Annotated in this window: 83 protein-coding genes and 2 riboswitches (2 of these 85 cut by a window edge); of the genes, 45 read left to right on the top strand and 38 right to left on the bottom strand. The window is 66.8% G+C overall.

From position 1 onward, the window contains the following. The 11 genes from ARTH_RS06340 to nirB all read right to left on the bottom strand — a co-directional run. A protein-coding gene (locus tag ARTH_RS06340; protein ID WP_011691110.1) for an FAD-dependent oxidoreductase crosses the window boundary here: on the bottom strand, nt 1–730 show its 5' portion. 149 nt of this gene lie to the left of the window's left edge; only the first 730 of its 879 coding nucleotides appear in the window; the start codon lies at nt 728–730; the stop codon falls past the left edge of the window. A gap of 206 nt (nt 731–936) precedes the next feature. Beyond that, nucleotides 937–2295, bottom strand: coding sequence for a patatin-like phospholipase family protein (locus ARTH_RS06345; RefSeq protein ID WP_043429543.1), 1359 nt, complete (start codon nt 2293–2295; stop codon nt 937–939). After that, nucleotides 2292–2783, bottom strand: coding sequence for a hypothetical protein (locus ARTH_RS23780; RefSeq protein WP_232223599.1), 492 nt, complete (start codon nt 2781–2783; stop codon nt 2292–2294). The genes ARTH_RS06345 and ARTH_RS23780 overlap by 4 nt, the downstream gene beginning before the upstream one ends. A gap of 28 nt (nt 2784–2811) precedes the next feature. Then, nucleotides 2812–3294 carry a hypothetical protein gene (locus ARTH_RS06355; protein WP_011691112.1) on the bottom strand — a complete coding sequence of 161 codons (483 nt, stop codon included), beginning with the start codon at nt 3292–3294 and terminating at the stop codon, nt 2812–2814. After that, on the bottom strand, nt 3291–4247 hold the full coding sequence (locus ARTH_RS06360; RefSeq protein ID WP_011691113.1) for an acetoacetate decarboxylase family protein: 957 nt from the start codon (nt 4245–4247) through the stop codon (nt 3291–3293). Before ARTH_RS06360 ends, ARTH_RS06355 begins: the two co-directional genes overlap by 4 nt. Then, nucleotides 4244–5308 (bottom strand): esterase/lipase family protein, encoded by a 1065-nt coding sequence (locus ARTH_RS06365; RefSeq protein WP_011691114.1) that lies wholly within the window; start codon nt 5306–5308, stop codon nt 4244–4246. Before ARTH_RS06365 ends, ARTH_RS06360 begins: the two co-directional genes overlap by 4 nt. Further along, nucleotides 5305–7347, bottom strand: coding sequence for a hypothetical protein (locus ARTH_RS06370; protein WP_011691115.1), 2043 nt, complete (start codon nt 7345–7347; stop codon nt 5305–5307). Before ARTH_RS06370 ends, ARTH_RS06365 begins: the two co-directional genes overlap by 4 nt. Before the next feature lie 13 nt (nt 7348–7360). Beyond that, complete coding sequence (locus ARTH_RS23075) at nt 7361–10018, bottom strand: GMC oxidoreductase (RefSeq protein ID WP_232223600.1); 2658 nt, start codon at nt 10016–10018, stop codon at nt 7361–7363. A 178-nt stretch (nt 10019–10196) separates the two neighbouring features. Beyond that, entirely contained in the window at nt 10197–11351 is a 1155-nt protein-coding gene (locus ARTH_RS06380; protein ID WP_043430491.1) for a uroporphyrinogen-III synthase, read from the bottom strand. Nucleotides 11352–11370: 19 nt separating this feature from the next. Beyond that, nucleotides 11371–12405, bottom strand: a complete 1035-nt coding sequence (cobA, locus tag ARTH_RS06385; protein WP_011691118.1) for a uroporphyrinogen-III C-methyltransferase — start codon at nt 12403–12405, stop codon at nt 11371–11373. Nucleotides 12406–12407: 2 nt separating this feature from the next. Then, nucleotides 12408–15047 (bottom strand): nitrite reductase large subunit NirB, encoded by a 2640-nt coding sequence (gene nirB / locus ARTH_RS06390; protein ID WP_011691119.1) that lies wholly within the window; start codon nt 15045–15047, stop codon nt 12408–12410. Nucleotides 15048–15328: 281 nt separating this feature from the next. On the opposite strand from nirB, the gene nirD reads away from it, so the two are divergent. Then, the gene (gene nirD / locus ARTH_RS06395; protein WP_011691120.1) at nt 15329–15694 is read left to right on the top strand and encodes a nitrite reductase small subunit NirD; all 366 of its coding nucleotides are present in this window, start codon (nt 15329–15331) and stop codon (nt 15692–15694) included. Here nirD and ARTH_RS06400 read toward each other — a convergent pair whose 3' ends face one another. Further along, nucleotides 15695–17437, bottom strand: coding sequence for a phospho-sugar mutase (locus ARTH_RS06400; RefSeq protein WP_043429545.1), 1743 nt, complete (start codon nt 17435–17437; stop codon nt 15695–15697). A gap of 96 nt (nt 17438–17533) precedes the next feature. Between ARTH_RS06400 and ARTH_RS06405 the strand changes: the two genes are divergently transcribed. Next, nucleotides 17534–18019: an RrF2 family transcriptional regulator gene (locus ARTH_RS06405; protein ID WP_043429546.1), complete on the top strand. Its 486-nt coding sequence runs from the start codon at nt 17534–17536 to the stop codon at nt 18017–18019. A 46-nt stretch (nt 18020–18065) separates the two neighbouring features. Here ARTH_RS06405 and ARTH_RS06410 read toward each other — a convergent pair whose 3' ends face one another. After that, on the bottom strand, nt 18066–18884 hold the full coding sequence (locus ARTH_RS06410; RefSeq protein WP_011691123.1) for a purine-nucleoside phosphorylase: 819 nt from the start codon (nt 18882–18884) through the stop codon (nt 18066–18068). A gap of 95 nt (nt 18885–18979) precedes the next feature. Between ARTH_RS06410 and ARTH_RS06415 the strand changes: the two genes are divergently transcribed. Beyond that, the gene (locus ARTH_RS06415) at nt 18980–20395 is read left to right on the top strand and encodes an NAD(P)H-quinone dehydrogenase (RefSeq protein ID WP_043429549.1); all 1416 of its coding nucleotides are present in this window, start codon (nt 18980–18982) and stop codon (nt 20393–20395) included. 2 nt (nt 20396–20397) lie between these two features. Here the strand turns inward: ARTH_RS06415 and ARTH_RS06420 are convergent, their stop codons facing one another. The 5 genes from ARTH_RS06420 to ARTH_RS06435 all read right to left on the bottom strand — a co-directional run bounded on the left by ARTH_RS06420 (nt 20398) and on the right by ARTH_RS06435 (nt 27073). After that, nucleotides 20398–21039 (bottom strand): hypothetical protein, encoded by a 642-nt coding sequence (locus ARTH_RS06420; RefSeq protein ID WP_043429553.1) that lies wholly within the window; start codon nt 21037–21039, stop codon nt 20398–20400. Nucleotides 21040–21143: 104 nt separating this feature from the next. Beyond that, nucleotides 21144–21320, bottom strand: coding sequence for a hypothetical protein (locus tag ARTH_RS23785; protein ID WP_156810632.1), 177 nt, complete (start codon nt 21318–21320; stop codon nt 21144–21146). Nucleotides 21321–21847: 527 nt separating this feature from the next. Continuing rightward, nucleotides 21848–23461: an FAD-dependent oxidoreductase gene (locus ARTH_RS06425; protein ID WP_011691127.1), complete on the bottom strand. Its 1614-nt coding sequence runs from the start codon at nt 23459–23461 to the stop codon at nt 21848–21850. Then, nucleotides 23458–25659 carry a molybdopterin oxidoreductase family protein gene (locus ARTH_RS06430; RefSeq protein WP_011691128.1) on the bottom strand — a complete coding sequence of 734 codons (2202 nt, stop codon included), beginning with the start codon at nt 25657–25659 and terminating at the stop codon, nt 23458–23460. The genes ARTH_RS06425 and ARTH_RS06430 overlap by 4 nt, the downstream gene beginning before the upstream one ends. Before the next feature lies 1 nt (nt 25660). After that, a complete protein-coding gene (locus ARTH_RS06435) occupies nt 25661–27073 on the bottom strand; it encodes an MFS transporter (protein ID WP_011691129.1) in 1413 nt (470 codons plus the stop codon). A 270-nt stretch (nt 27074–27343) separates the two neighbouring features. Here ARTH_RS06435 and ARTH_RS06440 point away from each other — a divergent pair, with 270 nt between their 5' ends. Beyond that, nucleotides 27344–28756: an MFS transporter gene (locus ARTH_RS06440; protein WP_011691130.1), complete on the top strand. Its 1413-nt coding sequence runs from the start codon at nt 27344–27346 to the stop codon at nt 28754–28756. Nucleotides 28757–28828: 72 nt separating this feature from the next. On the opposite strand, the gene ARTH_RS06445 is transcribed toward ARTH_RS06440, so the two are convergent. From ARTH_RS06445 to ARTH_RS06455, 3 genes are all read right to left on the bottom strand, one after another. Beyond that, nucleotides 28829–29560, bottom strand: coding sequence for a glutamine amidotransferase (locus ARTH_RS06445; protein ID WP_011691131.1), 732 nt, complete (start codon nt 29558–29560; stop codon nt 28829–28831). Between the two features lie 97 nt (nt 29561–29657). Continuing rightward, entirely contained in the window at nt 29658–31511 is a 1854-nt protein-coding gene (locus tag ARTH_RS06450; RefSeq protein WP_011691132.1) for an acetyl/propionyl/methylcrotonyl-CoA carboxylase subunit alpha, read from the bottom strand. Between the two features lie 124 nt (nt 31512–31635). Beyond that, nucleotides 31636–32322: a Maf family protein gene (locus ARTH_RS06455; RefSeq protein ID WP_011691133.1), complete on the bottom strand. Its 687-nt coding sequence runs from the start codon at nt 32320–32322 to the stop codon at nt 31636–31638. A 521-nt stretch (nt 32323–32843) separates the two neighbouring features. Here ARTH_RS06455 and ARTH_RS06460 point away from each other — a divergent pair. Beyond that, nucleotides 32844–34172 (top strand): HNH endonuclease, encoded by a 1329-nt coding sequence (locus tag ARTH_RS06460; protein WP_156810778.1) that lies wholly within the window; start codon nt 32844–32846, stop codon nt 34170–34172. Nucleotides 34173–34294: 122 nt separating this feature from the next. On the opposite strand, the gene ARTH_RS06465 is transcribed toward ARTH_RS06460, so the two are convergent. Next, on the bottom strand, nt 34295–36826 hold the full coding sequence (locus tag ARTH_RS06465) for an MMPL family transporter (RefSeq protein ID WP_011691136.1): 2532 nt from the start codon (nt 36824–36826) through the stop codon (nt 34295–34297). A 1-nt stretch (nt 36827) separates the two neighbouring features. Then, entirely contained in the window at nt 36828–37553 is a 726-nt protein-coding gene (locus ARTH_RS06470) for a TetR/AcrR family transcriptional regulator (protein ID WP_011691137.1), read from the bottom strand. Nucleotides 37554–37734: 181 nt separating this feature from the next. Here ARTH_RS06470 and ARTH_RS06475 point away from each other — a divergent pair, with 181 nt between their 5' ends. Continuing rightward, nucleotides 37735–38286 carry a hypothetical protein gene (locus ARTH_RS06475; protein WP_011691138.1) on the top strand — a complete coding sequence of 184 codons (552 nt, stop codon included), beginning with the start codon at nt 37735–37737 and terminating at the stop codon, nt 38284–38286. A gap of 87 nt (nt 38287–38373) precedes the next feature. Here ARTH_RS06475 and ARTH_RS06480 read toward each other — a convergent pair whose 3' ends face one another. From ARTH_RS06480 to ARTH_RS06495, 4 genes are all read right to left on the bottom strand, one after another. Next, the gene (locus ARTH_RS06480) at nt 38374–39804 is read right to left on the bottom strand and encodes a dicarboxylate/amino acid:cation symporter (RefSeq protein WP_011691139.1); all 1431 of its coding nucleotides are present in this window, start codon (nt 39802–39804) and stop codon (nt 38374–38376) included. Between the two features lie 254 nt (nt 39805–40058). Further along, nucleotides 40059–41744, bottom strand: a complete 1686-nt coding sequence (locus ARTH_RS06485; RefSeq protein WP_011691140.1) for a DUF885 domain-containing protein — start codon at nt 41742–41744, stop codon at nt 40059–40061. A gap of 96 nt (nt 41745–41840) precedes the next feature. Continuing rightward, a complete protein-coding gene (locus tag ARTH_RS06490; RefSeq protein WP_011691141.1) occupies nt 41841–42116 on the bottom strand; it encodes an acyl-CoA carboxylase subunit epsilon in 276 nt (91 codons plus the stop codon). Next, on the bottom strand, nt 42113–43696 hold the full coding sequence (locus ARTH_RS06495; protein WP_011691142.1) for an acyl-CoA carboxylase subunit beta: 1584 nt from the start codon (nt 43694–43696) through the stop codon (nt 42113–42115). The genes ARTH_RS06490 and ARTH_RS06495 overlap by 4 nt, the downstream gene beginning before the upstream one ends. Before the next feature lie 206 nt (nt 43697–43902). Here ARTH_RS06495 and ARTH_RS06500 point away from each other — a divergent pair, with 206 nt between their 5' ends. From ARTH_RS06500 to ARTH_RS06585, 18 genes are all read left to right on the top strand, one after another. Beyond that, nucleotides 43903–44793 (top strand): SDR family oxidoreductase, encoded by an 891-nt coding sequence (locus ARTH_RS06500; RefSeq protein WP_011691143.1) that lies wholly within the window; start codon nt 43903–43905, stop codon nt 44791–44793. Between the two features lie 50 nt (nt 44794–44843). Further along, complete coding sequence (locus tag ARTH_RS06505) at nt 44844–45887, top strand: biotin--[acetyl-CoA-carboxylase] ligase (RefSeq protein WP_011691144.1); 1044 nt, start codon at nt 44844–44846, stop codon at nt 45885–45887. Further along, entirely contained in the window at nt 45880–46506 is a 627-nt protein-coding gene (locus ARTH_RS06510; protein ID WP_011691145.1) for a PH domain-containing protein, read from the top strand. Before ARTH_RS06505 ends, ARTH_RS06510 begins: the two co-directional genes overlap by 8 nt. After that, nucleotides 46496–47818 (top strand): adenylate/guanylate cyclase domain-containing protein, encoded by a 1323-nt coding sequence (locus ARTH_RS06515; RefSeq protein WP_232223601.1) that lies wholly within the window; start codon nt 46496–46498, stop codon nt 47816–47818. The genes ARTH_RS06510 and ARTH_RS06515 overlap by 11 nt, the downstream gene beginning before the upstream one ends. Nucleotides 47819–47939: 121 nt before the next feature. Then, the gene (locus ARTH_RS06520; RefSeq protein ID WP_011691147.1) at nt 47940–54095 is read left to right on the top strand and encodes an Ig-like domain-containing protein; all 6156 of its coding nucleotides are present in this window, start codon (nt 47940–47942) and stop codon (nt 54093–54095) included. 154 nt (nt 54096–54249) lie between these two features. Continuing rightward, nucleotides 54250–60375 (top strand): Ig-like domain-containing protein, encoded by a 6126-nt coding sequence (locus tag ARTH_RS06525; protein WP_043429557.1) that lies wholly within the window; start codon nt 54250–54252, stop codon nt 60373–60375. Nucleotides 60376–60464: 89 nt separating this feature from the next. Further along, a complete protein-coding gene (locus ARTH_RS06530) occupies nt 60465–61436 on the top strand; it encodes an AAA family ATPase (protein WP_011691149.1) in 972 nt (323 codons plus the stop codon). Nucleotides 61437–61489: 53 nt separating this feature from the next. After that, nucleotides 61490–62821, top strand: a complete 1332-nt coding sequence (locus tag ARTH_RS06535) for a DUF58 domain-containing protein (RefSeq protein ID WP_043429559.1) — start codon at nt 61490–61492, stop codon at nt 62819–62821. Beyond that, complete coding sequence (locus tag ARTH_RS06540) at nt 62818–65418, top strand: transglutaminase family protein (protein WP_011691151.1); 2601 nt, start codon at nt 62818–62820, stop codon at nt 65416–65418. The genes ARTH_RS06535 and ARTH_RS06540 overlap by 4 nt, the downstream gene beginning before the upstream one ends. After that, a complete protein-coding gene (locus ARTH_RS06545) occupies nt 65415–67085 on the top strand; it encodes an RDD family protein (protein ID WP_011691152.1) in 1671 nt (556 codons plus the stop codon). Before ARTH_RS06540 ends, ARTH_RS06545 begins: the two co-directional genes overlap by 4 nt. Beyond that, nucleotides 67082–68059, top strand: a complete 978-nt coding sequence (locus tag ARTH_RS06550; RefSeq protein WP_011691153.1) for a PP2C family protein-serine/threonine phosphatase — start codon at nt 67082–67084, stop codon at nt 68057–68059. The genes ARTH_RS06545 and ARTH_RS06550 overlap by 4 nt, the downstream gene beginning before the upstream one ends. Then, on the top strand, nt 68046–69842 hold the full coding sequence (locus ARTH_RS06555) for an FHA domain-containing protein (RefSeq protein WP_011691154.1): 1797 nt from the start codon (nt 68046–68048) through the stop codon (nt 69840–69842). Before ARTH_RS06550 ends, ARTH_RS06555 begins: the two co-directional genes overlap by 14 nt. Then, nucleotides 69839–71584: a serine/threonine-protein kinase gene (locus tag ARTH_RS06560; protein ID WP_011691155.1), complete on the top strand. Its 1746-nt coding sequence runs from the start codon at nt 69839–69841 to the stop codon at nt 71582–71584. The genes ARTH_RS06555 and ARTH_RS06560 overlap by 4 nt, the downstream gene beginning before the upstream one ends. 45 nt (nt 71585–71629) lie before the next feature. Beyond that, nucleotides 71630–72334 (top strand): hypothetical protein, encoded by a 705-nt coding sequence (locus ARTH_RS06565; RefSeq protein ID WP_011691156.1) that lies wholly within the window; start codon nt 71630–71632, stop codon nt 72332–72334. Beyond that, nucleotides 72331–76812 (top strand): FtsK/SpoIIIE domain-containing protein, encoded by a 4482-nt coding sequence (locus ARTH_RS06570; RefSeq protein WP_011691157.1) that lies wholly within the window; start codon nt 72331–72333, stop codon nt 76810–76812. Before ARTH_RS06565 ends, ARTH_RS06570 begins: the two co-directional genes overlap by 4 nt. A 150-nt stretch (nt 76813–76962) precedes the next feature. After that, a complete protein-coding gene (locus ARTH_RS06575) occupies nt 76963–77226 on the top strand; it encodes a hypothetical protein (protein WP_011691158.1) in 264 nt (87 codons plus the stop codon). Between the two features lie 155 nt (nt 77227–77381). Next, nucleotides 77382–79664 (top strand): NAD-dependent DNA ligase LigA, encoded by a 2283-nt coding sequence (gene ligA / locus ARTH_RS06580; protein ID WP_052309649.1) that lies wholly within the window; start codon nt 77382–77384, stop codon nt 79662–79664. After that, nucleotides 79661–80473 carry an inositol monophosphatase family protein gene (locus ARTH_RS06585; protein WP_011691160.1) on the top strand — a complete coding sequence of 271 codons (813 nt, stop codon included), beginning with the start codon at nt 79661–79663 and terminating at the stop codon, nt 80471–80473. The genes ligA and ARTH_RS06585 overlap by 4 nt, the downstream gene beginning before the upstream one ends. A 59-nt stretch (nt 80474–80532) precedes the next feature. Here the strand turns inward: ARTH_RS06585 and ARTH_RS06590 are convergent, their stop codons facing one another. Further along, nucleotides 80533–81888 (bottom strand): LLM class flavin-dependent oxidoreductase, encoded by a 1356-nt coding sequence (locus ARTH_RS06590; protein WP_011691161.1) that lies wholly within the window; start codon nt 81886–81888, stop codon nt 80533–80535. Nucleotides 81889–82171: 283 nt separating this feature from the next. Between ARTH_RS06590 and ARTH_RS06595 the strand changes: the two genes are divergently transcribed. Both ARTH_RS06595 and ARTH_RS06600 read left to right on the top strand, forming a co-directional pair. Beyond that, nucleotides 82172–82675 (top strand): GNAT family N-acetyltransferase, encoded by a 504-nt coding sequence (locus ARTH_RS06595; protein WP_011691162.1) that lies wholly within the window; start codon nt 82172–82174, stop codon nt 82673–82675. 47 nt (nt 82676–82722) lie between these two features. Continuing rightward, complete coding sequence (locus ARTH_RS06600) at nt 82723–83106, top strand: RidA family protein (RefSeq protein WP_011691163.1); 384 nt, start codon at nt 82723–82725, stop codon at nt 83104–83106. A 34-nt stretch (nt 83107–83140) separates the two neighbouring features. Here the strand turns inward: ARTH_RS06600 and ARTH_RS06605 are convergent, their stop codons facing one another. Together ARTH_RS06605 and ARTH_RS06610 are read right to left on the bottom strand one after the other, a co-directional pair. Next, nucleotides 83141–83803 carry a response regulator gene (locus ARTH_RS06605; protein ID WP_011691164.1) on the bottom strand — a complete coding sequence of 221 codons (663 nt, stop codon included), beginning with the start codon at nt 83801–83803 and terminating at the stop codon, nt 83141–83143. Beyond that, entirely contained in the window at nt 83796–85571 is a 1776-nt protein-coding gene (locus ARTH_RS06610) for a sensor histidine kinase (RefSeq protein WP_011691165.1), read from the bottom strand. Before ARTH_RS06610 ends, ARTH_RS06605 begins: the two co-directional genes overlap by 8 nt. 180 nt (nt 85572–85751) lie before the next feature. On the opposite strand from ARTH_RS06610, the gene ARTH_RS06615 reads away from it, so the two are divergent. The 4 genes from ARTH_RS06615 (at nt 85752) to gatB (ending at nt 90785) form a co-directional block, all read left to right on the top strand. After that, entirely contained in the window at nt 85752–87236 is a 1485-nt protein-coding gene (locus ARTH_RS06615) for a CitMHS family transporter (protein WP_011691166.1), read from the top strand. A gap of 163 nt (nt 87237–87399) precedes the next feature. After that, nucleotides 87400–87696, top strand: a complete 297-nt coding sequence (gene gatC, locus ARTH_RS06620; protein ID WP_011691167.1) for an Asp-tRNA(Asn)/Glu-tRNA(Gln) amidotransferase subunit GatC — start codon at nt 87400–87402, stop codon at nt 87694–87696. 3 nt (nt 87697–87699) lie between these two features. Then, a complete protein-coding gene (gene gatA, locus ARTH_RS06625; protein WP_011691168.1) occupies nt 87700–89277 on the top strand; it encodes an Asp-tRNA(Asn)/Glu-tRNA(Gln) amidotransferase subunit GatA in 1578 nt (525 codons plus the stop codon). Further along, the gene (gene gatB / locus ARTH_RS06630; protein ID WP_011691169.1) at nt 89277–90785 is read left to right on the top strand and encodes an Asp-tRNA(Asn)/Glu-tRNA(Gln) amidotransferase subunit GatB; all 1509 of its coding nucleotides are present in this window, start codon (nt 89277–89279) and stop codon (nt 90783–90785) included. Before gatA ends, gatB begins: the two co-directional genes overlap by 1 nt. A gap of 82 nt (nt 90786–90867) precedes the next feature. Here gatB and ARTH_RS06635 read toward each other — a convergent pair whose 3' ends face one another. Then, nucleotides 90868–91776 carry a LysR family transcriptional regulator gene (locus ARTH_RS06635; RefSeq protein WP_011691170.1) on the bottom strand — a complete coding sequence of 303 codons (909 nt, stop codon included), beginning with the start codon at nt 91774–91776 and terminating at the stop codon, nt 90868–90870. A gap of 156 nt (nt 91777–91932) precedes the next feature. Here ARTH_RS06635 and tdh point away from each other — a divergent pair, with 156 nt between their 5' ends. From tdh to hutI, 4 genes are read left to right on the top strand one after another with little or no spacing between them, the layout of a single operon-like run. Then, nucleotides 91933–92979 carry an L-threonine 3-dehydrogenase gene (gene tdh / locus ARTH_RS06640; RefSeq protein WP_011691171.1) on the top strand — a complete coding sequence of 349 codons (1047 nt, stop codon included), beginning with the start codon at nt 91933–91935 and terminating at the stop codon, nt 92977–92979. Nucleotides 92980–93037: 58 nt separating this feature from the next. Continuing rightward, nucleotides 93038–94246: a glycine C-acetyltransferase gene (locus ARTH_RS06645; RefSeq protein ID WP_011691172.1), complete on the top strand. Its 1209-nt coding sequence runs from the start codon at nt 93038–93040 to the stop codon at nt 94244–94246. 40 nt (nt 94247–94286) lie between these two features. Further along, nucleotides 94287–95414: an NAD(P)/FAD-dependent oxidoreductase gene (locus tag ARTH_RS06650; protein WP_011691173.1), complete on the top strand. Its 1128-nt coding sequence runs from the start codon at nt 94287–94289 to the stop codon at nt 95412–95414. Between the two features lie 11 nt (nt 95415–95425). After that, nucleotides 95426–96628, top strand: a complete 1203-nt coding sequence (gene hutI / locus ARTH_RS06655; RefSeq protein WP_011691174.1) for an imidazolonepropionase — start codon at nt 95426–95428, stop codon at nt 96626–96628. Between the two features lie 18 nt (nt 96629–96646). Here the strand turns inward: hutI and ARTH_RS06660 are convergent, their stop codons facing one another. After that, nucleotides 96647–97327 carry a histidine phosphatase family protein gene (locus ARTH_RS06660; protein ID WP_011691175.1) on the bottom strand — a complete coding sequence of 227 codons (681 nt, stop codon included), beginning with the start codon at nt 97325–97327 and terminating at the stop codon, nt 96647–96649. 109 nt (nt 97328–97436) lie between these two features. Here ARTH_RS06660 and ARTH_RS06665 point away from each other — a divergent pair, with 109 nt between their 5' ends. Then, nucleotides 97437–98204: a CPBP family intramembrane glutamic endopeptidase gene (locus ARTH_RS06665; protein WP_011691176.1), complete on the top strand. Its 768-nt coding sequence runs from the start codon at nt 97437–97439 to the stop codon at nt 98202–98204. Nucleotides 98205–98331: 127 nt separating this feature from the next. Here ARTH_RS06665 and ARTH_RS06670 read toward each other — a convergent pair whose 3' ends face one another. After that, nucleotides 98332–98970 carry a VOC family protein gene (locus tag ARTH_RS06670; protein ID WP_028272557.1) on the bottom strand — a complete coding sequence of 213 codons (639 nt, stop codon included), beginning with the start codon at nt 98968–98970 and terminating at the stop codon, nt 98332–98334. Nucleotides 98971–99131: 161 nt separating this feature from the next. After that, nucleotides 99132–99246: riboswitch (SAM riboswitch) on the top strand. 61 nt (nt 99247–99307) lie between these two features. Between ARTH_RS06670 and ARTH_RS06675 the strand changes: the two genes are divergently transcribed. From ARTH_RS06675 to ARTH_RS06690, 4 genes are all read left to right on the top strand, one after another. Then, entirely contained in the window at nt 99308–100624 is a 1317-nt protein-coding gene (locus tag ARTH_RS06675) for a bifunctional o-acetylhomoserine/o-acetylserine sulfhydrylase (RefSeq protein ID WP_011691178.1), read from the top strand. Between the two features lie 90 nt (nt 100625–100714). Continuing rightward, nucleotides 100715–100830, top strand: a riboswitch (SAM riboswitch). Nucleotides 100831–100842: 12 nt separating this feature from the next. Next, nucleotides 100843–102027 (top strand): homoserine O-acetyltransferase MetX, encoded by a 1185-nt coding sequence (gene metX, locus ARTH_RS06680; protein ID WP_011691179.1) that lies wholly within the window; start codon nt 100843–100845, stop codon nt 102025–102027. A 170-nt stretch (nt 102028–102197) separates the two neighbouring features. Then, entirely contained in the window at nt 102198–103580 is a 1383-nt protein-coding gene (locus tag ARTH_RS06685) for an MFS transporter (RefSeq protein WP_043429566.1), read from the top strand. A 15-nt stretch (nt 103581–103595) separates the two neighbouring features. Then, on the top strand, nt 103596–104714 hold the full coding sequence (locus tag ARTH_RS06690; RefSeq protein WP_011691181.1) for a zinc-binding dehydrogenase: 1119 nt from the start codon (nt 103596–103598) through the stop codon (nt 104712–104714). An 18-nt stretch (nt 104715–104732) separates the two neighbouring features. On the opposite strand, the gene ARTH_RS06695 is transcribed toward ARTH_RS06690, so the two are convergent. Next, nucleotides 104733–105632, bottom strand: coding sequence for a LysR family transcriptional regulator (locus tag ARTH_RS06695; RefSeq protein WP_043430508.1), 900 nt, complete (start codon nt 105630–105632; stop codon nt 104733–104735). A 175-nt stretch (nt 105633–105807) separates the two neighbouring features. Here ARTH_RS06695 and mmsB point away from each other — a divergent pair, with 175 nt between their 5' ends. Both mmsB and ARTH_RS06705 read left to right on the top strand, forming a co-directional pair. Beyond that, nucleotides 105808–106710 carry a 3-hydroxyisobutyrate dehydrogenase gene (gene mmsB, locus ARTH_RS06700; protein WP_011691183.1) on the top strand — a complete coding sequence of 301 codons (903 nt, stop codon included), beginning with the start codon at nt 105808–105810 and terminating at the stop codon, nt 106708–106710. A gap of 31 nt (nt 106711–106741) precedes the next feature. Continuing rightward, the gene (locus ARTH_RS06705; RefSeq protein ID WP_011691184.1) at nt 106742–108226 is read left to right on the top strand and encodes a CoA-acylating methylmalonate-semialdehyde dehydrogenase; all 1485 of its coding nucleotides are present in this window, start codon (nt 106742–106744) and stop codon (nt 108224–108226) included. Between the two features lie 91 nt (nt 108227–108317). Here the strand turns inward: ARTH_RS06705 and ARTH_RS06710 are convergent, their stop codons facing one another. The 3 genes from ARTH_RS06710 to ARTH_RS06720 all read right to left on the bottom strand — a co-directional run bounded on the left by ARTH_RS06710 (nt 108318) and on the right by ARTH_RS06720 (nt 110840). Further along, nucleotides 108318–108800: a hypothetical protein gene (locus ARTH_RS06710; RefSeq protein WP_011691185.1), complete on the bottom strand. Its 483-nt coding sequence runs from the start codon at nt 108798–108800 to the stop codon at nt 108318–108320. Nucleotides 108801–108889: 89 nt separating this feature from the next. After that, a complete protein-coding gene (locus ARTH_RS06715) occupies nt 108890–110041 on the bottom strand; it encodes a winged helix DNA-binding domain-containing protein (protein WP_011691186.1) in 1152 nt (383 codons plus the stop codon). A 7-nt stretch (nt 110042–110048) separates the two neighbouring features. Further along, complete coding sequence (locus tag ARTH_RS06720) at nt 110049–110840, bottom strand: SGNH/GDSL hydrolase family protein (RefSeq protein ID WP_232223643.1); 792 nt, start codon at nt 110838–110840, stop codon at nt 110049–110051. A 148-nt stretch (nt 110841–110988) separates the two neighbouring features. On the opposite strand from ARTH_RS06720, the gene ARTH_RS06725 reads away from it, so the two are divergent. After that, nucleotides 110989–111639 (top strand): alpha/beta hydrolase, encoded by a 651-nt coding sequence (locus tag ARTH_RS06725; RefSeq protein ID WP_011691188.1) that lies wholly within the window; start codon nt 110989–110991, stop codon nt 111637–111639. Nucleotides 111640–111678: 39 nt separating this feature from the next. On the opposite strand, the gene ARTH_RS06730 is transcribed toward ARTH_RS06725, so the two are convergent. Continuing rightward, the gene (locus ARTH_RS06730) at nt 111679–111915 is read right to left on the bottom strand and encodes an RNA-binding S4 domain-containing protein (protein ID WP_043429568.1); all 237 of its coding nucleotides are present in this window, start codon (nt 111913–111915) and stop codon (nt 111679–111681) included. 33 nt (nt 111916–111948) lie between these two features. On the opposite strand from ARTH_RS06730, the gene ARTH_RS06735 reads away from it, so the two are divergent. From ARTH_RS06735 to ARTH_RS06745, 3 genes are all read left to right on the top strand, one after another. Beyond that, nucleotides 111949–112938: a DMT family transporter gene (locus ARTH_RS06735; RefSeq protein ID WP_043429570.1), complete on the top strand. Its 990-nt coding sequence runs from the start codon at nt 111949–111951 to the stop codon at nt 112936–112938. 123 nt (nt 112939–113061) lie between these two features. Continuing rightward, a complete protein-coding gene (locus tag ARTH_RS06740) occupies nt 113062–114447 on the top strand; it encodes a glycine--tRNA ligase (protein ID WP_011691191.1) in 1386 nt (461 codons plus the stop codon). Nucleotides 114448–114449: 2 nt separating this feature from the next. Further along, nucleotides 114450–115343, top strand: the 5' portion of a protein-coding gene (locus ARTH_RS06745) for an N-acetyltransferase (RefSeq protein WP_011691192.1). 117 nt of this gene lie beyond the right edge of the window; 894 of the gene's 1011 nt are visible here — the first part of the coding sequence; it begins with the start codon at nt 114450–114452; its stop codon lies off the right edge, out of view.

Raw genomic sequence — 115343 nt, forward strand, 5'->3', positions numbered from 1 at the left:
ACGTCCGGAAGTCCTTGCCGATCACGATCCCGCCGTTAGCTGCCGTCTCAAGGCCGGCGCTCGCCGCCAGGCCGTCGCGGGCCACCCGCTCCTCGGCCAGGACCACCAGGTCGCCGTTCATGCTGCTGCCGTCCTCGAACACGATCCCGGCGGCGGGGAGCACCGAACCCGCCAGGGTGGGGACCACCGCGGCGGGCCGGAGCGTGGTGCGGATGGGCCGGACACCGCGGGCCCGCAGCACCGCTTCGGCCTGTCCGGCCTCAGGGCCCGTTCCCACAAGGATCCCCAGCGGCCTGCGTCCGAGTACGCGGGTGACTTCCTTGACGGCGTCACCGATCCGGGCGGCGTCGTCGATGGTGGAGTAGCTGAGGCACCGGCCGGCACCGTCCACGGGAGCCAGGGCAGGGGCGGAGCCGGTGGCAATCACCAGCTGGTCGTAGTTGAATTCCATGCCGTCCGCGGTGGCCACCATGCGGTTGGCGGCATCGATGAAGCTGGCCGGCTGGCCGAAACGGACGGAAACCTGGGGAAGGGCTGCCAGTTCCAGGAGCTCGGACGGGGCGTCGTCGCGGTTGCTGAGCACTGTGATGACGCCTGCGAAGCGGGACCTCTCCAGCTGGCCCACCAGGGCGCGTGCAGCGGGTCCGGCGCCGGCGATGACCACGCGCGGTGCCGGGGACGACGCCCGGAACGTGGCGGAGGAGGAGATGGACGGTGCCGGAGCGGACATGTGAAGGCCCTTTCGCTGGTGAGGCCCTTGCCAGGCCCGGGTTGGTGATGGGAATCAGCCTAGGCGCACGGTTTTTCGAGGGTGTTTCCCGGTTGTTGCCGGAATGTCCCTGCCCGTTCCACGGTGTTTACCAGCCGGCAACAAACGTGTCCTTTGATGTGTTCCGGCTCACAATGAGGGCCCTGTAGCCAGCCTTGCCCTGCTCTTCATGCCCAGCCATACCGGCGGAATGCCTCCCAGAGGCCTCCGGCCACGACTTTTGCGACGACGCCGGTGCGTTCTCCGGGACCGTGCGCACCTGCCGGTTCCACCGAGGCGATCAGGGCTGCCGCGTCCGCCAGTCCCATGGTGACCGGGGCATCCAGCAGTGAGCCCACGGTGAGGCGGGCCTGCCTGGTGTCCTCCCAGGCGTCCGGTCCGGGATCGTCGTGGAAGACCCTGGCCAGGGACAGCCGGTGCCAGGCGCCGCCCGCGTGGACGGACGCCCGGTAGGTCACCGACTCGCCCCGGACGTCCACCCGTCCGCCCGCCAGGAACACCCTGGAACCGAACGGCGCGTGGTCGAGGAAACCCGTGAGGCCGGCCGCCGCGCCTGAACCGTCCAGGGGCAGGGCCACCGTGACCGTGAGCCGAACGTCCTGACCGCCGGCCTCACCGCGCAGGCGCTCGGTGAAGCGGATGCCGGCGGGCGGTTCCGCCATCGCAGTGCAGGATGCGTCCTTGGGCAGGCCTTCGGCGGTCATTTCCTTGAGATAGCTGCGGGCGTCCCGGTACCCCATGGCGATCAGCGTGTCCGCATCGATCCGGTTGAGGTAGAACTCCGGGTCCAGCGGGAGGGGGTTCTCCGGCCTGACCACGTGGAGGATGAAATCCCGTCCGGCCGCTCCCGCAGCCTCGAAATCTGCCAGCAGCGCGCCCATGGCGCTCATCTCGATCATGTGTACGTACTGCTCCAGCGGACCGTCGCCCCAGTACCCGGTGTTGCCGATGCACCAGACCAGCCAGACCTCGTCCGCGCCGCGGCGGAGGGCTTCGGCCACGTTGGCGTCACGAATCCAGACCGCATCCGTCCAGACCTTCCCCTCCCGCCGCAGCGGTGTGAGGAAAATGGGCAAGGACATTCCCGCCGCCAGTAGTTCGGCATCCACGTCGCGGGCGTCGATTGCGTGACAGCGTTTTTCGGTGAACTCCACCACGTTGAAGGTGCCTTCGACGGCGCCCGGCAGGGCGGCGCGGCGCCGGATCTCGCCTTCGTTGATCCCGAGGGCGGGGAACACCTTGCCGAGCAGGCCGCCGGCGTCGCCGATCGCGGGCAGCGACCACGGCCCCTTGACGTAGTCGCCCAGCGGCAGCGCCGAGCCGAAGTCCTTGACGTTGACAGCGGACCAGTTCCGGCACATGTCCGCCGGGGACACTCCGGAGAGCATCATGCCGGCCGTCAGGATGCCGCCGGACGTCCCGTCCACGTGGTCAAAGTGCAGCCCCTCTTCGGCCAGTGCACGCACCACTCCGGCCTGCCACGCCACGCGCATGCCGCCGCCGGCCAGGACCAGCGAGCGCTTCACGGTCGTGCCCCCGGTCCGGTCCCCGAACCGGGGCCGTAGCCTCCGCTGGCCCCTCGCAGGTAGACCAGGCGGCGCAAGTAGATGAGGCACAGTGCCGCCGTCGCAAGGTCGAACGCGGCCACGGCCAGCGCCACCGGCGCGAAGACGCCGTTGAGGACACCGATGGCGACAGCGGCGCATGCCCCCGCCTTCTGCACGCCGGACCACAGCAGCACCTCGGCCGCGGGCTGCGGGCGCAGCAGCGTGTGGAGCAGAAGCCCGCCCACCACCACCATGAACATCCCCACCGTGGCGAACAGCTGGCGTGCCGAGGTCGTCGGCTCCGCGCCCAGCAGCTCCAGGACGGCGCCGCCGAACGGGATCTGCACCGCACCGGAAAAGACGGTGACGACGGCGATCGCGGCCAGGACGGCGCGCAGCGGATCGGCCGCGATCCATGCGCCGACGCCGGGAAGGGCCGCACCGGACGGACGAACCGCCCCGCTCATGCTGTGCCCTGCTTATATTGGGTCCTGCTCATGCGAACGCCTCCCACAGCCGGCCCCGGTCCACCAGCAGCCAGACGATGGCAAGCCAGGTGAGCGTGGAAACGTAGAAGCGGATGTCGTTGAGCAGCATCCACCGGCGCAGCAGGGAACGCAGTTCGGCGTCGTCGGCAAAGTCTCCGCCCCGGATCCTGATGTTGACGGGAATGATCATGGCCTGGCCCACCACGGTGAGGGTGATGATCCCGAGGAGGCACAGCACCGCGGGGATGATCCGGACCGTGCCCCATTCGGTCCAGACCAGGATGATGCCGCTGATGAACATCGGCGGGACCACCACGGTGAAGAACTTGGTGGCCTGGCGGGTGGGGATGCCGAAGTGCATGTCCACGTTGCCGCGGTTCAGGGACTCCCAGGTGGGGTAGAGGAAGAACTTCAGCACCCACATGGTGCCCACGTACATGGTGGCGCCGAACAGGAAGTACAGCGCGTTCAGCAGCAGGAGCCAGTTCACCGGGTGTCTCCGGTGCCGGTGCGGGCCGTGGTGCTCCGGTCCGGCGCGGCCAGCCATTCCTGGCCCTGGCCCAGGCCAACGACGGATTCGAGCGGGTCGCCTCCGGGGATCCGGGCGGCTTCCTCGGCCGTTGGTGCCGTGAGGAACCAGGCCTCGTAGTGGTCGTCCAACACTCCGTGAGCTTCGGGCAGGTAGGCGGTGAACACCGGGTTCTCCGCCGGCTGGAGGTCCTTAAGGGCGGCAACGCCGGGCGCGTCGCCCAGCACCAGCCGGGCCCTGGCGTCGCCACCCAGGGCAATGTCCCCGGTGGCTTCGAAATAGATGTCGGACTTCATGAGCATCCCGCGGAAGGCGCAGTAGTTGGAGGCGGCGAGCTTGAGCGGGATGCCCACAGCCGGGGGCCGTTCAATTTCGATAAAGCAGCCCAGCCTGCCGCCGTCGTCGTACTGCGCCGAAACCGCCGCGTCGGTGACCACGAAGTCCAGGTTGGCCTGGTGCTTGGGCATGCCCCAGATGCCCTTGCCGCCTTTGACCGAAACCTCGGTGCTGACCGGCAGGTCCACCACGTACTGGCCCAGTCCGAAGGTCTTTTGGAAGACCAGCGGCAGCAGCGGAGGTGCGGGCCGGGAGCCGTGCGTGACGGCGATGGCCAGCGAGTATTCGATGTATTTGCCGATGTCCGTCGACTTGTAGTTCACCACGGTGACCACCAGCAGCCCCTTGCCACCCAGACTGAACGGCCGCAGTTCCGTGCCGGGCAGGATGGCAGCGGCCGCGCGCTTGTTGATGGGGAAGGCCGCCATCAGCACCGGGGAATCGTCGGAGTTGACCGGCATGGAGTACTTGATGCCGTCCACCGAGGCATGCTGTCCGCGCAGGCGCTCCTGGCGGTGCGGCACGGGTGATGGCACGAGCCGCAGCAGGGAAGCGGCAAGACCGATGAGTTTGTTCATCTGTTCAGCTCCTTGAGGATGACGGGGTAGGTGTCCGCCCAGGCGCGGGCACCAAAGAAGACGTCAAGGTGCCCGTACCCGGACAACAGGTGCAGGGAATCCTTGCCGGGCCTGTGGTCCTGGAAGAAGGCGAAGGTCCGTTCCTGGCTTTCGGGCAGGAAGCAGCGGTTGTTGCGGCCGGCCAGGAAGGAGAATCTGGCGTCGGTCTGCGGCGCTTCGGCCAGGAAGTTCGCGGGCAGTTCCGGGTGGTTTCCCGCGGCCACCATGCGTCGGGCCAGAACGCTGCGGCCCATCTCGGACAGGAAAGTGAACGGCACCTCGGCAAACTCCCCGCTGATCCAGTTGTGGGTGGCCTCGTCCAGGTTCTCGTGCGACCAGAGCGCGGGCCGGCCGCTGCCGTACGTGAAGCTGACCAGCCGGCAGACCAGGTTGTCGCATTCGTGGTGGGTGGCCTTGACCATGGACCTGAGGATGCGGGAGAAGTACCCGTTGGATTTGTAGCCCCACGCAGGTGATAGATAGGGCGTGAACGGCTTCAGCAGCTCGGCCAGGTAAGTGATCTTGATGACCGACCACAGCGGGATCACGGGATGCAGGGACACTGCGTTCGACACCACCGTATCCACCCGTGGCAGGAGCCCGGCCACGGCCGCCATGGTGAAGGAAACCGACCCCTGGCAGTGGATGACCGCCTTCAGCGTTTCGGCGCCGGTGACTCCCAGGACGTATTCGACGGCGGCAGGGTGGTCGTACACGGCGGCGTCGCCCAGCGTCCACGAGAGGGGTTCCAAGTCGATGGAGGCCCGCCAGTTCAGGAGCCAGACGTCCCAGCCGTCTTCCAACAGGGCGTCCACCAGGGTCCGCGGCAGCGGAGGCCGGAAAAGCTCGGCGCGGACCCCGGCCCCGTGGACCAGCAGCACCGGCCCTTTATCCGGAGCTCCGGCGTCGGGCGGTGCAGCGGACGTGACGTGCACCAGGGTCAGGGGCGTGCCGTCTCCGGCGGGAAACGGGATGACTTCCGTGACGTGGTCCGCCCGGGTGACGGCGCGGGGGCTGTTCATTGGCCGAATCCTTCCCTGGCGATGGTGACCGGCGGTTCGAAAAGCCGGAGCGGCGGCAAACCGCCGGCGGGCACGGGGCGGAGGCCGCCGTCGTCGTTTTCCGCCAGGGTCCAGTCCCGGCAGACGCGGTCCACTGCCACGGGATAAACCGTCAGGTTGCCGTCTGCCGTGATCCGGATCCGCAGGAAGCCCTTGTGGTCCTCAATGGCCTGGCCGGACATGGCCCACGACGCCACTTCTCCGCGTGGCGTGCCCAGGATGAAGAGCGCGAACGCTTCGCTGCCGGCAGCAAACCCGGCGGCGAAGATGATGGCGAGTACCAGCGCAAGAGTCACGAAGGGCGGCCATGCCGCCTGCCACGGAAGGAGGAGGACGACGGCGATCCCCGCACCGAGCGCCGAGAGCTGCCACAGCGCACCGCGGGCAACGGTGAACCCGGCGCCGTTCTCCCGGGGATCGCGGGCGAGGCCGAGCGCGGTGCCGAGGGTGACCAGCAATAGGAGCAGGAACAGGGGGACTGCGAGGATGGTCAGCGCAAGGAGCCCGGTGTTGCCTGCCCTCAGGCTGAGCAGGCTGTCCACGAAGGAGAGCCCGCGGAAAGCACTGAAGACGGTCCAGAGCGTCAGCGCAGCCACCACGTGCGCGATGCCGAGTGCCGAGCCGAAGCCCGGGTTCCGCAGCGGAAGCCAGAACGGCGTCAGCGGATTGGCCAGGCGTCCGCGGAACTGCCGTGACTCGGCTGCGCCCGGGAAGGTTCCCGGAGCCAGGGCGAAGCGTCGCCCGGTGCCGGGATTGCTCCGTGGTTCTGCCGGGGCCGGCGCGCGGGGCTCGGTGCCGGTGAGGGCATGTGCAGGCTGGTGCGCCGGCAGCGTGAGCTCCGCAGGCAGCCACCGGGCGTCCAGGAGGAACGCGCCACCCAGGCCGCAGGTGATGAGCTGGGTCCGGCGCGGGTCGTCCCCGGGCCGGGTGCCGGTCCGTTCGCCGGCCGCTTCCGGTGCCTGTTCCTCGTAACGCGAATAGTGGTGCAGGTCCCCGGTGAGCCACAACCGCACGGACGCCCCGGTTTCCTCGAACAGCCCGGCGCGGCGGTTGAAACGGCGCCGCAAGTAGTCCTGCTCGAAGAAATGCACCTGCCGGAAGGCATTCGCGTTTTCGGTTTCCCGCACCCAGTAGGGGGCTGCCACGCAGAGGATGATGGCATCGCCGGGCCGCAGCCTGGTGGTCACCGTGTTGTAGAAGTAGTCCAGCTGCGGTTCGTCGATGTACTGGCCCAGCTGGCTGTCCAGCCCCACGAGCCACCAGCCGGGCGAGTCATCCCCGCCCGTCAGCCGGAGCGCGAAGTAGCTGCGCGTCTGGATGGTCCGCCAGCCGCCGATGTTCCGTTGCCGGGTGAAGAGCCGGATGAAGGACGTCAGGCCGTCGTACCAGTCATGGTTGCCGGGAAGCGCCAGCAGCACGCCGTCCCGGCCGGGGGAGCGGCCACCGGGCAGCGCGGTCCGGTACGGCCCCACCATGCGGTCTTCGTAGGCGGCCGGCGCGGCCACCGGATACACCTCGTCGCCGCCCAGCACCAGAACTTTGCCGCGGCTCAGTTCATGCCCGTCCACCAGCAGCGACTTTTCGGCCAGCAACGACGCCACCGTGTAGGTGGCATCAAAGCCGTCGCCGAGGTCGGCCGTGAAATCCAGCCACAGCGTCGCGGCCCCGGAGTCCCCGGACCCGTGCGCGAGGGCGGCTCCCCGGCCGTTGGAGTCCCCGCCGGGTTCGTCGGAGCGTGACGGGCGCTGCGTTCCGGGCAGCCCCAGGTCGCGGACCACCGGCTGCGCGGGCTGGCCGGGCACGGGCAGCCGGTCCAGGTCGAGATCGTAGCGGGGAAAGCCGCCCTCCAGTTCACGTTTGTCGCCGAAATCGGCGAAGACGGACGCGAGGACAACCCGCACGGCGGTCCTGCCCAGCTGGGCCGGGGCGAGCCAGCGCACTGCGTCCCGCGGAGTGAAGCCAAGTCTGTCGCTGTGCTGAGCCAGCTCAGCCCGTTTCATGCCCCGTCGCCCTTCACTGCCGGCCGGCGGACCGGCCGTGTATCCGGCGGCCGTACACCTGCCAGAGCTCGCCAAGAAAGACCTTGCCGAATGCTGCCAGGGCGCTCGCAGGGTTCGGTCCCGCGACGCGGAACGTTGTCAGTTGCCGGGCGAAGTCCCACGGCCGGATGAACAGCATCCCTGCGCCCGCCACCACGGCGGGGCCGTGCGGGGCGGCCGCCTGCGGAGCGGTTGAGACCGGCAGCTTCGGGTCCGGGGACGGAACATGCCCGCGCAGGACGGTGACGTACAGTGTGGTGGTGTCACCCCAGACGTCGAAGCCTGCATCGTTGCGGACGTCCTTGTGGCCCACGAAAGTCAGCGGAGTGCCGCCCGGATCGCGCAGCCAGAGCCGGTAGAGCATCTTCCGGCCGGCAGGTTCAGGGCCGTCCTTGACGAAGAGATTGAACCAGCCCCGTTCCACTGGCAGGCGGCCGCCGAACTGGTCGGCCAGGACGTAGCCCTCAGCAGTTGCCGGATGGAGCGGATCACGCACGAACTCGTCAATGTCAGCGGCCGTGATGGTGAGTTCGAACATCATCCGGCGGCTGCGGTCACGGCCCAGGCTGCGTCCCTCCTCAGGGTCCGTGACGCCGGCGCTGAACCACCCGTGCATCTGTTCGGTGAAGCTGACGGAGGACGGCCCTGTTTCGGCCAGTTCGGTTTCCTCCTCGATCTCAGCTTCCTGCAGTGCCTCGCTTTCGGGGAGCATCATTTCGGGGGAGATGCCCACCTCCGGGGATACTGCGGATGGCAGGCCCAGCGAGCGGCTGGCGGCCCGCGGGACGAACGTGCCTTCTTCGGCCGGGGCCTTGGCACCTTTCGTGGCGTCGGGCACCAAGGCGCGAAGCGGCCCCGGCTGGTAGCCGGTAATCCCGTCGTCGAAAGTCACGCCGCCGGTATTGCCGGGCGGGAACCCGGGAGTGTCCAGGCCGCCGCGCTGCCGGTCCGCTCCCGTTCCGTTCAGGATCCGGTCGCAGGCCCGTTCGGCAAATGCGGCGATGGTCAGGGCGGGGTTGGCTCCCACCGGACCGGGCATCACGGCTCCGTCCACCACGTGCAGCCCGGGGTAGCCAAAGACCTCACCGTAGGAATCGCACACGCCTTCGCTGCTGTTCCGTCCTGCCGGGGCGCCGCCCAGCGGATGCACGGTGATGACCCGTTTGCTCCACCAGAGCGGATTCTGCTTGAAGCTCCCGCCCAGTTCCGTGGCGATCGCCTGCATCGTGGCCTGCATCCGGCCGAAGTACGCGGCCGAGGTGGCGAGGGTCCAGTTGATGGCCAGCCGGCCGCCCTGGAGGGTCATCACGCCGTCCGGTATGTCCCGGCCCATGCCGAGCAGGGGCACGGAGGACGCTGACAGCCGGCCGTCTCCCAGGGCCGCGGCAAGATCGGCGGAGATGTTGGAGCGCTGGGCCTGGAAGAGCCGGTCCTTGAGGAGCTGCACCATCACTTTGCCCGCGCGCTTCGCCACCTGGCGGAACTGTCCGGTTTCCAGGAGCCAGTTCATGAACGACGGGTAGCCTGCGTCTTCGATGTAGTACCCGCGGCCGTCGCCGCCGTCGGTGGAGTCGGGCGTGCGGATAGCCGTGGTGATGACCGGCCCCACGCTGCCCGACAGCGTGCGCGTGACGCCGTCGGGGTCCTTGGCGTCCAGGACGAAGCCCAGCAGGTCCCCGTTCCCGCTGAACCTGGTGCCCAGTGCGGGGCTCAGCGCGGGAAGCGAGGCGCGGTTGCGCAGCAGCAGGAACGTGGTGCCAAACGTTCCGGCGGCGAGGATGAGCCGGCGGCAGTGGATTAGCTGTTCGCGCAGGAGCCCGGGCGCGGTGTCGGCGGGATCGTGGACGACGTATCGGACTTCATAGCCGCCTCCCGGAAGGGGACGGATGCCGCGGACGTCGTGGTGGGTCCGGATGTCCGCGCCGGCAGCCTTGGCCGCGGACAGGTAGTTGTGGTCCAGGGTGTTCTTGGCGCCGGTGTTGCACCCGATGTCGCATTCGCCGGAGAGGGTGCAGGTGGTGCGGACCGTCCCCTCGCCATGGACGCTTCCATACGGGGCGGGCGGCAGCACCTGGTTCCTTGCGGGAGCCGCACCAGGGGAAGCCGCAAAGGTGACGGCGATGGGCGGTCGCGTGATGCTGAGTCCGAGTGCGCGCGCGGCGGCTTCCATGGCCAGGGTCTTGGGGGTGTCCCGGTAAGGGTAGGGCACGGGGCGGAGCATGGCTTCGGCGGCATCGTAATAGGGCTCGAGGTCCTGCCTGCTGAACGGCCAGCTTTCGTAGCCTCCGCCGGGAACGGGGGATTCCTGGACAAACCAGTTCTTGTCCTTGCGCAGCAGCACGTTCGCGTAGATCAAGGATCCGCCGCCCAGGCCGCTGGAGACAATTCCTTCCAGGCCCCTGAAGGTCCAGGCATCAAAGAGACCGTACAGGCCCTTGTCCGGATCCCAGAAATTCCGGCCCATCTCGGACGGTGTCCTGGCGAAGCTTCCCGGCGGGTAGGCCCTGCCCCGTTCCATCAGGACCACGGACTGGCCGCCGGCCGCCAACCGGTAGGACGCTACCGATCCGCCGAAGCCGGAGCCCACCACCACGGCGTCCACCGACTCCGCGGGATCATCGTCGCCTTGCACCACCGGTTCCACGCAATTCCCCCTGGAAGAGCTGACTCGCCGAACACCCCTGCGGCCGCGCACCAGAGAGGTACGGAGGCGGCCTCGGAGCGGTCAGACGCAAACCATAGCGACATGTTCCCACTGCGGCCCGGGTCTGTCCACGGACTGCGGGGCGGCCGGCGTCGGCGAGGAACCGCTAGACCCGAATCCGGTATCCGCGCTTGACCACGGTTTCCACCATCCGGCCGTCCGGCAGCGAGGACCGAAGCCGGCTGACAGTCATGTCCAGCGCATGCACGGAGCCGCGCAGTTCGAGCAGTTCGGAGAGCGCTTCCCGGGACAGGACGGCGCCTTCGGCGCCCAGCAGGGCCCGCAGCAACAGGAGGGGTGCCGGTGCCATTTCGACCGGTTCCCCGTCGATCCGAAGTGACCGTCCGCGGAGCTCCACGTTGCCGGACCGGGTGTCCAGGCGGCGGACGTGGTTCAAGGCAAGGTGTTCGCAGACCAGCCGGATCAGGGCGCCCATCCGGAAGCGTTCCGGTATGAGCGGTGACAGCCCGGCGTCGATCAGCGGCTGCGCCGTGATGGGACCGACGACGGCGGTGGTGACGGTGGTCTTCAGGGCGTCGACGAGCTGCTTGTAGAGGCCCATCTCGTGGGCGGTGCTCCACATGGCGTCGACGGCGGGCGCGCTGGTGAACGTCAGGACGTCCAGGTTGCCGCTGCAGGCTGCCTCGATCAGCCGCGGCAGTTTGTCCTCGCCGTCGGGTTTGACCCAGCGGTAGGGGGTGACGGTCAGGACGGTGGCGCCGGACATCTTGAGCCGCTCCAGCTGGCGGACGTCCGTGTAGCCGTGCAGCTGCACCGCCACGGTCTTGCCGCGGACGCCTTCCTTCAGCAGCATGTCCACCAGGGTGGCCGTGGTTTCGTCGCTGCTGATTCCGACGTCGGCGAGTCCGGCGGCGCGGACGGCGCCGCGTGCCTTAGGACCGCGGACGAACATGCGGCAGGCCGCGAGGGTCTCCAGCAGTTCGTCGCCGATGCCGGACGCGTCAGCCGCCTCGCACCAGCGGCGCATGCCGTAGGCAGTGGTGGCGATGCACAGATCGGGCTTGGCGGCAATGACGGCCTTGGTGTCCTCGACGAGCCGCATGTCCTCCTGCACCGGTGCGATCTTGAGCGCGGGTGCGTGCAGTACCTCCGCCCCGCGCCGCTCCAGGGCCTCGATCAGGTCCTGGGAGCGCCGGTGCGACGTCACACCGATCCGGAACCCCTCCAGGGGCGAATCGGGGGCGTCGGCCGCGGGGGAGTCCTGCGGGCCTGCGGCGGAAGCGGGGGCAATTGAGTTCATGGCGCTCATGGGTTTTCTTTCACGATTCAATCAGTGACGCTGCGAGGCGGTCGAGGTCAGCCGCCGCCTCGGCGTGCCCGCGGTTGGCTTCAGCCACCCGCACCACCTCGCCGATGACCAGCACTGCCGGGTTGGTACAGTCGGCGGCCGCGGTGACAATCGTACCCAGCTGGGCGATGGTGGTGCGCTGTCCGGGGCGGTAGCCGCGTTCGACGACGGCCATCGGCATGTCTGCCGGCATGCCCGCCCGGCGCAGGCCGGCGGCCAGCTGGTGCAGGGTTCCGATGCCCATGAGGACCACGATGGTCCCGCCCAGCCCGGCGAGGTGGGTGAGCTCCTTCTCGGTCAGCGGGGCGTGGCCGGACACCACAGTGAACATGTGGCTGACTTCGCGGTGGGTAACCGGGATCCCTGCCGCCGCGGGGACGGAGATGGCGCTGGTGACTCCGGAAACGACCTTGACCGGCACGCCGGCAGCCACGCAGGCGGCAACTTCCTCGCCGCCGCGGCCGAACACGTACGGGTCCCCGCCCTTGAGGCGGACCACGTTGTTGCCGGCCAGGGCGCTCTGCACCATGAGCTTCTCGATATCGCCCTGGCTGACTTTGTGGTGGCCGGGCTGCTTGCCTACATCCACCAGCTCGGCCGTGGTCAGGGACGGCAGTTCCTGGTAGGGGGCCAGACGGTCGTAGAACACGACGTCGGCATCGCGCAGCGCCTTGACGGCGGCAACGGTCAGCAATTCGCCGACGCCGGGGCCGCCGCCCACCAGGGTGACGTGGCCCACCGCTCCGGCAGCCGGTTCAACCGACACCGGGATGCCGGTGAGGCGGCACCGCTCCAGCAGCGCGTCCCAGCCGTGCTGGCCGTCGTCGACGGCGGCCACGAGGAACGGGCGCTCGGGCAGCGGCCCGTCGTGGCTTGCGCCCTGCGGGGTGCTGAGCCTCGAGACGACTGCACCGGCGGCCTGGTAGCGGCGGACCGCTTGCCGTGCGGCGTGGTCGGATCCGGTGACCAGGACTTCGCGGCCGGTGAGATCAATGCTGAGCTGCATGCCTATACCTCGTTCTTGTCGAGTTCCGGGGTGGAGGGACGCATCGGGATGGTGGCCCCGATGAGGACCTTGCCTTTTTCCTCAGCGGTGGCCGGGCGCATCTGGCCGCGCTCGTCGGAGACGAACGTGATGGAGTCGTCTTTCTGGTCGGGGGCGTTGACGAAGGAACGGAACCGGCGCAGGCGCTCGGGATCCTTCAGCGTGTCGGCCCATTCGTCGACATAGGTGTCGACGTGCTTGGCCATGGCGGCTTCGAGTTCCTCGGCGATGCCCAGGGTGTCCTTGACCACCACGTCCTCAACGTGCTTGATGCCGCCGTCGAGCTCTTCCTGCCAGCGGGCGGTGCGCTGCAGGCGGTCGGCGGTGCGGATGTAGTACATGAAGTAGCGGTCGATGTACTTGATCAGGGTCTCGTCATCGAGGTCCTTGGCCAGCAGCTGGGCGTGGGCGGGGGTGGCACCGCCGTTGCCGCCGACGTACAGGTTCCAGCCGTCGGCCGTGGCGATCACGCCGACGTCCTTGCCGCGGGCTTCGGCGCATTCCCGGGCACAGCCGGAGACACCCATCTTGAGCTTGTGCGGGCTGCGGAGGCCGCGGTAGCGCAGTTCCAGCTGGATGGCCATGGCCACCGAGTCCTGGACGCCGAAGCGGCACCAGGTGGAACCGACGCAGGACTTCACGGTCCGCAGGCTCTTGCCATAGGCCTGGCCGGATTCGAAACCGGCGTCCACCAGTTCCTTCCAGATCTCGGGGAGCTGCTCCAGCCGGGCACCGAACATGTCGATCCGCTGTCCGCCGGTGATCTTGGTGTAGAGGTTGTACTTCTCCGCCACGGCTGCGATCACGCCGAGTTTCTTCGGGGTGATCTCGCCGCCGGCGATGCGCGGGACCACCGAGTAGGTGCCGTCCTTCTGCATGTTGGCGAGGGCGCGGTCGTTGGTGTCCTGCAGGGTGCCGCGGCCGGCGTCCAGGACGTAGGCGCTGTTCTGGCTGGCCAGGATGTTGGCGATGGTCGGCTTGCAGATGTCGCAGCCGGTGCCGGTGCCGTACTTGGCCATGATCTCTTCGAAGGAGGTCAGTTCCAGGACCCGGATGGTCTCGAACAGTTCCTGGCGGGAGAGCTCGATGTGCTCGCACAACGCCTTGGAGACCTCGACGCCGGACTTGGTCAGCTCGGTCTCGAGCAGCTTCTTGAGCATCGGCACGCAGGAACCGCAGCTGGTTCCGGCCCGGGTGCAGCCCTTCAGCTCGCCGAGTTCCTGCACGGGAGCGTTGCCGTCGCAGGCGCCGCAGCCGTTGACGGCGTCGCGGATGGTTCCCGCCGACACATTGTTGCAGGAACAGAGAATGGCGTCGTCCGGCAGTTCGGTCTCCGGAGCGTCCCCGCCGCCTGCAGCGGTGAGGTAGGCGCCGGGCTCGGCGGCGAGTTCGCGGCCCAGCATGGGGCGGAGGCTTGTGTACGGGGTGGCGTCGCCCACGAAGATGCCGCCCAGGAGGGTCTTGGCATCGTCGGTGGTGACAATCTTCTGGTAGACGCCGCGGGCCGGGTCCGCGTAGACGATCTCCAGTGAGTGTTCGGTGCGGGCAAAGGCATCGCCGAAGCTGGCAACATCCACGCCGGAGAGCTTGAGCTTGGTGGCGGTGTCGAATCCCGGGAAGGTGGCGTCGCCGCCGTGCAGGCGGTCGGCCACAATTTCAGCCATGGTGTTGGCGGGCGCCACGAGGCCGAGGCACATGCCGCCGAAGTTCGCCACTTCGCCGATCGCCCAGATCCCGGGGATCTGGGTTTCACAGCCATCGGTGATCACGACGCCGCCGCGCGGGCCGAGATCGAACAGCTGTTCCTCTCCTTCGGCGGCGCGGAAGAGTTCGTCGCGCGGCTTCACGCCGATGGCAACAATGACGAGGTCGGCGGGGATGATGCGGCCGTCCGCCATCAGCACGCCGGTGACCTGGCCGTCTTCGGAGAGCACCTCGGAGGGGAACACGCCGCCGTGGACGGTGAAGCCCTTGGCTTCGATCAGGCGGCCGAGCGCCTGGCCGGCGCCTTCATCCAGCTGGGTGTTCATGAGCCAGGGGGCGCCGTTGATCACTACGGGAGTCGCGCCGAGTTGTTCGGTGCCTGCGGCCGATTCGAGGCCCAGGAGCCCGCCGCCGATGGTGACGGCGGTGATCTTGCGGCCGAGCTTTGCGGTGAGATCGGCGATTGCCTTGTTGATCGCCCACACGTCTTCGAGTGTGCGGTAGACGTGCACGTGCTCGGCGCCGGGGATCGGCAGGCGGGCGGCGTCTGAGCCGGTGGCCACCACGAGCTCGTCGAATTCATAGGTGTTGCCCGCTGCCGTCTCCACGGACTTGGCAGCGTGGTTGATCCTGATGACGCGTTCGCCGGTTTTCAGGGCCAGGGCGTCGTGGTCCCACATGGAGGCGCTGCCAAGGGTGAGGTCCACGTCGCTGTCCGTGAGCGCCTTGCTGAGGGCTACGCGGTCATAGGGAAGGTGGGCTTCCTCGGTGAGCACGGTAACCTGCCAGCCTTCAAGGCCACGGGCGTGCATTGCGTCCGCAAAGCGGTGGGCCGCGGGGCCGCCGCCGGCGACCACGATGCGGCGTGGTGTCTGGGTGCTTGAAGTCTGTCCGGTCACTGTGGGCCTTTCGCATGGGCCGCAGACGGTGCTCTGCAGCTTGTCGTTCCAGACTAGGTACGCGCAGTTTCGCTTCAGTTTCCCTTATGTTTCGTGAACTTAACTTCTGCATCACGAACGGATTTCCGGACAGGTGAGTCGCCTTTTACGTGCCGGACACATTGACTGCACGCCGCCGAAACACCGCAGCCCTAGCTTTGAGATGTGGCCGCGTCGGCGGTCCGGGCCCGGCAGCCGTTCCACAGAGCGCCGGGCGGCAGGCTATGCGAGAGGGGCCGGAAATGACCGCAATACTTGAACTTGAAGACCAGAGCACCGGATTTGCGACGGGCTGGAACCGCGTCTGTGCCGTGGAGGAGCTGGAGCTGGCCTGGGGCGAGGCCGCACTGATTGCCGGCCGCCAGGTGGCATTGTTCCGCACCGCGCCCGCCGAAGTTTTCGCGGTGGCACAAGAAGACCCCGCCACGGGCGCCCACGTGATGGCCCGCGGCATTGTGGGCTCCCGCGGGACACGCCAGACCATTGCGTCCCCGCTGCACAAAGAGGTCTACGACCTCGAAACCGGTGAGTGCTTCGGCACCGCCGGGCTCCGCCTCCCCACGTTCCGCACCCGTGTGGTGGATGGCTTCGTCGAAGTTGAGCTGTAGCTAAAGCCCCAGGGCCTCCCGCACATCTACCAGGACGCCGTCGAGCGCTGCCCGTGCCGCCTGCCGTGCCTCGGGAAGCTCGGCGGCCGAGCCCACGCTCCGGATGACCTCGAGATAGCATTTGAGCTTCGGTTCCGTGCCGCTGGGACGGATGATCACCCGGCTGAGGTCTTTCGTGAGGTACAGCAGGCCGTCCGTCGGGGGCAAAGCATCGCTGCCTTCGGCCAGGTCCTTGAACGTTTCGACGGCGGACCCGCCGAAGGATTCCGGCGGCCCCACCCGGAGCCGGTTCATCATGGCGTCCAGCAGGCCCAGGTCCGCCACCCGGATGCTGAGCTGGTCGCTGGCGTGCAGCCCGTGCACCAGGTACAGCTCGTCGAGGGTATCGAAAATGCTTTTACCGTCCGCCTTGGCAGTCGCCGCGAGTTCCGCGATGAGCACGGCAGCGGAAATCCCGTCCTTGTCCCGGACCAGGTCCGGGGCCACGCAGTATCCCAGCGCTTCCTCGTAGCCGTAGAGCAGGCCCGGGACGCGGGAAATCCACTTGAACCCGGTCAGGGTTTCCGCGTGGGCGTACCCGGCCGCCGTGGCGATCCGTGCCAGCAGGCGCGAGGACACGATCGAATTCGCGAAGACACCGTGTGCCGGGCCTTCGCCGCCGGCAGCGAGCCGGGCCACAATGTGTGCCCCCAGCAATGCGCCCACTTCGTCACCGCGCAGCATGCGCCAGGCGCCGGTGTCCGGATCCTTGGCGGCAACGGCGGCACGGTCAGCGTCGGGGTCGTTGGCCAGCACGATGTCCGCGTCCACGCGGGCCGCCGTTTCCAGCGCAAGATCCAGGGCGCCGGGCTCCTCCGGATTGGGGAAGTTGACCGTGGGGAAGTCCGGGTCGGGCCGCGCCTGTTCGGACACCACGGTGACGTCGTCGAATCCTGCCGCCTTCAGCACGGCGACGGCAGTGTCGCCGCCTACCCCGTGCATGGGGGTCAGGACGATCTTCAGGTCACGGGCCGGGAACTGCGCGGGCAGCGCCAGGGCGGCCACCGCCGCCTCGTAGCCGGCAGCGATTGAGGGCTCCAGGACGGTCCAGCCCGCAGGGGCCAGCGTGATGGAATCCAGCGTGCTCACGCGGTCGATTTCCGCGGCTATCCGGGCGTCGTAGGGCGCCACGATCTGCGCCCCGCGTCCGCTTTCCTCCACGGCGTGCCTGCCGAGGTACACCTTGTAACCGTTGTCCTGCGGGGGGTTGTGGCTGGCAGTCACCATTACTCCGCCGTCGCAGTCCAGGGCCCGGACGGCGTAGGCAAGCAGCGGCGTCGGGAGTGCCTGCGGCATCAGGAAGGTGTCGATACCCGCGGCCGTGAAGACCGCAGCGGTCTCCTCGGCGAAAATGTCGGAGTTGTAGCGGGCGTCGTAGCCGACGACGGCGCGTGGCCGGGTGCCCGGCGAAGCCGCCTCGACGGCACCGGTCAGGAACGCCGCGAACCCGGCCGCCGCGCGCCGGACAACCACACGGTTCATCCGGTTCGGCCCGGGACCCAGCGCGGCGCGGAGGCCTGCGGTGCCGAACTGCAGCGTGCCGCTGAAGCTGTCCTCGAGTTCCTGGCGGGCGGACGGAACACCGTCCCCGGAGCGCTGGACGAGTTCTGTCAAAGCGGCGGCAGTGGCTGGATCCGGGTCCTGGGCGGCCCAGTCCCGGGCGTCGCTCAGCAGCTGCGGAAGGTCGGCATCGGAAGACGTCATAGGAACAAAGCTATCGCCTAACGTCCGCGATTGGCTGTCCGACAAGCGCAGGGGGAACCTTGACAGTAAATTTTCCGGACACGTAATGTCTGAAAAATGAAGATGGGGCAGGGAGTTGAGTGGGCGCTGCACTGCTGCATCAACATGTCCTGGGCTCCCTCGGGGGAGGCTGTGAACAGTGCCCGGTTGGCCGAGTTGTATCAGTTGCCCGCCGCTTACCTGAACAAGCAGCTGCAGGCGCTGGTCCGTGCGGGCATCCTGTATTCCGTCTCCGGACCCCGCGGCGGCTTCCAGCTGGCGCGGGGCGCGGAAACGATCACCGTGCTGGACGTTGTCCTGGCCATTGAGGGTCCGGACCCCGCATTTCGGTGCGAATCCATTCTCGCGAACGCGCCCGGGGCGGATCCCGGTGAAGACTATCTCCGCAGTTGCCTGGTGTCCCAGACCATGCGGCAGGCCGAACTGGCTTGGCGGCAGACGCTCTCCCGGCAGACCATTGCGGGTATTGCCGCATCAGTCGAGCGGAAGTTTCCCGGCTCCCGAAAGGACGTCCTCCGCCGGCTGATGCCCGCCAAGAGCTAGTTCTTCAGGAACCAGTGCCCGGCGGGCGCCGCCATGCAGTGCCGCCTCAGAGCTTGGCGATGATTTCCGCGAGCAGCTTGGAGATGCGCGGAGCGGCGGCCTGCCCGGCTTCCAGCACTTCCTCATGGCTCAACGGCACCGGGCTGATGCCGGCGGCAAGGTTGGTCACCAGCGAGATGCCGAAAACCTCCATGCCGGCATGGCGGGCGGCGATGGCTTCAAGTGCTGTGGACATGCCCACCAGGTCAGCCCCGATCCGCTTGGCGTACTGCACTTCAGCCGGCGTTTCGTAGTGCGGGCCGGTGAACTGCGCGTACACACCTTCGTCGAGGGACGGATCAACTTCGCGGGCCAGTCGGCGGATCCGTGCCGAGTAGAGATCTGTCAGGTCAACGAACGTTGCACCTTCCAGCGGGGACGTGGCGGTGAGGTTTATGTGATCTTTGATGAGCACCGGAGTGCCGGGAGCCCAGTCCTCGTTGAGGCCGCCGCAGCCGTTGGTGACCACCAGAACCTTGCAGCCGGCCGCCGCAGCGGTCCGGACACCGTGCACTACGGCGCGGACGCCCTTACCTTCGTAGTAGTGCGTCCGGGCGCCCAGCACCATTGCCCGCTTGCCTTCCCTGGTCAGGACGGAACGGATGGTGCCTACGTGGCCCTCCACGGCCGGTGCGGAGAAACCGGGGACCTCGTCCGCGGATAGCGTCGCGGTGGTCTCGCCGATCAGGTCCGCGGCGTCGCCCCAGCCCGAACCGAGCACCAGGGCGACGTCATGGCTGTCCACGCCGGTCTCCTCGGCGATGTAGTCGGCGGCGGCGCGCGCGGCGTCAAAAGGGTCCGTGTTCAGGAATTCTGTATTACTCACTGGTACAAGTTATCGTGCCCGCGGTGCCGTGCCCAGCAGTGGCGCAGGTCCCTTTTATTGGTGTGCGGCGGCCGATGGGTAGAGAATGGATCTTTGTGACTACGCATCCGGATTTCAGCTCACCCCGCATCGCAATACTCGGCGGAGGGCCCGGCGGCTATGAAGCCGCCATGGTGGCCGCCTCACTGGGGGCGCAAGTCACCATCATTGAGCGGGCGGGCCTGGGCGGCTCGGCGGTGCTCACCGACGTCGTACCGTCCAAAACCCTGATCGCGACGGCGGACCTGATGACCCGCGTCGGCGAGGCGGGGGAGCTGGGCGTGAAGTTCGACGTCGACGGCGGCGATTTCGCCCCCGTGATGCGCGCGGACCTGAAGCACATCAACGACCGCCTGCTCGGCCTGGCGCGGAAGCAGTCCGAGGACATCCGTGCCGGCCTGGAACACCAGGGCGTGCGGATCCTGATCGGCTCCGGCAAGCTGCTGGACAGCCACACCATCGAGGTCCTCACCGTGGACGGCACGGAAACGGTGGAAGCTGACACCATCCTGCTTGCGGTGGGCGCCCACCCGCGTGAACTTCCCACCGCGCGGCCCGACGGCGACCGGATCCTGAACTGGGCGCAAATCTACAACATGGACGAGCTCCCCGAAGAACTCATCGTGGTGGGTTCCGGTGTGACCGGCGCGGAATTTGCCTCCGCCTACAACGGCCTGGGCTCCAAGGTCACCCTGATTTCCAGCCGCGACCGTGTGCTGCCGGGCTCTGACGCCGACGCCGCCGAGGTCCTGGAAGGCGTCTTTGAACGCCGCGGCGTGAAGGTGCTCTCCCGCTCCCGCGCCGAAACGGTGGAACGGACGGACGACGGCGTGGTGGTCACCCTGGGCGACGGCTCCAAGGTCACCGGCAGCCACTGCCTGGTCTGCGTGGGGTCCATCCCCAACACGGCCGGCATCGGCCTTGAGGAAGCCGGCGTGGCAATCACTGAGAGCGGCCACATCAAGGTGGACGGCGTCTCGCGCACCACGGCTCCGAACATCTACGCCGCCGGCGACTGCACCGGCGTCCTTGCGCTGGCCTCCGTCGCTGCCATGCAGGGCCGCATCGCCGTGGCCCACTTCATGGGCGACAGCGTTACCCCGCTGAAGCTGCACCAGGTGGCCTCGAATATCTTCACCTCGCCCGAGATCGCCAACGTCGGCGTGTCCGAGGCGGAGATCGACTCCGGCAAGTACCAGGGCGACGTGGTGAAGCTGTCGCTGCGCAGCAACGCCCGGGCCAAGATGCGCAACCACCGGGACGGCTTCGTCAAGATCTTCGCCCGCAAGGGCTCCGGCACTGTGATCGGCGGTGTGGTGGTGGGCCCGAACGCGTCCGAGCTGATCTTCGCGATCTCCATCGCGGTCACGCAGAAACTGCACGTCGACGACGTCGCCAGCACCTTCACGGTGTACCCGTCACTCAGCGGTTCCATCTCGGAAGCGGCACGGCGCCTGCACGTTCATATGTAACGTCAGGCAGCCGCGGCCCGGATGTGTTCCGGGGACACCGCGGCGCGGGTCATCCGGGCTGCCACCAGATACAGCAGCCCGGTGATCAACGGGATCACGCTAACCGCGGAGAGGGACACCACTCCGGCGAGGTTCCCCAGGGCTGAGAAGGCAATCGGGCCCAGGCCGAGGGCCAGCAACAGCCAGCCCGCCGCAGCCGTTCGTTTCAGGCCCAGGACGGCCGCCGGGAACGCAAGGACCAGCACGGCCACGGCGCGGACCGGGCCGTTGGCGTTCTCGAACTCGCGCCACGAGACGGAATCCAGGGCGAACCATATCCCCGCCACCACCAGCAACGCGGTCAGCAGGGCCAACACCGGCGTGGCCCACGTGGGACGAAGCCAGGCAAGCACGGCCAGGACGGCCAAGGCAACGGCCCACGACAGGACCAGCATGATGCCCTCGGGGCCGCCGGGATCAGCCAGGGCATAGCCGCTGACGAACAGTCCGGCGAGTACCGTAAAGGCTGCCATGATGGCGGCTGCCGTCCACACCAGGGCACGGGCCCGGACTGACCGGTCCGGCTGCCGCAGGGAGACGATGCCCATCACTGTGGCAGCAACGATGAGCGCGGCAGCGGCCAGGAAGATCGTGACGCTGAACATGGCAAACCCTCCGTCGGAAGCACGGACCGTAGCTTCCATGACACCCCTGTCCCACGGGCCGGGCAAGGGGCCAAGGTCCTTAGAAGACTGGGCATCCTGCGCCTCTAGCGGATGACAGCAAGAATGGTTTCGAGGGCGTCCTCCGGCACGGTGCGAGGAATGTTGCCGAGTGAAGCGTTGAAGATATGGCTACCGGTGCAGACCTGGGCTTCGTGGATGCCATTTTCCTTCGTGGCGGTCCACGCCGACCATCCACGTTCGCGTGCAACGGTCTCGACCATTGTCACTCCGGGGTTCAACTCGCTGTACCTGCAGCTGGCCGCCAACAACGCCTGCGTCTCACTCGCAACAGATAAGTCAGTGAAAGTTAGTACGGCATAGGGTTTTGTTTCGTCACCGGACTCAGAATAGGCACAGCCGGTCGAGTCCGGGGACGCCGTGCGTTCACCCTCGGGTCCAAAGCGCGGCAGCCCTGTAAAGCGTGCCAAGTACGCCGCTCCGGCCGCGCAGAAGTCCGGCACCGGCTGCCCTGCGGAAGGAAAATCGGCCGGGGACTCGGGACGGGGGCCGGATGTTTCCGACGACGTAGAAACGGTAGCCGTATCCTGCTGGACGACTGGCTCGGTGCCGGACTCAACTGATCCTGGGGCGGGTGCGGCGCAACCCGAAGCCAGTAGTGTTAATGCAGCGGCCAGAAGCCGCCCTGCCGCCTGATTCACGGTACCCCCCCATCGATGATGGTTCAGGCTAGCAGGAGGGGACACCGGAGCGGCAGGGGTCCAGGCGGCGTCCCCCGCGTCACATCACGTCAGGCGGCTGGTGCCGCCTGGAAGTGTTTTTCGATGATGTCCTTGATGTCGGAGTGGCAGCCGCCGCAGCCGGTGCCGGCGCGGGTGGCGCCGGAAACCTCTGCCACGGTGGAGCAGCCGTCAACAACAGCGTCCTGGATCTTGGTGCCGCTGACCCCTGCGCACCGGCAGACGGTGCGGGCGGGGTCGCTGTTGCCCGGGGCGGCCAGCTGGTCCGGTCCGTCAAGGCGCAGCAGGAGCGACCTGTCGGCGGGGAGCTCGTCGCCGCGCTCGAACAGGGACACCAGCTCCGCCGCGGTGCGTGGCATGCCCACGGCCACGAGGCCCTCCAGGACTCCGCCGCGAGTGGTCATCTTGACGTAGCGGCCGTGTTCCGGATCCGCCCACTGCGCGATCTGCAGACGCGGGCGGCCGTTCACGGCACCGGCCGTCAAGACCTCGTCGTCCCACGGATCGGCGGCATTGTCGCCGGCCACGGCCAAGTTCAGGCCCCGGGCCTTGAGGACGATGACGCCCGGCTTTTCCATCGGGAGTTCCGGCAGGGCGTTGGCAACCTCCGCCGATGCGGCGTCGCTTCCGCGTTCAACAGAGGCCTCGCCGGATCCCGCAGCGGATCCCTCGGCGAGGAGCGTCAAGTACTCGGCGAGCCACTCCGCCTGCCGCCAGCCCGGACCCACCAGGCCGGAGGGGCCGGACGCGGTGCGGCACTCACTGCAGGAAGGATCCGGGCACCGGACTTCGGCGCAGTCGCCGATCGCGAAAATGTGGGGCTCATGGTGTGCCCGCAGTTTGTGGTCCACCAGGATGCCCGTGGCCGTGGACAGCCCGCAGCCTTCGGCCAGTTCCACGCGCGGCCGGACGCCGCAGGACAGCACCAGCAGGTCGCCGTCGATCGCTGAACCGTCATCCAGCAGCAGGGCGGAGAAGCCGCCGTCGGAAGCGGTGTGTTCGATCCCGGTGGAGCGCGCATTGCCGGCCATCCGGACGCCGCAGTTGCGCAGGCTGGCGGCCAGCACCGCTCCGCCGCCGCGGTCGATGTTCCGGCCCAGCGGGTGCGGTCCGTTGTGGACCACGGTCACGGTGGCGCCTTCCTCGGCGGCGGCCAGGGCCGTCTCGAGTCCCAGGACGCCGCCGCCCAGGACCACCACGCGCTTGCCGCCGGATACAGCCTGGCGGAGCACCTCGGCGTCGCGCAGGTCGCGCAGCGCGGTCACGCCGGCGGGCAGAACCGGGTGGGCCGGGTCCGGGTTGAGACCGGTCAGGTTGGGGATGACCGGACGCGAACCGGTGGCAAACACCAGCCGGTCATAGCGGGGCGTGGTGCCGTCCGTGAGGATCACCTGCTGGCGGGCGCGGTCCACCCGGCGGACGCGGACGCCGAGCCGGACGTCCACACCGTCGGCGACCAGCGCGGCGGCGTCGGACAGCGCCAGCGCGCCCGCAGTGGTGCGACCGACGCCGAGGTCTGCCACCAGCACGCGGTTGTAGGCGGCGTCCGCTTCCTCGCCGATCACGGTCAGGTGGGCCAGCCCGCTGCGGACGGCGGGCAGCAGCTCATCGACCAGCCGTGCGGCAACCGGACCAAAGCCAACAATTACTATCTGCTCACTCATGAGGCCTCCGATGTCTGAAGAACGCTGTGCTGAAGTCCGTTGGCGGCCAACCGGACCCAGACTTTGTTGAATTTGAACTCGGGCATCCCGGAGATGGGATCGGTGGCGGCCTCCGTCAGGCGGTTGGCGCTCTCGAGCTCCGGGAAGTGGAACGGCAGGAAGACCGTCTCGGGTCGGATGGCGGTGCTGAGTTCCGCCCGGCACAGTACTTCGCCGCGCTCGTTGGCCACCGACACGAACGCGCCGTCGGTAATGCCCATGGACGCCGCGGCTGCGGGATGGATCTGCAGCTTCGCCTCCGGCTGGGACTCCAGCAGCTCGGACACGCGTCGGGTCTGCGACCCGGACTGGTAATGCTCCAGCAGGCGGCCGGTAATGAGCGTCATGGTCTTGGCGTCCGGGGCTGTGTTGTCCCGGGCGGGGTTTGCTGCCGGAGTACGACGGCGGCGGGGCGCCACCGGCGTCATGACCGCCTTGCCGTCGGCGTGGGCAAAACCGTCGAGGAACAGCCGCGGCGTGCCGGTGCTTCCCGCGGGGTAGGGCCAGTAGGCGGCCTCGCCGCGGTCCAGCATCGCGTAGTCGATGCCCGAGTAGTCAGCGAGCCCGCCGGCGGAGGCCAGGCGCAGTTCCTCGAAGACCGTTTCGGGATCCTCGCTGTAGGTGGACGGGGCATCGAGCGCTTCGGCGAGTCGTGCCATGATCCAGAGTTCGCTGCGGGCTCCGGCGGGCGGCTGCAGGGCACGGCGTCGGCGCAGCACGCGCCCCTCAAGGTTGGTCAGTGTGCCTTCCTCCTCCGCCCACTGAAGGACCGGCAGGATGAGGTCTGCTTCGGCGGCCGTTTCGGAGACGAAGAAATCGCAGACCACTAGGAAGTCCAGGCTGCGAAGGCCCTCGATGACTGCGTTTGCATCGGGGGAGGCCACCGCGATGTTGGAGGCGTGCACGAAGAGGCAGCGGACGCCGTCGGGCTGTCCGAGGGACTTCAGGAGCTGGACGGCGGGGAGGCCGGGGCCGGGAATCAGCGATTCCGGCACGCCCCATACCTTGGCCACATGCGCGCGGGCCGCGGGATCGGTGATCTTCCGGTAGCCGGGGAGCTGATCGGCCTTCTGGCCGTGCTCGCGGCCGCCCTGGCCGTTGCCCTGGCCGGTGAGTGTGCCGTAGCCGCTGCGGGCGGAACCCGGCAGGCCGAGCAGCAGGCTCAGGTTGATGGCAGCGGTAGCGGTGTCCGTACCGTCCACGTGCTGCTCCACGCCGCGGCCCGTCAGGATGTAGCTTCCACCCTGCGCAGCGCCGTGGGCCAGCCTGCGCGCCGTTTCGCGGATGAGGTCGGCGGGCACGCCGGTCAGGGACTGGACCCGTTCGGGCCAGAAGGCGTTGACGCTGCGGACCAGGGCGTCGAAGCCGCTGGTGCGCGCCTTGATGAAGTCGGTGTCGGCCAGGCCTTCGTGGATCACCACGTGGGAGAGACCCAGCAGCAGGGCGAGGTCCGTGCCCGGCAGGGGCTGCAGGTGCAGGCCGCCGCCGTCGGAGGTGAACGCGGCAGTGGCGGAACGGCGGGGGTCCACCACGATCAGCCCGCCGGCGTCGCGTACCCCCTGCAGGTGCTGCACGAAGGGCGGCATGGTCTCGGCCACGTTGGAGCCGAGCATCAGGATGGCGCTGGCGCTGTCCAGGCCCTCGAGCGGAAACGGGAGTCCGCGGTCCACGCCGAACGCCCTCATGCCGGCGGCGGCCGCGGAGGACATGCAGAACCGGCCGTTGTAGTCGATCCGGGATGTGCCAAGGGCGAGGCGGGCGAACTTGCCCAGCATGTAGGCCTTTTCGTTGGTCAGGCCGCCGCCGCCGAAAACGCCGACAGCGTCCGCGCCGTAGCGGGCACGGGTGTCCTTGACGGCTGCGGTGATGAGCTTCAGGGCGTCATCCCAGCTCACGGGGCGGTGGACTCCGTCAGAGCCCTTCAGCATGGGCTCGGTGACGCGTCCGGGGTGGCTCAGCAGGGACGCGGACGTCCACCCCTTGCGGCAGAGGCCGCCGCGGTTGGTGGGGAAGTCGCGTCCGGATACCTCCAGGACAGATTGAGCCGGCACGGGGTCTGACCCCGGCTGGACAGCCGGGGTCAGAGCCGCTGGGGACTTCAGCGTCATGGCGCACTGCAAGGCGCAGTAGGGGCAGTGCGTGTCGGCGCTTGTGGTCATGTTAGACGTGTCCCATCGCATTTCGGTTGGCGTTGCGGATGTAGCAGGCCCAGCAGACCACCAGCATCAGGACGTACGCCGCGACGAAGCCGTAGAAAGCGGGGGTGTACGAGCCGCTGGCCTGGTTGGAGGCGTTCAGCACCTGCGGGATAACGAACCCGCCGTAGGCGCCGATTGCCGAGATCAGGCCCAGGGCCGAGGAAGCCAGGCGCTGGGTTGCCACCGAGCTGGCGCCGTTGCGGGCCGCCCGGCTGTTGGTGGCGAAGATGATGGGGATCATCCGGTAGGTGGCGCCGTTTCCGAAGCCGCTTGCGGTGAAGAGCATCAGGAAGAGCACCAGGAAGAGCCAGAAGTTCTTGAGCGGCAGGGTCCAGATCATGGTCAGAGTGATGACGGCCATGGAGGCGAAGGCGGCAACGGTCATGCGGGCGCCGCCCATCCGGTCAGCCATGCGTCCGCCGTAGGGGCGGGCCAGTGAACCCACCAGCGGGCCGAGGAAGGCGAGGGACAATGCCACCGTGCCCACTCCGATGGAGGAGAAAGCGGGAAAGTAGTCCTTGATCAGCTTGGGGAACACCCCGGCGAAGCCGATGAACGAACCGAAGGTGCCGATGTACAGCAGCGCCATGATCCACAGGTGCGGTTCCTTGAGCGCTGCGATCGAGCCTGCCACGTCACCCTTGGCGCTGGTGAGGTTGTCCATGTACTTCCAGGCACCGAAGGCCGCGAGCAGGATGAGCGGGACCCACATGAGGCCTGCGACCGGAAGGTTGACGGTTCCGGCGGCCAGAAGCGTGATGGCGATCGGGACAGCCAGCTGTGCGACGGCGGCACCCATGTTGCCGCCGGCGGCGTTCAGGCCCAGGGCCCAGCCCTTTTCGCGGGCCGGGTAGAAGAACGTGATGTTGGCCATGGAGCTCGCAAAGTTGCCGCCGCCGAAGCCGGCCAGGGCAGCGACCAGGAGCATGACGCCGAACGGTGTCCCCGGGTTGGAAACACACAGCGCCAGCCCAATGGAGGGGATGAGCAGCAGCAGGGCCGAGACGATGGTCCAGTTGCGGCCGCCGAACCTGGGGACCATGAACGTGTAGGGGATGCGGAGGGTGGCACCCACCAGGCTGGGCATGGAGATCAGCCAGAAGATTTCGGAAGTGGAGAAGGTGAAGCCGGCGGCGGGGAGCTGGACCACCACGATGGACCAGAGCTGCCAGACGACAAAGCCGAGGAATTCGGCGAAGATGGACCAGTTTAGGTTGCGCCGGGCGATGGAACGGCCCTGGGACTCCCACTGCTCCTTGTTCTCTGCATCCCAGTTGGCGATCCAGCGGCCGGGGCGGACTTCAAGGGCGGGGGCGTGAACGGTGCGGGTAGTTCCGGGCTGTGCGCCGGCCTCTGCCGTGCGGTCAACAGTCACGGTGTACCTCCTTCGGGGGTTTTGTTGTTCTTCAAAGGTAGGGATGGCGCGTTTCGTCAACCGTCGCCGTTTGTTAACGTGCTGTGAAGTTTGCCTATCGGGGCATTTGTGACGGCGTGAGGCGCCGCTCAGTGAGACAAATCAAAACGTCCGCATATTGGACCCTTTGTCCAGTCGCTGGACGGCGGGAACTATTATTGAGAGATACGTATCCCTTAGCCGGGCAGTCTTTTGGGGCACCCGCCCGGTTTCTCACGAAAGCGTTACTACATGTCATCCACTGCCACCTCACCGCAGCCGGGATCAGCCAAACAGGTTAACTCGCGCGGGCGAGTGATCGTCGCCAGCCTCATCGGCACCACCGTTGAGTTCTACGACTTCTACGTCTACGCCACTGCCGCTGTGCTCGTATTCCCCAAACTGTTCTTCCCGGGACAGAACGAGACCACCCAGCTGCTGAGCTCCTTCGCCGTGTTCGGTGTGGCGTTCATCGCCCGGCCGCTCGGTTCCGTGGTCTTCGGCCACTTCGGGGACAAATTCGGCCGCAAGGGCACCCTGGTGGCATCGCTGCTGACCATGGGCATCGCAACGTTCCTGATCGGCTGCCTCCCCACGGCGCTGGTACCGGGCTGGGGCTTCTGGGCGCCTGCACTCCTGGTGGTCATGCGCTTCGCCCAGGGCCTGGCCCTCGGCGGTGAATGGAGCGGCGCGGCCCTCCTGGCCACCGAGAACGCCCCCGCCAACAAGCGGGCAATCTATGGCACGTTCCCGCAGCTGGGTGCGCCTATCGGTTTCATTATCGCCAACGTGATCTTCCTCGTGGCCAGCTACCAGCTGTCCCCGCAGGCGTTTGAAGCCTGGGGCTGGCGCGTTCCGTTCCTGCTCAGCGCCGTCATGGTGATCATCGGGCTCTACGTCCGCCTCAAGCTGATTGAAACGCCGGCCTTCACCAAGGTCCTGGAATCCAACGAAGTGGCCAAGCTTCCCATCGGCCGTGTCTTCAAGACAAGCTGGCGCCCGCTCATCCTGGGTACTTTCATCATGCTGGCCACCTACGTGCTGTTCTACCTGATGACCACGTTCACGCTGACCTACGGGACACGCCCCGCCACGCTGGACGCCGCCAAGGCAGCCGCTGAAAAGGCCGGGAAGCCGATGACTGAGGCCGCAGCCGCCGCGTTCGTCCCCGGCCTGGGCTTCACGCGCAACGACTTCCTCTGGATGCTGATTGCCGGCGTCGTGTTCTTCGGCATCTTCACCCTGGTTTCCGGCCCGCTGGCAGAGAAGTACGGCCGCCGCAAGATGCTCATCGCGGTCACCGCGGGAATCTTCGTCTTCGGCCTGCTGTTCGTCCCGCTGTTCAGCGGCGGCTTCGTGGGCACCATGGCCCTGCTGATCCTCGGCTTCACCTTGATGGGACTGACCTTCGGACCCATGGGGGCGCTGCTGCCAGAACTGTTCCCCACCAACGTCCGCTACACGGGGTCCGCGGTGAGCTACAACGTCTCCAGCATCCTGGGTGCGGCCGTGGCCCCCTTCATCGCGGTGTGGCTGTGGGAAATGGCGAAGGGCAGCCCTGTACTGGTTGGCGTGTACCTCAGCGTCATGGCCGTGCTGACGCTTGTGGCACTGTTCCTGAGCAAGGAAACGCGGGACCTGGACTACGAGAACAACGTAGCCTGACCCGAGAAACCGTCACGGGAAATGCCCGGCACCCCTTCGCGGGGTGCCGGGCATTTTTGTTGTTTGCGGCCGCTACCTTGCGTAGCGCTCCACGAAGTTGCTGAGTATCTTCATCGGTTCCGCCGCGGTGAACTGCCGGGCGTCCTCCATCAGCACCTCCGCCGATTCCGGCGGGAAGTAACCCGCGTGTCGGTAGATGTCGATCCGGGTGACCAGACCGTCCGCATCGAGCTCCGGGTGGAACTGCGTGGCGTACAGGTTGGCCCTGATCCGGAACATGTGCACCGGGCAGGCCGCGGAACTGGCCAGGAGCACCGCGTGGGAAGGAAGGACGCTGACGGCTTCCTTGTGGCCGGTGAAGGCTGTGAAGCTTTCCGGCAGTCCGCGCAGGAGGGGATCCTGCAGGCCTTCCGCTGTGAGGCTGATGGTGGTGCCGCCCAGACCCTCGCCGTAGGTCCGGTCAATGACCGCGCCCTGGTGCAGGCCCAGCGTACCGACCCCGTAGCAGGCGCCGAGGAACGGGAAATCCGCCGGCACAATACGGTCCAGCAGCAGGCGCAGTTCATGCTCCACCCGGTGCTGGGCCGCGCTCTTATGGTCGGCCGGGTCACTGGACGTGAAGGGGCTGCCGCCTACGATCACCCCGGAGTAATCGGACAGGTCCAGATCCGGCATGGGTCCGGCTTCCATCCGGATGCGCCTCAGCTGCGCCGGCACAAGTCCGCCATAGCGCAGATAGGCCTCGTATTCCTCCTCGGCAGCCAGGTCCTCGGCACGCGATGCAAGAAGTAGAAATGGCTTCACACGCTAAGTGTGCATGGAGCCGCCCCCGGGCGCCATGGGCGCGCCGGGGGCGGCGTGGAATGCTGTGTATGCCGGCCGGGACGGAGCCGGCGCAGGCCTAGTCCTCGATAGTGGCGATCACGGCACCGGCGGAAACCGTCTCGCCCGCGATGGCGGCCAGGCCGGTAATGGTGCCCGCGCGGTGGGCCGTGAGGGGCTGCTCCATCTTCATCGCTTCGAGCACGACGACGAGATCACCTTCGGCAACAAGGTCGCCTTCCACGACGGCCACCTTCACGATGGTCCCCTGCATGGGGGAGGTCAGCGAGTTGCCGCCCGCAGCAGCCGCCGGTCCGCCGGAGCGGGAACGCTTCTTGGCCTTGGCCGGTTTGCCCGAGCCGCCGCCGGTGCTGAACGAGCCGAGCGACGCCGGAAGGACCACTTCAAGGCGTTTGCCGCCCACCTCGACGACAACGCGCTGGCGGTCTCCGGCGTCGGAAGCTTCACCTTCGGCGCCGTCAGGCGTCCACGCCGGAATGTTGTTGACGAACGCCGTCTCGATCCAGCGGGTGTGGACCTTGAACGGTCCTTCAGCCGGGGCGAAGTCGGGGTTGGTGACCACTGCGAGGTCGAAGGGAATGACGGTGGGGATGCCCTCGACCACCATCTCCTCCAAGGCCCGGCGGGAGCGCTGCAGTGCCTGCTCGCGGGTGGCGCCGGTGACGATCAGCTTGGAGAGCATCGAGTCGAAGTTCCCGCTGATGACGTCGCCCTGCTCCACGCCGGAGTCAATCCTGACGCCGGGGCCGGTGGGGTTCTTCAATGTGGTGATGGTGCCGGGGGCGGGCATGAAGTTGCGGCCGGGATCTTCGCCGGTGATGCGGAACTCGATCGAGTGTCCGCGGACCTCGGGATCGTCGTAGCCGAGCTTTTCGCCGCGGGCCAGCCGGAATTGCTCGCGGACAAGGTCGATTCCGGTCACTTCCTCGGAGACGCAGTGCTCCACCTGGAGGCGGGTGTTGACCTCAAGGAATGAGATGGTGCCGTCCTGCCCCACCAGGAACTCGCACGTTCCGGCGCCCAGGTAGCCGGCCTCCTTGAGGATGGCCTTGGACGACTCGTAGAGGCGGCGGTTCTGCTCTTCGGTCAGGAAGGGCGCGGGCGCCTCTTCCACCAGCTTCTGGTTGCGGCGTTGCAGCGAGCAGTCGCGGGTGGAGACCACCACGACGTTGCCGTAGGCGTCCGCCAGGCACTGGGTTTCGACGTGCCGCGGGGCATCCAGGAATCGCTCAATGAAGCATTCTCCGCGCCCGAACGCCGCCACAGCCTCGCGGACGGCCGATTCGAACAGCTCCGGAATTTCCTCGCGCGTGCGGGCCACCTTGATGCCGCGGCCACCGCCGCCGAACGCCGCCTTGATGGCCACGGGCAGGCCGAACTTGTCCACGAACTCGAGGATCTCCTCCGCGGACTCCACGGGATCGGCGGTGCCGGGGACCTGAGGTGCACCCACCTTTTCGGCGATGTGCCGGGCCTGGACCTTGTCGCCGAGGGCGGAGATTGCCTCCGGGGAGGGGCCGATCCAGGTGATGCCCGCACCGATGACCATGGCGGCGAACTGTGCGTTTTCGGCCAGGAAGCCGTAGCCCGGGTGGATGGCGTCGGCGCCGCTCTGGTGCGCCACTTCGATGAGCTTTTCCATCACGAGGTAGGACTCGGCAGCGGTGTTGCCGCCCAGTGCGTAGGCCTCGTCCGCCAGGCGCACGTGCAGGGCGTCGCGGTCCGGGTCGGCGTAGACGGCCACCGAGGCGATGCCTTCGTCCCGGGCGGCGCGGATGATGCGCACAGCGATTTCACCGCGGTTGGCGATGAGGACTTTGCTCAGCCGCTTGGAGCTCGTCAGGGCGGCACCTGCGTGGCTTGGGGCGGTGGACTGCTCTGGACTTGCGGACTGCTCCGAATTTGCTGACAAGGCGTCTCCTTCTTTCCTTCAGGGAGCCTAGCGCGATTTTGAGGGTTCCGCCGATATTACTTGCGGATTCCGCGCGTAAAGCTCCGGACCTTTGTAGGGATGCTACAAAGAGCTGCGAATTGCCTCACTCCGCGCGGACATCGGCGGGGTCTATGGCGCCGCCGGTCCACAGTTCGGTGATGCCCACCTGCGCCTGGCCCAGCAGCCCGCGAAGGGTGGAAATGGAAAGTCCGACGACGGTGTGGGGGTCGCCGTCGACCTTCCGGATGAAGGCCCCGCCGTAACCGTCGATCGTGAAGGAGCCAGCGCACTGGAGCGGCTCGCCGGTGCCGATGTACGCGTCGATTTCTTCGACACTCATGTCCATGAAATGGACTTCGGCGGAGGTCACGGAGCCCAGCGTGGCGCCCGTGCCGGAAGCGGAGTCGCCGTCGGCGTCGTCGTCGAGCTCGGTGTCGCGGCAGTCCACCAGCCAGTGGCCGGTGTGCAGCACGCCCATGGCGCCGCTCATGCGCAGCATCCGCTCCTTGGCGACGTCGGCCGTGTACGGCTTGCCGTGTGCCTCTCCGTCGAACTCAAAGACGGAATCGCAGCCGAGCACCAGAGCACCCTCCGCCTCGGGCAGTGAGGCCACGGCCTCCGCTTTGGCTCGTGCCAGAAGCAGGGCGGTGTCGTGCGGGTCCGTGACGCCGTAGCGGGCCTGGACTGCGTCCTCATCCACGTCGGAGACGAGGATTTCGTGCCGGATGCCGGCATGGCTCAGCAGCTTGGTGCGTGCGGGGGACTGGGAGGCAAGAATGAGGCGGGTCACCGGTCCAGCCTAGTTCCCCCTGAGTCGCATTGTCGCTCGGTCTTTTCGCTCAGGTCTTTAGCGCTCGGCCTATTGTCGGAGGTCGGCTGGATAGTTGGTTCATGGACGGGAACCAGGGACCGCAGGGGGAACCAGCAATGGCCGGACGCGATGAATACGATCTTCAAAGTCTGAAGGCGATGCTCGACTGTTTGCTGAGCAGTGTCAGGACGCGTCTCGAAGTGGCAGCTGTGCTGAGCCATGCGCCCACCGCTACGTCAGGGGTGGGTACCACGCCGATGGCATCCCGAGCGGCTGACCGGCTTCGGCATGCCGTGATTCGTCTTATGGCAGCTAATGCCAGAGCGGTGGACACCAGGGCAGCCGGTGCCAGAACAATTGATGTCACAGCCCAGAGGGACACTTGACCTGTGGACGGGAATTCGGGGTCCGAAGCGGTACCGGCAGCAGTGGAGTGCTGTTGTGCTTGCGGCCGGTGGCGTGAGCCTGCAGGGGATGCGTTTGAGGGGGACGGTGCCCGGCTGATTGATGAGATCCGGGCCTTGGAAAACCACAAGTCTGCCCTCGCTGCCCGCCAGGCCCGGCTGGCTGTCGCATTTGACCAGCAGCAGCGCCGCCAACGGTCTGCTGCCGGAGCACCCGCAGACCAATGCGGGGCAGGTGTCGGAGCGCAGATCGCGCTCGCCCGTCGCGAATCCCCGGCTAACGGGAGCCGGCTGTTGGGCCTTGCCAAAGCTATGGTGACCGAGATGCCCCGGACCCTCGCAGCCCTGGAGACCGGGCAGTTGAACGAGTGGCGGGCCACGTTGTTGGTGCGCGAAACCGCCTGCCTGTCGGCGGAGGACCGCTGCGCCGTGGACGAGGAACTCGCCCCCGACACCGGCGCCTTTGACGGGGCAGGGGACCGCCGAATCATCGCCGCGGTCCGAGCCGCGGCTTACCGCCGTGACCCCCGTTGTGTCACCCGGAGGGCCAGTCACGCCGCAGCCGAACGCCACGTCAGCCTTCGTCCCGCTCCTGACACCATGTGCTACCTGACCGCCCTGCTGCCCGTCGCGGCGGGCGTCGCCGTTCACGCTGCCCTTGTCCTGAACGCGGAGTCTGTCCGCAGCAGCGGAGACCCTCGCTCTCGCGGACAAATCATGGCCGATGACCTGGTCGAACGCGTCACCGGGACGCCGGGCGGCTTTACAGGCATCGAAATCCAGCTCGTCATGACTGATCGGGCCCTCTTTCAAGGTGACAGCGAACCGGCACGCCTCCCCGGCTACGGTGTGGTCCCAAGCGGCTGGGCCAGAAACATCATTGACCGTGGCGGAGCTGCGCCTGCTATCCGGGATCAAGCCTTCAACACTTGGATCCGTCGTCTGTACACGGCCCCTGCCACGGGCGAGCTGGTGGCAATGGATTCCCGCGCCCGGCTTTTCCCCGCCGGACTCCGCCGCTTCATCGAGGCACGCGACGACACCTGCCGCACGCCCTTCTGCGACGCCCCCATCCGCCACCTGGACCACGTCGTCCCCTGGCACGGCGGCGGAGCCACAACACTGGACAACGGCGCCGGGCTCTGCGAGGCCTGCAACCACACTAAGGAAGCGCCGGGCTGGAAGGCTCACCCGTTGAACGCGCCAAACGCCAAGGGTGGGGCGAGGCATGCCATCCGGTTGACAACGCCCACCGGCCACAGCTACCGATCCACTGCACCGCCGTTGCCGGGAATCCAACGCGGCAGCCCGGCCGCCGACTCCGGAGAGCCGGAAGGGGTTCGCCAACGGAAAGAGCTTCGACATCGCGCCAAGATACACAGGCGAACCGTTCGGTCGCTGCGCGGTGCTCCATGCGCGGCGTAAACACGACACGGGCCGCAAGAAACGGCCGCTCAAGACCGCTTTTCATGACACGGGCACAGAAACAGGGCCGCCCGCCGATCGGGTGATCAGCGGGCGGGCCGGAACGGACTCGAAGAGGACTGTCAGCGTGCGCCGACCTCTTCCGCTTCTGTCACGACGGCGGTCTCATCCTTCCGGAGTTTCGTGCCCTCCACGTCGACGTCCGGCAGGATGCGGTCCAGCCAGCGCGGGAGCCACCAGGCCTTTTCGCCGAGCAGGTACATCACGGCCGGAACGATCGTCATCCGGACCACGAAGGCATCAATCAGCACACCGAAGGCCATGGCGAAGCCGAGCGGCCGGACCATGTTCAGATGCGAGAAGATGAAGCCGGCGAAAACGCTGACCATGATGATGGCGGCCGCGGTGACCACTGCAGAGGCATGGCTGAAACCGCTCCGGACGGCGTGCTTTGCCGATTCGCCGTGCATGAACGATTCACGCATGCCCGAGGTAATGAACACCTGGTAGTCCATGGCGAGTCCGAAAAGGACACCGATCAGGATGATGGGCAGGAAGCTCAGCACAGCGCCCGGATTTTCGACGCCGAACACCATCCCCAGCCAGCCCCACTGGTAAACGGCAACGACCGCGCCGAACGCAGCCGCAAGCGAGAGCAGGAACCCGCCGGTGGCCAGCAGCGGCACCCAGATGGAACGGAACACGAGCAGCAGCAGGATCAACGAGAGGCCCACCACAATCGCCAGGTACGGCGGCAGCGCGTCGCCGAGTTTGGTGGACACATCGACGTTGCCGGCGGTCTGGCCGGTGAGGCCGATGCTGACGCCGGTGGAATCCTTGATCTGGTCCTTTTCGGCGCGCAGTTCGGAGACCACCTGAACGGTGCTCGCACTGGCCGGGCCTTCATTCGGGATGACCTGGAACACTGCGGTGCGGCGGTCCTCACTCAGGGCCAGGGGCACGGCGGCCGTGACATTCCCGGTCTCGCGCAGTATGTCCGCGACGTCGAACTGCTTGGCCTGCGCGTCGGCCTCGCTGAGTCCCTCAGGGAGGTCGCCCACCACGATGATCGGGCCGGTCATGCCCTCGCCGAAGCTCCGCTTGGTGACGTCGTAGGCCTTGAATGCCTGTGAGGCGACCGGCTCGGAACTGGCGTCAGGCAAAGCAAGCCGGAGCTGGCTCGCCGGCAGTGCCATGACTCCGAGCAGCACCACGCCGGCCAGCAGGGCCAGCCACGGGTGGTTGGTGACGATGCCACCCCAGCCGTGGCTGCTGCGGTATTCGTCCCTGGCCCGGTCCTCGGTTTCGTGGCCGGGGGCCGCATTGTGCCTGGCAGCCTTGGCCCAGGCCCGCTTGGAGATCAGTTTCCGGCCCACGAGGGAGAGTACGGCCGGCGTCAGGGTCAGGGCCACGACGACGGCGACGCCCACCGTTGCTGCGGCCGAGAGACCCATCACGGCCAGGAACGGAAGGCCCGGGACCACGAGGGCGGCGAGTGCGATGATAACGGTCAGGCCGGCGAAGAGCACGGCATTGCCGGATGTGCCCGTGGCCAGCGCCACGGATTCCTCCGGGTCCATTCCGGAGAGCAGCTGGCCGCGGTGCCGGTTGACGATGAACAGGGAGTAGTCGATCCCGACGGCAAGGCCGAGCATTAGCGCGAGCATCGGGGAGATGGAGCTCATGTCGAAGGCGCCGCTCAGGGCGAACGTGGCACCCACGCCGACGGCCACGCCGACGACGGCCATGAGCAGCGGAAGCCCGGCAGCGATCAGGGTTCCGAGCATGATGATCAGGACCAGGGCTGCCACGGCGATGCCGATGATCTCGGCTGTGCCAAAGAGTTCGGAGATGTCCTCGCTGATTTCCTTGCTGGGCAGCGCGGTGACGTTGGCGGCGGACACCTCCTTGACGATGTCCTGGACTTCCTGGCGGACCTCGGGGTCGAGGCCGTTGATCGACGTCTTGAACTGGACCTGCGCGATCGCGGCCTTGCCGTCCTCGGAGACGAAACGCAGGCCCTTCGAGGCCTCGAGCTCGCGCGTGCCAAGGGCCAGCTTTGCCTCGCCGGCTTCCAGTTCCTTTGTGCCGGCGTCGAGCTTTGCCTGGCCTTCGGTAAGCGCTGCCTTCTGCTGGCCGAGCTGTGCCTCGATCGCGGCGGGCGGCAGGCCTGCGGCCACCATCTGCTGTTCGGCAGCTTCCAGCTGGGCCTTCCCTGCGGCGAGTTCGGCTGCGGATTGTTCCAGCCGGGCCTTGCCGGCAGCAGACTGCTCCTTGCCTGCGGTGAGGTCGGCGGCGGCCTTGTCCAGCTGTGCCTGGGTGGCGAACGGGTCGACCGTGCCTTGGACGTCGGGGAGGGTCTTGAGCTTGGTCAGCGCAGCCGTGACGGCGTCCTTCCCGGCTTGGCTGAATTGTGCGTCGTTGGCTTCGAACACAACGCTCGCGGAGCCGCCGGAGGACGAGGGGAGGTCGCTCTTGAGCTTGTCCGCCATCCGCTGCGTCTCGGTGCCCGGGATCTGGAAGTTGTTGGACAGGGTGCCGTGGAAGGCCGCAGCCGCGCCGCCGACGGCCAGCATGACGGCGAGCCACACGGAGATGACAAGCCAGCGGTGCCGGTAGGAGAACTTGCCGAGGCGGTAGAGCAAAAGTGCCATGTCAGAGCCGATCTGCGAAAGGGGTGGCGGTGGAGTTGTTGGCCGTGGTGCTGGCCTGGGGCGTTTCGGGGCGGGCGAATCCGGAGCCCAGCATGCTCATGGAATCGATCAGGAGTTGCCTGAGGATGGAGAGGGAGTCCGCGGTGAGGGACCCGCCGCACCGGGCGAACCAGACATCCATTGCAGCCTTGCCGCAGGAGATGAGGGAACCGGCGAGCGCGCGCAGATAAAGTTCGTCGAATTCCGCACCGGGAGTTTGGGCGAACCGTTCGCGGGCAGCGTCGATGATTTCCGCGGTGCAGTGGTCCCATGCTTCCAGTTCGGAGCGGTTGAGCTGCGGGTTGGACTGCGCCAGGCTGTACAGCTCGGCCATGGGGGCCACGGTCATGGGGTCGGCAAGCTGGATCAGGGCCGCCCGGGCCGACTCCAGGATGGGCTCGTGGGCTGGCCGCAGCCGGAACTGCGCAAGGGCGTGGTCCAGGAAACCGTGGGTCACCGCTGCCAGGGCCGCCTCCGTGCTGCTGAAGTAGTTGAAGAAAGTGCGCCGGGAAATGGCGGCGGCCTCGGCAATGTCCTCCACCGTGAAGTTACCCGGTCCCTTGCTGCGTAAAAGCTGGAGGGCGGCATCGGTAATGGCCTGGCGCGTTGCCGCCTTGTTGAGTTCACGTCGCGAGGGTGTTGCGGTGGCGCCGGAAGCCTGGCCTGGCGCGTTCTGTGAAGGGGTCACGGCATTACACTACGTGCATTTTTACACTCTGTGCAAGTTTGTCGTAAGCCCGATTCACAGCTTCCTGACAGCTGGATGACAGCTGTTCCCTAAGTGAATGCCGCACCCTTGAGGAAGGTAGGCGAACTGTAGCCACCAACGGAAGCAGCAAAGTTGCTGCGGCAGATCGAGGAGACGTGCCATGTCAAGCAGGAAGAAGTTGGGCCTCGGCCTGGGAGCCGCTGCCCTGGTTGTCGGGGCCGGGATCGGCATCAGCGGGATTGCGTCGGCCGCAACCACGCCAACGCCCACTCCGTCGACCAGCGCGTCGGCCAATACGAATGCGGACGGCCACGACCGCGGGCACAAGGGCGGCCGGCACGGACACGGAGGGGGCGTGCAGGCATCGGAGCTAGCTGCCAAGCTCGGTGTTGACGAGGCAAAGGTCACCGAGGCGCTCAAGACGTTCCGTGACGCGAACAAGCCGGCCACACGTCCAGCCGAGGGCACGAAGCCGGACAGGGAAGCCATGGAAGCGGCCCTGGCCAAATCCCTCGCGGAGTCACTGGGCATTGAGGAATCCAAGGTCACTGCCGCACTCGAGGAGCTGCGCACGGAGGCGCAGTCTGAGCGCGCTGCGGCACTCAAAACCCGGCTGGACAAGGCAGTCGCGGACGGCAAGCTCACCCAGGCGGAAGCGGACGCCGTCACTAAGGCCGTGGAGAACGGCGTGATCGGAGGCGGGGGCCACTAGGGCGTCCCGGTTAGCCGAACATACTGAAACGCCGCAGTCCCCCGGGAACATCCCGGGGGACTGCGGCGTCGTTAACCAAGCCTGATATCAGGCTTTCGCGTCGGCAAGTTCGCGGCCGTCCACTGCAGCCGCCGTCGGATCGGCAACCGCCTCGGTGGAGTCGTCTGCGAACGGGTCGCCGTTACGCGGTGCGTTGTAGAGCGACTCGTCCAGGATGCCCTGGCGCTTGGCAACGATCGTGGGGACGAGCGCCTGCCCGGCGACATTGACCGCCGTGCGGCCCATGTCCAGGATCGGATCGATCGCCAGCAGGAGGCCGACGCCGGCCAGCGGCAGTCCCAGCGTGGAGAGCGTCAGGGTCAGCATGACGACGGCGCCGGTGGTACCGGCAGTCGCGGCGGAGCCCAGCACGGAGACGAGGGCGATCAGCAGGTACTGGCTGAAGTCCAACTGGATGCCGAAGAACTGGGCGACGAAGATCGCCGAGATGGCAGGGTAGATCGCGGCGCAACCGTCCATCTTGGTGGTGGCGCCCAGGGGCACGGCGAAGGAGGCGTAGGCCCGGGGGACGCCCAGGCTGCGCTCGGTGACGCGCTGGGTCAGCGGCAGGGTGCCCACGGAAGAGCGGGAAACGAAGGCCAGCTGCACAGCGGGCCAGACACCGGAGAAATACTGCTTGACGGACAACCCGTGGGTGCGGATCAGGACGGGGTAGACCACGAACAGCACCAGGGCCAGGCCCACGTAGATGGCAAAGGTGAACTTGCCGAGCGACCCGATGGTGTCCCAGCCGTAGACGGCCACGGCGTTGCCAATGAGGCCAACGGTGCCCAGCGGGGCGATCCGGATGATCCACCACAGCACCTTCTGGATGACGGCGAGGGCGGAAGCGTTCAGGGTCAGGAACGGCTCAGCTGCCTTGCCCACCTTCAGGGCGGCCACGCCGACGGCGATCGCGATCACCAGGATCTGGAGGACATTGAAGCTGACCGCGGTGGTCACGGCGCCTGATTCAGCAACGGTGGAGCTGGCACCCAGGCCCAGGAAGTTCTTGGGGAAGAGTCCGACCAGGAACGCCCACCAGTCACCGGACTTGCCGGAGTACTTGGCTTCCTGGGTGATGCCGGTGCTGGCGCCGGGCTGGAGCAGCACACCCAGGCCGATGCCGATCAGCACTGCGATCAGGGACGTGATGGCGAACCATAGGAGCGTGTTCCACGCCAGCTTTGCGGCGTTGGACACCTGGCGGAGGTTCGAGATCGAGCTGACCACCGCGGTGAAGATGAGGGGAACCACGGCGGTCTGCAGCAGCGAGACGTAGCTCGAGCCGATGGTCTGCAGGGTGGCGCCGAGGGCATTGGGGCTCGCCTTGGTGCTGCCCGTGTACTTGGCCAGGAGGCCGAGGCCCAGGCCCACGATCAGGGCGGCGATGATCTGGAAGCCGAATGAACCGGCCCATTTGGGCAGCCGGAAGCCGGTGTTTCCTGCGGGGGAGGGGGTGCTGGTTTGAGTGCTCACCCGAACACGCTAGGACCGGTGCAGTTATCACGACGAACGGATGTTGAGAAATATTACGGGAATAAACTCCAAGGGCAGCCGGAAAATCCCTAGAAAATCGCGTAGGCGGGCACTTTTGTGAAGTTATTCCCGGCACCCGTGTGGCAAACGTCTCGCGCGGAACGGAGGAACGGGCATCCGGCAGCGTGCGTCAAAGCGACGATGGAGCAGCACGCCGAGGACGTCCGTCCCTCCGGGACGCACGGGGACGGGGATTACCCAAGCAGTGCGCGCTTGAGGGTATCGAGCCCCACGGAGCCGATGTTCAGGGCCTTGGTGTGGAAGGCCTTCAGGTCGAAACCGGGGCGGGCTTCAAGCTCGGCGCGGATCTGTTCCCAGAGGCGCTGGCCCACCTTGTAGGACGGCGCCTGGCCCGGCCATCCCAGGTAGCGGGCGAACTCGAAATTGAGCTGGCCCTCACTGATCGCCAGGTTCTCTTTCAGGAAGCCGTACCCCTTGTCCGGTGTCCAGGTGCCGCTGCCCCAGCGTTCCGGAACCTCCAGCTCCAGGTGTACGCCGATGTCGAACACCACACGCGCCGCACGCATGCGCTGCATGTCCAGCATGCCCATGTGGTCGCCCGGGTCCTTGAGGTAACCCAGTTCCTGCATCAGTTTCTCGGCGTACAGTGCCCAGCCTTCGCCGTGGCCGGACGTCCAGCAGACGTTGCGTCGCCACTTGTTGAGCAGCTCCCGGCGGTAGACGGCCGTAGCGATCTGGAGGTGGTGTCCGGGTACGCCTTCGTGGAACACCGTGGTGGTCTCTGCCCACGTGGTGAACGTGTCCTCGCCCGCAGGTACGGACCACCACATCCGGCCCGGCCTGCTGAAGTCGTCGGAAGGGCCGGTGTAGTAGATGCCGCCTTCGTCCGTGGGGGCGATCAGGCATTCGAGCGTCTTCATGATGTCCGGGATCTCGAAGTGAACACCGGCGAGATCCGCCACGGCCTTGTCCGAGAGGTCCTGCATCCACGCCTTTAAGGCGTCGGTGCCTTTGAGTTGCCGGGCGGGATCGCTGTTCAGGATCTCCTTGGCTTCCGCCACGGAAGCGCCGGGCCGGATCTCGTTGGCCACGCGTTCCTGTTCGGCGATGAGCCGCTCGAGTTCCTGGACGCCCCAGGCGTACGTCTCGTCGAGGTCCACGGTCGCGCCGAGGAATGCCCGGGACGCCAGTGCATAGCGGTCCCGGCCCACCGCGTCCTTGGCCGGTGCCACGGGGAGCAGCTCGGCGGAGAGGAAGTCCGCCAGTTTCACGTAGGCTGCGCTGGCCGCGGCAGCGCCGGCGTCAAGTTTTGCCCGCAGTTCCGCGGAAAGCGGGCCGTCCTGGGTCTTTGCGCCGGCGGCCTTCTTCGCGAAGAAGCCGTCCACGGCGGCGTATTTGGTGGCCTGCTCGATGACGATGGCCACCTGCCGGGCAGCGGAGACCTTGCCCTGCTCCTTTGCGGAACGCAGCGACTCGATATAACCGTCGATCGCTCCGGGGACGCTGTGGGCACGGCCGGCGATGTGCTCCCAGTGTTCGGCGGTGTCGGTGGGCATCAGGTCGAAAATGGAGCGGATAGTCTGTGCCGGCGATTCGATGTTGTTCAGTTCGGCGGCATCCCAGCCCGATGCGTGGATTTCCAACTGCAGTCCCAGCCGTTCGCGCATGGCGTCGAGCGTTACGGCGTCCACGTCGTCCACCGGCTCCAGTCCGTCAAGTGCGTTGAGCGCTTCCGTGGCCGCTCTCATGAACCTTTCGATGCCGGCCGGCGAGAAGTCCTGGAATTCGGTCTCACGGCCCGGTACGCCCAGCACTGTGGCGAAGCTCGGATTGAGCCGTATCAGGGTGTCCGTGTAGCCGTCGGCGACGGCGTCGATGGCTGTATGGGGGCGCGCGGAGGCTGCGGATTCGGTAGTCACCCCCCGAGACTAACGGGGCAAACCCGGTTATGAAAGACTCACTGAACTTTTCGGTGTGTCAGCGGACGGCCGCGACGGCGGCCACCCGGCTGCGCGTCAGCCGCGGCTGCGCTTCCAGGCTCCCGGCCCGGGGGCGGGGGCCAGGCGCAGCTGCTGCCGGCGCACCCAGTGGCGGACACTGGGCTTGGCCTCGCCTTCCGGCTCGGCACTGCCGAGGGAGAGCACGACGGCGGTCAACGCCACGAGTTCGACGTCGGTCGGTTTGCCCTTGACCACGGAGAACAGCGGCTCCGCGGCCTCGGCGCCGCTTCCGTCCGGAGTCTGCGCGGGTTCAACCGCCGCCTTTGCGGCCGGCTCCACGTCCGGGCTCACAGCGGAATGTTTCCGTGCTTCTTGGCGGGAAGGCTGGCGCGCTTGTCCCGCAGGGCGCGCAGGCCCTTGATGATCTGTACCCGGGTCTCCGAGGGTGCAATAACGGCATCCACATAGCCAAGCTGGGCCGCCTGGTAGGGGTTGAGCAGCTCTTCCTCGTACTGCCGGATGACCTCTGCGCGCTTGGCCTCGACATCGCCGCCGGCCTCCGCAACAGCGGCAAGCTCACGGCGGTACAGGATGTTGACGGCGCCCTGCGCGCCCATGACGCCGATCTGGGCCGTGGGCCAGGCCAGATTAAGGTCGGCGCCGAGCTTTTTGGATCCCATCACGATGTAGGCCCCGCCGTATGCCTTGCGGGTGATGACCGTGAGCTTGGGGACGGTCGCCTCGGCGTAGGCATACAGGAGCTTGGCGCCGCGGCGGATGATTCCCTGGAATTCCTGGTCCTTGCCCGGAAGGAAGCCCGGCACGTCCACCAGCGTGATGATGGGGATGTTGAAGGCGTCGCAGTGGCGGACGAAGCGCGCGGCCTTTTCCGAGGCCGAGATGTCCAGGGTGCCGGCGAACTGCATGGGCTGGTTCGCGACGACGCCTACAGTGTGCCCTTCGATCCGGCCGTAGCCGATCATCACGTTGGGTGCGTACAGTGCCTGCATCTCGAGGAAATGGCCGTCGTCCACGATCTGCTCCACGACTTTGCGCATGTCGTAGGGCTGGTTGGCGGAATCCGGAATGAGCGTGTCCAGGGCGAGATCGTCGTCGTCGACCTCCAGATCCTGCTGGTGTTCCTGCACCGGAGCCTCGGCGAGGTTGTTGGAGGGCAGGAAGTCCAGGAGTTCGCGGACGAACTCGATGGCGTCCGCCTCGTCCGCAGCCAGGTATGTGGACGTGCCCGTGTTGGCGTTGTGCTGCCGCGCACCGCCCAGGGTTTCCATGTCAACGTCCTCGCCGGTGACGGTCTTGATCACGTCCGGCCCGGTGATGAACATGTGGGAGGTCTTGTCCACCATGACCACGTAGTCGGTCAGGGCGGGGGAGTAGGCCGCGCCGCCGGCCGAGGGTCCCATGATGAGGGAAATCTGCGGGACCACTCCGGACGCATGGACGTTGTTGCGGAAGATGTCCGCGAACATGGCCAGGGAGGCGACGCCTTCCTGGATGCGTGCGCCGCCGCCGTCGAGAATGCCTACTACCGGGCAGCCGTTGCGCAACGCGAATTCCTGCACCTTGACGATCTTCTCGCCATTAACCTGGCTAAGTGAACCGCCGTAGACCGAGAAGTCCTGGCTGTACACGGCCACGGGGCGGCCGTCCACCGTGCCGTATCCGGACACCAGTCCGTCGCCCAGGGGCTTCTTCTTTTCCATGCCGAAGGCCGTGGAGCGGTGCACGGCCAGGGCGTCGAATTCCACGAAGGAATCCGCGTCCAGTAGGAGGTCGATGCGTTCACGCGCGGTGTTCTTGCCGCGGGCGTGCTGCTTTTCGATGGCCTCGGGGCCGGATGGCTGCTCGGCACGCGCCTGGCGGTCGCGGAAGTCGGCAATCTTTCCCGCTGTCGTGGTCAGATCGTGGCTCATCAAGTGTCTCCGGCTCTGTAGCTGATGGTCGCTGGCACTGTGTCGCAACGGCGCTTAAGTAGCTTCCGCACAAAAACAGGACCCTGTTGGCTAGTCTAGTGACGCTATTGGCCCGGACCGCTGTAGAAAACCTACAATTTTCTGCCCTTGAGAGACAGCGACCAGTATGTTACTCGCCGGTAACATACTTCGGCTAGAGTGTCCCTATGACTTCAAGCAACGATGCTTCGGGCACCGCCGCAGGGCCGTACCAGGCCGCCGGTTCCCTTCAGGGCCGCACCATTCTGATGTCGGGCGGCAGCCGCGGGATCGGCCTGGCTATTGCCCTCCGCGCCGCATGTGACGGCGCCAACATAGTACTGATGGCAAAGACCGGCCAGCCGCACGCGAAACTGGAAGGGACGGTCTTCAGCGCTGCGGAACAGCTGCTGGCGGCGGGCGGCCAGGCACTCCCGATCGTGGGCGACGTGCGCAACGACGAAGACGTCGCCGGGGCGGTTGCCGCCGCCGTCGAACGCTTTGGCGGGATCGACATTGTGATCAACAATGCCTCCGCAATCGACCTGTCCAAGACGGACGCCGTGGACATGAAGCGCTACGACCTGATGCAGGACATCAATGTCCGGGGCACCTTCCTGCTCTCCAAGCTCGCGCTTCCTGCCCTCCGCCGTTCGTCGTCCGCCCACATCCTCACCCTGTCGCCGCCGCTGAACCTGGATCCCAAATGGGCCGGCATGCACCTTGCCTACACGATGGCCAAATACGGAATGAGCCTCACCACGCTCGGCCTGGCCGAAGAACTCAAGGAAGACCGGATCAACGTCAACTCACTCTGGCCCTGCACCCTGATCGACACCGCAGCCATCCGCAACATGCCCGGCGGCGAGAACATGGTGAAGGCCGCCCGCGGGCCGGAGATCATGGCGGATGCGGCGCATGCCGTGCTGACGGGAGGCAACCTGCAGGCAGGCGGCGGCTCGCCGAGCGGCAATTTCTACACGGATGAACAGGTGCTCTCCGCGGCGGGAGTTGCTGATTTTTCCCCGTACAGCCTGGGCGCGCCGGAGGACCGGCTGGTCCCTGACATTTTCCTCTGAGAACACCTCGGCCCGCCGCCTGAGCCGCGCCAACTCGGTAGGATTCAACTATGGACGCCCCACAGCCTGCCGACGGCCAGGACCCGAACAACACGCAGTCTTCCGAGCCCGGCCCGGAGCGGCGGAACCCCGACGTTCCTTCCGCTGCCCAGCCGGACGCGGTTCCCCGCGTCGGTCTCAACAGGGCCGAGTTGGGCAGTGAGGAATTCCTGTCCGCCAACGGCATAGCGCAGCTGACGGTGGTGGACTCGACAGGCTCCACCAACGCGGACCTCCTGCAGGGTGTGACCGTGGATCCCCGCGCCTGGCCGGACCTTTCGGTGTTGACGGCGGAGCACCAGACCGCGGCCCGCGGCCGGCTGGACCGCCACTGGGAGGCGCCGCCCCTGAGCTCCGTTTCCGTGTCGATCGTCCTCCGCCCGGTCAACGCGGAAGGACGGCCGCTGCCGACGCACAGTTACTCCTGGTTCTCGCTGCTCGCCGCGCTTGCGCTGCGTGAGGCACTCCTGGAAACGGCAGGAATACCGGCCGAAATCAAATGGCCCAACGACGTGATGGTGCGCGGCCGGAAAATCGCGGGCATCCTGGCGCAGCTTGGACCCATGGGGGACGGCTCCGTTCCGCCGGTGATTCTGGGCACGGGGCTCAATGTGACCCTTACTGCAGGGGAGCTTCCCGTTCCCACGGCCACGTCAGTGCTGCTGGAGAATGCCCGCACCGTGGACCGCACGGTACTCCTCAAGAGTTACCTTTCGCGGTTTGCCGCGCTCTATCGAAACTTCTGCAATGCCGACGGCGACCCCGCTGCCGGGATGGCAGGCGGACCCTCGCTGCACAAGCGGGTCGAGTCGGTCATGACCACCCTCGGCAAGCAAGTGCGCGCACAACTGCCCGGTGACCACGAGATCATCGGCCATGCCTCCCGCCTGGACGAATACGGTTCCCTCCTAGTGGTCGATTCGGCCCGGCACGAACACGTCGTGACGGCCGGTGACGTCGTCCACCTCCGGCCGTGGACCCCGCCTGGCACAGGCGGCGGTTCAGGAACCGAAACGGGCACCGGCACGGGCACCGCCGAAAGCGGATATGCGTAAAGACCTCCTGCCGGGTGAACAGGTCATCACTGTGACCCGGCCGCAGCCCCGGAAGCTCTTTTTTCCGGGGCTGCTGTTCATCGTTGCTCCTGCCCTGGGCGCCTTCGCCAGTGCCTGGATCGTGAAAGGCGAGCCAGCCAGGCTGGTTCCGCTGATCACCGGGGAATGGACGTTCTGGCTCGTCGCAGTGTGCGCCGGGGCCGTCGCGTGGATACTGTTGGGGTACTGCCTGCCTCGCGTGCTCCGGTGGCACGCTACGCAGTACGTCCTGACCAGCCGGCGGATAATTGCCCGTTATGGCATGTTGCGCAGGCGGGACATCCAGATCCCGCTCGCTCACGTCCATCACATAGGCGTCAGTCAGTCACTCTGGCAACGCATATTGCGGTCCGGGAATATATCGTTGGATACCGGACAGGGTGCGGATGCCGTCATCCCGGATGTGCCGGAGGCAGTGAGGTTCCGGAATTTCGTTCTCGATGCCATCGATGACCTGCCACCCGGTGTGGTCTTCGAGGCAGACCGGGCGCGGCAACTAGCCGGGGAAGCACAGTACTACCGGCCGCGGGAAGCGGGAGAGCAGTGGGATTCGAGAGAAGGTGGAAGAGATGAGCGTTGAGAATGCCGGACCCGTGGACGAGGCCGAGCGGTCCGAGATGCCCTCACCGCCGGACGCAGTAGTGGAAACCGCCACCCTTGAAGCCGCTGTGCTGGAAGATGCCTCGCTGGACACAGTTTCGGTGGAGGCGCCCTTGCTCGAAACCTCCGTAGCCGGGGACCCCGCCGGCACGCCGTCGGCAACCCACCAGCCGATACCACACGACCCCGCCCCCTACGATCCGGCTCCGGCGGGAACATCCCCGACTGAGGCACCCCCCACCGGGACACTCTCCGCCGAACGGCTCGCAGCCAAGGCGCTCGAAGCCAGGCTCCTTGGCGGTGAGCGAAAGCTCCGCCGCCGCGAGGTGGCGGCCGGTGCCGGACTGTCACTGCTGTCAGCCCGCAAGTTGTGGCGCGCCCTGGGCTTTCCCAACCTCGGCGACGAGGACGTGGCCTTCACCGAACGCGACCAGGCGGCGCTGTCCACCGTGGTGGACCTGGTCCGCGCCGGGAAGCTCACCGAAGAGGCGGCCATCTCGGTGACCCGTGCCATCGGGCAGATGACTGACCGGATGGTGGTGTGGCAAATCGAAGCCCTGGTGGAGGACATGGTCCACCGGCAGGGCGTGTCGGACGCTGTGGCCCGCAAGCGGCTGGTCAATCAGCTCCCGTCCCTCGTGGACGCCCTCGAGGAAATGCTCGTTTACTCCTGGCGCCGGCAGCTCAACGCTGGTGTCCAGCGTCTTGCCGTGCGGGCCGAAGCCGGACTGCAGGCGAGTGAAGAGGGCCGCGAAGGCGATGAGGATGACGCGCCATTGCCCCTCGCGAGGGCAGTGGGCTTTGCCGACCTGGTCTCCTATACCAGCCTCTCCAGGCGCATGAACGAGAAGACGCTCGCCCAGCTGGTTCAGCGTTTCGAAAACAAGTGCGCCGAAATCATCTCGGTAGGCGGTGGCCGCCTGGTGAAGACAGTGGGCGACGAAGTCCTTTATATTGCCGAGACGCCTGCGGCGGGTGCCGAGATTTCCCTCGCCCTGTCACAGGCCTTTACCGAGGACGAGATCCTGCCAGAGGCCCGGGTTGCCATGGTGTGGGGACGGATCCTCTCGCGTCTGGGCGACATCTACGGGCCCACTGTTAATCTCGCCGCCCGGCTGACGGCACTGGCCGACCCCGGCACGGTGCTGGTGGACTCGATGACTGCCGCCGCCTTGGAACACGACGAGCGGTTTGTGCTGGTGCCGCAAAAGGCCGAGGAAGTCCGCGGCTTCGGCGAAATCCACCCGGTCCTGCTGCAGCGCGGCAGCGGCAGTGGCCTCGTCCTGGACTGATGCCCCGGACCGTCCGGGTTTCTACATTTGATGGTCTTATGACATAGTCGGACTGACCCGGCTACGTTTCCAGTGGGTCTCAGCGTGCCCGGAATGCATTTCTCGTGGGGGAAAACCAGTAATGAAACGGCCATTTCGATCCGTGACGCCCAAATCGGAACCGACGCCGAACCGTCGGCGTGCGGGGATTCTCCGAGCCACCGCTTTTGCGGTGGCGGGTGCTGCTTTGGTGGCTGGTGCGATTATTTATCCGGGGTTCAAGACCACTGAGGTGGAGTTGAACGACGGCGGTGTGTGGGTGGTCAGTAAGACGAAGAATGCTGTTGGCCGGTTGAATTATCCGTCGCGTGTCCTCGATGGTGCGGTGACGCCGGCGAGTACCACGTTCGATATCCTGCAGAACTCCGGGAATGTCTTTGTTGACGATGAGACCGGCTCGACTCTGAATCAGGTGTCGCCGGCGAATATGCAGCTGGGCGGGGATAAGCAGTTGCCGGGTTCGGCTGATGTCAGTTTCGGTTCCGCTGTGATTTCGGTGACGGATGCGGCCAAGGGCAAGGTGTGGGCTCTTTCGCCGTCCACGGTGAACGGCTTCGATGAGGAGGCTACTGAGCCTGCTTTGGTTGGTTCGGAGGGTTTGGTGTCCGCTGTCGGGACCGATGACCGGATTTACAGTGCGGATCCGAAGACGGGTGTTGTGACTGTGACGGCTGTTGATGCCAATGGTGAGGTGGTGTCTTCGGAGTCGGGCACGTGGGACGGGCTGAAGGGTGCCGGTGATCTGCAGCTGGCGGTGGTGGGGGATAAGCCTGTGGTCCTGGATGCGGGGCGGGGGAAGTTGTTCCTGCCGGGCGGTCGTGGGCTGGATTTGGAGAACGCGCGGGATGCGAAGTTGCAGCAGTCCGGTCCGGCGTCGGATGTTGTTGCGGTGGCGACGCGGAAGGCGTTGTTGAAGCAGCCGTTGGATGGTTCGGCGGCGAAGACGGTGTCCTTTGACGGTGAGGGTGTTCCGGCGGCTCCGGTGCAGTTGGGCGGGTGTGTTCATGCGGCGTGGTCGGGGGCGAATAAGTATGTCCGTGACTGTGTGAATGATGCTGATGATAAGAACGTTGAGGTGCCGAAGGCGAGTGCATCGCCGTCGTATGTGTTCCGGGTGAACCGGGACCTGGTGGTGTTGAACGATGTGAACTCGGGCAATGTGTGGCTGGTGAACCAGAACATGCAGCTGGTCAACAACTGGGACGACGTCGTCCCGCCGCAGCAGACCTCGGATGACGCGGACAAGGATTCCGCGGACGAGGTGCAGCAGACCGTGCTGCCGGACCGGACCAAGCCCAACAGTGCGCCGGTTGCCAAACCGGACACCTTCGGAGTCCGCGCAGGCAAGACCGCCATCCTCCCAGTCCTGGACAACGACACCGACCCCGACGGCGACATCCTCACGGTCCGCGCCCCGGATGCGATCAGCTCCGGGCTCCTAGCCCCTATCTACGGTTCCACCGGTTTCCAGGTCAGCGTACCGGCGGACAAGACCGGCTCCGAGACGTTCAGATACGCTGTGGACGACGGCCGCGGCCTCAGCGCCTCCTCCGATGTCACCCTCAACATCATTCCGCCGGGGGAGAACTCGGCCCCCCGCCGGAAGCCGAACCGGAACACCACCCTCGTAGTGCAGGCCGGCAAGCTCGTCAGCCAGAACATCCTGACCGACTGGATCGACCCGGACGGCGACGACCTTTACGTGGTCAGTGCCAGCGGCAGCGACCCCCGCGACCAGGTCAAGGCCCGGCCGGACGGCCTGCTCAGTTTCCAGGACGCCGGCTCCGAGCCCGGCCGCAAAGTAGTCACCGTGACGGTCTCCGACGGCCAGTCCACTGCCGAAGACAAAGTCACCGTAGACGTGCGCGCCCCGGGAGCGCTTCCGCCGATCGCCAACGCAGACCACATTGTCGCCGTCGCCGGCGTGGACACGGTTATGGCGCCGCTGAAGAACGATTCGGACCCGCAGGGCGGAGCGCTCCGTCTCGCGCAGGTCACTCCCGACGGAAACTCCACTGCCACCATGGGAGCGGACCAGCAGACCTTCACCTTCAACTCCACTGCCGAGGGCGCACACTATGTGACCTACCTCGTGACCAACGGCCCGGCCAGCGCACAGCAACTGGTACGCGTGGACGTCGTTCCCGGCAACGGCGACGGCGCCCCGGTCGCCGTCCGCGACACCGCCTTGCTGCCCAGCGGCGGCAATGTGCTGGTGGACGTCCTCGGCAACGATTCGGACCCCTCGGGCGGGGTGCTGGTGGTTCAGTCCGTCACCGCGGCCGAGGGCCAGCCGGTCAGCGCATCGGTGCTGGACCACTCGGTCATCAGGATCACCGACATCCGGGCAGAAGGGCAGCTCAACGTCAAGTACACGATTTCCAACGGTAAGGCCTCCGCCAGCGGGGACATTGCCGTGCTGGTGGTTCCAGCACCGGCCAAGCTCCAGGCCCCGCAGGCCAAGCCGGACGAGGTGTCGGTCCGGGCGGGCGACGTTGTCACCATTCCTGTGCTGGAGAACGACACCGACCCCAACGGCGGCAAGCTCACCCTTGAACCCGAACTGGCGCAGAAGCCCGACGACGCCGACGGCCGCATGTTCCGCTCCGGCGGGACCCTGCGCTTCATCGCCGGGGACGTTCCCAAGACTGTCTATGCGATTTACAAGGTCACCAATGAATCCGGGCAGTCGGACTCCCAGCAGGTCACCATCCGCATCCGCGCCCGCGATGACGAACGGAACACCCGCCCCGAGCCGAAGAACCTGACCGCACGCGTGGTGGCCGGCATGGTGGTGCGGATGCCGGTGCCCTTGGACGGGATCGATTCCGACGGCGACTCCGTGCAGCTGATCGGCGTGGACAAGGCTCCGGCAATGGGAACGGCCGTGGTGAAGGACGGGTACCTCGAGTTCACTGCTACCGCAACGGCCGCCGGCACCGACACCTTCACCTACCGTGTCCGGGACCGGATCGGCGCCGAGAACACCGGCACCGTAATTGTCGGCATTGCCCCGCCGGAGGCCAACAACCAGAAGCCCATTGCGGTGGATGACGCCGTGGATGTCCGGCCAGGGCGCCAGATCGCCGTCGACGCGCTCAGCAACGACTCGGACCCTGACGGGGACCCCATCGGCCTGGTGGCCAACGGCTTTGAGGCACGCCCCGAACTCCGGGTCGAGAGCGCAGACGGGGGGAAAGTACTGCTCACGGCACCCGGCGCCGCGGGCAACGAAAGCATCAGCTACAAGATCCAGGATGACAAGAAGGCCCAGGGCAGCGCCGTGATCCGGGTCCGGGTCAGTCCCGACTCCGCCCTGAAGTTCCCGGTCGCGCAGGACGATGTGGTCACGCCAGCCGAGACACTGGGCAAATCCGCCGTCGAGGTCCCGGTCCTCAAGAACGACTCGGACCCCGACGGCGTCGCCGCCGAACTCAAGGTCGCCCTGCCGGACGGCAATCCGAACGCGCGCGTCGGAGGTGACGGCACCGTCGTCGTGTCCCTCGCCCCGAAGGACCAGCTGGTCCCCTACACCGTCACCGACGTCGACGGCCAAAGCGCGACGGCGGTCATCTGGGTTCCCGGTCAAGGGGAACAACGCCCCACCCTGGCCCGCACCGACGTCCTGGAAGTGATGGCAGGCAAAGAAGCTACCATCGACCTGGGCGAGTACGTCCGCGTACGGGACGGACGCACCGCCCGGATCACCCAGGCGGACAAGGTAAGCGTCCAGGGAGCGGACCCCGGGAACATCATCACCGGCAACGGAAACGCGCTGCGCTACGCGGCGCTTAGTGACTACGTGGGGCCTGGCTCTGTCACGTTTGAAGTGACGGATGGTTCCGGTCCGGACGATCCGCAGGGGCTGAAGTCCACGCTGACCGTCATCACCCGGGTGATCCCGGACCCCAACGCCAACCACGAGCCCACGTTCAGCGGAACCGACCTCGAGGTGCCGCTGGCCGAAACTGCCAGCCTGGACCTGGGCAACCTGGCAAAGGACGTTGACGACGGGGACCAGGAGAAGCTCACCTTCGAGCTGGACGGCACACTGCCGGAAGGTTTCAAGGCAACCGTTGAGGGCCAGACGCTCAAGGTCAGCGCTGACTCCGGCATGGCCGCGGGTCGCAAGGGGATCATTCCGCTCAGGGTGACGGACGGCCGCTCCGGTGCGGTAAAGGCTGCGGTGACCGCGACCGTCGTCGCCTCCAACAGGCCGCTCCCCGCCGCCAACGAGGACGTCATCGACAATGCCAACGCCGGCCGGACCGAGACCATCAACGTCCTTGCCAATGATTTCAATCCTTTCGAGGAAAACCCGCTCAAGATCATCTCTGCCATGGTTGAAACCGGTTCTGCCGCCGGTGCTCCTGCCGTGAACGGGGACTCGATTACCGTCACCCCCGCCGAAGGCTCCAAGGGAATCATGGTGATTCGCTACACCGTGCTGGACAAGACCGGGGACCCCTCCCGGCAGGCAAGCGGCCGTGTGCGCGTCACCGTCCGGGACAAACCGGATGCCCCGTCGGCCCCATCCGCAACGGACGTGCGCAGCCGCACCGCCGTTCTTAAGTGGGCCCCGCCCTCCGACAACGGGGCGGCCATCAGCAAGTACACTGTCACGTCCAGCGGCTTCAGCCAGGACTGCGCCACCACCACCTGCACGCTCAGTGGCCTGACCAACGACGTCAAGTACGTTTTCACCGTCACTGCCACTAACGAAGTGGGGGTCTCGGCGGCATCGGTGGCGTCCAACGAGATCAGGCCGGATGAGAAGCCCTCGCCTCCGGAGGCACCCACGGTAAAAGCCGGCGACAAGAACATGGTCATCGCCTGGCCTGCGGCGAAGACCGAGGGCTCAGCCGTCAAGGGCTACAACCTGGAGATTTCGCCGCCGCCGGCCAACGGGGTTGCCGTGAAGAACGGGGTCACCGGCCTGAACTACACCTGGCCGGGACTGACCAACGGCGTGCGCTACAAGGTCCGTGCCCAGGCCGTCAACGAGCTTGGCCCCTCCGACTGGGGCATCTACTCGTCCGAAGATAATCCTGCGGGGGTACCCGCGGCTCCAGCCGCGCCGACGTCTGCCGTGGCCTCAGCTGTCGGAACCACGAACCAGCTGCGCGTTAACTGGTCGGAACCCGACACCAACGGTGATCCGATCAGGAACTACTTCGTCACGATGAGCGGAGGCGGCGGCGCGCCGCAGACCCAGACCGTAGCCGGGACAGTGCGCACCGCAAACTTCACGGCAAACAACTCCGAAGCTGAGTACACCTTTACGGTGCAGGCCGAAAACAAAGCGGGAAAGGGTGCCGTTAGCCCGCCGTCCGCGCCGCGGCGCGCCACCGGCAAACTCGGCCAGGTCTCGGGGGTCAGCGTTACCCCGGCAGACACCGGGGGAGCAGGGCGGAAGGTGACCGTCAACTTCAAGGAGCTGACCGCTGCCGAACGCAACGGCTCTGCCTACGGTGAAGTCAGCTACAGCTACAACGCCAGCACCGGCCAAGGCGGCCCCATCAAGCCGGGGCAAACCGTGGGTGGCTTCACCAATGGTGATGCCACGTCCATCACCGTGGTGGCCAACTCCACTGTGGCCCCAAGCTCGGACGCCAGCGCTGCAGCCAGGGCCACGCCGTACGGTGCGCCGGGAACGCCGTCGGCGTCGGGCCAGAACGGCGGCCAGAACCAGAAGTCCCTTAGCTTCAGCTGGTCCTCACCATCGACGGCGACGAACGACGTCGCTTACACACGGATCAATATCGATGGCCGGGGCTGGGAAACTGTCGCGGCGTCCGGAACGCGGACGGTGAACACCGGCGGCTTTGACGAACGGCACTCGATTCAGGTGCAGACCGTCAACTCCGTGGGCACCGGCGGGCCCGTTGCCGAAGCCACGGCCCAGTCCGGCCCGGCCAAGACAAATTGGGATGCCGCGGTCAACGGTTACCGCACGTGCACGGACGCGCCTGCCTCAGGGCAAACCTCGTGGCGGTCGCCGACGAACGCGGAACATACCTGCGACGGTGTCATCCGTGGCTATCCCTGGATCTACGGCTCCGGTCCGTCCTTCACGGTCAACTGCTTCATGTGGCGCACTGTGCCTGACGCCCGCGGGACCTATAAGTGGTACCGCATCAACACCCATCCTGACGGCCGCTTCGTGGGCCGGACCATCCAGGTCGGCAATACCACCCTGGGCGAACCCGAGAGTCACGGAATCCCGCAATGTTCATGACGGGCGTAACCGCAGGTCAAGCGGTTGGGGAGTGCTCCCCATCGCGGTCCCGCGGCGGGTTGGGTAGGCTGTCGCGGGAAACAGAGAGCCCGGTACCGGGTCTTTGGGAACGCTGCCCTGGGGGCGGCTGCGATTTTGAGGGATTTGAAAACTTGTGACTACTCTGTTCGGCAAGCTGGGTCTCAGGGAGCGCCGCAGAAAGTTGGTTTCGGGCACCGCTTTTGCGGTGGCGGGTGCTGCTTTGGTGGCTGGTGCGATTATTTATCCGGGGTTCAAGACCACTGAGGTGGAGTTGAACGACGGCGGTGTGTGGGTGGTCAGTAAGACGAAGAATGCTGTTGGCCGGTTGAATTATCCGTCGCGTGTCCTCGATGGTGCGGTGACGCCGGCGAGTACCACGTTCGATATCCTGCAGAACTCCGGGAATGTCTTTGTTGACGATGAGACCGGCTCGACTCTGAATCAGGTGTCGCCGGCGAATATGCAGCTGGGCGGGGATAAGCAGTTGCCGGGTTCGGCTGATGTCAGTTTCGGTTCCGCGGTGATTTCGGTGACGGATGCGGCCAAGGGCAAGGTGTGGGCGCTTTCGCCGTCCACGGTGAACGGTTTTGACGAGGAATCCACGGAACCGGTGCTGGCCGGTTCGGAGGGTTTGGTGTCCGCTGTCGGGACGGATGACCGGATTTACAGTGCGGATCCGAAGACGGGTGTTGTGACTGTGACGGCTGTTGATGCCAATGGTGAGGTGGTGTCTTCGGAGTCGGGCACGTGGGACGGGCTGAAGGGTGCCGGTGATCTGCAGCTGGCGGTGGTGGGGGATAAGCCTGTGGTCCTGGATGCGGGGCGGGGGAAGTTGTTCCTGCCGGGCGGTCGTGGGCTGGATTTGGAGAACGCGCGGGATGCGAAGTTGCAGCAGTCCGGTCCGGCGTCGGATGTTGTTGCGGTGGCGACGCAGAAGGCGTTGTTGAAGCAGCCGTTGGATGGTTCGGCGGCGAAGACGGTGTCCTTTGACGGTGAGGGTGTTCCGGCGGCTCCTGTGCAGTTGGGCGGGTGTGTTCATGCGGCGTGGTCGGGGGCGAATAAGTATGTCCGTGATTGTGTGAATGATGCTGATGATAAGAACGTTGAGGTGCCGAAGGCGAGTGCATCGCCGTCGTATGTGTTCCGGGTGAACCGGGACCTGGTGGTGTTGAACGATGTGAACTCGGGCAATGTGTGGCTGGTGAACCAGAACATGCAGCTGGTCAACAACTGGGACGACGTCGTCCCGCCCAAGAACCAGTCCAACGACCAGGACCAGGAGTCCGCGGACAACAACACGATCAACATCCTGCCGGACCGCACGAAGCCCAACCGCCCGCCGGAAACCAAACCCGACACTGTCGGCGTGCGGCCCGGGCGCACCACAATCCTCAGCGTGCTGGATAACGACTCCGATCCCGACGGCGACGTCCTGACGGCATCCGTGGTCGGTTCCGGGCCGGCGTCGGGCACGCTGCAAAGCATCTACGGCGGCACGGCTTTCCAGATCACGGTTCCGGCCGACGCCAAGCCCGGCTCCGAAACGTTCGGCTACAACGCTGCGGACGGACGCGGGCTCTCCGCCGGCGGACAGGTTTCCCTGAACATCGTCGGCGCTGACGAGAACAAACCACCCCTATTCAAGCGGGGCGACCCCACCACCATGCTGGTGGAGCAGGGCAAAACCGTCAGCCAGAACATCCTGACCGACTGGACCGACCCCGACGGCGATGACCTCGTGCTGCTGGACGCCAAGGCGGACAACGAGCAGGACCAGGTCAAGGTCCGCCGCGACGGGCTGCTCACCTACCAGGATTCCGGGGCCGCCTCCGGCAAGAAGACCGTCACGGTGTCCGTGTGGGATGGCCGTGACACCACTACCGGGCAGGTGGTGGTGAACGTGCAGCCGCCGGGTGCCCTGGCGCCCGTGGTCAACGCGGACCACGTCACCGCCGTCGTCGGCCAGGACCTGGTGATCGCACCGCTGAAGAACGACGTCGACCCCAACGGCGGAGCCCTCCGGCTCGCCCAGGTGGAAGCGTCCGGCCCGGCCGAACTCGGGCCCGTGACCGACGGCGGTACGTTCACGTTCCGCAGCGAGACCGCCGGTCCCGTCTACCTCACGTACATTGCCAGCAACGGTCCGCAGAGCAGCCAGGGACTCATCCGCGTGGACGTGGAATCAGGCAAGGACACCGGCGACCCCGTCGCAGTCCATGACGTCGCCCTGATGCCCACGGGCGGCAGCGTGCTCCTCGACCCTCTGGCCAACGACTCCGATCCCTCCGGAGGGGTGCTGGTGCTCCAGTCGGTCCAGCTTCCCGAGAACACCACAGCCTCGGTCAGCGTGATCGACCACAGCGTGCTGCGAATCACCGACGTGCTGGGCACCAAGGACCCCTTCCTGTTCCAGTACACGATGTCCAACGGAAGGAAGTCCGCCACCGGCAGCGTCTCCGTAGTCCCGGTGCCGGCGCCCGCCGTCGTGGAAGCACCCCAGCCGAAACCGGATGAGGTGAACGTCCGCGTCAACGACGTCGTCACCATTCCCGTGCTGGCCAACGACACCCATCCGCAGGGACAAAAACTAACGGTGGATCCGGTGCTGCCGCAGGCAGTGGCGGAAGCGGACGGCAAGGGCTTCGTTTCCGAAAACACGCTCCGGTTCATCGCCGGGCCCCAGCCCAAGACTGTCCGTGCCATCTACAACGCCGTGGACCCGCAGGGCCAGAAGAGCGCCGCGGCCGTCACGATCCACATCCTGCCGCTGGAAGGCGCGGAGAACTCCAGGCCGCAGCCAAAGAACCTGACGGCACGGGTGGTGGCCGCCGGGTCGGTCCGCATTCCGGTGGACCTGGACGGCATCGATCCCGACGGCGACTCCGTCCAGTTGACCGGCATCGACAGCACCCCCAATATGGGCACCGCCACTGTCGGCAGCAACTTCATCGATTTCACGGCGGCGGGCGACGGCGCGGGCACTGACACATTCCGGTACAAAGTGGTGGACCGGCAAGGCGCCGTCAATACCGGCACGGTTACCGTAGGCATCGCGCCCCGCGGCGATGCGAACCAGAAACCCACTCCTGTTGATGACGACGTCCAGGTCCGTCCGGGACGCCAGATTGCGGTGGACGCGATCGGGAACGACACTGACCCCGACGGCGACCCCATCGGCGTCGTTGGGGACGGGATCGAGGCGCCCGCGGAACTCCAGGCCACCGTGAGCAAGGCGAGCGGCCGCATCATCCTGCAGGCGCCGGCCAGCGAGGGTACGGTCAACGTCCGCTACACGGTCGTCGATGACCGCGGCGCCTCTGCCCAGGCCGCCATCCGGGTGAACGTCCGCAATGACGTGCCCTTGAAGGCACCCATTGCCCGGGACGACCGCGTGACCTCCGCCCAGACACTGGGCAAGACCGCCGTGGACGTTCCCGTGCTGAAGAACGACGAAGACCCGGACGGCGTGGGCGAGAACCTGAAGATCGCCACGGACGCCACCACTGCCCGGCCGGGGACCGACGGCAACATGATGGTGGAACTGACCGAGCAGCCCCAACTGATCCCCTACACGGTCGAGGACGTGGACGGCCAGAAGTCCACCGCCATCATCTGGGTGCCCGGCATCGGACAGCAGGTGCCGACGCTTGCCAAGGACGATGTACTCGAGGTGATCGCCGGACAATCCGTGACGGTGGACCTGAAAGAATGGGTCAAGGTCCGTGACGGACGGTCGCCCCGCCTCACCCAGACGGACCGGATCAAGCTGATCGGCGCCGACGGCGGTGACCCTGTGGCCGGAAACGGCACAGCGATCAACTACGCGGCCGGGCAGGACTATGTGGGCCCGGGGTCCATCAGCTTCGAAGTCACCGATGGCAGCGGACCGGACGATCCGGCCGGCCTGAAATCGACCCTCAGCATCCGGACAAAAGTCTTGCCGGACCCCAACCGCAACAACCCGCCCACGCTGCTGGGAAGCTCTGTGGACGTGCCCAAGGGCGAGTCCGCGGAGATCGACCTGGGCCGGCTGACCTCGGACCCTGACCGCGATGACGTGGACAACATGAAGTACGAGCTGGCGGGGGACGGCCCGGCCGGTTTCAACGCCCGCATCGACGGCAGGACCCTTAAAACCTCCGTGGACGGGGCCATGGCCACCGGCACCTCGGGCGCCGTGCAGGTCAAAGCGAAGGATCCGCGGGGACTGGAAGCGACGGCGACATTCCAGCTCGCTGTCACCGCCTCCAACCGGCCGAAACCGGTGGCTAGTGACGACGTCGAGCCCAACGCCGCCGCCGGCAAGACGGTGTCCGTAAATGTCCTCGCCAACGACTCCAACCCGTTCCCCGAGACGCCGCTGAAGATTTTCTCGGCTGCAACCGAGACAGGAAGCGGCAATGTGGAGGTCGCCGGCAGCAACGTCAACGTCACTCCTGCTTCCGGCTTCACCGGGACCCTGATTGTGGTCTACACGGTGGAGGACAAAACAGGGGAGACCTCCCGGCACGCCACCGCCAGGGTCCGGCTGACGGTCAAGGACAAGCCCCTGGCACCGGCCACGCCGCAGGCGCAAAGCGTGGGCGACCAGACCGCCCTGCTGAACTGGACGGCACCGGCGGACCGCGGCTCACCTATCACCAAGTACACGGTGTACGGTGAGGGCGGCTTCCAGCAGGCCTGCCCGGCGAACAGCTGCACGCTCACCGGACTGACCAACAACACGAAGTACCACTTCCAGGTCACTGCCACGAACGAGTTCGGCGAATCCGAGCGCTCTCCGGCGTCCGCCGAGGTCCGCCCGGACGTCAAACCCGACACCCCGGTTGCCCCGGCGCTCAAGTTCGGCGACAAACAGCTCTCCGTGACGTGGACAGCCCCGGCCAGCAAGGGTTCACCGGTCAAGTCCTACGACCTGGAGATCTCCCCGGCCCCGGCCGGGCAGAACGCCCAGATCCAGAACCTGACATCGCTCAGCTACGTCTGGAAGGGGCTGCAGAACGGGGTCGCCTACAAGGTCCGGGTCCTGGCGCGCAATGATGCCAAGGAACCGTCCGAGTGGAGCGCCTACTCCGCTGCCGAAACCCCTGCCGGTGTTCCGGTCACCCCGGCCGCGCCCAACGCGACGGCGGCGCAGTCTGTCGGAACGCAGAGCCAGCTCAGGGTGACCTGGACGGCCCCGAACAACAACGGCGACGCCATCTCCGCCTACACGCTGACCACCTTGAGGGGCGGTGCCGTCGTGACCACCCAGCAGGTGTCCGGGACGTCGCAGAACGTAACGGTGGACAACTCCGAGTCGGGGTACACCTTCACCGTGTCGGCCACCAACAAGGCGGGTACCTCGGGCACGAGTGCGCAGTCCGCGGCCGTGCGGGCGGTGGGCAAGCCGGACATGGTGGGCAAACCCACCGCGACCCTTGTCGACACCGGCGGCGACGGCGGGAAGATCGACGTCAGGTTCCCTGTCCTGACCGATGCACAGCGGAACGGATCGACTCCCGGCGAGATCACCTACAAGTACCGGCTGACATCGGGCGGCGGCAGCGGCAACATCGCCGCCGGCGGAGGGATTGTCGCGGCAGCCAACGGCACCGATACCGCCGTTGTGGTGTGGGCCGTCTCGTCCCGCAGCTCCACCGCGGGCGATGCAAGCCCTCCATCAAACGTGGTGAACCCTTACGGGCTGGCTTTCGCCCCTACCGTGCAGGGAAGCGGCAGCGGCGGCGTTGGAGACAAAACCGTTTCCTGGACCTGGAACCAGCCCAGCGGCAACGGCCGTGCGGTGACGGGCTACCAGTACAGCCTCGACGGCGGAGGCTGGGTCAACACCGATCAGCGGTCCTTCTCCAAGAGCGTGGGCTTCAGCGAGACCCACACCCTGCGGGTCCGCGCCATCAGTGCCAACCAGCCCGGGCGCATCGGCAGCGATACCTCGCGGAGCGGAGCGGAACCGCCGCCCCCGGCCCCGACGTCGTGGAGCATCACCGTTACCCCCGTCCGAAGCTGTACCGAGCCGAACCGGACCACCGATAGCTTCCGGCAGGGCAATCCCTCGAGCTGCGTCTCACCAGGCAAGTGGATGGACGCCGGCGTCACTGCGCAGTCCGACTACTACGTTGTCTGGACGAAGAGCAGTGACAACCCCACCGGCATCTGGTACCACCTGACGTCCGGTCCGGCCGCCGGCAACTTCGTCCGCCATGACACGACGGACAGGGAAAATTCGGGACCGCCGCCAGGCATGCCCCGGCGGTGACGCCGTGGCAAACAGAACAAATAGACTAATCGCTGGACTAAGCGGGCAACGGCCCGAAGATTCACCCGAACCCGGAAGAGGATTCACCCATGACCATGACAACTGAGCAGGCCGACTGGTTTGCAGGAACGTTCGAGAAGCTCGTTGCCAATGTAGGACAGGCTGTGCTGGGCAAGTCCCACGTCATCCGCCTGACCTTCATGGCCATGCTCGCCGAAGGGCACGTCCTCTTCGAAGACGCACCGGGCACCGGAAAGACTTCCCTGGCCCGTGCCTTGGCGGCCACGGTGCAAGGCTCCAACAACCGCATCCAGTTCACTCCGGATCTTCTGCCGTCGGATGTCACGGGCGTGACGATCTATGACCAGAAGACGCAGAAGTTTGAGTTCCACAAGGGCCCCATCTTCAACAACATCGTGCTCGCGGACGAAATCAACCGGGCCTCGCCCAAGACGCAGTCCGCGCTCCTGGAGGTCATGGAGGAATCCCGGGTCACGGTGGACGGCACCACGTACGAGGCCGGCCGCCCGTTCATGGTGATGGCCACCCAGAACCCGATCGAGCAGGCGGGCACCTACCGCCTGCCCGAAGCCCAGCTGGACCGCTTCCTGATCAAGACGTCCATCGGCTACCCGGACCACGCGTCCACAGTGCAGCTGCTGGGTGGCGCCAACCTCAAGGACCGGTCCAAGCAGCTCTCCGCGGTCATCACCACCCAAGCCATCGCTGACATGGCTGACCTCGCCGCCACCACCCACGTGGACACCGCTGTGCTGGAGTACATCTCACGGCTGTGCGAGGAGACCCGCAACGCCCCGGAGACCCGGCTCGGCGTCTCGGTCCGAGGTGCCCTGGCCATGGTCCGGGCGGCCAAGGTCTGGGCCGCAAGCCAGGGCCGCAACTTCGTCCTGCCGGACGATGTGAAAGACCTCGCCAGCGTGGTCTGGACCCACCGCTTTGTGATGGACCCGGAAGCGGAATTCTCCGGCGCCACCGCGGAGGCCGTGCGGGCCCGCGTTCTGACGGACGTCGCTGCCCCGCAGCAGCGCGCCGCCGTCTAGATGGTGCCCCTGCACTATTCCGGCACATTCACCGCGCGAACAAAGGCACAGATATGTCCAGCAGCACTCCGTTGACCCGGCTTGCTGAACGCCTGAAAAGGCCGTTTTCAGGCGAGGGGAGGGCCTCCCGGCTGCACCCCGCCGTCATGTGGTCAGAGGCTGTCAGCACGGCCGGCCTCGCGCTGGCGCCCGCCTGGTCCAAGGTCCGGGAACTCTGGCTGAAGTACGTGTGGCCGGTTCTTTCGGTCGTGAGCGTCCTTGGCTGGTCCGTCCTGGCCGCATCAATCCTGCTGTGGAGCGTCGGCCAGTCCTACGGCTGGCAGGAGGCGAAGGCGGCGGCCGTGGCGGCCTTCGTCCTCTTCGTCCTTGCCGTCGGGTTCATCCTGGGCCGTTCCTCCTACGGGGTGGTTTTGGACCTCGCCAGGACAAGGGTGGCCGTGGGGGACAGCGCCGTCGGAAGCATCGCGGTCTCCAATACCTCCGCACGCCCCCTTCTGCCGGCTGCCTTGGAACTTCCTGTGGGAGCCGCCACCGCCGTGTTCCACCTGCCGCGGATGAAACCGCAACAGGTCCACGAGGACCTCTTCACCATCCCCACGGCCCGCAGGGCCGTCATTGTGGTGGGCCCGGTGCGCTCCGTCCGGGCCGACCCCCTGCACCTGCTGCGGCGGCAGGTGCTCTGGACTGAGCCGGAAGACCTCTACGTGCACCCGCGGACCGTTGCCCTGGCCGGTTCCGCCGCAGGCTTCATCCGCGACCTCGAAGGCATGCCCACCACCGACCTGTCCAGCGCCGACGTTTCGTTCCACGCCTTGCGCGACTACGTGCCGGGCGACGACCGCCGCCACATCCATTGGAAGACCACCGCACGGACCAACAAGCTCATGGTGCGCCAGTTTGAAGAGACCCGCCGCGCCCACCTGGCCATCTCGCTGTCGATCAACACCGACGAGTACGACTCCGAGCAGGAATTTGAGATGGCCATTTCCGCCGCCGCGTCCATCGGCCGCCAGGCCATTCGCGAGCAGCGCGAACTCGATGTCCTCACCCAGAAGGGTCCCCTGCGGTGTGAAACCGGCCGGAACATGCTCGACGACATGACCCGGATCGTGGGCATGCCGATGCGGAAGACCGCCGTCGACCTTGCCCGGACGCTGGCGGACACTGTCCCGAACGCTTCGGTGGTCTTCTTCGTGGTGGGCAGCCGTGTCACCCCCGCCCAGCTCCGCTCGGCAGCCGCATCCGTTCCACCGGGAGTGCGGAGCCTCGCCGTCCGCCTCCAGACCGGGGCCGCGCCTGCACGTGCCAACATCGCGGACCTGACAGTCCTGACGCTGGGCGACCTGTCCGACCTCGCCATCATCCTCAGAAAGGCGGCTGCATGAGCTCCGCGCCCGCACTCCGCCAGCGCAGGCAGCCCGCGCAATCACAACCGTCCGCCTTCAGCGACGGCCAGCCCGCCTGGCATTTCGCGCTCGACGCCGGGGCCCTGGTTGTCCTGCTGGGGCTGGGGGTCCTGGGCTTCAGCCTGAGCTTCGGCGGCGACCCCTACTATTTGATCGCCGGATTCGGCGGCATCCTGCTGGGCCTTGGCATTGCCGCGGCCAACGCCCACTTCAGGCTCGGCACGCTCATCACCGCCGCCGCCGTGCTCGGTTCCTACCTGGTTCTTGGAACACTGCTCGCCGTGCCGGACGCGGCCATCGCCGGCTTTGTCCCGACGCTCGAGTCACTGCGGACCCTTCTGCTCGGCGTCGTCTTCGCCTGGAAGGACATGCTCACCGTGGGTGTACCGGTAGGCACCGCCGGCGGGATGCTCATTGTTCCGTTCCTCAGTGCCCTCCTCACCGCGCTGGCCGCGGGACTCATGACCTGGCGGCTGAAGAGCCCGTATTGGCCGCTCCTGCCCGTCCTGGTGCTCTTCGTGACCGGCATAGCGTTCAGCACCAACGCCGGCTTCCTCAACGTGGAGCGGGGCATCTCCCTCACGGTGGTGGCCGTGGCGTGGGCAACCTTCCGCCGCGACGCACACCGGCGCAGCGACACCCGCAAGGTGTCCGTCAACCGCCCTGAGTCGGATGCCGCCACCGCCCGCCGCGCCAAAGTGCGCCGGCTCGGTTCCGCCGCCGGCGTCATCGCCGCCTGCGTTGCCATCACGGCTGTGGCTTCGCCCCTTGTCACCGCCGGCGATGACCGGACGGTCCTTCGAAACGTGATCGTTCCGCCGTTCGATCCCAAGGACTACATCACCCCGCTGGCGAGCTTCCGTAACTTCGTCAAGGACAAGAAGGACGACAACCTGTTTGTGGTGAAGGGCCTGCCACGGGACGGGCGCGTCCGGCTCGCTGCCCTTGACGCCTTCAACGGCACCAACTACAACATGGACCCGGACAGCTCCGGCAACTTCAGCAAGGTGGGGGATGCCAAGTCCCTGAACACCCTGGCCGGCTCCGACGGTATTGTGCCCAGCAACGACTACACCCTGGACATCACCATCGAGGACTACCAGGGATACTTCCTGCCGGGCGGCCGCCGCACCACCGGGATCAGCTTCACCGGCGAATCGTCCGGTGCAGCGTCCGGACTCTACTTCAACTCCGGAACGGACACCGCAGTCACCACCAGGGGCCTCGCGAAAGGCGATGCGTACAGCGTCCAGGTGTCCGACCCCGCCAAGCTCGAACATGGCCAGCTGACGCAGTACGACTTTGCCAAGGTGGCGCTCCCGGACGCCGCTGAAGTGCCGCCTGTGGTCGGTTCACAGGCCAACGATTTGTCAGCCGACGCTCCGACGGCAATCGACCGCGTCCGGCAGATCGAGGCGCATTTCCAGAAGAAAGGCGCGTTCAGCAACGGCCTGATCGACGAAGGCCAGCTGCCCAGCGTCTCAGGGCACGGCTCGGCACGCATCCGCAGCCTGCTGACCGCCAAGCAGATGCTGGGCGACGACGAACAGTACGCGGTGGCCATGTCCCTGATGCTCCGGCACCTGGGCATCCCGTCACGCGTGGTGATGGGCTTCTACCCGGACCCCAAGAGCCCGGAAAACGGCGCCGGCGAAGTCAAAATCACCGGCAAGGACGTCCACGCCTGGGTTGAGGTCGCTTTCGACCGCGTCGGCTGGGTGTCATTCGACCCCACGCCGCCCAAGGACAACGTCCCGATTCCGCCGGACCCGGAAAACAAGTCCAAGCCCAAACCGCAGGTCCTGCAGCCGCCGCCTCCGCCGCAGGAGCCGGCAGACCTGCCGCCGGACTCATCCCCGGACGCACTGGACGCTGACCAGAAGAAGAACAATCCCTGGCTGTTCTGGGGCCCCATCCTCGCGGCACTTGGAATTGCCCTGATCCCCATCGGCATCCTGGCGCTGCCGCTGCTGCTCATCGCGCTGCTCAAGAGCCGGCGCCGCAAGGCCCGGTTCTCCGACGGGCACCCAGCCCAGCGTGTCGGCGGCGGCTGGAACGAAGTGGTCAGCCTCGCAACGGACATGGGCGCCGCCATCGATACCCGGGCCACCCGCCGGGAGTCCGCCGTCGTCCTGGGTGAGGCATTTCCGGGAACGGCGGGGACCACCACCCTGCTGGCCCGCCGCGCTGATGCCTCCATTTTCGGTGCCGGCCAGCCGAGCGAAGCGGAGGTCCAAGAGTACTGGACCATTGTGGACGGCTCGCTGAAGGAGATGACAGCTACGGTCGGTTTTTGGAGACGGCAGGCTGCCCGGTTCTCGCCGCGCTCCCTCCTGGCAGACGGCCGGACCGCACTCAGCCTCCGCGGTTTCAGGCTTGTCCGGACGGCAAAAGATGATCCCGCGGGTAGGGTGGTGGACGGTCCGCCCCCGGCGCCCGGCCAGGTTGCCGGCCAGCCGGATGTCCCGGCAGCAACGCCGGCTCCCGGACAGGCACCAACACCCGCACCATCCGGACCGGAGAATGAACACACCGTGCTGAGGCGCGATCTGAGAGAGAACCGCAACGAACCATGACGCATGACGCCGAGCGCTGCCAGCGCTGCCAGCAGTTGATCCGTCCCGGAGCGACGTTCTGCCCTGCCTGTGGTGCCCCGCTGAGCAACCGGGCCGCCCGCAATGACCGCAACATAGACCACTCGCAGCGGGAGCTGATGGATCGGGCCGCCGCGCACGGCAGCCCGATCCCCGGTAGTATCCCCGTAGTGCAGGCCCGGACGGAAGCCGCCGGACCCGGCGCTTACGAACAAGCCGCCAGCCCCGGCGCCTATGGACAAACGGTCCAGGCACAGGGCGGGCACGTACAAGGGGGAGGTACCGGAATGGGTGGCAAGCTGGACGTGGTTCCCGCGGCGGCCGGACGACGCCTGGGCGCCGCCGTGCTCGACTGGGTGGGACCGGCCGCGCTTCTCATCGTGATGTTCACCATTGGATTCGCCAGCATCACGCGCACCCAGAGCGGCGGCTTCATCATCTACGACACGGGGTTGCTGGTACTGCTGGGCGGCATCGCCGTCGGCCTCACCGTGGTCTACATCCTGGTGCTTCTCGGAATTGAGGGCCGCTCCGGCAACACGATCGGCAACCGGCTGATGGGAATCCGCAGCACGGACCAGGACGGCTACGCCCCGGGCGCCGGCGCCCTGTTCCTGCGCGGCCTCATCACCGGGGCAGGGATCCTCCTGACCGTAGTGGCGGCAGTGTTCGTGGTGGTTTTCAAGTGGTTCGAGGCGGCCCTGTGGATCCTCGCACCGCTGGCCCTGCTGGGTGTCGCCTGGGCCTGCGTCGTGGTGGTGTCCAATTCCTGGGACAAGAACGGCAAGCGCAGCGGCTGGCACGATACCGCAGCCAAAATTCTCATGTTTGATGTCAACGCCGGCCGGAACCCCCTGACTACCGGGGGAATCCAGGGCCCCTACAGCTTCGCGCCGCTGGACCTGCCCCCCGTGCAGCAGGTCTCTTCGCCCGTTGCGGGTGCGGCTGCAAGGCCGGCCCAGGCCGTGCCCGTTCAAGTTCCGGAGCCGCAGCAGGGGTTCAACCAGCCTGTCGCCATCCCGCAGCCACCCCTGAACCCGAACCAGTGGCAGCCGCCTGCCATGCCCCAGCCGTTGGCGGGCGCCGCCGTATCTGCCTCCGCCCCGTTTGCGGCGCCCGCGCCGTCTGCGGCGCCCGTCCCGGTCCGGGCGCAGCCCGCACCGGACCCGGTCCCGACCAGGACCCTGCCGGATCCGGCCGTTCAGAACCCTGCAGTTCAGAACCCGGCCGTTCAGATGCCCCCGCAGGGGTGGGCCCTCCATCCCGACGACGACCACGACCGGACGCAGATGCGGGGACAGACCGTGCCGGCGCCGGAGGCCGTGCTCCGGATCAGGCTGGACGACGGCCGCGACTTCGAGCTTGACCAATCGGTACTCATCGGCCGGAATCCCGGCGGCCTCCCCGGCGAACACGTCGCGCAGCTGCTGGCTGTGGCCGATCCCGGCCGTTCCATCTCCAAGACCCACCTCCACCTTCGGGCGGACAACGGGGGAATCTGGGTCACCGACCGCAACTCAACCAACGGCAGCGCCGTCACCACTCCGGACGGCATCCGAACTGCTTTGCAGGCCGGGGAACCCGCCTACGTACGCCCAGGGTCCACCGTGCACTTCGGTGACCGCACCTTCCACCTAGGACAGGCATGAATCCCCAGCCGGCAGCCGCCACCTCCGCAACGGGCAGGGAGCCCGGACTCCAACTGAGCTGCGGCTACGGTACAGACCGTGGCCTCCGCCGGGAACTCAACGAGGACTCCTTCATTGCGTCCGATCCCGTGTTCGCCGTGGCGGACGGCATGGGAGGCCACGAAGCGGGCGAAATCGCCAGCGGAATCTGCGTGCGGACACTCGCCGGAATGCCGCAGCTGGCCACCGGGGAGAGGACAGCCACGGCCGCCGTCGTCCAGCAGTACCTGGTCAGCGCCGACGAACGGATCCGCACCGCCACCGGGTCCCGTGCCGGCACCACCCTCTCCGGAGTAGTGGTTGTTGAGCAGATGGGTGCGCCGTACTGGCTGGTCATGAACATTGGCGACTCCAGGACCTACCGGCTGAGCCAGGGCGAGTTCGCGCAAGTCACCGTTGACCATTCCGAGGTCCAGGAGCTTGTGGACGCCGGTGAAATCACCAGGGAACAGGCGGCGGTGCACCCCCGCAGGCACGTGGTGACCCGCGCCCTGGGCACCGGCGACGAGACGGAAGCCGACTACTGGCTGCTGCCCGTCGAGGAAGGCGACCGCATCATGATCTGCTCCGACGGGCTGAACGCCGAGCTGACGGACGATCACATGTTCCGCATCCTGAGCACCGTCGGCCACCCCCAGGACGCCGTCGACGCGCTGATCCAGGCCGCGCTGCGCAGCGGCGGTCGGGACAACGTCACCGTGATCGTTGTGGACGCCAAAAACGTAATGAACGACGCCGGAACGGACACCGCGCCCCGGCCCGCCGCGGGCGTCGAAGACGAGGACACCCTGCCCCGCGCCCAGGTGCCGGACAGTACCGAAGTGGACACCGAGGAGCTTCCCGAGGCTCCCGGTGCCGTCCTGCCCGCGGACGCCCCGGACTCCGCGAACGATTCCGTGACCGACACCGAGGGCCGCCACGATGGTCTCAAGTAGCTACACCCCGGGCACCTGGCTTGGCGTGGTCCGGGCGGGAACCGCGGTGCTGCTGCCGCCCGCGACGCCACACGCGCTTGTGGACTCGCTCTGGGAACTTCTGGGCGGAGAGCCTGAGGTCCACGAAGTACTTCACGCGGTGACCAGTGCCTCCTCCGGCTCGCTGGCGCAGATTCCCTGGTTCGGCATTGTGGACTTCCGGGAATCCCTGCGGGTCTTCCTCCGCGGCGACATCGAGCTGACGGCACACCTCGCCGCGGACGAAGTGGAATTGAACGGCAGCGACGTCACCACGTGGACCGAGCGGCGCCTCAGCGAACCGGAATGGTACAGAGTGTCGGTTCCGGGCAACGCGGCCGGTGCAGCTGAACTCCCGCTCGGGGAGGGGGTTGTCCTGCTGCAGAGCCTCACTGCGGGCCGTGTTCCCGGTGCCAGGCCGTCCCGGCCGGCAGCTCCCGTCCTTGAGGTGCCCCTGACGGAGCTGCCCTCGCCGCAGGAGCAGGACTCCGTCCAGGTCCCGGTTGTGGTGCCTGTCGAGGTCCCGGCATCCGAACCGGTCCGCGGCGTGCCCGCTGAAGCCGTGGCTGCTGATGGCGTGCCCCCTGAAGCCGTGGCTGCTGATGGCGTGCCCCCTGCCGAAAGCGGTGCCGCGGCAGAACACGGTGCATCCGCCGAAACCGTTATAGGCATACCCGACGAAGACTTCGAAAATGCCGATGACGGAGTCACGGTGCTGCCGGATGACACAGGTTCGGAGCAGGCAGGATGGGACGACGCCGTGGCGGACGTGCCCGGTGCCGCCGCTCCTGCTGAATCGCAGGATCCGGCGCCCGCGAACGAGCTGACTGGAAGCTACGACCACCTGTGGGAAAAGACCGTGGTGCGGCGCATTGAGGACGCCGCGGTGCGGGACGAGCCCGAGGACGAACCTGCCGCGGCCGATGCAGAGGCGGCGGTGGCGACGGAGGAAGACAGACCGGAAGAAGCCGTCGACGTTGCCGGTGACCAGCAGCCGACGGCAGCGCAGGAGCAGCAGCCTGCCCCCGTGCAGCCCCTCATCCCTGCGGATCAGGGCGCCCTGATCGACTCCGTTCCCTGGAACACCGGTGGCGAAAGGCCGGCCCGGACCTCCGGGCCGCCGTCGTTCGTTCCGGCATCCCCGGGTGTCGGATCCCATGAGATGCCGGACCGCGGCAGCCCGGCCGCGTTGCCGCCGGCTCTCGAAGGCGACCACGACGGCCAAACGATCATGAAGAGCGACCTCGCCGGGCTCGGGACCGCACCTCAGGTCCACGCCCCGGCCGGCGGAAGCGAACCGGCCACCGGGCCCATGGTCCTGGCCCGCGTCTGCCCGCAGGGCCACGCCAACCCGCCCACGCATTCGCAGTGCGCCGGCTGCGGCATGGCGCTGGGGCAGGACGCCGTGCAGGTCCGGAGGCCGCGGCTGGGCCGCGTCCGGGTTTCAACCGGTGAACTGATCGACCTGGACCAGTCCTTGGTGATCGGCCGCCAGCCGTCGGTTTCCAGGGTTCAGGGCGGAGGCATGCCGCGGCTCGTCCAGGTGGCCAGTCCCAGCGGTGACATCTCCCGGTCCCACGTTGAGGTCCGCCTCGAAGGCTGGCACGTGATGCTGTGCGACCTCAAGGCCACGAACGGCACCCTCCTGGTCCGGGAGGGTCAACCGCCCAGGCGCCTCGCCCAGAACGAAATGGCCATTCTTCTTGACGGTGATATTGCAGAACTCGGCGATGACGTGTCGCTACGGTTCGAGGAGATTCTATGAGTGCCAAGCGGCCTGTAGCCCCGCCGCCCGCCATTCCAGGATTCACGTATGTCAGCCTGCTGGGTTCGGGCGGCTTCTCAGACGTCTACCTGTATGAACAGGACAGGCCGCGCCGCAAGGTGGCCGTCAAGGTGCTTCTCTCCGACCTGAAGACAGAGGGTGCCCGGCGCCGCTTCGAATCCGAAGCGAACCTGATGGCGCAGCTGTCCTCGCACCCCTACATCGTCACCATCTTCGAAGCCGAGGTCACCGAAGACGGCCACTCCTACCTGGCCATGGAGTACTGCTCCAGGCCCAGCCTGGACGTCCGCTACCGGCGCCAGCGGTTCAGCGTGGACGAGGTCCTTGCTGTCGGAATCCAGGTGGCCTCCGCCGTCGAGACCGCCCACCGCGCCGGCATTGCCCACCGCGACATCAAACCGGCCAACATCCTGGTGACCGATTACAACCGTCCGGCACTGACTGACTTCGGCATCTCCGGCACCCTCGGCAGCGACACTGATGAGGACGCCGGGATGTCCATTCCCTGGTCGCCGCCCGAACAGTTCCGGGACGGTCCGGTGGACGGCGTGATGGTGGACGTGTGGGCCCTCGGTGCCACGCTGTATACCCTTCTTGCCGGTCGATCCCCGTTCGTCCTGCCGGGTGCGGACAATTCCCAGCGCGAACTGATTTCCCGGATTACCAACTCGCCCGTGCCACGGCTGGGGCGTGCGGACGTTCCCGAATCGCTGGAACTCGCGCTGGCCACGGCCATGGCCAAGTCGGCAGCCTCGCGGTACTCCTCGGCCCATGCCTTCGCGCTGGCCCTGCAGCGGATCCAGGCTGAACTGAATCTCTCAGTCACGCCCTTCGAGGTCCTCGAGGAGGCACACGGCGAGGAAAACCATCCGGACGACGGCTTCGAAGAAACCCGGGTCCGCAGCATCGCCTCGGTGGACCCCGACCAGACGGGGAACGCTCCGACGTTCCCGGCCAGGACACGTCCCGCTGCCTTTACTCCTGTCGTGCCGGTGGCACCGCCGGCAGGGCCCGCCCCCGGGCCGGTCCCGGGACCGGGCGCCCGTCCGGACCTACACGATGACTGGTCGCAGGGCACCATGCTGCGGGGGAGCGTCGCGTCAGGGCTGCAGCCCGGCGGTGGCCACGATGCCGCCGACGACGCGACCGTCCACCGTGGTGCTCCCGGACGCCCGGCCGGGTGGCAGGGCGGCCCTGCGGGCCGGGATGACCGGGGCGACGAACATGTAGCCGCCACGGTCAACAGGCCGCAGGCGCTGCAGGAGGCGACGGCGGAAGGCCCCGTCGACCACAGCAAACGGAACCTCTGGCTGTCCGTGGCCGGCGGCGCCGTGCTCGTCGTCGCCGTCGTGGTGGGGTTGGTGCTGGGTGCGTCCCGGCCGGAACCGGTGGTTGAGCCCACCGGACAGGTTTCAAAGCCGCCGGCTGATGCCATCGGGGACGGGACGGTTCCGGACGTCACGAACATCAAGGCCGTCACGGAAGCAGGCAAAGTCCGGTTCACGTGGACCAACCCGCAGCCCAAACCGGGTGACACGTACAAGTGGCAACTGACTAATTACGGTCAGGAGGAGGGGCCCTTCCAATCCAGCAAAGAGGCCCAGGCCGAAGTGGCTTATGGCAAAGCGGACTTCTTTTGCATCAAGGTCATGATTGTCCGCAGTGACGGGTCCGCATCTCCGATGACCAGCCGGGACGCATACTCATGCATGCCGTCGTGACCGGCAGTCCTGAAGTTAAGCATTGACCTTTAAGGAGGCACGGAAATGGGGGATCTAGCAGTAGATTTCTGTGGCGAATGGTATGAGCCGTCGGACGAGGACGTCTTCAACATCGGACGCGAGGGCGACCTCGAAGTGGACGACAACCCGTACCTGCACCGGCGGTTCCTCCAGATCGCCCGGTACGACGGCATCTGGTGGCTCAGCAACGTGGGGAGCATGCTCTCAGCCACGGTGGCGGACGGCACCGGCGGGATGCAAGCCTGGCTTTCACCCGGGGCCCGGATTCCGATCGTCTTCAGCCACACCAACGTGATCTTCACCGCCGGCCCCACCACGTACGAGTTCGCCGTGCACCTGAAAACCCCCTCCTTCCGCCAGGAGGCCCCCGATGACGAAAGCGGCGGGGACACCACCATCGGGCCCGTGGTATTCACTGATTCGCAGAAGGCCCTCATCGTTGCCCTCGCCGAGCCCATGCTGCGGCGCGACGGCACCGGGTTCAGCGCCATCCCGTCGTCGGCGGATGCCGCCAGGACGCTCGGCTGGGCGCTGACCCGGTTCAACAGGAAGCTGGACAATGTGTGCGACAAACTTGACCGGGTCGGCGTTGCGGGGCTGCGCGGCGGCGGTGGAAAGCTGGCCACCAACCGCCGTGCCCGGCTTGTCGAGCACGCCGTGACGTCACACCTGGTCACCGCTGCGGACCTGCACCTGATCGACAAGATGAAGGGGGCAGACGAAGGATGAAAATCCGACTGACACTGCGCCGGGAACCCGCCGACGCCAAAGACCTCGCCGTAACCGTTGACGGCCTCGCAACGGTGGCGGACATCGCCACCCAACTGTGGGCTGCCGATCCCGAACGGCGGGGCACCCAGCCGCCGGAGAACCTGTCGCTCTGCATCGACGAGGCATTCGTCGCCGGCGGAATGCGCGGCAACATCCTCAACCGCACGGACAACTTGTTGGAATCCGGCCTCAGGCCCGGGTCCATTGTTTCGCTGAGACAGGTCAGCGAGCAGTTCGCGGCACCGGGTGCGAACCGCGGACCCGCAGCGGCGACCCTCCGCGTCCTGTCCGGGCCCGACGTCGGGCAGGAATTTTCGCTGCCCTCCGGCACCAGCTACATCGGCCGGGACCGGGACGTTGACATCCGGCTGTCGGACCCCATGACCTCCAAGCGGCACGCCCGCATCACCGTGGGGGAAACCGTTGAAATCGTGGACACGAATTCCGCCAACGGACTCATCATGGACGGGTTGCCGGTCACCCGGGCAACACTGAACTCCTCGGACACCGTGACCCTCGGCGATACCACCATTTCCGTCGTCGGGCTGGGCCACCACGGGGGTGCACCGACGTCGCCGCTGGTGGATTTCAACCGCTCGCCGCGCGTGGTGCCGCGTTTCGCCCCGCCCAAGCGCGTACTCCCGGCCGGACCCAAACGCCAGGAGCACCACCCCTTCCCCTACATCATGCTGATCGCGCCGCTCATGATGGGCGCCATTTTGTTTGCCGTCACGGGCAACGTCCTCTCGGTCCTTTTCATGATGATGATGCCGCTGTTCATCATCGGCCACTACGTGGACCAGAAGATGCAAAGCAAGCGGGAACGCAAAGAGCAACTCAAGCAGTTCCGCGAGGCGATGGCGGCGTTCCGCAAGGACATCACCGAGCTGCAACACATCGAGCGGTCCGTGCGCCTCCAGGAAGCTCCGTCAGTCAGCGACACCGTTGATTCCATCTACAAGCTGGGACCGTTGCTCTGGACCCACCGGCCCGAGCACAGCGGGTTCCTCGGCCTGCGCTTCGGGCTGGGCACGGCGCCGTCGCGCATTTCCTTCGACGAGCCGTCCAACAATGAGACCGAAGCTGAATATATGCAGGAAATCCAGGCCTGCCTCAAGCAGTTCCAGGACATCGAAGGCGTACCGATCGTGTCCCAGCTCCGCTCCGCAGGCGCATTCGGGCTCGCAGGCGCCCGCGGCCTCGTAGACGACGTAGCCCGCGGCATGGTCCTGCAGACCGTGGGCCTGCATTCCCCGGCCGAAGTGGTGGTTACGGCAATCACATCGGCCAAATCGAGGGAGCGCTGGAACTGGCTCCAGTGGCTGCCGCACGTCGGCTCGGGACACAGTCCGCTCAGCGGCGACCACCTGGCTGCAGGACCCGCCGGCGGATCCTCCCTCCTGGCCCGGCTGGAGGACCTCATCGACCAGCGCGAGGCGGGCGCCCAGTCACCGCGTCCCGCGCCGCGGCCCGGCCTCGACGGAGAGAAAGGCGACATCCCCGGCCCGGTGCTGCCCTCCGTGCTGTTGATCGTGGAAGACGACGCGCCGGTGGACCGCGGCCGCCTGACACGGCTCGTGGAACGCGGACCGGATTCGGGCGTCCACGTCATGTGGGTGGCCACCAGCGTCCAGTCACTCCCGGCCGCGTGCCGTGACTTCATGGTGGTGGACGGCGACCACGGAACCACCACCGGCCAGGTCCGGCTGGGCCGCCACACTTACCCCGTCAGCTGCGAAAGCCTCGACGCCGACCTGGCCACCCAGCTTGCCCGGATGCTGTCGCCGGTCATTGATGTGGGCAAACCCGTGGATGACGACTCCGACCTTCCCCGGGCGGTGTCCTACGTGAGCCTCATCGGCAAGGACTTCATGGACAACCCCCAGGCGGTGGCGGACCGGTGGAAAGAGAACAACTCCGTCCACGCGACCGCCGTCGCAAACCGCAAGGACAACGGCACGCTCCGGGCCCTGGTGGGGTCCAAGGGCATCGAACCGCTGTACCTGGACCTGAAGAACGAGGGCCCGCACGCCCTGGTGGGCGGCACCACCGGCGCCGGGAAGTCGGAATTCCTGCAGTCCTGGGTCATGGGCATGGCTGCGGCCTACAGCCCGGACCGGGTGAGCTTCCTGTTCGTCGACTACAAGGGCGGAGCCGCCTTCGCCGACTGCCTGCACCTGCCCCATACCGTGGGCCTGGTGACCGACCTTTCGCAGCACCTGGTCCGCCGCGCGTTGACGTCCCTGCGGGCTGAACTGCATTACCGGGAGCATCTGCTCAACCGGAAGAAAGCCAAGGACCTCCTGGGCCTGCAGCGCGAAGCGGACCCCGAAGCTCCGCCCTACCTCATCATCATCGTGGACGAGTTCGCAGCCCTGGCCACGGAAGTCCCCGAGTTCGTCGACGGAGTCGTGGACGTGGCGGCCCGCGGCCGGTCCCTCGGCCTGCACCTGATCCTTGCCACCCAGCGGCCCGCCGGAGTCATCAAGGAAAGCCTGCGCGCCAACACCAACCTCCGCGTTGCCCTCCGGATGGCGGACGAGGACGATGCCACGGACATCCTCGGTGTGCCCACAGCGGCGTACTTCGACCCCTCCATCCCGGGCCGCGGCGCGGCGAAAACCGGCCCCGGCCGGATCCAGGGCTTCCAGACCGGCTACGCAGGCGGCTGGACCACGGACAAACCGCAGGCACCCCAGATCGACATCGTGGAAATGGCCTTTGGCTCGGGACCCGGCTGGGCCGCGCCGGCGCCTGAAAAGCCAGTGCGGGAGGAGCCGGCCGGGCCGAACGACATTGCCCGGATGACGGCCAACATCATCAAAGCCGCGGAAGTGCTGTCCATCGCGCCGCCCCGCAAACCGTGGCTCAACGAGCTGGCCAAAACCTACGATTTCTCCAAGCTTCCCAACCCCAGGACCGATGAACGCCTCCTCCTGGGCGTGGCCGACGACCCGGCACACCAGGACCAGCCCACCGTCTTCTATGAGCCGGACAGGGACGGCAACATGGCCATCTACGGGACGGGCGGTTCCGGTAAGTCAGCCGCGCTGCGCGGCATCGCCATCGCCGCGGCAGTGACTCCGCGCGGTGGCCCCGTGCATGTCTACGGCATCGACTGCGGTTCGTCGGGACTTAAGATGCTCGATGGGCTCCCGCACGTCGGCGAGATCATCAACGGCGACGACGTCGAACGTGTCGGCCGGTTGCTGCGTTGGCTGCGCGATGTTGCCGACGACCGCGCTGCCCGCTACGCCGAAGTCCGCGCCTCCACCATCGTGGAATACCGGAAACTGGCCAATGACCCGGATGAGAAGCGGATCTTCATCCTGGTGGACGGCATGTCCAACTTCCGGGAGGCGTACGAATACAGCCGCCTGTCAGCGCTCTGGGACATTTTCCTTCAGCTGGCGACGGACGGCCGGCCGCTGGGCATCCACCTGGTGGTCACCGGGGACCGGCCCAACGCAGTCCCGGCGTCGCTGCTGGCTTCGATTCAGCGCCGCCTGGTCCTGCGGCTCTCATCCGAGGACGACTACATTTCGCTGGACGTGCCCAAGGATGTCCTGAGCCAAGCCTCGCCCCCGGGCCGCGGCCTGCTGGGAGGGCACGAGGTCCAGCTTGCCGTGCTTGGTGGCGACTCGAACCTTGCGCTGCAGGCCCGCGAAGTGCACAAGCTCAGCGAGGCCATGCTGCGCCAGGGCGTGGAAAAGGCACCGCAGATCGAACGCCTGCCCGAGCAGGTGGACCTCGACATCCTCCCTGCGGGAACCCGGGACCTGCCGGTCATCGGCGTCGACGACGAGACGCTCCAGCCGGCCGAAATCATGGCCAAGGGACCGCTGCTCGTTGCTGGTCCGCCGGGTGCCGGCCGTACGGTGGCGCTGGTCACCATGGCCTACGCCCTGCGCCGGTCCAACCCCGGCACCGAACTGATCTACATCGGCTCGCGCCGGTCCGCCGTCGCGTCGCTGAAGGTCTGGAACCGTGCCCTCGTGGGCGCCGACGACGTCGAAGAGGCAATTGACGGGCTGGTTGACTACTCTTCGGAGAACCCCGGCAGGCTGGCCATCTTCATCGAGGGCCTGACCGAGTTCACGGACACCGGCGCCGAGTCCGGCATCGAGCAGCTGGTCACGACGTCCATCAAAGCCGACCAGTGGGTGGTGGGGGAGTCTGAGACGTCCACCTGGTCCTCCGCATGGTCACTGTCGCAGCCGTTCAAGTCCGGACGGCGCGGACTCCTGATCAACCCCGGCGACATCGAAGGCGACAGCCTGCTGAGCACCTCGCTCGGCAAGATCAGTTCCGATTTCATTCCGGGCCGCGGCTACATCGTGGGCCGGGGCAAGGTCCGCAAGCTGCAGATTGCCCTGCCGCCGGAGAACCGCAGCCAGGCCGATCCGGACCTCAACCGGGTGGGAGCCGCACGGTGAGAGTGCCGATGGGCAGGGCTGCATGGGGAGCGGTGCCCATCGACAGTGACCGGGCCGCGGGATAGTTTCTAGGTAATGGATCTTCCGGATGAGCCGGGGGCCGCTGGGGATGCCGATCGGATCGGGTCCGTTGACTGAAGGAGAAAACTAATGGCTATTTGGGGTGCAGACATTGCTCAGCTCAAGGCGCTCGGTACCAAGCTTCAGGCTGGTTCGTCCGAGATCGAGAAGGCTAAGTCGCAGCTGACGAAGGCTCTTGACAGCACCGACTGGAAGGGCCCGGACGCGGAGAAGTTCCGCAGCGAATGGTCCGGCCGGCACGTAACGGACCTGGCCCGCGTGGCCCGGGCGCTGGAAGAAGCCGGCAAGCAGGCCAGCAAGAACGCCGCCCAGCAGGAAGAGGCTTCCCGCTAGGGAACGCCCGCCGCTGGCAACGCTGAAACGGATGCCCCGGACGCAACAAAGCGTCCGGGGCATCCGTGCGCCTGGAGCCAGACAATGTCGGAGATCTAGGGCAGGATAGGTCTGTGAGCACAGGGAACACGGCAGCAGATACCGATACGCAAAGCATGACCGGGGCAGGCACGCGCGAGGCGGACACCGCCAGTGAACGGGTGCCCTCCGGTGCGGTCCGAGAGGAATACGAAAACCTGGTGGAAGAGGTACGCAAGCACCGCTTCGCGTACTACCAGGAGGACGCGCCCATCATTTCGGACGCTGAGTTCGACGAACTCTTCCGGCGCCTCGAAACAATCGAGGCAATGCACCCGGAACTCGTGGCCAACGACTCGCCCACCCAGGAAGTGGGCGGCGAAGTGTCCGCCGCCTTTGCCGCCGTCGAACATCTCCAGCGGATGTACAGCCTGGAAGACGTCTTTTCCCTTGAGGAACTGGAATCGTGGATCGCCAAGGCGGAAGCATCCGTGGCCAAACTCGGCAATGGCACTGCCGGACCCGCATGGCTCACTGAACTCAAGATCGACGGCCTGGCGGTCAACCTGCTTTACCGCGACGGCAAGCTGGTCCGCGCCGCCACCCGGGGGGACGGCTACACCGGCGAGGACATCACCCACAACGTCCTGACCATCAAGGAAATCCCGCAGCAGCTGACCGGCGGGAACTATCCGGCCGAGATGGAGGTCCGCGGCGAGGTGTTCATTCCGTCCAAGGCCTTCGCCGAGTACAACGAGGCCCTCATCGAGGCCGGCAAGGCGCCGCTGGCTAACCCGCGCAACGCGGCCGCGGGCTCGCTCCGGCAAAAGGATCCGGCGGAAACTGCCAAGCGCCCGCTGCGCATGTACGTTCACGGCATCGGTGCCCGCGAAGGGCTGCGGACCGTCAGCCAGTCGGACACCTACCGCCAGCTTGCCGAGTGGGGCCTGCCCACCAGCCCGTACTTCGAGGTCCTCGGCAGCCTCAAGGACATTCTCGACTTCATCAAACGCTACGGCGACAAACGGCATAGCCTTACCCATGAGATCGACGGCATCGTGGTCAAAGTGGATGACTTCGCAACGCAGCGCGCACTCGGGTACACCTCGCGGGTGCCCCGCTGGGCCGTCGCCTACAAGTACCCGCCGGAGGAAGTCCACACCAAGCTGCTGGACATCGCGGTCAATGTCGGACGCACCGGACGCGTCACCCCCTTCGGCATCATGGAACCAGTGAAGGTTGCCGGGTCCACAGTAGGAATGGCCACGCTGCACAACCAGGACGTGGTCAAAGCCAAGGGCGTAAAGATCGGCGACATCGTGGTGCTGCGCAAGGCCGGCGATGTCATCCCGGAAATCGTGGGACCGGTCCTCGCCCTGCGCGACCAGCAGGATCCGCCCGTGCGGGACTTCGTGATGCCCACCGAATGCCCTGCGTGCGGAACGCCGCTCGCCCCCGGGAAGGAAGGGGACGTGGACATCCGCTGCCCCAATTCCCGCTCCTGCCCGGCTCAGCTGCGCGAACGCGTCTTCCACGTCGCCAGCCGCGGCGCCTTCGACATCGAGGCCCTCGGCTGGGAAGCGGCGATCGCCCTGACCCAGCCGGCGGAACCCGTGACGCCTCCGCTGACCAGCGAGGCCAACCTCTTCCGACTCACCCGCGAAGACCTTGCCGATGTCCGGATCCGCCGGGAGAAGCGGTCCAAAGGCGTGGCCACGGGCGAATTCGAACTCGTGCCGTATTTCTATACAAAAGGCACAGCCAAGTCCCCGTCCAAACCGACGGCCACCACGGAAAAACTGTTCACCGAGCTGGAAAAAGCCAAGTCCCAGCCGCTATGGCGCGTTCTGGTCGCGCTGTCCATCCGGCATGTGGGCCCCCGGGCCTCGCGGGCGCTTGCCACGGCCTTCGGCTCGATGGACGCCATCCGGGAGGCTTCAGAGGAGGAGCTCGCCCACGTCGACGGCGTGGGACCGGTGATCGCGGCTGCGCTGAAGGAATGGTTCGCCGAGGACTGGCACCGCGAAATCGTGGACACCTGGGCCGAGGACGGCGTGCGGATGGAGGACGAGCAGGACGAATCCACCCCGCGCACCCTGGAAGGTCTGACCGTCGTGGTCACCGGAAGCCTTGAGGGCTTCAGCAGGGATGAAGCCAAGGAAGCCATCCTCATCCGGGGCGGCAAGGCGTCAGGATCCGTGTCCAAGAACACCAGCTACGTCGTCGCCGGCGAGAACGCCGGAACAAAACTGGACAAGGCCGAACAACTCGGCGTGCCGGTGCTGGACGAGGACGGCTTCCGCGCGCTGCTGGCCAACGGCCCGGCCGCCTCGGCTGACTCCGCGGACGCTTCCGCGGACGACGACGACGCCGGCGTCGGAGACCGCCCCGAAGACCACCAGGAAGAGCCGGCAGAATGAGCATCACGCCGGCGGATCTCCTGGAAGTGGCTAAAGCGGCAGCCGCCGCCGGGGCCGCGGTGCTCGCCACCCGCAACGGCGACGCCCTGGACGTCAGCAACAAAGGAGCCTCGGGGGACTGGGTCACTGCCTTCGACGTCGCGGCGGAGAATGCCGTGCGTGAGGTGATCGGCCGCGTCCGGCCGCAGGACACTGTTACCGGGGAGGAACACGGTACCCTCAGCCGGGACAACCCCAGCGGCTACCGCTGGTCAATCGACCCGCTGGACGGCACCACCAACTTCATCCGGAACATCGTCTATTACGGCACGTCGGTGGCGGTGGCCGATCCCGACGGCGTCTGGCTGGCCGGCGTCGTTAATGCCCCGGCCCTTGGCCGTATCTACTATGCGTCGCGCGGGGGAGGTGCCTGGCTCGAGGAGCGGGGGCAGCGCACCCAGCTGACCGGTCCCGTCCCGGGCCGCGCCGGGCAGATCCTGGCCACCGGCTTCAGCTACGATCCCGGCGTCCGGGCCGAGCAGGCCGAAGCCCTCGGCGGTTTCATGGAGGGCTTCGCCGATGTCCGACGGCTGGGCTCCGCCGCCCTGGACCTCTGCCTCGTGGCGGACGGAACCCATGACGCCTTCGGGGAACGCGGACTCAACGAGCACGATTTCTCGGCCGGTGCCCTCATTGCCGAGGAAGCCGGCTGCTGGGTCCGGCGCCCCCGCCTCACCAGCCCCCTCGACGGCGGACCCTCGGACGAGGAACGCCTCGCAGCCTGGACGTGCGCCGGGACCCTCGAGCTGTCCGGGAAGTTTCCGCTCTAGGACCCCGCCCAGGCTAGGACCCCGCAAAGGCGTGGGCCCGGCCCAAAGGTGGGCCCCGCTTAGGCGTGCGCGCCAGCCAGTCCGGCAGCACCGGAGTACCGGTTGAGCGGGCGCTCCAGTCCGTAGTGCCCCCGCAGCGTGTCGGCTGTGTATTCCGTCCGGAACAGGCCCCGCCGGCGCAGGACCGGCACCACGTGGTCCACAAAGGCCTCAAGCCCTGAGGGGAGCACCGCGGGCATGATGTTGAAGCCGTCGGCCGCGCCGTTTTCAAACCAGAGCCGGATGGCATCGGCCACCTGCTCCGGAGTACCCGAGAACGTGCGATGTCCGCGGCCGCCGCCCAGGCGGCCGATCAGCTGCCGCACTGTGAGCCGTTCGCGACGGCCGAGCTCCACGATCAGGGTGTAGCGGCTCTTGGCACCCTGGATGGAATCCTCATCGGGAAGGTCTGCCGGCAGTTGCCGGTCCAGCGGGAGGTCGTCCGGGCTGACACCGAGGGTTTTGGCAAGTTCTATCCGCGCATATTCCGGACGGATCAGCTCGTCGAGTTCACGCTCCAGCTTCTTCGCCTCGGCTTCTGTCCCTGCCAGCACGGGCACGATTCCGGGCAGGATCTTGATGCCTTCAGGGTCTCGTCCGGCGGCTGCGGTGCGGGCCTTGAGGTCGCTGTAGAAGCTCTGCGCGTCCTCGAGCGTCTGCTGCGCCGTGAACACGGCTTCGGCGTAGCGCGCGGCGAGGCCCTTGCCGTCTTCGGAGGAGCCCGCCTGGACAATCAGCGGGTATCCCTGCGGGGACCGCGGAACGTTGAGCGGCCCGCGAACCCGGAAATGCTTTCCGACGTGGTCGATCGGCCTGACCTTGTCCGGGTCGGCCCAGACGCCCGCCTCCTTGTCCGCCACCACGGCGTCATCGTCCCAGCTGTCCCAGAGTTTGCCGGCGACGTCCAGGAACTCTGCCGCCCGCTCATAGCGCGTTGCGTGCGCGGGCTGGTCGTCGACGCCAAAGTTCCGGGCGGCGTCGGGCCCGGCGGTAGTGACGACGTTCCAGCCGGCACGGCCCGCGCTGACGAAGTCGACGGATGCAAAGCGCCTCGCGAGGTTGAACGGGTCGTTGTACGTGGTGGAGGCCGTGGCAATGAGGCCGATCTTCTCGGTGGCTGCGGCGATGGCGGTCAGCAGCACTGTCGGTTCGAGCTTTCCGGCCGGCCGGCGGCCCACGTTTCCGAAGATCGCGGGCGAGTCGGCAAAGAAGATGGAATCGAACGTGCCCCGCTCGGCGATCCGGGCGAGATTGCGGTAGTGGGTGATGTCCGTGCTCGCCCGGGGGTTGCTTTCGGGCAGCCGCCAGGACGCTTCGTGGTGGCCGGTACTCATGAGGAAGGCGTTGAGATGCAGGGTGCGCTGGTGGGATGCCATGGGAGTGTTCCTGTCTGTCGGGCGGCGTCGGTGGTGCCAATCAACCACAGCCGAAGGCGGGGCGGCCAGCACGGCCGACCACTGGGGCAATGCCCGGAAACACGGGGCAATACCCGGAAATACTGGGCAATGCCGTGCAACGTGGGGCAACGCCCGGACACGCGGACGGCACCAACGGGAGGCAAGCCGCGGAACATGGGCCAGCTCCGGACTTAGTGATAGTTCAATCACGGAAACAGCCCTTTTACGGGACCGGGCCTGCGCCCGCGACTACCATGGATAAGTGCATTCGCAGATCCTCATTCGCCCCGCCGTTCCGGCAGATTTCGACGCCGTAGCCCGCATCACGCGGGACGCCTACCTCGCCGCCGGCTACTTCGCGAATGCCGACCACCCCTACATGCTGCAGATCCAGGACGTGGCCAAACGGGCCGGCCAGGCCACCATCTGGGTGGCCGAGCGGGCGGGACGCATCGTCGGTTCGGTAACGCTCGCCGTCGCCGGTGAGCCTTTCGCGGACATCGCACTGCCGGATGAACTCGAATTCCGCATGCTGGTGGTGGACCCGGCGGTCCAGCGCAGCGGCGCAGGCAAGGCCATGGTCGAGGCGATCATCGACCATGCGAAGTCGCTGGACGGCATTAGGGCCGTGGCACTGACCACCGGCCGCACGTGGGAGAGCGCGCACGGGCTGTACCGGAAAACAGGCTTCCATCGCGTCCCCGAACGCGACTGGTTCGTGACGGACACCGACATAAAGCTGCTGGTTTACCGGCTCGACGTGTAGCCGCCCTAAAGTGGTGCCGACTCAAGGCACCATCGAAAGGCACACCCATGCGCAAGACATTCGGTTCCGGCTCCTCGTGGGAGCAGACCCTCGGCTATTCCCGTGCGGTACAGGTGGACAACACCCTGTACATCTCCGCCACCGCGGCGAGCGGTGACAACGGAATCGTGGGCGAGGGCTTCTACACGCAGACCAGGTTCATCCTGGAAAAGCTGGGCGCCGTCCTGGCCGAGGCCGGTTTTGACTACAGCGACGTGGTGCAGTCCAAGCTGTACCTCACGGACATCAGCAAATGGGAAGACGCCGGCCGCGCCCACGGTGAAGTCTTTGGCGAGATCCGCCCCACCTTGTCGCTGGTCCATGTGCTGCCGTTCCTGGATCCCAAGATGCTGGTGGAGATCGAACTCGTGGCCCAGAAGAGCGCAAGCTAGCCCCCCACGGCGGTTACCGCGCCGCGTCGCGGAATTAATTAGCCGGGAGGCCGTAGCGGTGTTCCGGGCGGCCCGTGGTGCCGTACCGGAGCTGGATGTCGACGGCGCCGTCGTCCGCCAGCGAGGACAGGTACCGCTGGGCGGTGGCCCGGGACACCCCTACCCGCCCGGCGACTTCGGCCGCCGAATACTGTTCCCCTGGCACCAGCGATTCGAGCACCGCGGCTTCGGTGGCGGAGCGGGGCTTGGCCGAGGGGGTGACGTCGCCCGGAATCAGCGAACGCTTGGCCCGCTCCACCGTTTCCTGGTCCAGCGCACCCGGCTGCGCCAGGATCCGCCGGTACCGGGCATAGGAGCGGAGCTGCTGCGACAGGGACTCCGCTGTGAACGGTTTCAGCAGGTAGCCCAGGGCGCCGCGGCGGAACGCCACCCGCAGCGACGCCGCATCCGAGGCGGCGCTCAGGATCATGGTGTCCACGTCCAGCTGGCCGAGCAGGTCAAGCCCGGACGCATCAGGCAGGTAAACATCCAGCAATACAAGGTCCGGGCGCAGGCTGTGGATGGCCTGCAGCGCCAGCGACGCCGAACCCGCGGGCGGCAGCGCCATGAAACCCGCCACCGAATCAACATAGGCCGCGTGCAGCTTGGCGACGTGGAAATCGTCATCCACAATCAGGACCCTTAAATCCTCAGCCATCGGTGTCCTTCCCGGCATTGTAGTCCTCTCCGACATAACTGTTCTCCCTGGGGGGCTTGTCCCGCCCGGGGGAATCGGCGGTGGTCCGCGGCAGGGTCGCCATAAAGACGGCACCCGGTCCGCCCGGGGAACCGGGATCCAGGACCCGGACGTCTCCTCCGCGGCGCCGCGCAAGCTGCCGGGCCAGGGCCAGCCCCAATCCCTGCCCGCCGCCGGCACGCGCCGGCCGTGCCGACGTCGTAAACCCCTCGGCGAACACGGCCTCCGCTTCGGGCCCCTCCGCCCCGGCTGCCTCGGATCCGACGGCCAGGCCGTCGCCGGAGTCACCGACGACGATATGCAGCGTGCCGCCGTCGGCTCCCGGTTCGTCCAGCAGTTCCACCTCCACCCAGCGGTCCGCGGCGGAACCGGCGACAGCGGCGTTCACGGCGTTGTCGATCAGGTTCCCGAGCACCGTGGTGACGTCCTGCGGCTCGGTGACCTGACCGCGCACCAGCGTTTCGGGGCCGATGCGCAACGTTACGCCGCGTTCGTCCGCTTCCACGCCCTTGGCGCCCACGAACGCCTGCAGGTAGGGATCCTGGAGGAGCTCGGCCTGGTCCACGGGGAACTTCAGCGGTCCCGTGGCAGCCAGCCGCGCCAGGTAATCGCGCGCCTGCTGGTGCTGCCCGATGCTCATGAAGCCGGCAATGGTGTGCAGCTGGTTGGCGAATTCGTGGCGCTGTGCCCGCAGCGCCGTGGACATCGTCCCCACGGCATCCAGCTGGCGGGTCAGGTGCTGGAGCTCGGTGCGGTCGCGGAGCATCACCACCCAGCCCAGGTCCTCCTGCCGGTGCAGCGCCTTCCGGGCACTGGCCACCAGCACGCGGCCGCCGGCGATGACTTCGACGGCGTCGGCCTCTGCGGCGTCCGGCAGGGTCAGGGCCTTCAACTGCTCCGGGACAGGGGCCCGCTTCCACGGCGTGCCGGTGAGGTCGGGCCGGCCGAGGAGCCGCTGGGCGGCAGCGTTGAAGACGCTGATCCTGCCGTCGGCTGAAACGCCGATCACGCCGTCGTCCACGCCCTGGAGTACCGCCACCTGGTCATGTACCAGCGTGCTGATCTCCTCCGGCTCCAGACCGAGCGTCAGCCGCTGCAGGCGGCGGCGCAGAAGGAACGAGGCCAGGATGCCGGCGAGCAGCGACCCTGCCGCGGTCAGCGCAATAGGGGTGATATCGCGGGTGAGGCTCTGCACGATGTTCTCGGTGGAATACCCCACGCTGACCTCGCCCACCACTGTGTCCGAATCCGGCGCGAAGACGGGCACCTTGGCACCCGCCGAGGGCCCCAGGGTACCGGTGTTCCGGGTGGTCACCTCCTTGCCCGACAGGGCCTCGGAGGGATCAGTGCTGACTTTTTCGCCCAGCCGGTCGGCGTCAGGGTGGGCCAGCCGAAGGCCGGTTTCATCGGTGATCACCACGAACAGCGCGCCCGTGCGGGTCCGGGCACCTTCAGCCACCGCCATTAGCGGGCCGGCCAGCAGCACCGATGCCGGGGGGGTGCCCGCCTCGCGGCTGATGGCCTGGACCTCCTGGCGGACAGCCGGATCCGAGGCAACGGTGCGTGCCAGGGTGAGCGCCTGGTTCTCCGCTTCCCGGCCCAGGCGCTCGTACGTCAGCCAGGCGTGCACGGCGCCGCTGAGCAGCACCACGAGCAGAACCACTCCGAGCTGCAGCAGCAGGGTCTGGGTGGAAAACCGCAGCGGCTGCCTCGGTGCCGGACGCTTCATTGCCCTCCTGACGGGGTTCGTGACGGGGTTTTCGGCGTGCTGAGCTAAATGAGCAAAATGCTCCCAATAAGCAGTATGCCAATCAATTGAGCCAAAGGCACTGCCGTGACGCGGGCCACTCTAACGTCTGTAGTGCGCATCACACCGGAGTGGTGCCACTGACTGACAAAGGAGCCGGCCGTGCTGGTATTACTTGGATTCGCCATGATCGCGGTATTCATGGTGCTGATCATGACGAAGAAGTTGACGCCGGTGCTGGCGCTGATCATCGTCCCCACCGTTTTCGGGCTGTTCGCCGGGGCCGGACTGGGCATCGGGGACATGGTGCTGGACTCGATGAAGTCCATGACGTCCACCGCAGCCCTGCTGATGTTCGCCATCATCTACTTCGGCCTGATGATCGACGTCGGGCTGTTCGACCCGCTGGTGCGGTTCATCCTCCGCAAGCTGGGCAACGACCCCGCCAAGGTGGTGCTGGGCACCGCCATCCTGGCCGCCGCAGTGTCCCTGGACGGTGACGGCTCCACCACCTTCATCCTCACCACGGCCGCCATGCTTCCCGTCTACCTGCGCCTGAAGATGAGCCCTGTGGTCCTGACCTGCGTCGCAGGCCTCGCCAACGGAACCATGAACATCCTGCCGTGGGGCGGCCCCACTGCCCGCGCCGCCACCGCGCTGAAGATCGACGTCAACGACGTCTTCGTCCCCATGATTCCTTCCCTGATCGCAGGCCTGGTTGTGGTCTTCGCCTTCGCCTGGCTGCTGGGCCTGCAGGAACGTAACCGCCTCCGCGCCACGTCGCCGGAAATCTGGGGCGTCCCTGATTCCGCGGAACCGTTCGACGGCGGCACCTCCGACGGTGGCCGCACTGCCGGAGGTTCCGGTGCCGGTACCGGACGCAAGGGTTCCGTTCCTGCCGGTACAGCCCCTGCGGGCCTCTCACCGGCAGGCTCCTCCGTTGCCGTGCTCGAGCGCACCGAATCCCTCGTGGACGACCACGACTCCGCCATGGCGGACACCGCCCTGGACCCGAACCGCAAGACCCTGCGCCCGAAGCTGTTCTGGTTCAACCTGGGCCTGACCGTCGCCGTCATGGTCATGCTCGTGGCCGACCTGGTGCCCCTGCCGTTCGTCTTTATGGTGGGCTCCGCCATCGCCCTGCTGGTCAACTTCCCCAAGGTCAAGGACCAGGGTGCCCAGCTCATCGCCCACGCCCCCTCCATCGTGGCCGTGGTCAGCATGGTCATGGCCGCAGCCGTCCTCACCGGCGTCCTGAAAGGCACAGGCATGGTCGAGGCCATGTCCGCGTGGCTCGTCCAGATCATCCCCACGAGCATGGGCCCGTTCATGGCCGTAATCACCGGCGTCCTCAGCATCCCCATGACGTTCTTCATGAGCAACGATGCCTTCTACTTCGGTGTCCTCCCCGTGCTGAGCGAGACCGCTGCCCACTACGGCGTCAGCGCCGCCGACATGGCGCGGGCCTCCATCACCGGCCAGCCGTTCCACCTGCAGAGCCCGCTGGTTCCGGCCATCCTGCTGCTGGTGTCACTCGCCAAGGTGGACCTCGGCGACCACCACAAGAAGGTGCTGTGGCGCACCGCCGTCATCTCGCTTGTCATGCTCGGTGTCGGAATGCTGACGGGAGCCATCGGCATCGGCTAGGGTAAAGCCTGCCTGCGGCTCCTGTCGCCTGCGGCTCACGCTGCCTGGAGCCGGCGCTGCGGGCCGGTGTTGCCCGTCTGACGCCCGCTGGGGGTCGTCAGGCGGGCACACTGTTGCAACGTAGACTATGGGGGAAACCAAAACTACATTGCAGGGGAGATCCATGGCTGCGATCAACCGCGACGACGTCGCGCATCTCGCGCGTCTCGCGCACATCGAGATGAGTGCTGAAGAGCTGGACCGGATGGCCGGCGAACTCGCCGTCATCGTCGAATCAGTGAAGTCCGTAAGTGAAGCCGCCGGTGATGATGTCCCGGCCACATCCCACCCGATTCCGCTGACGAATGTGTTCCGCGAGGACGTTGTGGGCCACACTTTCACAGCCGAGCAGTCCCTGAGCGGCGCCCCTGACGCATACGAGGGCCGCTTCAAGGTTCCGGCCATCCTGGATGAGGACTGATACATGACTGAGAACAACGTTCTGATCCGCCTCTCCGCCGCCCAGCTGGCCAGTAAGCTCGCAGCCGGCGAGGTCACCTCCGTTGAGGTCACCCAGGCCTACCTGGACCGCATCGCAGCGGTCGACGGCGGACCGCGCGGAGTCCACGCCTTCCTGCACGTCAACACCGAGGAGGCGCTCGCCGTCGCCGCAGAGGTGGACGCCATCCGCGCCGCCGGTGGTACGGCCGCTGCGGAACTGCATGAACTGGCCGGCGTTCCCATCGCCGTCAAGGACCTCATCGTCACCATCGGCCAGCCCACCACGGCCGGCTCCAGGATCCTCGAAGGCTGGCACAGCCCGTACGACGCCACGGTGGTCAAGCGCCTCCGCGACGCCAAGATGCCCATCCTGGGCAAAACCAACCTTGACGAATTCGCCATGGGGTCCTCCACGGAGCACTCGGCTTACGGCCCCACCCGCAACCCGTGGGACCTGGACCGGATCCCAGGCGGCTCCGGCGGCGGCTCCGCAGCCGCCGTCGCCGCTTTTGAAGCACCCCTGGCCCTCGGCACGGACACCGGCGGATCCATCCGCCAGCCGGGCGCCGTCACCGGCACCGTGGGTGTCAAGCCCACCTACGGCAGCGTGTCCCGCTATGGCGCCATCGCCATGGCCTCCTCGCTGGACCAGATCGGCCCGGTCTCCCGCACCGTGCTGGACTCGGCACTCCTGCACCAGGTCATCGGCGGCCACGATCCGCACGACTCCACGTCCCTCCCGGACCCGCTGGAAGACCTCGTTGCGGCCGCCCGGACGGGCAACGTGGACGGCATGAAGATCGGCATCATCAAGGAACTCCACGGCGAGGGCTACCAGGCCGGCGTCGAGAACCGCTTCAACGAATCGCTCGAACTGCTCAAGCAAGCCGGCGCGGAAATCGTCGAGGTGTCCTGCCCCAACTTCAAGTACGCCCTGGGCGCCTACTACCTGATCATGCCCTCGGAGGCTTCCTCCAACCTGGCCAAGTTCGACGGCGTACGGTACGGCCTGCGCGTCCTGCCCAAGGATGCGCCGCTCACCATCGAACGCGTCATGGGTGCCACCCGCGCCGCAGGCTTCGGCGACGAAGTGAAGCGCCGCATCATCCTGGGCACCTACGCGCTCAGCGCCGGCTACTACGACGCCTACTACGGCTCGGCCCAGAAGGTCCGCACCCTGATCCAGCGCGACTTCGAGGCCGCGTTCGCCCAGGCGGATGTGCTGATTTCCCCGACGGCGCCCACCACGGCGTTCAAGCTCGGCGAGAAGCTGAACGACCCCCTGGCCATGTACCTGAACGACGTTGCCACCATTCCGGCCAACATGGCCGGCGTCCCGGGCCTGTCCCTGCCGGGCGGCCTGGCGGATGAGGACGGGTTGCCGGTAGGCATCCAGCTCCTCGCCCCGGCGCGCCAGGATGCGCGCCTGTACCGCGTGGGTGCGGTGCTCGAATCATTGCTTGAGGCGCAGTGGGGCGGACCGCTGCTGGACAAGGCGCCGGAATTGGCCACTTCGGTGGTCGAGCCCGCCGAGACCCTCGAAACCCAGGAGGCAAAATAATGAGCACTGACGCAACCCTGAGCTTCGAAGAGGCCATGGAGAAGTACGATCCCGTCCTGGGCTTCGAGGTCCACGTGGAGCTCAACACCAAGACCAAGATGTTCTCCTCCGCCCCGAACGTTTTCGGCGACGAGCCCAACACCAACGTCAACGAGGTGGACCTGGGCATGCCCGGCGTGCTGCCCGTCGTGAACAAGACCGCTATTGAGTCCTCCATCAAGATCGGCCTGGCGCTCAACTGCAAGATCGCCGAAACCTGCCGCTTCGCCCGGAAGAACTACTTCTACCCGGACACCCCGAAGAACTTCCAGACCTCCCAGTACGATGAACCCATCGCGTACGACGGCTACCTGGACATCGAGCTTTCCGACGGCACCGTGTTCCGCGTCGAAATCGAGCGCGCCCACATGGAAGAGGACGCCGGCAAGCTGACGCACATGGGCGGGTCCGCGGGCCGCATCCAGGGTGCCGACTACTCGCTGGTGGACTACAACCGCTCCGGTGTTCCGCTGGTGGAGATCGTCACCAAGCCGATCCAGGGCGCCGGCAGCCGCGCGCCTGAGCTGGCCAAGGCCTACGTCGCGGCAGTGCGTGAAATCGTGAAGAACCTCGGCGTTTCGGACGCGAAGATGGAACGCGGCAACGTGCGCTGCGACGCGAACGTGTCGCTGCGTCCCCACGGCCGCGAACGCTTCGGCATCCGTTCCGAGACGAAAAACGTGAACTCACTGCGCGCCGTCGAACACGCCGTCCGCTACGAAATCCAGCGGCACGCTGCCGTCCTGGACTCCGGCGAGCCGGTCATCCAGGAAACGCGCCACTGGCACGAGGACACCCGCTCGACGACGTCGGGCCGGGCCAAGTCCGACGCCGACGATTACCGCTACTTCCCGGAGCCGGACCTCGTTCCGATTGTTGCTTCCCGTGAGTGGGTGGAGGAGCTGCGCGCCACCCTGCCGGAACCGCCGGCCGAGCGCCGCAAGCGACTGCAGGCCGACTGGGGCTATTCGGACCTGGAATTCCGCGACGTGGTCAACGCCGGCGTTATGGACGAGATCGAAGAGACCATCGCCGCCGGCGCCACGGCAACCGTGGCCCGCAAGTGGTGGATGGGCGAGATCGTGGGCCGCGCCAAGAACGCCGACGTGGACCCCGGCCAGCTGGGCGTCAAGCCGGAAACCATCGTGGAACTGAACAAGATGGTGGAAGCCGGCAAGATCAACAACAAGATGGCCGCCGAGGTCCTCGACGGCGTCCTCGCCGGCGAAGGCACCCCCGCCGAGATCGTCGAGAAGCGCGGCCTGGCCGTGGTTTCCGACGACGGCCCGCTCTTGGAAGCCATCGACGCGGCCCTTGCCGCGCAGCCGGACGTCGCTGACAAGATCCGCGGCGGCAAGGTCCAGGCGATCGGCGCGATCGTTGGCGGCGTCATGAAGGCCACCCGCGGGCAGGCCGACGCCGGCCGCGTCCGCGAGCTTATCCTTGAGAGGCTCGGCGTCGAAGGCTGAGTCACCCGCTTTAACCCAACTGGGTCGCAGATAATGTCGTTTAGAACGCTCATAACGACATCTACTGCGACCCAGTCGGGGTTTAAGGGGACACCAGCCCGGCCATGATGTCCTCGAGAGCCTCGCAGACCATCATCACCGAGGTCCGCTTGAGGTTTTCAGGCCGGGCCAGGATGTCGATCCGGCGCCGCGTGCTGATGCCCTGCAGCGGCCGGAGCACGATCTCCGGGTTCAGCACCGGCCGTGCGGTGTGCCGCGGCAGCAGCCCGATGACACTGCCCGTCGCCACGAGTCCCGCCACCGTGGAGTAGTCGTTGATCCGGTGGACAATGTTCAGTTCCCGGCTGGACACCGCGGCGACGGCGGACAGCACGTCCGCGGGGGAGTAACCGGTGTGGCTGGTCACCCACGGTTCGCCGACGACGTCGTGCGCCGTCAGGGCCTCCTTGCCCGCCAGCCGGTGGCCGGCGGACAACGCCACGTCCAGGGGCTCGTGCGCGAGCGGGATGACTGCCACCCGCTCCTCCGGCCACCGCGGGCTGTGGTCCATCCGGTGCGCCAGCACCAGGTCATACCGGGCAGTCAGTGCGGGGAAGTCCTGTTGGGCAACATCCTCGTCGGACAGCAGCACCCTGGGTTTGTCCGGTGAGTCCAGCAGCCGGGCCAGCGGCGCAAAGAGTGCCTGGCCGGCGCTGTGGAAGCCGCTCACCGTCACCGGTGCCACCGTGGAGCCGTGGTACGCGCCGATCGCCATCCGCGCATCGGCCATCGCGCTGACGACGGCGGCACCGGCGTCGGCCAGTGCCTGGCCGGCCTCGGTGAGCACCAGGTTCCGGCCTTCCTTGCGGGTCAGCGGGACGTCCACGCTGCGCTGCAGCGCCGCCAGTTGCTGGGACACGGCGGAGGGGGTGACCAGGAGTGTTTCGGCGACCGCTTTGACGCTGCCGAGGGCACCGAGTTCCCGGAGCATTTCCAGCTGATGGATTTCCATGCCCTGAGTCTATTGCTTAGAGATTTCTAAATCGTCGATTGAGAAGAATTCGGTTGTGCTAATGCTTCTTTGTGGTTCTAATGAAGGGAGCCAGCCCCGCCGCACCCCGGGACGGCCCCGCGTTCCTGAGAATAAAGACCAAGAGTAAGGAAGCCAATGAAGGCTCTGTACAAGGCCGGCGCACACGCCGGGTTTGAGCTGGTGGACCGGCCCGAGCCGGAAACCGGCCCCGGCGACGTCAAGATCCGCGTGATGACCACCGGGATCTGCGGCACGGACCTTCACATCCAGTCCTGGGATGCCTGGGCGCAGAGCATGATCGAGGCTCCGCTGATCGCCGGCCACGAGTTCTACGGCGAAGTGGTGGAAACCGGCGAGGACGTCCGCGACGTCAAGGTGGGCGACCGGGTCTCCGGCGAAGGCCACATTGTCTGCGGCATCTGCCGCAACTGCCGCGCCGGGCGCCGCCAGATGTGCATCCACACCGTGAGCGTGGGGGTCCAGCGTGACGGCGCCTTCGCCGAGTATGTGGTCATCCCCGAGACCAACGTCTGGGTCCACCAGGATCCCTCGGTCACTCCCGAACTCGGCGCCATCTTCGATCCCTTCGGCAACGCCGTCCACACCGCCCTGAGTTTCCCGCTCGTGGGCGAGGACGTGCTGATCACCGGGGCCGGGCCGATCGGACTGATGGCCATAGCCGTGGCCCGGCACGCCGGCGCCCGGAAGATCGCCATCACCGATGTCTCCGCGCCGCGCCTGGAACTGGCCCGACAGTTGGGCGTGGACCTTGCCATCGACGTCTCGAAGATGCGCGTCAAGGATGCCCAGCGCGAGCTGGGAATGCGCGAAGGGTTCGACATCGGCATGGAAATGTCCGGTCACCCCACCGCCCTGCCGGAGATGATCGACAACATGAACCACGGCGGCCGGATTGCGATGCTGGGCCTGCCCAGCCAGTCCATCGACATCGACTGGGGCAAGGTGGTGACGCATATGCTGACCATGAAGGGCATCTACGGCCGCGAAATGTTCGAGACCTGGTACGCGATGAGCGCCATGCTGTCCTCCAACCCGGTGCTGCATGCCAACATCTCGGCGGTGGTCACGGACACCCTGCCTGCCACGGACTGGGAGAAGGGCTTCGACGTTGCCCGCGCCGGTGTGGGCGGCAAAGTAGTCCTCGACTGGACCGTTTTCTAACCCCCTCAAGTTTTCGGCATCAAAACACAAGAATTCACCCAGCTGAGGAGCACTCCCCATGTATTCAGCCATCAAAGACCAGCTGCAGAACGAGCTGGACGAGATCCGCACGGCAGGCCTGTTCAAAACGGAACGCCACATCGACTCGCCCCAGGCCAGCCACATCACGGCAGGCCGGATCGGCGAGGCGGGTGCCGACGTGCTGAACTTCTGCGCCAACAACTACCTGGGCCTGGCAGACCACCCGGACATCATTGCCGCCGCGAAGGCCGCCATGGACGAGCGCGGCTTCGGCATGGCCAGCGTGCGCTTCATCTGCGGAACCCAGGACCTGCACCTGGCACTCGAGGCGCGCGTCTCCAAGTTCCTGGGCACCGAGGACACCATCCTGTTCTCGAGTTGCTTCGACGCCAACGGCGGCGTGTTTGAATCCCTGTTCGGGCCGGAAGATGCCATCATCTCCGACGCCCTGAACCACGCCTCCATCATCGACGGCATCAGGCTCTGCAAGGCCCGGCGGTTCCGCTACGCCAACCGCGACATGGCGGACCTCGAAGCGAAACTGATCGAGGCGACCACGCAGGAGAACCCGGCCCGCCGCAAGATCATCGTCACGGACGGCGTCTTCTCCATGGACGGCTACCTCGCGCCGCTCGAAGCCATCTGCAACCTGGCCGAAAAGTACGATGCCCTGGTAATGGTGGACGACTCGCACGCCGTCGGCTTTATGGGCGCCACCGGCGCGGGAACGCCGGAACATGCCGGCGTGGGCCACCGGGTGGACATCTACACGGGCACGTTCGGCAAGGCGCTGGGCGGGGCTTCCGGGGGCTACGTATCCGGCCGGGCCGAAGTCGTGGCCATGCTCCGCCAGAAGGCGCGCCCCTACCTGTTCTCCAATTCCGTCGCGCCAGCCATCGTGGCCGCCACCCTGAAGGCCCTGGACCTCGTGGAGAACTCCGCGGAACTGCGTTCCAAGCTGTTCGCCAACGCCGAGCTGTTCCGGAACCGGATGGCGGAAGAAGGCTTTGACCTGCTCGACGGCGAGCACGCGATCGTGCCGGTGATGTTCGGGGATGCCGTGGTGGCGGCGAAGGTGGCAGACCTGATGCTCCGGCACGGAGTGTTCGTCACCGCCTTCAGCTACCCCGTGGTTCCCAAGGGGGCCGCCCGTATCCGGGTCCAGCTCTCCGCCGCGCACAGTGCGGAGGACGTCGAAGCCTGCGTCCGGGCGTTCGTGGACAGTCGCGACGCGGTGGAGGCCTAAGGTACTGACGTGACGTCCTGCCGGGTGCAAGGATGGAGTCATGTCAGCAAATTACGATGTGGTGATTGTGGGCGGCGGTATTGCCGGACTGTCCCTCGCCTCCGCCCTTGCCGGTAAATGCAGCGTTGCGCTCGTCGAAGCCGAACAGTCCCTGGCCTACCACACCTCGGCCCGCTCGGCCCGGCAACTGATCCCCAGCTACGGCCCCGTGGTGGTCCAGGAGCTGACCCTCCGCACGCTCGGGCTGATTGCGGCCCGGGACGCGGAGCTTCCGGAGCCCGTCCTTTCGCCCCGCAGCTTCATGCTGATCGGCGATGAAGAAACCGTCCGGGAGGAAGCCAGCGGGCACATGCACCGGATCTCCCATGCCGAGGCCCTGGAACTGTGCCCGGTGCTGGATCCCGGATTCTTTTCCGCGGCCGGGCTGGACACCGGTTCGTTCGCCTGCAACGCACCCGTGCTGCTGGAAGACCACCGGCGCCGTGCCGAGGCCGGCGGGGTGGACATCATCACCGGCGCCAAGGTCCATTCCGCCCAGCGGCTGGGGTCCGGCTGGGAGGTCGGGGCGGGCCAGGAAGCGTTCCAGGCCGGGACCGTGGTCAATGCTGCCGGTGCCTGGGCCGATGAGCTGGCCGTGATCAGCGGCGTGGAAAAGCTCGGACTCCAGCCGTACCGCCGCACGGCGGCGATTGTCGACGTCGAACGTCCCCTCCCGGAGGCCTGCCCCATGGTGGCGGCAGCGGACGAATCGTTCTACTTCCGCAAGGAAGGGCAGGACGTGCTGATATCGCCGTCGGAATCCGTGCCGAGCGGGCCCGAGGACGCGAAGCCTTACCCGGGCGATGTCGAGGCGCTGGTGGCGCGGCTCAACGCGGTGACCACCATGGGCATCAGGAGCGTCAAGTCCGCGTGGACCGGCCTTCGCACCGAAGCTGCCGACGGCGTCCCGGTAGTGGGGTTCGACGCTGAAGCGACCGGATTCTTCTGGCTCGCCGGACAGGGCGGTTACGGTTTCCAGACCTCGTCCGGCATTGCGGAGCTCGCTGCGGACCTGATCCTGGCAGGGCCGTCGGCGGGCCTGGTCGCCCGGGGCGAGGACGCCGGGCTCAGTCCGGCATCCCGGACAGCGGTTGCGCTGGCCGCGACCCGCTGGTCCATCCGGCACTGAAGAATGGACCCATGAGCACCCTCATCACCAACATTGCCGAGCTGATGACCCAGGACGCGGAGCACCGCGTCCTCAAGGATGCCGCCGTGGTGATCGAAGGGGAGCGCATCTCCTGGATCGGGCCGTCGTCGGCCGCACCGGCCGCTGACGACGAAGTGGACGCGGGAGGCCGGGCGCTGCTGCCGGGCTGGGTGGACTCGCACACCCACCTGATATTTGCCGGTGACCGGACTGCGGAGTTCGAGGCCCGGATGGCCGGGGAGAGCTACAGCGCCGGCGGCATCGCCGTAACCACCGGTGCCACCCGCGGGACAAGCGACTTCGACCTCACCAGGCTGGCCCTGGGCCGCGTGGCCGAAGCGGTCTCGCAGGGCACCACGTACCTGGAAACCAAGACCGGCTACGGCCTGGACGTGGAAAACGAAACGCGCAGCGCGCGCATCGCCTCCACGGTGGCTGACGAAGTCACTTACCTGGGCGCGCACCTGGTCCCCGCCGGTGCCGATGCCGACGAATACACCGACCTGGTGTGCGGGCCCATGCTGGCGGCCGTCCGGCCCTACGTCAGCTGGGCGGACGTGTTCTGCGAGCAGGGGGCCTTCAACGAGCAACAGTCGCGCCGTGTGCTGCAGGCCTGCAAGGATGCGGGTATGGGCCTCCGCGTCCACGGCAACCAGCTCGGCGAAGGTCCGGGCGTGCGGCTGGCCGTGGAATTCGGCGCGGCAAGCGTTGACCACGTCAACTACCTGTCCGCCGCGGACGTGGAGGCACTGGCAGGGAGTTGGTCCGGGTGGCAGGGTGCCGGAACGCGGGGGACCGTGGCCACCTGCCTGCCGGCCTGCGACCTCTCCACCCGCCAGCCGCTTGCTCCCGGGCGCGAGCTGCTGGACGCCGGGGTGCCGATTGCCCTGGCCTCCAACTGCAACCCCGGCACCTCCTACACGAGCTCCATGGCGTTCTGCGTGACCACCGCCGTTCTCCAGATGCGGCTGAGCGTCCATGAGGCCGTCCGCGCTGCGACGTACGGCGGTGCCCTTGCGCTGCGGCGGGAGGCGGGCAACGACGTCGACGGCGAACGGGCGGTGGGTTCGGTCGCTATCGGCCACCGCGCAGACCTGCACCTGCTCAACGCACCCTCGGCCACCCACCTGGCCTACCGGCCGGGCATCCCGCTGACCCACGCCGTCTGGCGGGCGGGCGTCCGTGCCCGCTGACGCGCCGGCCGGAAGCGCCTAGAAGACCATGGGCGGAGCGTCCAGGACTGTCTCGTCCACGCGGCGGTCCTCCCACTGGCTGAACGGCTTGTCCAGTTCGTACTTGCCCTTATCCGTGCGCACCAGGGTCCGCACTTCGGCATTCTCCGGGTTGTTGAGCGACTCGAAATACTCGACGGACCAGTGGAACCAGCGCATGCAGAACAGCCGCATGGTGAGCCCGTGCGTCACGAATAGGGCGTTCGGGGCGTAGGTGGGCTTGGACCAGTGCCGGTGGAGGGTTTCCATAAAAGAGGAGATCCGGTCGTAGACGTCGGAGCCGGATTCACCCTCACGGAAGCGGTAGAAGAAGTGGCCGTAGGCGTTCCGGAGTTCCTTTTGGTCCTCAATGTCCCCGGCGATCTGGAAGTTGGCCCAGTCCTGTTCGCGGAGCCTGGGTTCCTCGATGATCCGTTCCACCAGCGGTCCCAGGTTGAGCGCTTCAAGGGTCTGGTAGGCCCGGAGGTACGGCGAGACGTACACACACACCTGCCGCCCGTCCAGTTCCCGGCGGATTTCCTCGCCCGCGGCCCGGGCCTGTGCCACGCCGAGTTCGGTCAGCGGTATGCGGTAATCGGGCACCCGGTTATAGATGGAGGTGTCGGCATTGGCGGCGGACTGGCCGTGCCGGATCATGATGATTTTTCCGGGCGCACTCATAAATTCCAAGCATAGGCCCCGGACCGCGCGGCTCAGCGGAAGCGTTGCCCTGCGACCGGCCGGAAGCGGCGGACAGGAAAGAACCAGAAAGTGAAGGCAAGATAGGAACATGCTGGTTCCCTCCCGCCGTCGTCTGCGGTTAGAAGTCTGGATTGTCCTGGGTCTGTCGCTGGGGCAGTCCGCCGTGTATTCGGTGGTGCAGTTGCTGGACAAGCTGACGCGGGCACCCCTGGCGGAAGGGACCTCCACCCTCAACCGCTCCCAGAGCAGCCGCGAATACTTCGACCTCACGTACCAGCTGCTGGACATTGTTTTCGCTCTGGTGCCGGTGGTGCTGGTCATCTACTTCCTTACCGAGCACCGGACGGCGGGGGAGTCCGGGGCCTCGGCCTTCCGCAAACTCGGTTTCAACTTCGCCCGTCCCGGCAAGGACCTGCTGCAGGGGCTGGGCCTCGCGGCGTTGATCGGCATACCGTCCCTGGGGCTGTACGCCGCCGGACGGGCGCTGGGCATCACCACGGCCATCATCCCCAGTGCGCTCGACGCCTACTGGTGGACCATCCCCGTGCTGATTCTCTCCGCCGTACGGCACGGGATCGTGGAGGAGGTCATCGTGGTGGGGTACCTGCTGGACCGGCTCGGCAAGTTTGGCTGGAGCATGCCGCTGGCCATCTTCGCCAGCTCCATGCTCCGGGGCAGCTACCACCTCTACCAGGGGTTCGGTCCGTTCATCGGCAACGCCATCATGGGCGTGGTATTTGCGTGGATCTATACGAAGACCCGCCGCGTCATGCCACTGGTGATCGCCCACGCGCTGCTGGACATTGTGGCGTTCGTCGGCTTCAGCCTCTTCGGCAAGGCCATCGGGCTGGGCTAGCCGGCAACCGCTTAAAAGGATTCGGCCGCTATCGGTGGGTGACGTCGTTGGCACCCGCTGATAGCGGCCGAAGTTCGTAAAGGCAGCGCGCTGCCCGTGGCCCGGAGGACCACACGGTGTAAGAGGGCTAGATGGTTACTGCCCCGGAGGCGGTTTCGAACGTAACGGAGAGGATTCCCGGCGTCCCCTTCGGGGCGACCCATTCAACGGCCACATCCTCCAAGGGCTTCTCGACCGGTTGCCCGAGCCATTCCGTGACGCGCTCGGCCGAGCCGGCGATGGTGAGGCTGGACATCTTGACGTTGCTCGGGTAGGCGTTGGACGGGTGAAGCTCCGGGTCGCCTTCCCACTTGAGCATGTAGGGTACCTGCGGGTCTGCAATGAGGCCCAGGATACCGATCTGCTTCCAGACGAGTTCGCGGCCGTCCGGGAACTTGCGGTTGCCGTTGACAGCCGAGCGGCCGAGGCGTTCTTCGAACGGTGCCAGGTCGTCCACTTCGACGCACCAGCCCATCCAGCCGCCGCCAGCTGCGGAGCGTGCCCGGACAGCCTGCCCGAACGGAGCCTTGTCGGATGCCGGGTGGTCAAGGACCTCCACGACCTCCAAATACTTGTGCCCGGCGAGCGGGATAATCATGTTGCGGGTGCCAAATCGGGGGTGTACCCCGCCCTTAACGGCTTCGACGCCGAGGGCGGTTGCAATACGTTCGGTGGTGGCAGCCAAGCCATCTTGTTCACAGGCGTAAGAGACGTGATCCATGCGCATGCCCTCATCTTGGCACTTTGTGATGGAGCTCTCAGCTAAGGGTATGCTTACCGAGATGGGATGTCATGGCGGAGGGCCCTGAAGCCCACGAAAATCATGCGGCCGACGTCCTTCGTCACAAACCTGTTCAGACGGATTGCTCCGTTTCTACACTGGGTCAAGGTCATGAGCGCCAGCATTGAGCCCCGGCTTGCTGGCCGGCAACCCTCGTTCCGCGGTGGGGTGCCCCGGGTGAGGACCTGGCCTCCGGCAACCGCCGGTCGGCAAGCGCGGCACCAGAACCGGCCCGGCATACCGTGCGTCCGCCTGTGGTGCCTTTCTTTAGAAGGAGTCTTCAATGTCCAATGCCTGGTCTTTCGAAACCCGCCAGATCCACGCCGGGCAGGAGCCGGACAGCGCCACCGGCGCCAGGGCCCTCCCCATCTACCAGACGACGTCGTTCGTGTTCCCGAGCGCCGAGAGCGCTGCCAACCGCTTTGCGCTGGCCGAACTGGCGCCCATCTACACGCGCATCGGCAATCCCACCCAGGACGCAGTGGAGCAGCGCGTGGCCAGCCTTGAGGGCGGCCTGGCGGCGCTGCTGCTCAGTTCGGGGCAGGCGGCCGAAACATTCGCCATCCTCAACGTCGCCGAAGCCGGTGATCACGTGGTGGCCAGCCCCAGCCTCTATGGCGGCACCTACAACCTGCTGGCCCACACCCTGAAGAAGTTCGGCATCTCCGTGACCTTCGTCGAGGACCCGGACAACCTCCAGCAATGGAAGGACGCAGTCCGGCCAAACACCAAGCTTTTCTTTGCCGAAGTGGTGTCCAACCCGCGCCAGGATGTCCTGGACATCGAAGGCGTTTCCGGCGTTGCCCACGAGGCGGGTGTCCCGCTGATCGTGGACAATACACTGTCCACGCCCTACCTCATCCGGCCGCTGGAATGGGGTGCCGACATTGTGGTCCACTCGGCAACGAAGTACCTTGGCGGGCACGGCAGCGCCATTGCCGGCGTGATCGTGGACTCGGGCAACTTTGATTTCGGCAAGGACCCGGAGAAGTTTCCCGGCTTCAACACCCCGGACCCCACCTACAACGGGCTTGTCTACGCGCGGGACCTCGGCGCCGGGGGCGCCTTGGGCGCGAACCTTTCCTACATCCTGAAAGCCCGCGTCCAGCTCCTGCGGGACCTCGGCTCGGCCGTTTCTCCGTTCAACGCCTTCCTTATCGCCCAGGGCCTGGAAACGCTGAGCCTGCGCGTTGAGCGCCACGTGGCCAACGCGGTGAGCGTCGCCGAATGGCTGGAGGCACGGGCCGACGTCGAATCCGTGGCCTACGCGGGGCTGCCGTCCAGCCCCTGGTACGAGCGCGGCCGCAAGTACGGACCCAAGGGCACCGGAGCCATCGTGTCCTTCAACATCGCTGGCGGGGCCGAGGCCGGCAAGCGGTTCGTGGACGCGCTGGAACTGCACTCGCATGTCGCAAACATCGGTGACGTGCGCTCGCTGGTCATCCACCCGGCGTCGACCACGCACAGCCAGCTGACGGCGGAACAGCAGGCGGTGGCAGGGGTCACGCCGGGCCTGGTCCGCCTCTCGGTGGGGCTGGAACACATCGATGACATCATCGCCGACCTCGACGCCGGTTTCCGCGCCGCCAAGGGCGACTGACGCGTATGACTCCCGGCGTCTCGACGCCGGGAGTCATATTGCTGTCACATTCTTCGCCATTGCGGGGACGCATTTCGTAGACTCTTTAAAGGTCATGAGTGCCAGCGACAGCCCCGGCTTGCTGGCCGGCAACCCTCCTTTCGCGGCGGGGTGCCCCGGGTGAAGACCTGGCCTGCCGGCCAGTTGGCGGCAGGCAAGCGCGAAGAAGAGGTCCTCAGATGACGATTGCCGTCACCCGCAGCGGTGTACCCGAAACATCCAGCCACAGCCTGTCAGCCCGTGACGTGAAAACCACCGCGGGCAAAACCGCAGGCACTGTCCCCGACGGTACCGTCAGGTTCCAGGGCATCGGCGGGCTTGACCTTGAAGCCGGCGGGCATCTGCCGGACGTCACACTCGCCTACGAGACGTGGGGCACGCTGAACGCGGACCGTTCCAACGCCGTGCTGGTGCAGCATGCCCTGACCGGCAGCACGCACGTTACCAGGGGAGCCAGTGACGAAGAAGGCTGGTGGGAGCAGCTTGCCGGGCCCGGCGCCCCGGTTGATACGGACAAGTACTTCGTGGTTTCCATCAACATCCTGGGCGGTTGCTACGGCTCCACCGGGCCTTCCACTCCCGCGCCGGACGGCAGGCCGTGGGGCTCGCGCTTCCCCCTGGTGACCCTGCGCGACACCACTGCGGCCGAGGCCCGGTTGGCGGACGCCCTTGGCATCGACAGCTGGTACGCCGTCCTGGGCGGATCCCTGGGTGGAGCCCGCGCCTTGGAATGGGCCGTTAGCTTCCCTGACCGGGTCCGGCGCTGTGCCGTCATTTCCATCGGGGCCAGCAGCACTGCCGAGCAGATCGCCTTTGCCCAGGCGCAGACCCTCGCCATCCGCCAGGACGTCAACTTCAACGGCGGTGACTACTACGGCGGCCCGGAGCCTGAGGCCGGCCTGGCCCTGGCGCGCAGGATCGCGCACATCACGTACCGCTCCGCAGACGAGCTGGAGGCCCGGTTCGGCCGGAGCGCCCAGGGCGGCGAAGCCCCGCTTCAGGCAGTCTCGCTGGGAGACCGCGGCCGCTACCAGGTGGAGAGCTACCTCGACCATCAGGGCACCAAGCTGGTCCGCCGCTTCGATGCCAACAGCTACATCGCCATCACGGAAGCGCTCATGAGCCACGACGTCGGCCGGGGACGCGGCCCGCTCAAGGACGCGCTGGCCCAGGCCAAGGCTGAGTTCTTCATCGCCGCCGTTAACACCGACCGGCTGTATTTTCCTGCACAGTCCCGCGAACTGGCGGCGGCACTGCCGGGCGACGTCCCGGTGCACATCATCGAGGCGCCCATCGGCCACGACGGTTTCCTGACTGAAATCGGGCAGCTTAGCGCGCAGCTGAGGCAGAACTTTTTCGCCTAGCCCCTCGGCTCAATGTGCATTTATGCAGAGCTGTTCTGCAGAAAATGGCGTTGAGCCTGCGGCAATGTGAGTCCATACTCTAGGGGACCGGCGCGTTGGTGGTGCACATCACACGCGACCGCTACCGAATGGTCCACATGGTGTCGACGGAGACGCCGAAGGAGTTCACAATGAGCATGCAAAACTCCGCCGCAAGGCGCGCAGATGAGACTGACGTCAAAGCCTCAGGGCTGAAGAAAGTGGTGACGGCCTCAATGGCCGGCACCGTTGTTGAGTGGTATGAGTTCTTCCTCTACGCCTCAGCGGCCACCCTGGTTTTCGGCAAGATGTTCTTCCCCAACTCCGGCACTGAGCTGGACGGGATCATCGCCGCTTTCGTCACCTATGCAGTGGGCTTCGTTGCCCGCCCGATCGGCGGCATCGTTTTCGGCCACTTCGGTGACAAATTCGGCCGGAAGCAGCTGCTCCAGCTGAGCATCGTCCTGGTGGGTGTTTCCACCTTCGCGATGGGCTGCCTCCCCACATTCGCGCAGATTGGCTACTGGGCGCCGGCGCTCCTGGTGTTCCTGCGCTTCGTCCAGGGCTTCGCCGTCGGTGGTGAATGGGGCGGCGCCGTGCTGCTCGTGGCTGAGCACAGCCCCAGCAAGTCACGCGGCTTCTGGGCCAGCTGGCCGCAGTCCGCCGTGCCCATGGGCAACCTCCTGGCCACCGGCGTGCTGTTCACCCTCTCCTCTACGCTGTCCTCCGCCGACTTCCTCGGCTGGGGCTGGCGCGTCGCCTTCTGGCTGTCCGCGGTGATCGTGATCGTGGGCTACTACATCCGGACCAAGGTCCAGGACGCCCCCATCTTCCTGGAGGCACGCAAGGAAGTTGTTGTTGAGAACAAGGGCTACGGCGTGGCCGAGGTCTTCCGCCGCTACCCGCGCGGTGTCTTCACCGCCATGGGCCTGCGGTTCGCGGAAAACATTTTGTACTACCTCGTGGTCACGTTCTCCATCACCTACCTGAAGGTTGTGGTCCAGACCGACACATCGAGGATCCTCCTGCTCCTCCTGGTGGCGCACTTCATCCACTTCTGCGCCGTACCCATGGTCGGCAAGCTTTCCGACGCCTTCGGCCGCAAGCCCGTGTATATGGCCGGCGCCATCCTCGGCGGCACCTGGGGTTTCTTCGCCTTCCCGATGATGGACACCAAGAACGACCTCGTCATCCTCGCGGCGATCACCATCGGCCTGCTCTTCCACGCACTGATGTACGCCGGCCAGCCGGCCATCATGGCCGAAATGTTCCCGACCCGGATGCGCTACTCCGGCGTCTCGCTTGGCTACCAGGTCACCTCGATCGTCGCCGGCTCCCTGGCCCCGATCATCGCCACCGCCCTGCTGAGCCAGTTCAAGTCCTCCACCCCGGTGGCGGTCTACCTGCTCGGCGCCTGCCTGGTCACGATGGTGGCGGTCTACTTCCTGAAGGAAACCCGCGGTATCTCATTGCACGACGTCGACGCCGCGGACGCACAGGGCACGGCGGACCTGCTGGCCGCCGCCAAGAAGTAAGGGCAGCCAGTTCACATGCGCGCCGCAGTCCTGTACGCCACCGTCCCCGCCGGAACCAGCTATACCGAAGCACGCCCGTTAGTGGTGCAGGAGCTTGACCGGCCCGAACCCCGCGCCGGCGAACTGGGGGTGGCCATCACCTACTCCAGCCTGTGCCACTCGGACCTGTCCGTGGTGGACGGCTCCCGGGTCCGGCCGCTGCCCATGGCCCTGGGGCATGAGGCCGTGGGCCGGGTGGTGTCGGTCGGTGAGGGCGTCCATGACGTGGCTGTGGGCGAGCACGTTGTGCTCGTCTTCGTCCCCAGCTGCGGCGACTGCCGGGCGTGCCGCTCCGGGCGACCGGCCCTGTGCCACCGCGCCGCCGAAGTCAACGCTTCAGGGGACCTGCTGCACGGGGCGGCGCTGCTGCGCACGCCGTCGGGGGAGCGGATCAACCACCATCTCGGCGTGTCGGCCTTTGCGGACTACGCCGTGGTGGCGCGGGAATCAGTAGTGGTAATCGACGACGACGTCCCGGACACCGTCGCAGCCATGTTCGGCTGCGCCGTACTCACCGGAATGGGCGCCGTGCTGAACACGGCGGCGGTCACCGCCGGACAGTCGGTGGCGGTCTTCGGGCTCGGCGCCGTCGGGCTTTCCGCCGTGATGGCGGCGTCCCTGGCCGGCGCCGCGGCCATCATCGCCATCGACCCCAACGAAGGCAAGCACCAGCTCGCCCGGGACTGCGGCGCCACGGCAGTGGGAACTCCCGACGACGCCGCCCGGCTGGTTGCCGAGGCGACCGGCGACGGCGTGGACGTCGCCGTCGAAGCCGTGGGATCCGCGGGAGTCATTGCCTCGTGCCTGGAGCTCGTAACGCGCGGCGGCGCCGTCGTCTCCGTCGGGCTGCCGAAGCCTTCGGCGGAATTGACCGTCGGAGCCCTGCAGTTTGCCGGAGCGGGGAAGCGGCTTCTCGGCTCCTATATGGGGGATGCCGTCCCGGAGCGGGAAATTCCGCTGTATCTTGACTACTGGCGGTCCGGGCGGCTCCCGGTGGAACTGCTGCATACGGACACCAGGCCGCTCGCGGAAATCAACGAAGGCCTTGACGCCCTGGCCGCAGGGCAAGTGGTTCGCCGGCTGTTCCAGGCATAGCTCTGCCCAGGCGTAGTGTCAGGCCGCCAGGATGTCCCGGCGGCCTGACACTTCCGCCTTGAGCGCCTCCACCACGGCCCGGACGGACGCCGAGCGCAGCGACTCGGGACGCGCCACCGCCCAGATGGGGAGCTGACGCTGGAACAGCTCAGGCAGCACCGGAACGAAGCCGGGCTTGTCCGCCACCATGAAGTTCGGCAGCAGGCCGATGCCTGCCCCGCGCCTGACTGCCTCGACCTGGGCGAAAATGCTGGTCGCCTGGAAACTTGTTTTGGGGGCGGGCAGCTGCGAGGACCGGTGGCCCAGTTCCGCCACCTGCAGGGCCGACTCCACATAGGAGACAAATCCGTGCTCGCGGACGTCGTCCAGGGTGTCAGGCAGTCCCCGGGACCGGACGTAGTCCGGACTTGCGTACAGCCGCAGGAAATAGTTTGTCAGGAAGATGGGCTGCACGTTGGTGACTTCCATCCGGCCCACCACCACTTCCAGGTCCACACCGGAACGGTTCTGGCTCACTTTGCGGGTGGCGCTGAGCATCTCGACGTCCAGCGACGGGTTCTCCTGCTGCAGGCGCACCAGGGCCGGGGCAACGAATTCCGCACCGAATCCATCGGACGTGCTGATCCGGACCATGCCGGACAGCGAGTGTTCGCCGTCGCCGATGGCACCGGCCAAGGACCCGAGTGTCGCCTCGATCGCCTCGGCGGCGGCAACCGCCCGGCTGCCCAGCCCGGTCAGTTCCCAGCCGTGCGGGCTGCGCTCCAGGGTCCGTCCGCCCAGCTGCTTGTCCAGCGCCAGGACCCGGCGGGAAATGGTGGTGTGCGTGGTGCCGAGCGTCTCCGCAACCGCATTGAACCGGCCGAGCCTGGCCACGGTCAACAGGATCAACAGGTCATCCGGACTGGGCAGCCGGTTCACATCCACTTTTTCACATCCATGCTTTCAGGCCCACAAGACGGCTTCCGGAGCTATGTGCATCAATGCACATGCTCTCTGTAATTTTTCCCCTTGATTGCACTGTAACAGGGTGTGATGGTGGACACGGAACTTCCAGCAATACCGGCTGGTACACGAAGCAAAGGAGCTTTTCGCCATGGCAGTAGTCGCTTGGATCGGTCTCGGGAACATGGGTGGGTCCATGTCAGCAAACCTGGCAAAAGCCGGTCACGACGTCCGCGGATTCGACCTCAATCCGGAAGCAGTGGCAGCTGCAGAAGCCGGCGGAGTGAAGCCGGTGGCCAGCATCGCCGCGGCGGTGGACGGCGCCGACGTCGTGTTCACCATGCTGCCGAAGGGCGAACACGCCCGGGCCGTGTACCTGGGCGAGGACGGCGTCCTGGCCCATGCCGATCGCCGCACGCTGCTGGTGGATTCCTCCACCATCGACATCGCCTCCGCCCAGGCGCTGCACGACGCCGCCGCTGCCGCCGGCTTCCGTTTCGTGGACGCCCCGGTCTCGGGCGGCATGAGCGGGGCGAAGGCCGGCACCCTGACGTTCATGATCGGCGGGGACGCGGGTGCCGTGGCCGAGGCCACGGAGTACATCCGGCCCATGGCCTCCAACATCATCCCCACCGGCGGTCCCACCACCGGGCAGGCAGCGAAGATCTGCAACAACCTGATGCTCTTCATCAACCTGGCCTCCACCGCCGAAGGGGCCGTGCTGGCCGAGCGGCTGGGCCTGGACAAGCAGGTTTTCTGGGACATCGCCTCGGTGTCCTCGGGAGACAGCTGGGCGCTGCGGACCTGGTATCCGGTAGGCGGGGTAGTTCCCACCGCGGCCTCCAACAACGACTTCGCTCCCACCTTCACCACCGAACTGGCCAACAAGGACATCGGCCTGGCCATCAGCGCCGCCCGCGACACCGGCACCCCGCTGGAAATCGGCGAGCACGTGCAGACGCTCTTCCAGCGGCTCATCGACTCCGGGCAGTCCGGCAAGGACTGCTCCATGATCATCAAACTTGTAGACGGCTCGCTCGAGACCTCCAAGTAAACCCTGCCTGCTTCACGAATAGGACTTTCCCATGGAACGCATTCCGCACTTCATCAACGGCGCCCGGATCAGCGACGCCGACCGTTTCGGCCCCGTGTTCAACCCCGCCACCGGCGCACAGGACAAAGAGGTGGCCCTGGCATCGACGGCGCGCGTGGAGGAAGCCATCGCGGCCGCACAGGCCGCCCTCCCGGGCTGGCGGGCAACCAGCCTGGCGAAACGCACCAACATTTTCTTCCGGGTCCGGGAACTCCTGACGCAGCGGAAGTCCGAGCTGGCAGCAATCCTCACCAGCGAGCACGGCAAGGTGCTTTCCGACGCCGAAGGCGAGATCTCCCGGGGCCTCGAAAACATCGAATTCGCCACCGGGCTTTCCCACATGCTCAAGGGCGAACGTTCGGAGCAGGTGTCCAGCGGGGTGGACGTCCACTCGGTGCGCCAGCCCGTGGGTGTGGTCGCCTGCATCACCCCGTTCAACTTCCCGGCCATGGTGCCGTTGTGGATGATCGGCAGTGCCCTCGCCTGCGGCAACACCGTCCTCCTCAAGCCCAGTGAGAAGGACCCGTCGTCGGCCGTTTTCATCGCTGAAGTCTTCGCTGAGGCGGGCCTGCCGCCGGGCGTCCTGAACGTGGTCCACGGCGACAAGGAAGCCGTGGACGTCCTGCTGGAGCACCCCGGCGTCAAGGCTGTCAGCTTCGTGGGGTCCACTCCGATCGCCCAGTCCATCTACAAGCGGGCGGCGGACCACGGCAAGCGCGTCCAGGCGCTGGGCGGTGCCAAGAACCACATGGTGGTCCTGCCGGATGCCGACCTGGATATGGCCGCCGACGCCGCCGTATCGGCCGCCTACGGCTCCGCCGGTGAACGGTGCATGGCGGTATCCGTGCTGGTGGCCGTGGGCAACATTGCCGACGACCTGGTGGAGGCCATTTCCACCCGGATGGCTGACCTCACGATCGGTCCCGGCACGGATCCGGCCTCGCAGATGGGCCCGCTCATCACGAAGGAACACCGGGACAGGGTGGCCTCCTATGTGGCCGGTGCCGAGGAAGAAGGTGCCACTGTGGTGGTGGACGGGCGCAAGCACGCGTTCGATTCGGACGGTTTCTTCATCGGGGTCAGCCTGGTGGACCACGTGAAGCCGGGCATGAAGGTCTACGACGACGAGATTTTCGGCCCGGTACTGTCGGTGGTCCGGGCGGACAGCTATAGCGACGCAGTAAAGCTCGTGAACGACAACGAGTTCGGCAACGGCGTGGCGATCTTCACGCGCGACGGCGGCGCGGCGCGCCAGTTTGAGTTCGACGTCGAGGCGGGCATGGTGGGAGTGAACGTGCCCATCCCGGTGCCGGTGGGGACGTTCTCGTTCGGCGGCTGGAAGAACTCGCTGTTCGGTGACACGCACATGTACGGTCCGGACAGCATCCGCTTCTACACCCGCGGCAAAGTGGTCACCACACGCTGGCCGGATCCGTCCACATCGGTGATCGACCTCGGTTTCCCGCAGGTGGACTGAGCGCCAGGAAGTTCAGGCAGGCATCGCCCGGGTTATCGTCCCGGGGCCACTAAGAATGACAGTGGCTCCGGGCAGGGCTACGCGGGTGCGTCTAGCCCTTCATGATCTCGTCGCGCCGGGCCATGTATTCCTCCATGGCGATTTCGCCGTTGCTGTACTGCTGGTCGAGCTCCGCAAGTTTCCGTGCACGGAAACCCTGAGGGGCGGACGGCGGCGGGGGAGTCGCCGGGGCGGACGGCTGCTGCGGTTCCTGGCGTGACTGGTTGGCCGGATAGCCGGGGCTGTCCTCGTACGGCACCTGTCCGGGATAGCCCGGGTACTGGTTCGGCTGGTCGAGCGGCGGCTGCTGACCGCCGCCGAGTTGCCGGAAGCCGCCGCCAAAGTAGTCCTGCTGGGTATAGCCGTCACGCGGCTGGTTGTTTGGCCGGCCCGGCTGTTGCCCGGGAAACTGGCCTGGATACTGTCCGTTGAAATCCTGGTTCTGGTTCCGGCCACGGACCGACTTCCGGTACATGCGCATGGCGAAGGGAATCAGGAACGACAGGATGATGATCCAGAAGAACACGTTACTCACGGTGGAGGGCCTCTCAGAAGTGTCCCTTCAGTTTAACCCCCGGCTCAACAGCGGCATTGGACCGCGGCAGCCCGGCGGCTTCGTCCCGGCTACTTCCGCACCGTGGTGATCCCCAGAAAGGCGCCGTATTCCGCAACGGCTTCATCGATCGCACGGCTGGTGTCCCGCTCAGCGGCAGTGTCGGGTTCCGGCCGGGTGCGGATGTCCAGCTCACAGCGCCCGCCGGCCAGGTCATGGCGCCAGGAACCGATCATTTGGCCGTCCTTCAGTACGACATGCATCGGAGTCTCCCGCTCCGGACGCGCCGGGGCGGTGCCGCCCAGGAAATACCGTGACCGTGAATAGCCCATGACGTACTCGTCATAGCACTGGATCAGGTCAATCCGGGGTTGTCCTCCGCCCTCCGCGTCATGTCCGGGTGCGGCGTCCGCCGGCCCGCCGGGTCCGGGTTCCGCGGAACTGAAATGGAACTCCATATCCTCCAGCACTGCGGTCCCGAATGCATCGGAATCAGCTTCCAGCGCCAGGCCCAGCCCCAGCCGGACGTCCGTGACAGTCAGCCCGGACCAGTCTGCACAATCCTTCACGGTGGCCGGTCCGCGGCTGAGGAAGTAGCGCCTCACTAACTCCGCCAGTGCCGCGTGGCGGTCGGCGGGGCCGCCGGGCATCAACGGAACGCGTTCATCGAAGAGTGCATAAGTCTGTTTGAGCGAGCCGCCGGCGCTGCGGACGGGTGTTCCGCTGGTCAGGACTCCGCTGATCTCCGCGTGCATGATCAGGTAGGCAAGTTCCAGTCCCTTGGCCGCGAAGCCGCTCCGCTGCAGTGCAGCCGCCAGCTGCTCCCGGGTTTTGTGGGCGCCGCCGGCCACGGCCTCGGCGAGGACCCGGGCGCTCCGGGCCGCCGCCCCGGCATCGATGCCGGCCTGGCGGTACATGCCGGCGTTTCCCCGGTGCAGCCGGGGCGCGGACAGCATCAGCAGCCAGCGGAGGTCGTCGCGGTGCACAAAATGCCAGGTGGGCCGCAGGATGTGCGTCCGGAGGATCCGGCCGTCAGCCACGGCCTGTTCGACGTCGGCGGCGGAGGCTCCGGCAGTGCGTTGTGCCAGCGACCAGCGTGCGTAGGAAAATTCCTGCGACTGGACAGCCAGGAGGTTCTTCACCGCCGCTTCGGCGGAAACCGCCCGGGGAGGGCGGAGCTGCTGCCGGCTAAGCCTGAGCCGGACGACGTCGTCGGCGTGCACCCGGCGCCTACCTCTGTTCGGCCTCTATTCCCGGGGCCTCGCCAGAGCCCAGCGGCATCCCCGGTCCAAAAACCGGACCGGGGGTCGGCCGCTTGGCCGTGACGCCGTCCCCGGAAGACTGATGGCGAAGCCGGCGGACAACCCAGGGCACAAAGTATTCACGCGCCCAGACCAGGTCTCCGGACCGTGCCTCGCGCCAGCTGCGCTGGGGGAGGGGCTTGGGCGAGAGCGGCTCCAGGGTGTGCCGGATGTTGAGGGAATCGAGCACCATGGCCGCGATGGTGTGGTGGCCCAGCGGCGAAAAGTGCAGGCGGTCCTGGTCCCACATCTGCGGATCGCTGAGCTGGCGAAGCGACCACATGTCGGCGATGACGGCGTCGTGCCGCGCCGCCACGGTGCGGAGGTTCTCGTTGTAGATGGCGATTTTGCTGCGGACCCTGCCCAGGACTGATGAACCGGTGTCCGGGCCGTTGAACAGCACCACGGTGGCGCCGCCCAGGCTGAGGATGTGCACCACGGAATCCAGTTTTTCGGCCAGCGCGTCAGGGTCCCCTCCGGGCCGGATGAGGTCGTTGCCTCCGGCCGAAAGCGTCACCAGGTCCGGCTTGAGGGCCAGGCACGGCGCCAGCTGCTGGTCAACGATCTGTTCAAGGAGCCGTCCCCGGACCGCGAGGTTGGCGTAGGCAAAATCGCTGTGGCCCCGGCTCAGTTCCTCGGCCACGCGGTCCGCCCAGCCGCGGTGTCCGCCCGGGCTTCCGGGTTCCGGGTCGCCGATCCCCTCGGTAAAGGAATCACCCATGGCGACGTACCGGCCCCAGGGGTGGGTATCAACGGTGTCCTGCGGGTTCGGAATGGCTTCAGTTTCGCTCACGTTTCCATCCTGCCTCGTGAGGCCAAAGCTACGCCACCGTAGGTTGTTACCGCGTAGTAACTGCAAGAATGGTTCCATGACTGAAGCCGACGTTTCCACTGCCCCCGTTGTCCTGTGGTCCACTCCCGACGAAGAGCGCTCGGGAAGGCCGCTGCTGGTTCTGCTGCACGGCTACGGTGCCAACGAACAGGACCTGCTCAGCCTGGCCGATCTGTTGCCCGGTGATTTCGCGGTGGCGTCCGTCCGCGCCCCCATCGCCATGGGTCCGGGGTTCACCTGGTTCCCGCTGACGGATTCCGCCGACTATTCACTCGATGCGGTCAAGGACGCCGCCGCCTTTGTGCTGGAATGGCTCGACGGCGTCAAGGGCGACCACCCGTCCGTCACCCTCCTGGGGTTCTCCATGGGAATGGCGATGGCCACCACGCTGCTCAGGCAGCGGCCCGCGGACTTTGCCGCCGTCGTCGGACTTTCCGGCTTTGTGGTGAACGCCGGAGGGGATCCGAGTTTCCGCGACGACGAACTGTACGGCTCCGTCCCCCTGTTCTGGGGTCGCGACCAGCAGGACCCCGTCATTACGCAGGACAAGATCGAATACACCATGGGCTGGGTGCGGAAGCACGTGAAGCTCACGAAGGTCCTCTACGCAGGGATGTGGCACGGGATCAACCAGCAGGAGATCGGCCACGTTTCCGAATTCCTCACCCACGAGGTGCTGAAGAAGTAGTCCCGTAGCCGGCCGGCCGCGGCGGGCCGGCCGGAAACGCTAGGAACCGGCGGGTGTGAGAATCCGCACGGTACGGCCGTTCACCGTCACGGTGTCGCCGTGATGCAGCTGCCGGCCGCGGCGGTCGTCGATCTCGCCATTGACCTTGACCAGCCCGTTCCTGATCAGCTCCGTGGCTTCGACACCGTCCTCCACGAGGCTGGCCAGCTTTAGGAGCTGGCCCAGGCGGATCATGTCGTCGCGGATGGGGACCTCTTCGATTTCCGGGTTGCTCATACAAGCAATGATGCCTGACGTAAGGTGAATCCAGTGACCCATGCACCCCGTCTCCCTCTCATTGCAGGACTGCCGATGGCCGTAGCCGCCGGACTCGCCATCCCCGTCCAAGGACGGATCAACGGTGCGCTGGGCGCCCGTTTGAACGACGGCATCGCCGCGGCCGTGGTGAGTTTCACCACGGGACTCATCGTGATGATCGTGGTCTCGCTGGTCCTGCCGCGGGGGCGCCGCGGCCTGGCCCAGATCCTGCCCGCGCTCCGGGAACGCCGGTTTCCGCCGGTCTACGTGATGGCCGGCGGCATCGGCGCCTTCTTTGTCTTTGCCCAGTCCTTCACTGTGGGATTGCTGGGTGTGGCGCTGTTCACGGTAGCCACCGTCACCGGGCAGACATTGAGCGGGCTGCTTGTGGACCGGCTCGGCATCGGCCCCGCCGGTAAGAAGTCCGTCACCGGCATACGCGTGCTGGGCACCGTGCTGACTATCGCGGCCGTAGCATGGGCAGTGTCCCCGCGGTTTGGCGGTGCGGGCGCCGGCGGTGCGGAGCCGGCCCAGCTGTTCCTGCCGGTACTCCTGCCGGTTATTGCCGGGTTCCTGATGAGTTTCCAACAGGCAATGAACGGGACCGCCACGGTGCACTACGGCACACCCATCGCGGCCACCCTGGTGAATTTCATCTCCGGTGCCACAGTGCTGTGGCTGGCGTGGCTGATCAAGCTGGCTGTGGCTGGGGCGGGCAACGGACTCCCAGCGGAGTGGTGGTATTACCTGGGCGGGCCCATGGGCTGCGCATTCATCGGGCTGGGCGCGCTGCTGGTCCGGAGCCTCGGGGTGCTGGTCACCGGGCTGGGCATGATTGCGGGCCAGCTGCTGGGGTCACTGGGCCTGGATCTTGCCTTCCCCGCACCCGGAACCGTGGTGGCCCTGCCCACAGTGCTCGGCACGGTCCTGACCCTCGGCGCGATTGTCCTGGCCACCCTTCCCTGGCCGCGCGGCGCCCTCAAGCGGCAGCCGGGCCGGTAGGCTAGGACACGCAGCTTCCTGCACATCTTTCCTTCGTACCGCCCCGTCCGGCAACCGCCAGGCACAGGGGCCTAGAAACCGCGCGGACCGCACCCAGCGGCCCTGTAGAAATTGGAGTTCCCCATGGCAGCAAAATCCGTTCTCGACCAGGTCATCTCACTCTCCAAGAGGAGGGGCTTCGTTTTCCAGGCCGGTGAAATCTACGGTGGCTCCCGCTCTGCCTGGGACTATGGACCCCTCGGCGCCGAGCTGAAGGAAAACATCAAGCGCCAATGGTGGCAGTCCGTGGTCCGCGGCCGCGAGGACGTGGTGGGCCTGGACTCCTCCGTGATCCTTCCCCGCCAGGTCTGGGAAGCTTCCGGCCACGTGGAGGTCTTCTCCGATCCGCTGGTGGAATGCCTCTCCTGCCACAAGCGCTACCGTGCCGACCACCTCGAGGAAGAGTACGAGGAAAAGAAGGGCCGTCCGGCCGAAAACGGGCTGAAGGACATCGCCTGCGCCAACTGCGGAACCCGCGGCGAATGGACAGAGCCGCAGGAATTCTCCGGCCTGCTCAAAACTTTCCTTGGCCCTGTGGCCAACGAAGAAGGCATGCACTACCTGCGCCCGGAAACCGCGCAGGGCATCTTCGTGAACTTCAACAACGTGCTCACCACGTCCCGTAAGAAGCCGCCGTTCGGCATCGGCCAGATCGGCAAGTCCTTCCGCAACGAGATCACGCCCGGAAACTTCATCTTCCGCACCCGTGAATTCGAGCAGATGGAAATGGAATTCTTCGTCGAGCCGGGCACGGACGAGCAGTGGCACCAGTACTGGATGAAGGAACGCATGGACTGGTACACCGGTCTGGGCCTCAAAGCCGAAAACCTGCGCTTCTTCGAGCACCCGCTGGAGAAACTGAGCCACTACTCCAAGGGCACCACGGACATCGAATACCGCTTCGGCTTCCAGGGCTCGGAGTGGGGCGAGCTGGAAGGCATCGCCAACCGCACGGACTTCGACCTCACCACGCACTCCAAGGCTTCCGGCCATGACCTGAGCTACTTCAACCAGGCCACCAACGAGCGCTACACCCCGTACGTGATCGAACCCGCCGCCGGCCTGACCCGCTCCTTCATGGCGTTCCTGATTGACGCCTACACCGAGGACGAGGCACCGAACGCCAAGGGCGGCGTGGACGTCCGCACCGTGCTGAAGCTGGACCCGCGCCTGGCCCCCGTCAAGGCCGCGGTCCTTCCGCTGAGCCGCAACGAGGACCTGTCCCCGAAGGCCAAGGCCCTGGGCGCGCAGCTGCGCAAGAACTGGAACATCGACTTTGACGACGCCGGCGCGATCGGCCGCCGCTACCGCCGCCAGGACGAGATCGGCACCCCGTTCTGCATCACCGTGGACTTCGACACCCTCGAGGACCAGGCCGTCACCATCCGCGAACGCGACACCATGAGCCAGGAACGAGTCTCCCTGGACAAGGTGGAGGGCTACTTGGCCGCGCGGCTGATCGGCGCCTGAGCATGGCCATCGAATACCGTGAATGGCGCGACGGCGATGACCTTGCACTGCTTGAACTCTGGGGCGGCCCGGAGACCGAGCAGGCACGGCAGTTCCGCGGCACCCTGGCGCCCTCGGGCAACTCGCCGTGGCGCCGCTGCATCGTGGCCGAGGACGTCGTGGACGGCGTGGCCATCCCGGTCGCGGCGGCCGTGGTCCATGAAGCCTCCCTTCATCCCGAGCGGCTCTGGTCCTACATTGAGGTGGCAAAGGACCACCGCCGTGCGGGTGTCGGATCCACGCTGCTGACCATGCTCCGGCACGAAGCCGGCCAGGCGCCGTCGGGCGTGTCCAGGCTGCGGACCAAAGTGGAACCGGGCACCCCGGGAGCCGCGTTCGCCGAAGCTGCCGGCCTGGTTCCCATCCAGCGCTCACGGCTTGTTGTCGTGGAGCCGGGGGCGCTCAAGCTGCCGGTTTTCGGCGACGGGTCCGAGGCCGCGGCCTCGGAGCAGATCGAGGACCTCGCCACCGGCTCGGTGGAGCTCAGTGACGTGGTGGGCCGGTACTACACGGCCGTGCACGGCTGGGACAGCCCGGGCGAGCTGAGCATCGGCACCGTGCAGCGGCTGTTCCTCGACGAGCTCAGCGGGGCGCACGGCGCGATCGTGCTCCGTGCACCGAAGGCCAGCGCCTTCGGCCCGGGCGTCCCGGCCAGCCGGAAGGGCCGGCTTGAGGCGTTTGCCATTAGCTACGCGGAGTTGGCCCCCGGGGGCGGGAACGCGGCGGCTGACGGCGGAGGGGCCGCATCGGTCCAGCCCACGGACGTGTTTGTCGGCCACGAGCCGAAGCTGTCCGAGGAGGAAGCCCGCTCCGCCGTCCGCGACCTGCTGGCGCTCATCGCGTTCCAGCATCCCGTG

This window comes from Arthrobacter sp. FB24 (genome assembly GCF_000196235.1).
Lineage (GTDB): Bacteria > Actinomycetota > Actinomycetes > Actinomycetales > Micrococcaceae > Arthrobacter.

Coding starts and splice junctions, on each gene's coding strand:
- ARTH_RS23780 (WP_232223599.1), bottom strand. CDS start 2,783: ATGAGCGGGGCGGTTCGTCCGTCCGGTGCGGCCCTTCCCGGCGTCGGC.
- ARTH_RS06360 (WP_011691113.1), bottom strand. CDS start 4,247: ATGAACAAACTCATCGGTCTTGCCGCTTCCCTGCTGCGGCTCGTGCCA.
- ARTH_RS06365 (WP_011691114.1), bottom strand. CDS start 5,308: ATGAACAGCCCCCGCGCCGTCACCCGGGCGGACCACGTCACGGAAGTC.
- ARTH_RS06370 (WP_011691115.1), bottom strand. CDS start 7,347: ATGAAACGGGCTGAGCTGGCTCAGCACAGCGACAGACTTGGCTTCACT.
- ARTH_RS06380 (WP_043430491.1), bottom strand. CDS start 11,351: ATGAACTCAATTGCCCCCGCTTCCGCCGCAGGCCCGCAGGACTCCCCC.
- cobA (WP_011691118.1), bottom strand. CDS start 12,405: ATGCAGCTCAGCATTGATCTCACCGGCCGCGAAGTCCTGGTCACCGGA.
- nirD (WP_011691120.1), top strand. CDS start 15,329: ATGACCGCAATACTTGAACTTGAAGACCAGAGCACCGGATTTGCGACG.
- ARTH_RS06400 (WP_043429545.1), bottom strand. CDS start 17,437: ATGACGTCTTCCGATGCCGACCTTCCGCAGCTGCTGAGCGACGCCCGG.
- ARTH_RS06405 (WP_043429546.1), top strand. CDS start 17,534: ATGAAGATGGGGCAGGGAGTTGAGTGGGCGCTGCACTGCTGCATCAAC.
- ARTH_RS06420 (WP_043429553.1), bottom strand. CDS start 21,039: ATGTTCAGCGTCACGATCTTCCTGGCCGCTGCCGCGCTCATCGTTGCT.
- ARTH_RS23785 (WP_156810632.1), bottom strand. CDS start 21,320: ATGGTCGAGACCGTTGCACGCGAACGTGGATGGTCGGCGTGGACCGCC.
- ARTH_RS06425 (WP_011691127.1), bottom strand. CDS start 23,461: ATGAGTGAGCAGATAGTAATTGTTGGCTTTGGTCCGGTTGCCGCACGG.
- ARTH_RS06430 (WP_011691128.1), bottom strand. CDS start 25,659: ATGACCACAAGCGCCGACACGCACTGCCCCTACTGCGCCTTGCAGTGC.
- ARTH_RS06440 (WP_011691130.1), top strand. CDS start 27,344: ATGTCATCCACTGCCACCTCACCGCAGCCGGGATCAGCCAAACAGGTT.
- ARTH_RS06465 (WP_011691136.1), bottom strand. CDS start 36,826: ATGGCACTTTTGCTCTACCGCCTCGGCAAGTTCTCCTACCGGCACCGC.
- ARTH_RS06475 (WP_011691138.1), top strand. CDS start 37,735: ATGTCAAGCAGGAAGAAGTTGGGCCTCGGCCTGGGAGCCGCTGCCCTG.
- ARTH_RS06495 (WP_011691142.1), bottom strand. CDS start 43,696: ATGAGCCACGATCTGACCACGACAGCGGGAAAGATTGCCGACTTCCGC.
- ARTH_RS06500 (WP_011691143.1), top strand. CDS start 43,903: ATGACTTCAAGCAACGATGCTTCGGGCACCGCCGCAGGGCCGTACCAG.
- ARTH_RS06505 (WP_011691144.1), top strand. CDS start 44,844: ATGGACGCCCCACAGCCTGCCGACGGCCAGGACCCGAACAACACGCAG.
- ARTH_RS06510 (WP_011691145.1), top strand. CDS start 45,880: ATGCGTAAAGACCTCCTGCCGGGTGAACAGGTCATCACTGTGACCCGG.
- ARTH_RS06515 (WP_232223601.1), top strand. CDS start 46,496: ATGAGCGTTGAGAATGCCGGACCCGTGGACGAGGCCGAGCGGTCCGAG.
- ARTH_RS06520 (WP_011691147.1), top strand. CDS start 47,940: ATGAAACGGCCATTTCGATCCGTGACGCCCAAATCGGAACCGACGCCG.
- ARTH_RS06530 (WP_011691149.1), top strand. CDS start 60,465: ATGACCATGACAACTGAGCAGGCCGACTGGTTTGCAGGAACGTTCGAG.
- ARTH_RS06535 (WP_043429559.1), top strand. CDS start 61,490: ATGTCCAGCAGCACTCCGTTGACCCGGCTTGCTGAACGCCTGAAAAGG.
- ARTH_RS06540 (WP_011691151.1), top strand. CDS start 62,818: ATGAGCTCCGCGCCCGCACTCCGCCAGCGCAGGCAGCCCGCGCAATCA.
- ARTH_RS06545 (WP_011691152.1), top strand. CDS start 65,415: ATGACGCATGACGCCGAGCGCTGCCAGCGCTGCCAGCAGTTGATCCGT.
- ARTH_RS06550 (WP_011691153.1), top strand. CDS start 67,082: ATGAATCCCCAGCCGGCAGCCGCCACCTCCGCAACGGGCAGGGAGCCC.
- ARTH_RS06555 (WP_011691154.1), top strand. CDS start 68,046: ATGGTCTCAAGTAGCTACACCCCGGGCACCTGGCTTGGCGTGGTCCGG.
- ARTH_RS06560 (WP_011691155.1), top strand. CDS start 69,839: ATGAGTGCCAAGCGGCCTGTAGCCCCGCCGCCCGCCATTCCAGGATTC.
- ARTH_RS06565 (WP_011691156.1), top strand. CDS start 71,630: ATGGGGGATCTAGCAGTAGATTTCTGTGGCGAATGGTATGAGCCGTCG.
- ARTH_RS06570 (WP_011691157.1), top strand. CDS start 72,331: ATGAAAATCCGACTGACACTGCGCCGGGAACCCGCCGACGCCAAAGAC.
- ARTH_RS06575 (WP_011691158.1), top strand. CDS start 76,963: ATGGCTATTTGGGGTGCAGACATTGCTCAGCTCAAGGCGCTCGGTACC.
- ligA (WP_052309649.1), top strand. CDS start 77,382: ATGACCGGGGCAGGCACGCGCGAGGCGGACACCGCCAGTGAACGGGTG.
- ARTH_RS06585 (WP_011691160.1), top strand. CDS start 79,661: ATGAGCATCACGCCGGCGGATCTCCTGGAAGTGGCTAAAGCGGCAGCC.
- ARTH_RS06590 (WP_011691161.1), bottom strand. CDS start 81,888: ATGGCATCCCACCAGCGCACCCTGCATCTCAACGCCTTCCTCATGAGT.
- ARTH_RS06600 (WP_011691163.1), top strand. CDS start 82,723: ATGCGCAAGACATTCGGTTCCGGCTCCTCGTGGGAGCAGACCCTCGGC.
- ARTH_RS06605 (WP_011691164.1), bottom strand. CDS start 83,803: ATGGCTGAGGATTTAAGGGTCCTGATTGTGGATGACGATTTCCACGTC.
- ARTH_RS06610 (WP_011691165.1), bottom strand. CDS start 85,571: ATGAAGCGTCCGGCACCGAGGCAGCCGCTGCGGTTTTCCACCCAGACC.
- gatC (WP_011691167.1), top strand. CDS start 87,400: ATGGCTGCGATCAACCGCGACGACGTCGCGCATCTCGCGCGTCTCGCG.
- gatA (WP_011691168.1), top strand. CDS start 87,700: ATGACTGAGAACAACGTTCTGATCCGCCTCTCCGCCGCCCAGCTGGCC.
- gatB (WP_011691169.1), top strand. CDS start 89,277: ATGAGCACTGACGCAACCCTGAGCTTCGAAGAGGCCATGGAGAAGTAC.
- ARTH_RS06635 (WP_011691170.1), bottom strand. CDS start 91,776: ATGGAAATCCATCAGCTGGAAATGCTCCGGGAACTCGGTGCCCTCGGC.
- tdh (WP_011691171.1), top strand. CDS start 91,933: ATGAAGGCTCTGTACAAGGCCGGCGCACACGCCGGGTTTGAGCTGGTG.
- ARTH_RS06645 (WP_011691172.1), top strand. CDS start 93,038: ATGTATTCAGCCATCAAAGACCAGCTGCAGAACGAGCTGGACGAGATC.
- ARTH_RS06650 (WP_011691173.1), top strand. CDS start 94,287: ATGTCAGCAAATTACGATGTGGTGATTGTGGGCGGCGGTATTGCCGGA.
- hutI (WP_011691174.1), top strand. CDS start 95,426: ATGAGCACCCTCATCACCAACATTGCCGAGCTGATGACCCAGGACGCG.
- ARTH_RS06660 (WP_011691175.1), bottom strand. CDS start 97,327: ATGAGTGCGCCCGGAAAAATCATCATGATCCGGCACGGCCAGTCCGCC.
- ARTH_RS06665 (WP_011691176.1), top strand. CDS start 97,437: ATGCTGGTTCCCTCCCGCCGTCGTCTGCGGTTAGAAGTCTGGATTGTC.
- ARTH_RS06670 (WP_028272557.1), bottom strand. CDS start 98,970: ATGCGCATGGATCACGTCTCTTACGCCTGTGAACAAGATGGCTTGGCT.
- ARTH_RS06675 (WP_011691178.1), top strand. CDS start 99,308: ATGTCCAATGCCTGGTCTTTCGAAACCCGCCAGATCCACGCCGGGCAG.
- metX (WP_011691179.1), top strand. CDS start 100,843: ATGACGATTGCCGTCACCCGCAGCGGTGTACCCGAAACATCCAGCCAC.
- ARTH_RS06685 (WP_043429566.1), top strand. CDS start 102,198: ATGAGCATGCAAAACTCCGCCGCAAGGCGCGCAGATGAGACTGACGTC.
- ARTH_RS06690 (WP_011691181.1), top strand. CDS start 103,596: ATGCGCGCCGCAGTCCTGTACGCCACCGTCCCCGCCGGAACCAGCTAT.
- mmsB (WP_011691183.1), top strand. CDS start 105,808: ATGGCAGTAGTCGCTTGGATCGGTCTCGGGAACATGGGTGGGTCCATG.
- ARTH_RS06705 (WP_011691184.1), top strand. CDS start 106,742: ATGGAACGCATTCCGCACTTCATCAACGGCGCCCGGATCAGCGACGCC.
- ARTH_RS06720 (WP_232223643.1), bottom strand. CDS start 110,840: ATGGGTGATTCCTTTACCGAGGGGATCGGCGACCCGGAACCCGGAAGC.
- ARTH_RS06725 (WP_011691188.1), top strand. CDS start 110,989: ATGACTGAAGCCGACGTTTCCACTGCCCCCGTTGTCCTGTGGTCCACT.
- ARTH_RS06730 (WP_043429568.1), bottom strand. CDS start 111,915: ATGAGCAACCCGGAAATCGAAGAGGTCCCCATCCGCGACGACATGATC.
- ARTH_RS06740 (WP_011691191.1), top strand. CDS start 113,062: ATGGCAGCAAAATCCGTTCTCGACCAGGTCATCTCACTCTCCAAGAGG.